Origin of the sequence: Pseudomonas sp. UBT (assembly GCF_050915955.1) — a bacterium.
In the GTDB taxonomy this organism is placed as follows: Bacteria; Pseudomonadota; Gammaproteobacteria; order Pseudomonadales; family Pseudomonadaceae; genus Aquipseudomonas; species Aquipseudomonas antarctica_A.
In genome coordinates, this window is record NZ_CP168079.1 from 1,880,016 (window position 1) to 1,994,704 (window position 114,689).

General features: G+C 59.8%; 101 protein-coding genes and 2 pseudogenes (1 of these 103 only partly in view). 61 read left to right on the forward strand and 42 right to left on the reverse strand.

The features are described 5' to 3' along the window. Window positions 1–379 precede the first annotated feature (379 nt). Genes gyrB through dnaA form a run of 4 tightly spaced genes read right to left on the reverse strand, consistent with a single transcriptional unit; the run spans window position 380 to window position 6,588 of the window. Entirely contained in the window at window positions 380–2,797 is a 2,418-nt protein-coding gene (gene gyrB, locus ACDZ94_RS08550; RefSeq protein WP_432751335.1) for a DNA topoisomerase (ATP-hydrolyzing) subunit B, read from the reverse strand. A gap of 4 nt (window positions 2,798–2,801) precedes the next feature. Next, window positions 2,802–3,905, reverse strand: a complete 1,104-nt coding sequence (recF, locus tag ACDZ94_RS08555) for a DNA replication/repair protein RecF (RefSeq protein WP_064449986.1) — start codon at window positions 3,903–3,905, stop codon at window positions 2,802–2,804. A gap of 20 nt (window positions 3,906–3,925) precedes the next feature. Next, window positions 3,926–5,029 (reverse strand): DNA polymerase III subunit beta, encoded by a 1,104-nt coding sequence (gene dnaN, locus ACDZ94_RS08560; RefSeq protein ID WP_053258802.1) that lies wholly within the window; start codon window positions 5,027–5,029, stop codon window positions 3,926–3,928. 38 nt (window positions 5,030–5,067) lie between these two features. After that, entirely contained in the window at window positions 5,068–6,588 is a 1,521-nt protein-coding gene (gene dnaA, locus ACDZ94_RS08565) for a chromosomal replication initiator protein DnaA (protein ID WP_432751336.1), read from the reverse strand. A 585-nt stretch (window positions 6,589–7,173) separates the two neighbouring features. On the opposite strand from dnaA, the gene rpmH reads away from it, so the two are divergent. From rpmH to ACDZ94_RS08685, 24 genes are all read left to right on the forward strand, one after another. Then, on the forward strand, window positions 7,174–7,308 hold the full coding sequence (rpmH, locus tag ACDZ94_RS08570; protein ID WP_003213577.1) for a 50S ribosomal protein L34: 135 nt from the start codon (window positions 7,174–7,176) through the stop codon (window positions 7,306–7,308). A 16-nt stretch (window positions 7,309–7,324) separates the two neighbouring features. Further along, window positions 7,325–7,729 (forward strand): ribonuclease P protein component, encoded by a 405-nt coding sequence (gene rnpA, locus ACDZ94_RS08575; protein ID WP_026013533.1) that lies wholly within the window; start codon window positions 7,325–7,327, stop codon window positions 7,727–7,729. Then, on the forward strand, window positions 7,722–7,967 hold the full coding sequence (gene yidD, locus ACDZ94_RS08580; RefSeq protein WP_073636650.1) for a membrane protein insertion efficiency factor YidD: 246 nt from the start codon (window positions 7,722–7,724) through the stop codon (window positions 7,965–7,967). The genes rnpA and yidD overlap by 8 nt, the downstream gene beginning before the upstream one ends. A 2-nt stretch (window positions 7,968–7,969) precedes the next feature. After that, window positions 7,970–9,649: a membrane protein insertase YidC gene (gene yidC / locus ACDZ94_RS08585; RefSeq protein ID WP_064454828.1), complete on the forward strand. Its 1,680-nt coding sequence runs from the start codon at window positions 7,970–7,972 to the stop codon at window positions 9,647–9,649. A 79-nt stretch (window positions 9,650–9,728) separates the two neighbouring features. Continuing rightward, window positions 9,729–11,099 (forward strand): tRNA uridine-5-carboxymethylaminomethyl(34) synthesis GTPase MnmE, encoded by a 1,371-nt coding sequence (gene mnmE, locus ACDZ94_RS08590; protein ID WP_432751337.1) that lies wholly within the window; start codon window positions 9,729–9,731, stop codon window positions 11,097–11,099. A 552-nt stretch (window positions 11,100–11,651) separates the two neighbouring features. Beyond that, on the forward strand, window positions 11,652–13,544 hold the full coding sequence (mnmG, locus tag ACDZ94_RS08595; protein ID WP_432751338.1) for a tRNA uridine-5-carboxymethylaminomethyl(34) synthesis enzyme MnmG: 1,893 nt from the start codon (window positions 11,652–11,654) through the stop codon (window positions 13,542–13,544). Continuing rightward, window positions 13,541–14,185, forward strand: coding sequence for a 16S rRNA (guanine(527)-N(7))-methyltransferase RsmG (rsmG, locus tag ACDZ94_RS08600; RefSeq protein ID WP_064454826.1), 645 nt, complete (start codon window positions 13,541–13,543; stop codon window positions 14,183–14,185). Before mnmG ends, rsmG begins: the two co-directional genes overlap by 4 nt. A gap of 18 nt (window positions 14,186–14,203) precedes the next feature. After that, window positions 14,204–15,001 (forward strand): ParA family protein, encoded by a 798-nt coding sequence (locus tag ACDZ94_RS08605; RefSeq protein ID WP_017477894.1) that lies wholly within the window; start codon window positions 14,204–14,206, stop codon window positions 14,999–15,001. 9 nt (window positions 15,002–15,010) lie between these two features. After that, window positions 15,011–15,883 (forward strand): ParB/RepB/Spo0J family partition protein, encoded by an 873-nt coding sequence (locus ACDZ94_RS08610; RefSeq protein WP_064454825.1) that lies wholly within the window; start codon window positions 15,011–15,013, stop codon window positions 15,881–15,883. A gap of 148 nt (window positions 15,884–16,031) precedes the next feature. After that, a complete protein-coding gene (locus tag ACDZ94_RS08615) occupies window positions 16,032–16,439 on the forward strand; it encodes a F0F1 ATP synthase subunit I (RefSeq protein WP_053258796.1) in 408 nt (135 codons plus the stop codon). Window positions 16,440–16,455: 16 nt separating this feature from the next. Then, a complete protein-coding gene (atpB, locus tag ACDZ94_RS08620; protein WP_053258795.1) occupies window positions 16,456–17,325 on the forward strand; it encodes a F0F1 ATP synthase subunit A in 870 nt (289 codons plus the stop codon). A gap of 133 nt (window positions 17,326–17,458) precedes the next feature. Beyond that, on the forward strand, window positions 17,459–17,716 hold the full coding sequence (gene atpE / locus ACDZ94_RS08625; protein ID WP_002555987.1) for a F0F1 ATP synthase subunit C: 258 nt from the start codon (window positions 17,459–17,461) through the stop codon (window positions 17,714–17,716). 58 nt (window positions 17,717–17,774) lie between these two features. Further along, window positions 17,775–18,245, forward strand: coding sequence for a F0F1 ATP synthase subunit B (locus tag ACDZ94_RS08630; RefSeq protein WP_016970692.1), 471 nt, complete (start codon window positions 17,775–17,777; stop codon window positions 18,243–18,245). Between the two features lie 12 nt (window positions 18,246–18,257). Continuing rightward, window positions 18,258–18,794 carry a F0F1 ATP synthase subunit delta gene (locus ACDZ94_RS08635; RefSeq protein ID WP_064454824.1) on the forward strand — a complete coding sequence of 179 codons (537 nt, stop codon included), beginning with the start codon at window positions 18,258–18,260 and terminating at the stop codon, window positions 18,792–18,794. A 21-nt stretch (window positions 18,795–18,815) separates the two neighbouring features. After that, entirely contained in the window at window positions 18,816–20,360 is a 1,545-nt protein-coding gene (gene atpA, locus ACDZ94_RS08640; protein WP_053258793.1) for a F0F1 ATP synthase subunit alpha, read from the forward strand. A gap of 50 nt (window positions 20,361–20,410) precedes the next feature. Further along, on the forward strand, window positions 20,411–21,271 hold the full coding sequence (gene atpG, locus ACDZ94_RS08645) for a F0F1 ATP synthase subunit gamma (RefSeq protein WP_010207685.1): 861 nt from the start codon (window positions 20,411–20,413) through the stop codon (window positions 21,269–21,271). Between the two features lie 27 nt (window positions 21,272–21,298). Continuing rightward, window positions 21,299–22,678 carry a F0F1 ATP synthase subunit beta gene (gene atpD / locus ACDZ94_RS08650; protein ID WP_064454823.1) on the forward strand — a complete coding sequence of 460 codons (1,380 nt, stop codon included), beginning with the start codon at window positions 21,299–21,301 and terminating at the stop codon, window positions 22,676–22,678. A gap of 44 nt (window positions 22,679–22,722) precedes the next feature. Then, on the forward strand, window positions 22,723–23,139 hold the full coding sequence (locus tag ACDZ94_RS08655) for a F0F1 ATP synthase subunit epsilon (RefSeq protein WP_003177061.1): 417 nt from the start codon (window positions 22,723–22,725) through the stop codon (window positions 23,137–23,139). Between the two features lie 123 nt (window positions 23,140–23,262). Next, window positions 23,263–24,630, forward strand: coding sequence for a bifunctional UDP-N-acetylglucosamine diphosphorylase/glucosamine-1-phosphate N-acetyltransferase GlmU (gene glmU, locus ACDZ94_RS08660; protein ID WP_432751339.1), 1,368 nt, complete (start codon window positions 23,263–23,265; stop codon window positions 24,628–24,630). 226 nt (window positions 24,631–24,856) lie between these two features. Beyond that, window positions 24,857–25,627: a DeoR/GlpR family DNA-binding transcription regulator gene (locus tag ACDZ94_RS08665; protein WP_208604482.1), complete on the forward strand. Its 771-nt coding sequence runs from the start codon at window positions 24,857–24,859 to the stop codon at window positions 25,625–25,627. A gap of 10 nt (window positions 25,628–25,637) precedes the next feature. Further along, entirely contained in the window at window positions 25,638–27,470 is a 1,833-nt protein-coding gene (glmS, locus tag ACDZ94_RS08670; RefSeq protein WP_432751340.1) for a glutamine--fructose-6-phosphate transaminase (isomerizing), read from the forward strand. Between the two features lie 59 nt (window positions 27,471–27,529). Beyond that, window positions 27,530–27,892, forward strand: coding sequence for a hypothetical protein (locus ACDZ94_RS08675; protein WP_407017521.1), 363 nt, complete (start codon window positions 27,530–27,532; stop codon window positions 27,890–27,892). Between the two features lie 121 nt (window positions 27,893–28,013). Beyond that, entirely contained in the window at window positions 28,014–28,595 is a 582-nt protein-coding gene (locus ACDZ94_RS08680; RefSeq protein WP_064454818.1) for a LemA family protein, read from the forward strand. Next, on the forward strand, window positions 28,592–29,758 hold the full coding sequence (locus ACDZ94_RS08685; RefSeq protein WP_432751341.1) for a hypothetical protein: 1,167 nt from the start codon (window positions 28,592–28,594) through the stop codon (window positions 29,756–29,758). Before ACDZ94_RS08680 ends, ACDZ94_RS08685 begins: the two co-directional genes overlap by 4 nt. Here ACDZ94_RS08685 and pbpC read toward each other — a convergent pair whose 3' ends face one another. The 3 genes from pbpC to ACDZ94_RS08700 all read right to left on the reverse strand — a co-directional run bounded on the left by pbpC (window position 29,759) and on the right by ACDZ94_RS08700 (window position 38,552). Then, entirely contained in the window at window positions 29,759–32,056 is a 2,298-nt protein-coding gene (gene pbpC / locus ACDZ94_RS08690; RefSeq protein WP_432751342.1) for a penicillin-binding protein 1C, read from the reverse strand. It lies immediately after the preceding gene. Then, the gene (locus ACDZ94_RS08695; RefSeq protein WP_432751343.1) at window positions 32,037–37,844 is read right to left on the reverse strand and encodes an alpha-2-macroglobulin; all 5,808 of its coding nucleotides are present in this window, start codon (window positions 37,842–37,844) and stop codon (window positions 32,037–32,039) included. Before ACDZ94_RS08695 ends, pbpC begins: the two co-directional genes overlap by 20 nt. A 78-nt stretch (window positions 37,845–37,922) precedes the next feature. Then, entirely contained in the window at window positions 37,923–38,552 is a 630-nt protein-coding gene (locus tag ACDZ94_RS08700; protein ID WP_221295938.1) for a LysE family translocator, read from the reverse strand. Window positions 38,553–38,689: 137 nt separating this feature from the next. Here ACDZ94_RS08700 and ACDZ94_RS08705 point away from each other — a divergent pair, with 137 nt between their 5' ends. Next, window positions 38,690–39,163 (forward strand): Lrp/AsnC family transcriptional regulator, encoded by a 474-nt coding sequence (locus tag ACDZ94_RS08705; protein ID WP_221296162.1) that lies wholly within the window; start codon window positions 38,690–38,692, stop codon window positions 39,161–39,163. An 85-nt stretch (window positions 39,164–39,248) separates the two neighbouring features. Here ACDZ94_RS08705 and ACDZ94_RS08710 read toward each other — a convergent pair whose 3' ends face one another. From ACDZ94_RS08710 to ACDZ94_RS08735, 6 genes and pseudogenes are all read right to left on the reverse strand, one after another. Further along, window positions 39,249–40,181: a phosphatidate cytidylyltransferase gene (locus ACDZ94_RS08710; protein ID WP_064454814.1), complete on the reverse strand. Its 933-nt coding sequence runs from the start codon at window positions 40,179–40,181 to the stop codon at window positions 39,249–39,251. A 1-nt stretch (window position 40,182) separates the two neighbouring features. Further along, window positions 40,183–40,803: a lysophospholipid acyltransferase family protein gene (locus ACDZ94_RS08715; protein ID WP_407017525.1), complete on the reverse strand. Its 621-nt coding sequence runs from the start codon at window positions 40,801–40,803 to the stop codon at window positions 40,183–40,185. Window positions 40,804–40,812: 9 nt separating this feature from the next. After that, window positions 40,813–41,256 carry a hypothetical protein gene (locus ACDZ94_RS08720; protein ID WP_069552833.1) on the reverse strand — a complete coding sequence of 148 codons (444 nt, stop codon included), beginning with the start codon at window positions 41,254–41,256 and terminating at the stop codon, window positions 40,813–40,815. Beyond that, window positions 41,246–42,544: pseudogene (locus tag ACDZ94_RS08725) on the reverse strand (phosphatase PAP2/dual specificity phosphatase family protein). Before ACDZ94_RS08725 ends, ACDZ94_RS08720 begins: the two are co-directional and overlap by 11 nt. 2 nt (window positions 42,545–42,546) lie before the next feature. Then, window positions 42,547–44,301, reverse strand: a complete 1,755-nt coding sequence (locus ACDZ94_RS08730; protein WP_432751344.1) for a bifunctional alpha/beta hydrolase/class I SAM-dependent methyltransferase — start codon at window positions 44,299–44,301, stop codon at window positions 42,547–42,549. A gap of 10 nt (window positions 44,302–44,311) precedes the next feature. Beyond that, entirely contained in the window at window positions 44,312–44,929 is a 618-nt protein-coding gene (locus ACDZ94_RS08735) for a CDP-alcohol phosphatidyltransferase family protein (protein ID WP_064454809.1), read from the reverse strand. A 319-nt stretch (window positions 44,930–45,248) separates the two neighbouring features. Between ACDZ94_RS08735 and hflK (ACDZ94_RS08740) the strand changes: the two genes are divergently transcribed. From hflK (ACDZ94_RS08740) to cfaB, 8 genes are all read left to right on the forward strand, one after another. Next, a complete protein-coding gene (hflK, locus tag ACDZ94_RS08740; RefSeq protein ID WP_432751345.1) occupies window positions 45,249–47,174 on the forward strand; it encodes a protease modulator HflK in 1,926 nt (641 codons plus the stop codon). 12 nt (window positions 47,175–47,186) lie between these two features. Beyond that, window positions 47,187–48,176 (forward strand): protease modulator HflC, encoded by a 990-nt coding sequence (gene hflC, locus ACDZ94_RS08745; protein WP_064454807.1) that lies wholly within the window; start codon window positions 47,187–47,189, stop codon window positions 48,174–48,176. Then, the gene (gene hflK, locus ACDZ94_RS08750) at window positions 48,173–49,207 is read left to right on the forward strand and encodes a protease modulator HflK (protein ID WP_064454806.1); all 1,035 of its coding nucleotides are present in this window, start codon (window positions 48,173–48,175) and stop codon (window positions 49,205–49,207) included. The genes hflC and hflK (ACDZ94_RS08750) overlap by 4 nt, the downstream gene beginning before the upstream one ends. Then, the gene (locus ACDZ94_RS08755) at window positions 49,204–51,090 is read left to right on the forward strand and encodes a cation-translocating P-type ATPase (protein WP_432751346.1); all 1,887 of its coding nucleotides are present in this window, start codon (window positions 49,204–49,206) and stop codon (window positions 51,088–51,090) included. Before hflK (ACDZ94_RS08750) ends, ACDZ94_RS08755 begins: the two co-directional genes overlap by 4 nt. 117 nt (window positions 51,091–51,207) lie before the next feature. Continuing rightward, on the forward strand, window positions 51,208–51,459 hold the full coding sequence (gene bufA2 / locus ACDZ94_RS08760; protein WP_064454804.1) for a BufA2 family periplasmic bufferin-type metallophore: 252 nt from the start codon (window positions 51,208–51,210) through the stop codon (window positions 51,457–51,459). Window positions 51,460–51,526: 67 nt separating this feature from the next. Next, window positions 51,527–52,372, forward strand: coding sequence for an MNIO family bufferin maturase (gene bufB, locus ACDZ94_RS08765; RefSeq protein ID WP_432751347.1), 846 nt, complete (start codon window positions 51,527–51,529; stop codon window positions 52,370–52,372). Further along, window positions 52,363–53,151 carry an HvfC/BufC N-terminal domain-containing protein gene (locus ACDZ94_RS08770; RefSeq protein ID WP_064454802.1) on the forward strand — a complete coding sequence of 263 codons (789 nt, stop codon included), beginning with the start codon at window positions 52,363–52,365 and terminating at the stop codon, window positions 53,149–53,151. The genes bufB and ACDZ94_RS08770 overlap by 10 nt, the downstream gene beginning before the upstream one ends. 87 nt (window positions 53,152–53,238) lie before the next feature. Continuing rightward, the gene (cfaB, locus tag ACDZ94_RS08775; protein WP_432751348.1) at window positions 53,239–54,423 is read left to right on the forward strand and encodes a C17 cyclopropane fatty acid synthase CfaB; all 1,185 of its coding nucleotides are present in this window, start codon (window positions 53,239–53,241) and stop codon (window positions 54,421–54,423) included. A 138-nt stretch (window positions 54,424–54,561) separates the two neighbouring features. On the opposite strand, the gene cls is transcribed toward cfaB, so the two are convergent. After that, complete coding sequence (gene cls, locus ACDZ94_RS08780; RefSeq protein ID WP_064454800.1) at window positions 54,562–56,001, reverse strand: cardiolipin synthase; 1,440 nt, start codon at window positions 55,999–56,001, stop codon at window positions 54,562–54,564. 130 nt (window positions 56,002–56,131) lie between these two features. Here cls and ACDZ94_RS08785 point away from each other — a divergent pair, with 130 nt between their 5' ends. Next, window positions 56,132–56,653, forward strand: a complete 522-nt coding sequence (locus ACDZ94_RS08785; RefSeq protein ID WP_053258748.1) for a DUF3617 domain-containing protein — start codon at window positions 56,132–56,134, stop codon at window positions 56,651–56,653. On the opposite strand, the gene ACDZ94_RS08790 is transcribed toward ACDZ94_RS08785, so the two are convergent. The 7 genes from ACDZ94_RS08790 to folE2 are packed head-to-tail and all read right to left on the reverse strand — an operon-like array spanning window position 56,650 to window position 62,275. After that, on the reverse strand, window positions 56,650–57,987 hold the full coding sequence (locus tag ACDZ94_RS08790; RefSeq protein WP_407017531.1) for a dihydroorotase: 1,338 nt from the start codon (window positions 57,985–57,987) through the stop codon (window positions 56,650–56,652). The two genes, ACDZ94_RS08785 and ACDZ94_RS08790, sit on opposite strands and share 4 nt — an antisense overlap. Before the next feature lie 3 nt (window positions 57,988–57,990). Continuing rightward, a complete protein-coding gene (locus tag ACDZ94_RS08795; RefSeq protein ID WP_048721911.1) occupies window positions 57,991–58,551 on the reverse strand; it encodes a DapH/DapD/GlmU-related protein in 561 nt (186 codons plus the stop codon). Beyond that, window positions 58,548–58,961 (reverse strand): phosphoribosyl-AMP cyclohydrolase, encoded by a 414-nt coding sequence (gene hisI, locus ACDZ94_RS08800; protein WP_064454798.1) that lies wholly within the window; start codon window positions 58,959–58,961, stop codon window positions 58,548–58,550. The genes ACDZ94_RS08795 and hisI overlap by 4 nt, the downstream gene beginning before the upstream one ends. Beyond that, window positions 58,958–59,836, reverse strand: a complete 879-nt coding sequence (locus ACDZ94_RS08805) for a metal ABC transporter substrate-binding protein (RefSeq protein ID WP_064454797.1) — start codon at window positions 59,834–59,836, stop codon at window positions 58,958–58,960. The genes hisI and ACDZ94_RS08805 overlap by 4 nt, the downstream gene beginning before the upstream one ends. Window positions 59,837–59,847: 11 nt before the next feature. Next, on the reverse strand, window positions 59,848–60,714 hold the full coding sequence (locus tag ACDZ94_RS08810) for a metal ABC transporter permease (RefSeq protein WP_053258743.1): 867 nt from the start codon (window positions 60,712–60,714) through the stop codon (window positions 59,848–59,850). Beyond that, a complete protein-coding gene (locus ACDZ94_RS08815) occupies window positions 60,714–61,382 on the reverse strand; it encodes a metal ABC transporter ATP-binding protein (protein ID WP_432751349.1) in 669 nt (222 codons plus the stop codon). Before ACDZ94_RS08815 ends, ACDZ94_RS08810 begins: the two co-directional genes overlap by 1 nt. Then, window positions 61,379–62,275 (reverse strand): GTP cyclohydrolase FolE2, encoded by an 897-nt coding sequence (folE2, locus tag ACDZ94_RS08820; protein ID WP_262666604.1) that lies wholly within the window; start codon window positions 62,273–62,275, stop codon window positions 61,379–61,381. The genes ACDZ94_RS08815 and folE2 overlap by 4 nt, the downstream gene beginning before the upstream one ends. A 128-nt stretch (window positions 62,276–62,403) precedes the next feature. Here folE2 and ACDZ94_RS08825 point away from each other — a divergent pair, with 128 nt between their 5' ends. Continuing rightward, entirely contained in the window at window positions 62,404–63,615 is a 1,212-nt protein-coding gene (locus ACDZ94_RS08825) for an N-acetylmuramoyl-L-alanine amidase (protein ID WP_064454794.1), read from the forward strand. Here the strand turns inward: ACDZ94_RS08825 and ACDZ94_RS08830 are convergent. After that, window positions 63,612–63,980 carry a glutamine synthetase gene (locus ACDZ94_RS08830; RefSeq protein ID WP_432751350.1) on the reverse strand — a complete coding sequence of 123 codons (369 nt, stop codon included), beginning with the start codon at window positions 63,978–63,980 and terminating at the stop codon, window positions 63,612–63,614. The two genes, ACDZ94_RS08825 and ACDZ94_RS08830, sit on opposite strands and share 4 nt — an antisense overlap. 128 nt (window positions 63,981–64,108) lie before the next feature. On the opposite strand from ACDZ94_RS08830, the gene dksA reads away from it, so the two are divergent. The 4 genes and pseudogenes from dksA (at window position 64,109) to ACDZ94_RS08850 (ending at window position 67,397) form a co-directional block, all read left to right on the forward strand. Then, window positions 64,109–64,513 (forward strand): RNA polymerase-binding protein DksA, encoded by a 405-nt coding sequence (gene dksA, locus ACDZ94_RS08835; RefSeq protein ID WP_064454792.1) that lies wholly within the window; start codon window positions 64,109–64,111, stop codon window positions 64,511–64,513. Between the two features lie 27 nt (window positions 64,514–64,540). Further along, window positions 64,541–65,746 (forward strand): zinc metallochaperone GTPase ZigA, encoded by a 1,206-nt coding sequence (gene zigA, locus ACDZ94_RS08840; RefSeq protein ID WP_064454791.1) that lies wholly within the window; start codon window positions 64,541–64,543, stop codon window positions 65,744–65,746. Beyond that, window positions 65,746–66,390: pseudogene (locus ACDZ94_RS08845) on the forward strand (DUF1826 domain-containing protein). Before zigA ends, ACDZ94_RS08845 begins: the two are co-directional and overlap by 1 nt. 44 nt (window positions 66,391–66,434) lie before the next feature. Next, window positions 66,435–67,397, forward strand: a complete 963-nt coding sequence (locus tag ACDZ94_RS08850) for a CobW family GTP-binding protein (protein ID WP_064454789.1) — start codon at window positions 66,435–66,437, stop codon at window positions 67,395–67,397. Here ACDZ94_RS08850 and ACDZ94_RS08855 read toward each other — a convergent pair. Further along, window positions 67,391–67,786, reverse strand: a complete 396-nt coding sequence (locus ACDZ94_RS08855) for a DUF3301 domain-containing protein (RefSeq protein WP_064454788.1) — start codon at window positions 67,784–67,786, stop codon at window positions 67,391–67,393. The genes ACDZ94_RS08850 and ACDZ94_RS08855 overlap by 7 nt on opposite strands. Before the next feature lie 117 nt (window positions 67,787–67,903). Between ACDZ94_RS08855 and pdxY the strand changes: the two genes are divergently transcribed. Then, a complete protein-coding gene (gene pdxY / locus ACDZ94_RS08860) occupies window positions 67,904–68,776 on the forward strand; it encodes a pyridoxal kinase PdxY (protein ID WP_064454787.1) in 873 nt (290 codons plus the stop codon). 128 nt (window positions 68,777–68,904) lie between these two features. Here the strand turns inward: pdxY and ACDZ94_RS08865 are convergent, their stop codons facing one another. Further along, window positions 68,905–69,390: an acyl-CoA thioesterase gene (locus tag ACDZ94_RS08865; protein ID WP_053258732.1), complete on the reverse strand. Its 486-nt coding sequence runs from the start codon at window positions 69,388–69,390 to the stop codon at window positions 68,905–68,907. A 294-nt stretch (window positions 69,391–69,684) separates the two neighbouring features. Between ACDZ94_RS08865 and ACDZ94_RS08870 the strand changes: the two genes are divergently transcribed. Continuing rightward, window positions 69,685–71,448, forward strand: coding sequence for a cation:proton antiporter (locus ACDZ94_RS08870; protein ID WP_221295927.1), 1,764 nt, complete (start codon window positions 69,685–69,687; stop codon window positions 71,446–71,448). A gap of 17 nt (window positions 71,449–71,465) precedes the next feature. On the opposite strand, the gene ACDZ94_RS08875 is transcribed toward ACDZ94_RS08870, so the two are convergent. The 3 genes from ACDZ94_RS08875 to uvrD form a co-directional block, all read right to left on the reverse strand. Next, complete coding sequence (locus tag ACDZ94_RS08875) at window positions 71,466–71,873, reverse strand: SMI1/KNR4 family protein (RefSeq protein WP_017739032.1); 408 nt, start codon at window positions 71,871–71,873, stop codon at window positions 71,466–71,468. A gap of 136 nt (window positions 71,874–72,009) precedes the next feature. Beyond that, window positions 72,010–72,870 (reverse strand): Tim44 domain-containing protein, encoded by an 861-nt coding sequence (locus ACDZ94_RS08880; RefSeq protein WP_432751351.1) that lies wholly within the window; start codon window positions 72,868–72,870, stop codon window positions 72,010–72,012. A 190-nt stretch (window positions 72,871–73,060) separates the two neighbouring features. After that, window positions 73,061–75,244, reverse strand: coding sequence for a DNA helicase II (gene uvrD, locus ACDZ94_RS08885; protein WP_432751352.1), 2,184 nt, complete (start codon window positions 75,242–75,244; stop codon window positions 73,061–73,063). Between the two features lie 279 nt (window positions 75,245–75,523). Here uvrD and ACDZ94_RS08890 point away from each other — a divergent pair, with 279 nt between their 5' ends. The 3 genes from ACDZ94_RS08890 (at window position 75,524) to ACDZ94_RS08900 (ending at window position 79,840) form a co-directional block, all read left to right on the forward strand. Continuing rightward, window positions 75,524–78,397, forward strand: a complete 2,874-nt coding sequence (locus tag ACDZ94_RS08890) for an EAL domain-containing protein (protein WP_064454783.1) — start codon at window positions 75,524–75,526, stop codon at window positions 78,395–78,397. Between the two features lie 162 nt (window positions 78,398–78,559). Further along, complete coding sequence (gene hexR, locus ACDZ94_RS08895) at window positions 78,560–79,426, forward strand: transcriptional regulator HexR (protein ID WP_010168370.1); 867 nt, start codon at window positions 78,560–78,562, stop codon at window positions 79,424–79,426. Window positions 79,427–79,645: 219 nt separating this feature from the next. Continuing rightward, window positions 79,646–79,840, forward strand: a complete 195-nt coding sequence (locus tag ACDZ94_RS08900) for a PA3496 family putative envelope integrity protein (protein ID WP_082895969.1) — start codon at window positions 79,646–79,648, stop codon at window positions 79,838–79,840. Here ACDZ94_RS08900 and ACDZ94_RS08905 read toward each other — a convergent pair. Next, on the reverse strand, window positions 79,770–80,744 hold the full coding sequence (locus tag ACDZ94_RS08905; RefSeq protein ID WP_432751353.1) for a LysR family transcriptional regulator: 975 nt from the start codon (window positions 80,742–80,744) through the stop codon (window positions 79,770–79,772). The genes ACDZ94_RS08900 and ACDZ94_RS08905 overlap by 71 nt on opposite strands. Before the next feature lie 196 nt (window positions 80,745–80,940). On the opposite strand from ACDZ94_RS08905, the gene ACDZ94_RS08910 reads away from it, so the two are divergent. Then, window positions 80,941–82,356, forward strand: a complete 1,416-nt coding sequence (locus ACDZ94_RS08910) for an acetyl-CoA carboxylase biotin carboxylase subunit (RefSeq protein ID WP_003213442.1) — start codon at window positions 80,941–80,943, stop codon at window positions 82,354–82,356. A gap of 101 nt (window positions 82,357–82,457) precedes the next feature. Continuing rightward, complete coding sequence (gene oadA / locus ACDZ94_RS08915; protein WP_432751354.1) at window positions 82,458–84,266, forward strand: sodium-extruding oxaloacetate decarboxylase subunit alpha; 1,809 nt, start codon at window positions 82,458–82,460, stop codon at window positions 84,264–84,266. Between the two features lie 82 nt (window positions 84,267–84,348). On the opposite strand, the gene ACDZ94_RS08920 is transcribed toward oadA, so the two are convergent. From ACDZ94_RS08920 to ACDZ94_RS08935, 4 genes are all read right to left on the reverse strand, one after another. Then, complete coding sequence (locus tag ACDZ94_RS08920; protein ID WP_432751355.1) at window positions 84,349–85,641, reverse strand: autotransporter outer membrane beta-barrel domain-containing protein; 1,293 nt, start codon at window positions 85,639–85,641, stop codon at window positions 84,349–84,351. Between the two features lie 266 nt (window positions 85,642–85,907). Next, the gene (locus tag ACDZ94_RS08925) at window positions 85,908–86,579 is read right to left on the reverse strand and encodes a GNAT family N-acetyltransferase (RefSeq protein WP_064454779.1); all 672 of its coding nucleotides are present in this window, start codon (window positions 86,577–86,579) and stop codon (window positions 85,908–85,910) included. A gap of 10 nt (window positions 86,580–86,589) precedes the next feature. After that, a complete protein-coding gene (locus ACDZ94_RS08930; RefSeq protein ID WP_064454778.1) occupies window positions 86,590–87,036 on the reverse strand; it encodes a GNAT family N-acetyltransferase in 447 nt (148 codons plus the stop codon). Next, window positions 87,033–87,671, reverse strand: a complete 639-nt coding sequence (locus ACDZ94_RS08935) for an FMN-binding negative transcriptional regulator (protein ID WP_432751356.1) — start codon at window positions 87,669–87,671, stop codon at window positions 87,033–87,035. The genes ACDZ94_RS08930 and ACDZ94_RS08935 overlap by 4 nt, the downstream gene beginning before the upstream one ends. Before the next feature lie 86 nt (window positions 87,672–87,757). Between ACDZ94_RS08935 and ACDZ94_RS08940 the strand changes: the two genes are divergently transcribed. Continuing rightward, entirely contained in the window at window positions 87,758–89,305 is a 1,548-nt protein-coding gene (locus ACDZ94_RS08940; RefSeq protein ID WP_432751357.1) for a PLP-dependent aminotransferase family protein, read from the forward strand. 14 nt (window positions 89,306–89,319) lie between these two features. Here ACDZ94_RS08940 and ACDZ94_RS08945 read toward each other — a convergent pair whose 3' ends face one another. The 7 genes from ACDZ94_RS08945 to aspA all read right to left on the reverse strand — a co-directional run bounded on the left by ACDZ94_RS08945 (window position 89,320) and on the right by aspA (window position 97,678). After that, on the reverse strand, window positions 89,320–90,411 hold the full coding sequence (locus ACDZ94_RS08945; RefSeq protein ID WP_064454775.1) for a polyamine ABC transporter substrate-binding protein: 1,092 nt from the start codon (window positions 90,409–90,411) through the stop codon (window positions 89,320–89,322). Continuing rightward, window positions 90,408–91,442 carry a histone deacetylase family protein gene (locus ACDZ94_RS08950; protein WP_432751358.1) on the reverse strand — a complete coding sequence of 345 codons (1,035 nt, stop codon included), beginning with the start codon at window positions 91,440–91,442 and terminating at the stop codon, window positions 90,408–90,410. The genes ACDZ94_RS08945 and ACDZ94_RS08950 overlap by 4 nt, the downstream gene beginning before the upstream one ends. A gap of 153 nt (window positions 91,443–91,595) precedes the next feature. Then, window positions 91,596–92,588 carry an AraC family transcriptional regulator gene (locus ACDZ94_RS08955; protein WP_064454773.1) on the reverse strand — a complete coding sequence of 331 codons (993 nt, stop codon included), beginning with the start codon at window positions 92,586–92,588 and terminating at the stop codon, window positions 91,596–91,598. A gap of 50 nt (window positions 92,589–92,638) precedes the next feature. Next, the gene (locus ACDZ94_RS08960; RefSeq protein ID WP_432751359.1) at window positions 92,639–93,616 is read right to left on the reverse strand and encodes an asparaginase; all 978 of its coding nucleotides are present in this window, start codon (window positions 93,614–93,616) and stop codon (window positions 92,639–92,641) included. Between the two features lie 86 nt (window positions 93,617–93,702). Continuing rightward, window positions 93,703–95,154, reverse strand: a complete 1,452-nt coding sequence (locus ACDZ94_RS08965; protein ID WP_221295920.1) for an alanine/glycine:cation symporter family protein — start codon at window positions 95,152–95,154, stop codon at window positions 93,703–93,705. A gap of 307 nt (window positions 95,155–95,461) precedes the next feature. Next, entirely contained in the window at window positions 95,462–95,911 is a 450-nt protein-coding gene (locus tag ACDZ94_RS08970) for a GNAT family N-acetyltransferase (RefSeq protein ID WP_221295919.1), read from the reverse strand. A gap of 342 nt (window positions 95,912–96,253) precedes the next feature. Next, window positions 96,254–97,678, reverse strand: a complete 1,425-nt coding sequence (gene aspA, locus ACDZ94_RS08975) for an aspartate ammonia-lyase (RefSeq protein WP_053258714.1) — start codon at window positions 97,676–97,678, stop codon at window positions 96,254–96,256. 182 nt (window positions 97,679–97,860) lie between these two features. Here aspA and ACDZ94_RS08980 point away from each other — a divergent pair, with 182 nt between their 5' ends. From ACDZ94_RS08980 to ACDZ94_RS09000, 5 genes are all read left to right on the forward strand, one after another. Then, window positions 97,861–98,769: a LysR substrate-binding domain-containing protein gene (locus ACDZ94_RS08980; protein ID WP_064454769.1), complete on the forward strand. Its 909-nt coding sequence runs from the start codon at window positions 97,861–97,863 to the stop codon at window positions 98,767–98,769. A gap of 348 nt (window positions 98,770–99,117) precedes the next feature. Next, window positions 99,118–99,609: a 5-(carboxyamino)imidazole ribonucleotide mutase gene (purE, locus tag ACDZ94_RS08985; RefSeq protein ID WP_003195648.1), complete on the forward strand. Its 492-nt coding sequence runs from the start codon at window positions 99,118–99,120 to the stop codon at window positions 99,607–99,609. A gap of 11 nt (window positions 99,610–99,620) precedes the next feature. Further along, a complete protein-coding gene (locus tag ACDZ94_RS08990; protein ID WP_053258711.1) occupies window positions 99,621–100,706 on the forward strand; it encodes a 5-(carboxyamino)imidazole ribonucleotide synthase in 1,086 nt (361 codons plus the stop codon). Window positions 100,707–100,813: 107 nt separating this feature from the next. After that, entirely contained in the window at window positions 100,814–101,059 is a 246-nt protein-coding gene (locus ACDZ94_RS08995) for a GlsB/YeaQ/YmgE family stress response membrane protein (RefSeq protein WP_010168336.1), read from the forward strand. 77 nt (window positions 101,060–101,136) lie between these two features. Continuing rightward, window positions 101,137–101,673: a DUF3299 domain-containing protein gene (locus ACDZ94_RS09000; protein ID WP_050784921.1), complete on the forward strand. Its 537-nt coding sequence runs from the start codon at window positions 101,137–101,139 to the stop codon at window positions 101,671–101,673. A gap of 119 nt (window positions 101,674–101,792) precedes the next feature. Here the strand turns inward: ACDZ94_RS09000 and ACDZ94_RS09005 are convergent, their stop codons facing one another. Together ACDZ94_RS09005 and ACDZ94_RS09010 are read right to left on the reverse strand one after the other, a co-directional pair. Beyond that, window positions 101,793–102,692, reverse strand: a complete 900-nt coding sequence (locus tag ACDZ94_RS09005) for a D-hexose-6-phosphate mutarotase (RefSeq protein ID WP_432751360.1) — start codon at window positions 102,690–102,692, stop codon at window positions 101,793–101,795. A gap of 57 nt (window positions 102,693–102,749) precedes the next feature. Then, the gene (locus tag ACDZ94_RS09010) at window positions 102,750–103,154 is read right to left on the reverse strand and encodes an acyl-CoA thioesterase (RefSeq protein WP_003176975.1); all 405 of its coding nucleotides are present in this window, start codon (window positions 103,152–103,154) and stop codon (window positions 102,750–102,752) included. A 455-nt stretch (window positions 103,155–103,609) separates the two neighbouring features. On the opposite strand from ACDZ94_RS09010, the gene ACDZ94_RS09015 reads away from it, so the two are divergent. The 9 genes from ACDZ94_RS09015 to ACDZ94_RS09055 all read left to right on the forward strand — a co-directional run bounded on the left by ACDZ94_RS09015 (window position 103,610) and on the right by ACDZ94_RS09055 (window position 114,027). Further along, window positions 103,610–104,899: an MFS transporter gene (locus ACDZ94_RS09015; RefSeq protein ID WP_064454766.1), complete on the forward strand. Its 1,290-nt coding sequence runs from the start codon at window positions 103,610–103,612 to the stop codon at window positions 104,897–104,899. A 250-nt stretch (window positions 104,900–105,149) separates the two neighbouring features. Next, window positions 105,150–106,136 carry a phosphate ABC transporter substrate-binding protein PstS gene (locus ACDZ94_RS09020; protein WP_053258707.1) on the forward strand — a complete coding sequence of 329 codons (987 nt, stop codon included), beginning with the start codon at window positions 105,150–105,152 and terminating at the stop codon, window positions 106,134–106,136. 484 nt (window positions 106,137–106,620) lie between these two features. After that, complete coding sequence (locus ACDZ94_RS09025) at window positions 106,621–108,654, forward strand: ABC transporter permease subunit (RefSeq protein WP_432751492.1); 2,034 nt, start codon at window positions 106,621–106,623, stop codon at window positions 108,652–108,654. Window positions 108,655–108,669: 15 nt separating this feature from the next. Further along, window positions 108,670–110,340 carry a phosphate ABC transporter permease PstA gene (gene pstA, locus ACDZ94_RS09030; protein WP_064454764.1) on the forward strand — a complete coding sequence of 557 codons (1,671 nt, stop codon included), beginning with the start codon at window positions 108,670–108,672 and terminating at the stop codon, window positions 110,338–110,340. Between the two features lie 93 nt (window positions 110,341–110,433). Further along, entirely contained in the window at window positions 110,434–111,267 is an 834-nt protein-coding gene (gene pstB, locus ACDZ94_RS09035; protein WP_221295917.1) for a phosphate ABC transporter ATP-binding protein PstB, read from the forward strand. 115 nt (window positions 111,268–111,382) lie between these two features. Next, entirely contained in the window at window positions 111,383–112,144 is a 762-nt protein-coding gene (gene phoU, locus ACDZ94_RS09040) for a phosphate signaling complex protein PhoU (protein WP_053258703.1), read from the forward strand. Between the two features lie 168 nt (window positions 112,145–112,312). Further along, complete coding sequence (locus ACDZ94_RS09045) at window positions 112,313–113,212, forward strand: response regulator (RefSeq protein WP_432751361.1); 900 nt, start codon at window positions 112,313–112,315, stop codon at window positions 113,210–113,212. A 187-nt stretch (window positions 113,213–113,399) separates the two neighbouring features. Next, complete coding sequence (locus ACDZ94_RS09050) at window positions 113,400–113,723, forward strand: type II toxin-antitoxin system RelE/ParE family toxin (protein WP_064454761.1); 324 nt, start codon at window positions 113,400–113,402, stop codon at window positions 113,721–113,723. 4 nt (window positions 113,724–113,727) lie between these two features. Then, on the forward strand, window positions 113,728–114,027 hold the full coding sequence (locus ACDZ94_RS09055; RefSeq protein ID WP_064454760.1) for a helix-turn-helix domain-containing protein: 300 nt from the start codon (window positions 113,728–113,730) through the stop codon (window positions 114,025–114,027). A 43-nt stretch (window positions 114,028–114,070) separates the two neighbouring features. On the opposite strand, the gene ACDZ94_RS09060 is transcribed toward ACDZ94_RS09055, so the two are convergent. Further along, window positions 114,071–114,689, reverse strand: the 3' end of a protein-coding gene (locus tag ACDZ94_RS09060; RefSeq protein ID WP_053258701.1) for a hemolysin family protein. Its footprint extends 722 nt past the window's final position; the window shows 619 of its 1,341 coding nt (coding positions 723–1,341); the start codon falls outside the window, past its right edge; its stop codon occupies window positions 114,071–114,073.

The window sequence follows — 114,689 nt, forward strand, 5'->3', positions numbered from 1 at the left end:
ACACGAATTGCTTGATTCAGTTGTTAAAGAGCGGTTGGTTAAGATCTTTCGTCTCAACCGAGGTGCGCATTCTACAGCACCTCACCAGCTAACACACTTAAAATTTTATGATCTTTCAATAAAATCAAATACTTAAGTAGCAACTTTGTTCAAGTTGCTCGTCAGCGGGAGGCGAATAATACAGTGTTAGAATACGTGGTCAACCCCCCATCTAAAAATTATTTTCCCCATACTAAAAAGCCTGCTGTCGTTAGAAACGTCCCAAGACCTTGGCAGCAAATAATGCGGGCAAAAAAAGCCCGCTGTCCGCGGGCCTTCTTCGCATGGTCGGCAATCAGTGGTGATTAGCCGAACCACTATTCTGTGCACCTACACCTGATCAGAAGTCCAGGTTGGACACCGCCAAGGCATTGCTCTCGATGAAGTCACGGCGAGGTTCGACCGCATCCCCCATCAGGGTGTTGAAGATCTGGTCTGCGCCAATGGCGTCTTCGATGGTCACGCGCAGCATGCGACGCTGAGCTGGATCCATGGTGGTTTCCCACAACTGATCAGGGTTCATCTCGCCCAGACCTTTGTATCGCTGAATGGTGTGACGCTTGGTGCTTTCCGCCATCAGCCAGTCCAAGGCTTCCTTGAACTCCTTGACCGCTTTCTTACGCTCGCCACGTTGAATATAAGCACCATCATCCAGCAGGGTGCTCAACTGCGCGCCGAGGGTCACGACCGTCTTGTAGTCATTACTGCCGAAGAAGTCGCGGTTGAAGGTGACGTAATTCGACAGGCCGTGGGAGATCAATTCAACCTCTGGCAGCCACACATTACGTTCACGGTCTTCACGCAGACTGGCTTTGTACACCAGGCCGGACTTCTCAACAGTGCGCAGGCGTACTTCGTACTGAGCCAGCCAATCTTGCATCGCTGCATGATCACCCAACTGCTCCAGACTTACGGCCGGCAGATAGATGAAGTGCTCGGTCAGTTCCTGAGGGTACAGGCGCGACAGACGCTTAAGGGTCTTCATCACCATGCGGAAGTCGTTAACCAGACGCTCCAACGCCTCACCCGAGATACCCGGCGCTTCGTCGTTCAAGTGCAGGCTGGCATCTTCCAGGGCCGACTGCGTCATGTACTCTTCCATGGCGTCGTCGTCTTTGATGTACTGCTCTTGCTTGCCTTTTTTCACTTTGTACAAAGGCGGCTGCGCAATGTAGATGTAGCCACGCTCGATCAACTCAGGCAACTGACGGAAGAAGAACGTCAGCAGCAAGGTACGGATGTGCGAACCGTCGACGTCAGCATCGGTCATGATGATGATGTTGTGGTAGCGCAGCTTGTCGATGTTGTACTCGTCACGGCCAATACCGCAGCCCAACGCCGTGATCAAGGTGCCAACTTCCTGGGAGGAAATCATCTTGTCGAAGCGGGCCTTCTCGACGTTGAGAATCTTACCTTTCAACGGCAGGATCGCCTGGGTGCGACGGTTACGACCCTGCTTGGCGGAACCGCCAGCAGAGTCACCTTCCACCAGGTATAGCTCGGAGAGGGCGGGGTCCTTCTCCTGGCAGTCAGCCAGCTTGCCTGGCAAGCCAGCAATGTCCAGCGCGCCTTTACGACGGGTCATCTCACGGGCTTTACGCGCCGCTTCGCGAGCACGTGCAGCGTCGATCATCTTGCCGACAACCAACTTGGCTTCGTTCGGGTTCTCCAGCAGGAAGTCGGAGAAGTACTTACCCATCTCCTGTTCCACGGCGGTCTTCACTTCGGAAGAGACCAGCTTGTCTTTGGTCTGGGAGCTGAACTTAGGATCCGGCACTTTTACCGAGATAATCGCGGTCAGGCCTTCACGCGCATCGTCACCGGTGGTGGCGACTTTGTGCTTCTTGGCCAAGCCTTCGGCTTCGATGTAGGTGTTCAGGTTACGCGTCAGTGCGGAACGGAAACCCACCAAGTGAGTACCGCCGTCGCGCTGTGGAATGTTGTTGGTGAAGCACAACAGGTTCTCGTTGAAGCTGTCGTTCCACTGCAGGGCGATTTCCACGCCGATGCCGTCTTCACGCTGGATGTTGAAGTGGAACACCTGGTTGACCGCAGTCTTGTTGGTGTTCAGGTATTCAACGAACGCACGCAGGCCGCCTTCGTACTTGAACAGTTCTTCCTTGCCGCTGCGCTCGTCCTTGAGGACGATACCCACACCGGAGTTGAGGAAGGACAATTCACGAATACGCTTGGCCAGGATGTCCCAGCTGAAGTGGATATTCTTGAAGGTTTCGTCAGAAGGTTTGAAGTGGATCTGCGTACCGGTAGTTTCACTGTCGCCGACGATTCTCATCGGCTCCTGTGGCACACCATGCACGTAGGTCTGTTCCCAAATCTTGCCACTACGGCGAACGGTCAGGATCAGCTCTTCAGACAGAGCGTTCACTACCGACACGCCTACACCGTGCAAACCGCCGGAGACTTTATAAGAGTTGTCGTCGAACTTACCGCCGGCGTGCAGCACGGTCATGATGACCTCAGCCGCCGAGACGCCTTCTTCTTTGTGCACATCGACCGGAATGCCGCGACCGTTGTCGCGCACCGTGATGGACTCATCCGGGTGGATGATAATGCTGATGTCGTCGCAGTGACCGGCCAAAGCTTCGTCGATGGAGTTGTCGACCACCTCGAACACCATGTGGTGCAGACCGCTACCATCATCGGTGTCGCCGATGTACATACCGGGACGTTTGCGTACGGCATCCAAACCTTTCAGCACTTTAATGCTGGTCGAGTCGTACGTGTTTTCTTCGCTCATGCCTTCACTCCCGATGGTCGTGGGTCTGGGTGATACGGCCCTGTTCCACGTGGAACAAAGCGACTGGCGTTTCCGTCTGCCAGCCTTCCCTCAATAATTCGTGGTCTACACAGGTGATAAACACCTGGCAGCGTAAGTCTTCCAACAAACGGCATAACGCGCGGCGGTGTTGTTCGTCTAGTTCAGACGGCAAATCATCCACCAGATAAATACACTGGCCGCGCCGGGCTTGGCTAACCAAATGCCCTTGGGCAATCCGCAGCGCACACACCACCAACTTCTGCTGACCACGGGACAAGATATCCGCAGCATTATGTGCGCCTAGTCTAAGGCGCAAATCAGCCCGTTGGGGCCCCGCCTGGGTATGGCCAATCTGCTGATCCCGTTGCAAGGACGTGGCGAGCACTGCGCTCAGTTCACGTTCTTTATCCCAACCACGGTAGTAGCTCAGCGTCAGCCCTTCGAGATCCAACAACTCACTCAAGGTCTGCTCAAAGACTGGTTTCAAGGCTTTGATATAGGCGCGGCGGTATTCATCTATTTCGTCGCTGGCCAGGCACAGTTCCCGGTCCCAGGCCGCTTGCGAAGCGGCGTCAAGTGTACCATGCCGCAGCCACGAGTTCCGCTGCCGCAGGGCCTTCTGCAGGCGCTGCCAAGTGGCCATGAACCGCGGTTCCACATGGAATACTCCCCAATCGAGGAACTGCCTGCGGATTTTCGGCGCACCTTCCAGAAGGCGAAAACTGTCAGGGTTGATCAGCTGCAGTGGCAGAATTTCGGCGAGTTGCGCGGCACTACGGGCATTTTGCCCGTCGATGCGAATTTGAAACTCCCCCTGGCGATCACGAGATATACCCAAGCTGCTGTGCCCTCCTTCGGCCAATTCGACTTGGCCAAACACCGTGCACGCCAATTGCTCGTACTGAATCACCGGCAACAAGCGAGCGCTGCGAAAGGAGCGTGCCAGGCCCAACAAGTGAATGGCCTCCAGCACACTGGTTTTGCCACTGCCGTTGGCGCCGTGGAGGATATTGATGCGGGGTGATGGGGAGAAGGTCACCGGGTGCAGATTGCGCACCGCGGTGACCGAGACGCGACTGAGGGACATCTAGCTTCTGCTGAGCATGGTTACAGGCGCATCGGCATAACAACGTAAGCCGAGTCGTCGTTGTCGGATTCCTGCACCAGGGCGCTGCTGTTAGAGTCCGACAGAATCAGGCGAACCTGTTCGGTGGTCATCACACCCAGTACGTCCAGCAGGTAGCTCACGTTAAAGCCGATTTCCAGCGAGCCGCCGTTGTAGTCGACACCCACTTCTTCTTCAGCCTCTTCCTGCTCCGGGTTATTGGCCTGAATTTTCAGCTGGCCGTTGGCCAGTTGCAGGCGAATACCACGGTACTTTTCGTTCGACAGAATCGCAGTACGGCTGAACGCTTCACGCAGGGCCTGACGATCACCAATCACCAGCTTGTCGCCACCTTTAGGCAGCACGCGCTCGTAATCCGGGAATTTGCCGTCAACCAGCTTAGAGGTGAAGGTGAATTCGCCGGTGGTGGCGCGGATGTGGTGCTGACCCAGGACGATGCTGACATTGCCATCCGGCTCGGTGAGCAAACGCGCGAGCTCAAGAATACCTTTACGCGGCACGATCACCTGGTGACGGTCCGGCTGACCGATATCGGCCTTCATCGAGCACATGGCCAGACGGTGACCGTCGGTGGCAACGGCGCGGATAATGCCTTCCGATACTTCCAGCAACATACCGTTGAGGTAGTAACGCACGTCCTGTTGGGCCATGGCGAAGCTGGTGCGCTCGATCAAACGGCGCAGCTTGCTTTGCTCCAGGCTGCAGGTCAGCGAGCCCGGGCCCTCTTCCACCGTTGGGAAGTCGTTGGCAGGCAACGTCGACAGGGTGAAACGGCTGCGACCGGCCTTGACCACCAGCTTCTGCTCATCAACCTTGATGTCGATCAGCGCGTCGTTGGGCAGGCTCTTGCAGATGTCCATCAGCTTGCGCGCCGGCACAGTGATTTCGCCCGGTTCAGCAGGCTCTTCCAATTGAACACGGCCAACCAGTTCGACTTCCAGGTCGGTACCGGTCAAGGACAATTGCTGGCCTTCGACCACCAGCAATACGTTGGAGAGCACCGGCAAGGTCTGTCGGCGCTCGACGACGCCTGCGACCAGTTGCAGGGGTTTCAACAGGGCTTCGCGTTGAATGGTGAAATGCATGGTCTAGTCCCTTGCCTTAATAAGCTGCGCTGGTGTCATCAAGTAGTCAGTGTACGCAGCAGGTTCTTGTAGTCCTCGCGAATATCCGCGTCGGATTCCTTAAGTTCGTTGATCTTGCGGCACGCGTGCAAGACCGTGGTGTGGTCGCGACCGCCAAACACATCACCGATTTCCGGCAGGCTGTGGTTGGTCAGCTCTTTAGAGAGCGCCATGGCCACCTGACGAGGACGTGCCACCGAGCGCGAGCGGCGCTTGGAGAGCAGGTCGGAAATCTTGATCTTGTAGTACTCAGCCACGGTGCGCTGGATGTTATCCACACTCACCAGCTTGTCTTGCAGTGCCAGCAGGTCTTTCAGGGATTCACGAATCAACTCGATAGTGATGTCGCGACCCATGAAGTGCGAGTGAGCAATGACCCGCTTGAGCGCGCCTTCCAACTCACGCACGTTGGAGCGAATGCGTTGAGCGATGAAGAAAGCGGCATCGTGGGGCAGATCGACTTTCGCCTGGTCGGCCTTTTTCATCAGGATCGCGACACGGGTTTCCAGCTCCGGCGGCTCTACCGCAACGGTCAGGCCCCAGCCAAAGCGCGACTTCAAACGCTCTTCCAGGCCTTCGATTTCCTTCGGATAACGGTCGCTGGTCAAGATGACCTGTTGGCCACCTTCGAGCAAAGCGTTAAAGGTGTGGAAAAACTCTTCCTGGGACCGTTCCTTACGCGCGAAGAATTGAATGTCATCGATCAGCAAGGCATCAACCGAGCGATAGAAACGCTTGAACTCGTTGATTGCATTGAGCTGCAAAGCCTTGACCATGTCAGCCACGAAGCGCTCCGAGTGCAGGTACACGACCTTGGCATTCGGGTTCTTCTTTAACAGGTGGTTACCCACAGCATGCATCAAGTGCGTCTTACCCAAGCCAACGCCACCATAAAGGAAGAGCGGGTTGTAACCATGCTTGGGGTTATCGGCCACCTGCCAGGCTGCCGCCCGGGCCAACTGGTTGGATTTACCTTCGACGAAGTTTTCGAAGGTGAAAGTACGGTTCAAGTAACTGGTGTGCTTGAGCGCACCTTCTACCTGGACGGTACGCTGTTCCGCGCGGACCGGAGCTTGCTGAGAGCTGGCACCGGCCATGGGATCAAAGCTGTCGCGGGACGGCTCTTCATTTATAGGTGCGTTTTTCTGTGACGCCGATTTTGAAGGCGTCTGGGCGACCGGTGCTGATGAGTTATTAACAGGTGCCACTGCTGCCTGAGCCTGAGAGGCACCCGCGGCCAACGGCGCATTCGGCGCAGCACGCGGTGCAGAGCTACGTTTGCTGCCTATTAATAAGGAAAGCACAGGCGCGCGGCCATTACCGTGCTCATCGAGCAATTCGAGAACGCGGCTCAGGTACTTCTCGTTGACCCAGTCGAGAACAAAACGATTCGGCGCGTAGACACGCAACTCGTCGCCTTCGGCTTCGACCTGTAGCGGACGGATCCAGGTGTTGAATTGCTGGGCAGGCAGCTCTTCGCGCAAAAGCTCCACGCACTGCTGCCAAAGTTCCACTGACACGGATATCCCCTAAGTTGAAAGCCGGTGAGGCAAAAACAGCCGCCATTGTAGCGGCCAGTCGCCTACTTATCCACACGTAGGTTGCTCACAGGGCACCCAAAATCAATGCGTTAAGCGTAAAAAAGCCGACCAATGGTCTGTGCATAAGCTCTGTGGATAAGCGCACCTAAGCTCGTTGTACAAGTGGGGTCGAAAGTCTGTGGGTAACTGGCCTGTGGATAAAACCCCATTCCACACACAGCTTATCCGACAGCGCAGCACAGGCAGAGCACCGTTTCTCCCCCGTGTTGTCATTCTCTGTACATCAGGTGGAATGTGGCCTTAAGGCAGTTATCCACAGAAGATCGCTCCCCTAGCTTTTATAAGCTTTACAGAAAAGCTTTAAATAACTTCCTTCTTTATTTTTATATCTATGGCACTGCTCATGAAAGCCGAGCGAACAGAAACGTGCTGAGGGGCCAGAAGAATCTAATTAAAGGAAAAGCTGGTTGGAAATTGACCTAGAGGCTTGCTTTCTCTAGAATCGCCGGTCTCTTAAAACGGGGGCCATTCCGGCCCGTTGTGGACGAACCAGGTAACAACGCCATGAAACGTACTTTCCAACCAAGCACCATCAAACGCGCCCGTACTCACGGCTTCCGTGCTCGCATGGCTACCAAGAACGGCCGTGCTGTCCTGTCGCGTCGCCGCGCCAAAGGTCGTGCGCGTCTGGCAGTTTGATAATCCGGTACTGGTGGTGAGTCAGGACTTCAGTCGGGAAAAGCGTCTGCTTACACCCCGGCACTTCAAGGCAGTCTTTGACTCCCCCACCGGCAAGGTTCCGGGGAAAAATCTCCTGCTCCTTGCGCGTAACAACGATCTGGATCACCCCCGTCTCGGGTTGGTGATTGGCAAGAAGAGCGTAAAGCTCTCCGTTGAGCGCAATCGCCTCAAGCGTCTGATGCGCGAATCGTTTCGCCTCCACCAGGACACTCTGGTTGGTTGGGATATTGTTATCGTCGCGCGCAAAGGCTTGGGGGATGTAGAAAACCCCGAATTGATTCAGCATTTCGGCAAGCTCTGGAAACGTTTGGCGCGTACTAACAAGCCAGCACCAGCAGTCAGCACCGAAACTGTAGGGGTAGACAGCACCAATGCGTAAACTGGCCCTCGTTCCGATCCAGTTTTACCGTTATGCCATTAGTCCTCTGATGGCCGACCACTGTCGTTTCTACCCCAGTTGTTCCTGCTACGCGTTAGAGGCCATAGAAAATCATGGTCTTCTGCGCGGTGGCTGGCTGGCCTTTCGTCGTTTAGGCCGCTGTCATCCGTGGAATCCCGGTGGTTTCGACCCGGTTCCACCTATCCCTACCTCCCGTTCTTCTTCGATGGCCGAGTAATCATGGATATTAAACGCACGATCCTGATCGTCGCCCTGGCAATCGTGTCCTACGTCATGGTTCTTAAGTGGAACCAGGACTACGGCCAAGCTGCCCTGCCGACTCAGAATGTTGCTACCAATCAGGCTGCGCCGGCTATTCCGGACACCCCGTTGGGTAACAATGCGTCCGCGAGTGCCGATGTTCCCAGCGCGAATGGCGAGACAAGCGCCCCTCTAGAAACGCCAGTGGTCACCAACAAAGACCTCATCCACGTGAAAACGGATGTGCTCGACCTGGCTATCGACCCACAAGGTGGTGATATCGCGCAGTTGAAACTGCCGCTGTATCCACGTCGCCAAGACCATCCAGATGTTCCGTTCCAACTGTTCGATAACGGTGGTGAACGTACTTATCTGGCACAAAGTGGCCTGACCGGCACTGACGGTCCGGATGCTCGTGCTACCGGTCGTCCGGTTTATTCGACCGAACAGAAGACTTATCAACTGGCTGATGGCCAGAACCAGCTGAATGTCGACCTGAAATTCAGTCAGGACGGCGTCAACTACATCAAGCGTTTCAGTTTCACCCGTGGTTTGTACGATTTGAAGGTCACTTACCTGATCGACAACGAAAGCGCCAAACCGTGGACGGGCAACCTGTTTGCCCAGCTCAAGCGTGACAACAGTGCCGATCCTTCTTCCAGCACCGCCACCGGCACCGCGACTTACCTGGGCGCCGCCCTGTGGACAAGTAGCGAGCCGTACAAAAAAGTGTCGATGAAAGACATCGACAAGGGCGCGCTGAAAGAAACAGTCCAAGGTGGATGGGTCGCCTGGTTGCAGCACTACTTCGTGACCGCATGGATTCCGAACAAGGGTGAAGCCAACCTGGTTCAAACCCGCAAAGACAGCCAAGGCAACTACATCATTGGTTTTACTGGCCCGGCGTTGACCGTCGCTCCAGGTGCCAAGGCCGAAACCAGCGCCACTCTGTATGCCGGCCCGAAAAGTCAGGCCGTGCTGAAAGAGTTGTCCCCAGGTCTGGAATTGACTGTGGACTACGGCATTCTGTGGTTCATTGCCCAGCCAATCTTCTGGTTGCTGCAACATATCCACAGCATCGTCGGTAACTGGGGCTTCTCGATCATCTTGCTGACCATGCTGATCAAAGGGATCTTCTTCCCTCTGTCTGCAGCCAGCTACAAGTCGATGGCGCGTATGCGTGCCGTGGCTCCGAAACTGGCCGCTCTGAAAGAGCAACATGGCGATGATCGGCAGAAAATGTCGCAGGCCATGATGGAGCTGTACAAGAAAGAGAAGATCAACCCGCTGGGTGGATGCTTGCCGATTCTGGTGCAGATGCCGGTGTTCCTGTCGCTGTACTGGGTACTCCTGGAAAGCGTGGAAATGCGCCAGGCTCCGTTCATGCTGTGGATAACTGACCTGTCGATCAAAGACCCGTTCTTTATCCTGCCGATCATCATGGGCGCAACCATGTTTATCCAGCAGCGCTTGAACCCGACTCCGCCGGACCCGATGCAAGCCAAGGTAATGAAAATGATGCCAATCATCTTCACCTTCTTCTTCCTGTGGTTCCCAGCAGGTCTGGTGCTGTACTGGGTGGTCAACAACTGCCTGTCGATCTCTCAACAGTGGTACATCACACGTAAAATTGAAGCGGCTACCAAAGCTGCGGCATAATTTACTGTGTGGATAACCACTCAAGACGCCCCCTAGTGGGGCGTTTTGCTTTCCGTCACTTTTGTTCTGGAACCTGCTGATGAGCGCTCCTCGTGAAACCATCGCCGCTGTCGCTACCGCTCAAGGTCGTGGCGGTGTGGGTATCGTTCGAATTTCCGGGCCCCTCGCCAGCGTGGCAGCCCAGGCCATCAGCGGCCGCGAGTTGAAACCCCGATACGCTCACTACGGCCCATTTCTGGATGCCGATCACACGGTGCTGGATGAAGGCCTGGCCCTGTATTTTCCTGGGCCAAATTCCTTCACGGGTGAGGATGTACTGGAGTTACAAGGCCACGGCGGCCCGGTTGTATTGGATATGTTGCTACAGCGCTGCCTGCAGTTAGGTTGCCGCCTGGCTCGTCCGGGAGAGTTCAGCGAGCGGGCATTTCTCAACGATAAGCTTGACCTGGCCCAGGCCGAAGCGATTGCTGACCTTATCGAGGCCAGTTCTGCACAAGCGGCGCGCAATGCGCTGCGCTCGCTGCAGGGGGCTTTTTCCATGCGTGTGCACAACCTGACCGAGCAACTGATCAGCTTGCGCATCTACGTTGAAGCAGCCATTGATTTCCCGGAGGAGGAAATCGACTTCCTCGCCGATGGCCATGTCCTGGCAATGCTCGATAAAGTTCGTGATGAGTTATCCACAGTGCTGCGTGAAGCCGGACAGGGCGCATTACTGCGTGACGGCATGACGGTAGTGATTGCCGGTCGTCCGAATGCGGGCAAGTCCAGCCTGCTGAATGCCCTGGCAGGTCGTGAAGCCGCCATCGTTACCGAAATTGCCGGCACCACCCGGGATATATTGCGTGAACATATCCACATCGATGGCATGCCGCTGCACGTGGTTGATACCGCCGGCTTACGCGATACCGATGACCAGGTGGAAAAGATCGGCGTGGAACGCGCACTCAAGGCCATCGGCGAAGCGGATCGGGTGCTGCTGGTGGTGGATGCCACGGCGCCGGAGGCCTTGGATCCTTTTGCCTTGTGGCCGGAATTCCTTGAGCAGCGACCTGACCCGGCCAAAGTGACCTTGATCCGCAACAAGGCGGATCTGACTGGCGAAGCCATCGCCATGGAAACCAGCGAAGATGGCCACGTCACCATCAGCCTGAGTGCCAAGTCGGCCGGCGACGGCCTGGAGTTGTTGCGCGATCATCTCAAGGCCTGCATGGGCTATGAGCAGACCTCGGAAAGCAGCTTCAGTGCACGCCGCAGGCACCTGGAGGCGCTGCGTCATGCCAGCGTGGCGTTGGAGCACGGTCGGGCTCAGCTGACGTTGGCGGGCGCAGGGGAGCTGCTGGCTGAGGATTTACGTCAGGCGCAGCAGATGCTGGGCGAAATTACCGGTGCATTCAGCTCCGATGATCTTCTGGGAAGGATCTTTTCCAGCTTCTGCATCGGTAAATAACCCTTCGTTGTCCACAGACAGGCCATTCGCGCCTGTCTGTTTCGCCCGCTCCAGGGCATTTCATTCCATCTTTTGATTCACCACTGTGCCTATGGCGGCTTTTGTGTGGGCGCTATTTGGGCATGTGGGCAAATTTCTGTGGATTAAGCCCTGTGAATAACCGCCCTTGTGCCCGGTTGATAACAGGGCTTGAAACCTGAGTAAAAACCCCCTTGTGGATAACCACCTGTTTAATCCACAAGCTTAAAGCACTTATCCAAGGGCCTCATTGGCACATGACCACAGACTTTTGAATCTCTGTACACATTGTAAATAAAGGCCTGTAGAGATCTATCCACAGAAAGTAGGCTCAGTAGAAATAAACATAAAAACAAAGATCTTATAAATTTCTTCTTTTTTAATTTCTATTGTCAGTGATTCATCCACAGCTGGTTAAATTTTGTGCAAAGGGTTCTTTAGGAAGGGCTAAGTCCCTATACTTGCCGCCAAAGCTCTAAAACTCTTTCAACAATCAATTCCTGATTACCTACATAAGCAGGCACGAGGTGCGTGGTGGATTTCCCTTCCCGTTTTGAAGTGATCGTCATCGGCGGCGGTCATGCCGGTACCGAGGCAGCACTGGCCTCAGCACGCATGGGCGTCAAAACCCTGTTGCTGACGCACAACGTGGAAACCCTCGGAGCCATGAGTTGCAACCCCGCCATTGGTGGGATCGGCAAAAGTCATCTGGTCAAAGAAATCGACGCCCTTGGCGGTGTCATGGCCATGGCTACCGACAAAGGTGGTATTCAATTTCGCGTGCTCAACAGCCGCAAAGGCCCGGCCGTACGTGCTACTCGGGCGCAAGCTGACCGCATCCTGTACAAGGCCGCGGTACGTGAAACCCTGGAAAACCAGCCGAACCTGTGGATATTTCAGCAAGCAGCGGATGACCTGATCGTCGAACAGGACCAGGTACGCGGTGTTGTCACCCAAATGGGCCTGCGTTTCCTCGCAGAATCCGTGGTGTTGACCACCGGTACGTTCCTTGGCGGACTTATCCACATCGGCATGCAGAATTATTCCGGTGGCCGCGCCGGTGATCCGCCTTCGATTGCCTTGGCAAAACGCCTGCGTGAATTGCCGCTGCGTGTTGGCCGCTTGAAAACCGGGACCCCGCCGCGTATCGACGGGCGCTCTGTGGATTTCTCGGTAATGACCGAACAAGCCGGCGATACGCCGATCCCGGTGATGTCGTTCATGGGTTCCAAAGAACAGCACCCGAAACAGGTCAGCTGCTGGATTACCCACACCAACGCCCGGACCCACGAAATCATTGCCGCGAACCTTGATCGTTCGCCGATGTATTCCGGGGTGATTGAAGGTATTGGCCCGCGTTATTGCCCATCGATCGAAGACAAGATCCACCGCTTTGCCGACAAGGAAAGCCACCAGGTCTTCATCGAACCCGAAGGCTTGACCACCCACGAGCTTTATCCGAACGGGATTTCCACTTCCTTGCCGTTCGACGTGCAAATCCAGATCGTGCAGTCGATTCGTGGCATGGAAAACGCGCACATCGTGCGCCCGGGCTACGCCATCGAGTACGACTACTTCGACCCGCGTGACCTGAAGTACAGCCTCGAAACCAAAGTCATCGGCGGCTTGTTCTTCGCCGGGCAAATCAACGGCACAACCGGTTACGAAGAAGCCGGCGCCCAAGGTTTGCTGGCCGGGACCAACGCAGCGCTGCGTGCGCAGGGCAAAGACAGCTGGTGCCCGCGTCGCGATGAGGCGTACATCGGCGTATTGGTCGACGACCTGATTACCCTGGGTACCCAGGAACCATACCGGATGTTTACGTCCCGGGCGGAATACCGCCTGATCCTGCGCGAAGACAACGCTGACCTGCGCTTGACCGAAAAAGGTCGCGAGTTGGGCTTGGTCGATGACGCACGCTGGGCCGCTTTCTGCAAAAAACGCGAAAGCATCACGCTGGAAGAGCAGCGCCTGAAAAGTACCTGGGTTCGCCCGGGCACCGAGCAGGGCGACGCGATTGCCGAAAAATTCGGCACGCCGCTGACCCATGAATACAACTTGCTGAACCTGCTGTCCCGTCCGGAAATCGACTACGCTGGTCTGGTCGAAGTGACAGGCCACGGTGCCGAGGACCCACAAGTCGCCGAGCAAATTGAAATCAAGACCAAGTACGCCGGGTACATTGACCGCCAGCAGGATGAGATCGCTCGCCTGCGCGCCAGTGAAAACACCAAGCTGCCTGTGGATATCGATTACACCGGGATTTCCGGGTTGTCGAAAGAAATTCAAAGCAAGCTGGGGATAACTCGGCCGGAAACATTGGGTCAGGCTTCACGTATTCCCGGCGTCACCCCGGCAGCGATTTCGTTGTTGATGATTCATTTGAAAAAACGCGGCGCGGGCCGTCAGTTGGAGCAAAGCGCTTGAGTTCGTTGGTCACCTCGCAACACGCCGAAGAATTATCCACAGGTGCACGCCAGTTGGGTGTTGACCTGACTGCAGCCCAGCACGAGTTGCTGCTGGGTTATCTGGCCCTATTGATCAAATGGAACAAGGCTTACAACCTGACTGCGGTACGCAATCCTGACGAAATGGTTTCCCGACATTTGCTCGACAGCCTGAGCGTGATGCCGTTTATCGAAAACGGTCGCTGGCTCGATGTTGGCAGTGGCGGAGGCATGCCAGGCATTCCGCTGGCCATCCTGTTTCCGGACTCGCAAGTGACGTGCCTGGACAGCAACGGCAAGAAAACCCGCTTCCTGACCCAGGTCAAACTCGAGCTCAAGTTGGATAACCTGCAAGTTATCCACAGCCGGGTCGAAGAATTCACGCCTGAATTGCCTTTCAATGGAATTGTTTCCCGGGCGTTCAGCAGCATGGAGAACTTCAGTAACTGGACGCGCCATTTGGGCGACCGCGACACCCGCTGGCTGGCAATGAAGGGCGTTCATCCAAGCGACGAGCTGCTAGCATTGCCGGCAGACTTCCACCTCGATAGCGAACACGCCTTGGCCGTACCCGGTTGCCAAGGCCAACGCCATCTGCTGATACTGCGCCGCACGGCATGATTGGGAACACAAGCAAGAATGGCTAAGGTATTCGCGATAGCGAACCAGAAAGGTGGCGTGGGCAAAACCACCACCTGCATCAACCTCGCAGCATCCCTGGTTGCTACCAAGCGCCGGGTGTTGTTGATCGATCTCGATCCACAGGGCAACGCCACCATGGGTAGCGGTGTGGATAAACACGGCCTGGAAAACTCGGTCTACGACTTGCTGATCGGCGAGTGCGACCTGGCCCAGGCCATGCACTACTCCGAACACGGCGGTTATCAACTGCTGCCGGCCAACCGTGATTTGACGGCGGCGGAAGTGGTGCTGCTGGAAATGCAGATGAAAGAAAGCCGTCTGCGCAGCGCCTTGGCGCCGATCCGCGAGAACTACGATTACATTTTGATCGACTGCCCACCGTCGCTGTCGATGCTGACGTTGAACGCATTGGTTGCAGCCGACGGGGTGATTATCCCCATGCAGTGCGAGTACTTCGCGCTCGAAGGGTTGAGTGACCTTGTGGATAACATCAAGCGTATCGCTGAACTGCTCAACCCGAACCTGCAAATCGAAGGCCTGCTGCGCACGATGTATGACCCGCGTCTGAGCCTGATGAACGATGTGTCGGCGCAGCTCAAGGAACACTTTGGCGATCAGCTTTACGACACCGTGATCCCACGTAACATCCGTTTGGCCGAAGCGCCAAGCTATGGCATGCCTGCGCTGGCGTACGACAAATCATCGCGTGGTGCCATTGCCTACCTGGCACTGGCCGGCGAGATGGTTCGCCGTCAACGCCGCAATTCACGCACCGCTGCTGCCCAGCCAACTTAAGGAATCCCCATGGCCGTCAAGAAACGAGGTCTCGGACGTGGACTGGATGCACTGCTGAGTGGTCCGACTGTCACTTCGCTTGAAGAACAAGCGGTGCAGGCCGAAGAGCGCGAGCTGCAACACCTGCCGCTGGACCTGATCCAGCGCGGTAAATACCAGCCACGCCGCGACATGGACCCCCAGGCGCTGGAAGAACTGGCCAATTCGATCAAGGCCCAGGGCGTGATGCAGCCGATCGTGGTACGCCCGATCGGTGGTGGCCGCTTCGAAATCATTGCCGGTGAACGCCGCTGGCGTGCCAGCCAGCAGGCCGGTAAGGAAACCATCCCGGCGATGGTGCGCGATGTGCCGGACGAAACCGCCATCGCCATGGCATTGATCGAGAACATCCAGCGTGAAGACCTCAACCCGATCGAAGAAGCGATCGCGTTGCAGCGCTTGCAGCAGGAATTTCAGCTGACCCAGCAACAAGTGGCCGATGCGGTGGGTAAATCCCGCGTGACTGTGTCCAACTTGTTGCGTTTGATCGCACTGCCGGAAGTTATCAAGACCATGTTGTCCCACGGCGACCTGGAAATGGGTCATGCACGTGCTTTGCTCGGTTTGCCGGAAAATCAACAGGTTGAAGGGGCGCGACACGTTGTCGCACGGGGGCTCACCGTTCGTCAGACCGAGGCCCTGGTTCGCCAGTGGCTGAGCGGCAAACCTGCACCGGTCGAAACGGCCAAACCTGATCCGGATATCGCGCGTCTCGAGCAGCGCCTGGCCGAGCGCCTAGGCTCTGCGGTGCAAATTCGTCATGGCAAGAAAGGCAAAGGGCAATTGGTGATCGGATATAACTCACTCGATGAGCTTCAGGGCGTCCTTGCCCACATCCGCTGAAACATTTGCTTATGTAGCGCGCGATCGGAAAACACTACCCGACAGTTGAATAGGGGCAGAACCGCCCCTATACTCTGCGCGCATTTTGTCGGCACAAATTATGCCAAGTTATTGATTTCCGGCAGCCGACCATTGAGGAGCAAGAGTGATGGAAACCCGCACGCCAAACACGTTGCCGTTCCATCGCTTGGCCGTTTTCCCGGTTTTATTGGCTCAATTTGTCGTATTGCTGATCGCCGCATTGGCGCTTTGGTATTGGCATGGAGTCGTAGCCGGGTATTCAGGACTCTGCGGAGGCCTGATAGCCTTGCTGCCCAATATGTATTTTGCTCACAGGGCCTTTCGGTTTTCCGGCGCCCGAGCAGCCCAGTCCATCGTCCGGTCTTTTTATGCTGGCGAGGCAGGGAAATTGATTTTGACGGCAGTGCTGTTTGCACTGACCTTTGCAGGTGTGAAGCCATTGGCGCCGCTGGCTGTATTCGGCGTCTTCGTGTTGACCCAACTGGTCAGCTGGTTCGCTCCCCTGCTAATGAAAACAAGACTTTCGAAACCTTAGGGCGTTTGAGGCAACCATGGCAGAAACAACCGCTTCGGGCTATATCCAGCACCACTTGCAGAACCTGACCTTCGGTCAGCTTCCCAACGGCGGCTGGGGCTTCGCCCACACCGCAGCAGAAGCCAAAGAAATGGGCTTCTGGGCATTCCACCTGGATACTCTGGGTTGGTCTGTCGCATTGGGTCTGATCTTCGTCCTGATTTTCCGCATGGCGGCAAAGAAGGCGACTTCCGGTCAGCCAGGTGCTTTACAGAACTTCGTTGAAGTATTGGTCGAATTCGTCGATGGCAGCGTGAAAGACAGCTTCCATGGCCGTAGCCCGGTGATTGCACCGCTGGCACTGACCATCTTCGTCTGGGTGTTCCTGATGAACGCCGTCGACCTGATTCCGGTCGACTGGATTCCTCAGTTGGCCATCCTGATCACCGGCGATCACCACATTCCATTCCGTGCGGTTTCCACCACGGACCCTAACGCCACCCTGGGCATGGCCCTGTCGGTGTTTGCGTTGATCATTTTCTACAGCATCAAGGTCAAGGGCATCGGCGGCTTCATCGGCGAACTGACCCTGCACCCGTTCGGCAGCAAGAACATCTTCGTTCAAGCCCTGCTGATCCCGGTGAACTTCCTGCTGGAGTTCGTGACCCTGGTCGCCAAGCCGATTTCCCTGGCCCTGCGACTGTTCGGCAACATGTACGCCGGCGAGCTGGTATTCATTCTGATCGCTGTGATGTTCGGCAGTGGTCTGCTCTGGCTTAGCGGCCTGGGCATCGTTCTGCAGTGGGCGTGGGCTGTGTTCCACATCCTGATCATCACCCTGCAGGCCTTCATCTTCATGATGCTGACCATCGTCTACCTGTCGATGGCGCACGAAGAGAACCATTAAGACCAGTCTCGACTAGTCTGATGTCCTTCCCGGTAACACGGGAAGGTGGCCCACCAGGGCTATGAAACGATTTGTTTTACCGCTTTAAAATCTAAAAAACCTAAACCATACGACGTAAAAGTCGGGAGGAAAGATGGAAACTGTAGTTGGTCTAACCGCTATCGCTGTTGCACTGTTGATCGGCCTGGGCGCCCTGGGTACTGCCATTGGTTTCGGCCTGCTGGGCGGCAAATTCCTGGAAGGCGCAGCGCGTCAGCCAGAAATGGTCCCAATGCTGCAAGTTAAAATGTTCATCGTCGCCGGCCTGCTCGACGCCGTGACCATGATCGGTGTTGGTATCGCTCTGTTCTTCACCTTCGCGAACCCTTTCGTTGGTCAACTCGCTGGCTAATCACTCGAATTTTTCGAGTTGATTGGGGTGATGGACAACGAATGAGCGAGGTGTTGGCGTGAACATTAATGCAACCCTGATTGGCCAATCCGTTGCGTTCTTCATTTTTGTAGTGTTTTGCATGAAGTTCGTGTGGCCTCCGGTCATCGCGGCTTTGCACGAACGTCAGAAGAAGATCGCGGATGGTTTGGACGCTGCCACCCGTGCAGCTCGCGACCTGGAGTTGGCCCAAGAGAAAGCGGGTCATCAACTGCGCGAAGCTAAAGCACAGGCAGCTGAAATCATTGAGCAAGCCAAGAAACGCGGTAACCAGATCGTCGAAGAGGCTGTTGATAAAGCCCGCGTCGAAGCTGACCGTGTGAAGGCTTCGGCTCATGCCGAGATCGAACAGGAACTGAACGGCGTCAAAGACGCGCTGCGTGCCCAACTGGGTGCTCTGGCGGTCGGCGGTGCTGAGAAGATCCTCGGTGCCACAATCGATCAAAACGCGCACGCGGAGCTGGTTAACAAACTGGCTGCTGAAATTTAAGCGAGGGCGATCATGGCAGAACTGACCACGTTGGCCCGACCTTATGCTAAGGCAGCCTTCGAGCACGCCCAGGCCCACCAGCAGCTGGCCTCTTGGTCAGCCATGCTCGGCCTGGCTGCAGCAGTGTCGCAAGACGACACCATGCAGCGCGTGCTCAAGGCCCCGCGCCTGACGAGCGCAGACAAGGCCGCCACTTTTATTGAAGTGTGCGGCGACAAGTTTGATGTGAAAGTGCAGAACTTCATCCACGTCGTTGCCGAAAACGACCGTCTCCCGCTTTTGCCGGAGATTGCCGCTCTGTTCGACCTGTACAAGGCCGAAGAAGAGAAATCGGTAGACGTTGAAGTGACCAGTGCTTTCGCATTGAACCAAGAACAGCAAGACAAACTCGCCAAGGTTCTCAGTGCACGACTCAATCGGGAAGTGCGCCTGCAAGCTACGGAGGACGCATCCCTGATTGGTGGTGTCGTTATCCGCGCCGGCGACCTGGTTATCGATGGCTCGATTCGCGGCAAAATCGCGAAACTTGCCGAAGCATTGAAATCTTGAGTTTGAAGGGGCAGCAGAGCAATGCAGCAACTCAATCCTTCCGAAATAAGTGAAATTATCAAGGGCCGCATCGACAAGCTCGATGTGACCTCCCAAGCCCGTAACGAAGGCACTGTCGTCAGCGTATCTGACGGCATCGTGCGGATTCACGGTCTGGCCGACGTAATGTACGGCGAGATGATCGAGTTTCCGGGCGGCGTCTACGGTATGGCCCTCAACCTGGAGCAAGACTCCGTAGGTGCCGTTGTATTGGGCGCTTACACCAGTCTGGCTGAAGGCATGAGCGCCAAGTGCACCGGCCGCATCCTGGAGGTTCCGGTTGGTAAGGAACTGCTGGGTCGCGTAGTCGACGCACTGGGTAACCCTGTTGACGGTAAAGGTCCACTGGGCAACACCGAGACCGATGCGGTCGAGAAAGTTGCTCCAGGCGTGATCTGGCGTAAGTCGGTAGACCAGCCTGTACAGACTGGCTACAAGGCTGTCGATGCCATGATCCCAGTCGGCCGTGGCCAGCGTGAGCTGATCATCGGTGACCGTCAGATCGGTAAAACCGCTCTGGCAATCGACGCGATCATCAACCAGAAGAACAGCGGCATTTTCTGCGTCTACGTAGCTATTGGTCAGAAGCAATCGACCATCGCCAACGTGGTTCGCAAGCTGGAAGAAAACGGCGCCCTGGCCAACACGATCATCGTGGCTGCCAGTGCTTCGGAATCTCCTGCGCTGCAATTCCTGGCACCGTACTCCGGTTGCACCATGGGTGAATTCTTCCGCGACCGCGGTGAAGACGCGCTGATCGTTTATGACGATCTGTCCAAGCAAGCAGTGGCTTACCGCCAGATTTCCCTGCTGCTGCGCCGTCCACCAGGCCGTGAAGCTTACCCAGGCGACGTGTTCTATCTCCACTCCCGTCTGCTGGAGCGCGCATCCCGCGTTTCGGAAGAATACGTAGAGAAGTTCACCAACGGCGCAGTGACCGGCAAAACCGGTTCCCTGACCGCACTGCCGATCATCGAAACCCAGGCTGGCGACGTTTCCGCGTTCGTTCCGACCAACGTGATTTCCATCACCGACGGTCAGATCTTCCTGGAATCGGCCATGTTCAACTCCGGGATCCGTCCTGCTGTGAACGCCGGTGTTTCGGTATCCCGTGTGGGTGGTGCCGCTCAGACCAAGATCATCAAGAAGCTCTCCGGTGGTATCCGTACCGCTCTGGCTCAGTACCGTGAACTGGCGGCATTCGCCCAGTTCGCTTCTGACCTGGACGAAGCGACCCGTAAGCAACTTGAGCATGGTCAGCGCGTTACCGAGCTGATGAAGCAGAAGCAATACGCCCCAATGTCGATCGCTGACATGGCGTTGTCGCTGTATGCCGCTGAGCGTGGGTTCCTGACCGACGTTGAAATCACCAAGATCGGCAGCTTCGAACAAGCGCTGATTGCTTACTTCAACCGCGATCACGCCGAATTGATGGCGAAGATCAACGTGAAGGGTGACTTCAATGACGATATCGACGCTGGCATGAAAGCCGGTATCGAGAAGTTCAAGGCCACCCAAACCTGGTAAGCCGCAGCGGGAGCCGCAAGGCTCCCGCTTGCTAACCTGATAGGTGTTACATGGCAGGCGCAAAAGAGATTCGCAGTAAGATTGCGAGCATCAAAAGCACGCAAAAAATTACCAGCGCCATGGAAAAAGTGGCGGTCAGCAAAATGCGCAAGGCACAAATGCGCATGGCTGCTAGCCGTCCTTATGCGGAGCGTATCCGCCAGGTAATTGGGCATCTGGCCAACGCCAACCCGGAATACCGCCACCCGTTCATGATCGACCGCGAAGTTAAGCGTGTGGGTTATGTGGTAGTGAGCAGTGACCGTGGTTTGTGCGGTGGTTTGAATACCAACCTGTTCAAGGCCCTGGTCAAGGACATGGCGGTAAACCGCGAAAAGGGCGTCGAGATCGATCTGTGTGTTGTTGGTAGCAAGGGTGCGGCCTTTTTCCGCAACTTCGGCGGTAACGTCGTTGCAGCTATCAGCCACCTGGGTGAAGAGCCGTCGATCAATGATTTGATCGGCAGTGTGAAGGTGATGCTGGATGCGTACCTGGAAGGCCGGATTGACCGCCTGTCCGTGGTATCCAACAAGTTCATCAACACCATGACCCAGCAGCCAACCGTGGAGCAATTGATTCCACTGGTGGCGACTCCGGATCAGGAACTCAAGCACCACTGGGACTACCTCTACGAACCAGACGCCAAAGAGCTGCTTGACGGCTTGATGGTGCGCTACGTGGAGTCGCAGGTGTACCAGGCGGTGGTCGAGAACAACGCAGCTGAACAAGCGGCGCGGATGATCGCGATGAAAAACGCTACCGATAACGCCGGTGATCTGATCAGCGATTTGCAGCTGATCTACAACAAGGCGCGTCAGGCTGCGATCACCCAAGAGATCTCGGAAATCGTCGGCGGCGCTGCCGCGGTTTAACGGTTCAAATATTCAGAGGATCCAGCTATGAGTAGCGGACGTATCGTTCAAATCATCGGCGCCGTTATCGACGTGGAATTTCCACGCGACAGCGTACCGAGCATCTACAACGCTTTGAAAGTACAAAGCGATGCAGGCACCACTCTGGAAGTTCAGCAGCAGCTGGGCGACGGCGTGGTTCGTACCATTGCAATGGGTTCCACCGAAGGCTTGAAGCGCGGTCTGGATGTTCTGGACACTGGCGCTGCCATCTCCGTACCGGTCGGTAAAGCGACCCTGGGCCGGATCATGGACGTACTGGGCAACCCGATTGACGAAGCTGGCCCGATCGACACCGAAGAGCGCTGGGGCATTCACCGTCCGGCACCTTCGTTCGCCGAGCAAGCTGGCGGCAACGATCTGCTGGAAACCGGCATCAAGGTTATCGACCTGGTTTGCCCGTTCGCCAAAGGCGGTAAAGTCGGTCTGTTCGGTGGTGCCGGTGTAGGCAAAACCGTAAACATGATGGAACTGATCCGTAACATCGCCATCGAGCACAGCGGTTATTCCGTGTTCGCCGGTGTGGGTGAGCGTACTCGTGAGGGTAACGACTTCTACCACGAGATGAAGGACTCCAACGTTCTGGACAAAGTGGCACTGGTTTACGGTCAGATGAACGAGCCGCCGGGTAACCGTCTGCGCGTAGCACTGACTGGCCTGACCATGGCCGAGAAGTTCCGTGACGAAGGTAACGACGTTCTGCTGTTCGTCGACAACATCTACCGTTACACCCTGGCCGGTACTGAAGTATCCGCACTGCTGGGCCGTATGCCTTCGGCAGTAGGTTACCAGCCGACCCTGGCTGAAGAGATGGGCGTTCTGCAAGAACGTATCACTTCGACCAAAGAAGGTTCGATCACCTCGATCCAAGCGGTATACGTACCTGCGGATGACTTGACCGACCCGTCGCCAGCGACCACCTTCGCCCACTTGGACGCCACCGTCGTTCTGTCCCGTGACATCGCTTCCCTGGGTATCTACCCAGCGGTCGATCCACTCGACTCGACTTCGCGCCAGCTGGATCCGAACGTGATCGGCCAGGAGCACTACGACACCGCTCGCGGCGTTCAGTACGTGCTGCAGCGTTACAAAGAACTGAAGGACATCATCGCGATCCTGGGTATGGACGAGCTGTCGGAAGCCGACAAGCAGTTGGTAAACCGTGCTCGTAAGATCCAGCGTTTCTTGTCGCAGCCGTTCTTCGTGGCTGAAGTCTTCACCGGTGCATCGGGTAAATACGTTTCCCTGAAAGACACCATTGCTGGCTTCAAAGGCATCCTCAACGGTGACTACGACCACCTGCCAGAACAAGCGTTCTACATGGTCGGCGGCATCGAAGAAGCGATCGAGAAAGCCAAGAAACTGTAATCCCGGCGCCCGGCAACGGGCGCTCATCAGGTTGAGGCAATCAGATGGCTATGACAGTCCATTGCGATATCGTCAGCGCGGAAGGGGAAATCTTCTCCGGTCTGGTAGAAATGGTGATTGCACACGGCGAACTCGGTGACCTGGGTATTGCCATGGGCCACGCGCCATTGATCACCAGCTTGAAGCCAGGTCCGATCACTCTGACCAAGCAAGGCGGGGAAAAGGAGGTGTTTTACATCTCCGGTGGTTTCCTCGAGGTTCAGCCGAACATGGTCAAGGTACTTGCCGACACCGTGCAACGTGCTGGCGACCTGGATGAAGCCTCCGCTCAGGAAGCCGTCAAGGCTGCCGAGAAGGCCCTGAACGAAAAGGGCGCGGACTTCGACTACAGCGCTGCTGCTGTACGTCTGGCCGAAGCTGCAGCTCAGCTGCGCACGCTCCAGCAGATCCGCAAGAAGTAAGCGGCCCAGCCGCCATGCTTCAAGCGCGATTGATTAAAAAGGGTAGCCTCGGCTACCCTTTTTCTTTTTTAGCAAAACACTTCTCTGGTCTGAAGCCGGACCGCCCAGGATTGGTAGCCATTCATGTCTCTTGAAATTGTCATCCTCGCCGCAGGCCAGGGCACCCGCATGCGTTCGGCCCTGCCCAAGGTGCTGCACCCCGTAGCGGGCAACTCCATGCTTGGCCATGTTATCCACAGCGCCCGGCAACTGGACCCGCAGCGGATTCACGTGGTGATTGGCCACGGTGCCGATGTGGTGCGTGAACGCCTGGCTGCGGATGACCTGAATTTCGTATTGCAGGACAAACAATTCGGTACCGGCCACGCCACCGCGCAAGCCGTGCCGTTCATCAGTGCCGATACTGTGCTGATTCTTTATGGCGACGTGCCGCTGATCGAAGTGGAAACCCTGCAACGCCTGCTCAAGCACGTAGTCCCTGGCCAGATGGGCCTGCTCACCGTCGAGCTGGAGGACCCTACCGGCTATGGCCGCATCGTGCGCGATGCCGACGGCAAGGTTGCGGCCATCGTTGAACACAAAGATGCCACTGAAGCCCAGCGTGCTATTACCGAAGGCAATACCGGCATTCTCGCCGTCCCTGCCAACAAGCTTGCTGACTGGATGAGCCGTCTGTCCAACAACAACGTCCAGGGCGAGTATTACCTCACCGACGTCATCGAAATGGCCGTGAGCGATGGCCTGCTGGTTGCCACCGAGCAGCCCCACGACCCTATGGAAGTGCAGGGCGCCAACGACCGCAAGCAGCTTGCAGAACTGGAGCGCCACTACCAATTGCGCGAAGGCCGCCGCTTGATGGCGCAAGGTGTGACTTTGCGGGACCCGGCGCGTTTTGATGTTCGCGGTGAGGTTACTGTCGGCCGCGACGTGCTGATTGATATCAACGTGATCCTCGAAGGCCGCGTGATCATTGAAGACGACGTGGTGATTGGCCCGAACTGCGTGATCAAGGACAGCACCCTGCGCAAGGGCGTGGTGGTCAAAGCCAACAGCCATATTGAAGGTGCGGTGATGGGCGAGGGCAGCGATGCCGGTCCATTTGCGCGGTTGCGTCCGGGCAGCGTGCTCGGCGCCAGGGCACATGTGGGTAATTTCGTCGAACTGAAAAATGCGCGTATGGGCGACGATGCCAAGGCCGGCCACCTGGCCTATCTGGGTGATGCGGTCATCGGTGCTCGCAGCAACATCGGCGCAGGTGTAATCACCTGCAACTACGATGGCGCCAACAAGTATCAGACGACGATTGGTGAGGATGTATTCATTGGCTCGAATAACTCGCTGATTGCACCCGTCACCATCGGCGATGGGTCCAACACTGCTGCGGGCTCCACCATCAATCAGGATGTGGATAAGTCTCAACTGGCAGTAGCCCGAGCCCGCCAGCGCAACATCGACGGTTGGAAACGCCCGGTCAAAATCAAAAAGACCTGAGTTATCCACAGAGTCGAAATCAGCACAGTTCAAATGTGGGAGCGGGCTTGCTCGCGAAAGCGTCGGGTCAGGCACTGAAAAGTTGACTGACACACCGCATTCGCGAGCAAGCCCGCTCCCACATTTTGCTCAGTGTTGTGTCAAAAAGACTTTTCGATCTGCTTGACGATTTCCTGCCAATAGGTTTTGATTGCCTTCGTTATCTTTCGAAACGAAACTTAAGATCATCATGTCGAAACGAAATACACCCCAACGACGCCACAACATTCTGACGATGCTCAATGAACAGGGCGAAGTCAGCGTGGACGAATTGGCCAAACGTTTCGAAACCTCAGAAGTGACCATCCGCAAGGACCTGGCCGCTCTGGAGAGCAACGGCCTGTTGCTGCGCCGTTACGGTGGCGCGATCACCATGCCCCAGGAACTGGTGGGCGATGCCGCCCAGCCCATTTCGGCCTACAAGCGCGCCATCGCGCGTGCAGCCGTCATGCGTCTACGTGAACACGCGCGCATCATCATCGACAGCGGCAGCACCACCGCCGCCATGATCCCTGAGCTGGGCCACCAGCCGGGTCTGGTCGTAATGACCAACTCCCTGCACGTGGCCAGCGCCTTGAGCGAACTGGAACACGAGCCGGTGCTGTTGATGACGGGCGGCACCTGGGACCCGCATTCGGATTCGTTCCAGGGCCAGGTCGCCGAGCAAGTGCTGCGTTCCTACGACTTTGATCAATTGTTCATCGGCGCTGACGGCATCGATTTGGAGCGCGGTACCACCACCTTCAACGAATTGTTGGGCCTGAGCCGTGTGATGGCCGAGGTCGCGCGTGAAGTGGTGGTGATGGTCGAATCCGACAAGATTGGCCGCAAGATTCCCAACCTGGAACTGCCCTGGAGCAGCGTCCATACCCTTATCACCGATGATCGCCTGCCGCTTGAGGCCCGCGACCAGATTCAAGCCCGCGGCATTACGCTGATATGCGCGGCAATCATCTAGGAGACATACCATGTGTGGAATTGTAGGCGCAGTCGCTGAACGCAACGTCACCGCCATCTTGCTCGAAGGCCTCAAGCGCCTGGAATATCGCGGCTACGACAGCGCCGGTGTGGCCGTTTTCACCAACGCCGGCAAGCTTGAGCGCATGCGTCGCCCGGGCAAGGTCGCTGAGCTGGAGCAAGCGCTGCTCGGCGAGCCGCTGGTCGGCCGTCTGGGCATTGCTCACACTCGCTGGGCCACCCACGGCGCGCCGTGCGAGCGTAATGCCCACCCGCACTTCTCCGGCGACCTGGCGGTGGTGCACAACGGCATCATCGAAAACCACGAAGTGCTGCGTGAACAGCTCAAGAGCCTGGGCTATGTGTTCACCTCGGACACTGACACCGAAGTCATCGCTCACCTGCTGAACCACAAGCTCAAGGACCTCGGCGACCTGACCGTTGCCCTCAAGGCCACCGTCAAGGAACTGCACGGCGCCTACGGCCTGGCCGTGGTCAGCGCCAGCCAACCCGACCGCGTGGTTGCCGCGCGCAGTGGCAGCCCGTTGGTGATCGGCCTGGGCCTGGGGGAAAACTTCCTCGCCTCCGACCAACTGGCCCTGCGCCAGGTCACCGACCGCTTCGTGTACCTGGAAGAAGGCGATATCGCCGACATCCGCCGTGAAAGCGTGGCGATCTGGGACGTCAACGGCAACTCCGTCGAGCGCGAAGCCGTGCAATACCGCGACGGCGCCGAAGCCGCCGACAAAGGTGCGTTCCGCCACTTCATGCTCAAGGAAATCCACGAGCAACCTTCCGTGGTGCAACGCACCCTGGAAGGTCGCCTGAGCCAGAACCAAGTGCTGGTCAATGCATTCGGCCCGCAAGCGGCCGAGTTGTTCGCCAAAGTGCGCAACGTGCAGATCGTCGCCTGCGGCACCAGCTACCACGCGGGTATGGTTGCGCGTTACTGGCTGGAAGAACTGGCCGGCATCCCTTGCCAGGTCGAAGTCGCCAGCGAATTCCGCTACCGCAAGGTCGTGGTGCAGCCAGACACCCTGTTTGTGACCATCTCCCAGTCCGGCGAAACCGCCGACACCCTGGCCGCACTGCGCAACGCCAAAGAGCTGGGCTTCCTCGCCAGCCTGGCGATCTGCAACGTCAGCATCAGCTCCCTGGTGCGCGAGTCCGACCTGACCCTGTTGACCCAGGCCGGTCGCGAAATCGGCGTGGCGTCCACCAAAGCCTTCACCACCCAACTGGTAGGCCTGTTGCTGCTGACCCTGTCCCTGGGCCAGGTTCGCGGCACCCTCGCCGAAGGCGTCGAAGCCACCCTGGTGGAAGAACTGCGCCGCCTGCCGACCCGCCTGGGTGAAGCCCTGGCCATGGACAGCACCGTGGAAAAAGTCGCCGAACTGTTCGCCGACAAAAACCACACCCTGTTCCTCGGCCGTGGCGCGCAGTACCCGGTGGCCATGGAAGGCTCGCTGAAACTCAAGGAAATCTCCTACATCCACGCCGAAGCCTACCCGGCCGGTGAGCTGAAACATGGCCCGCTGGCCCTGGTGGATGACGACATGCCGGTGGTAACCGTCGCGCCGAACAACGAACTGCTGGAAAAACTCAAATCCAACCTGCAGGAAGTGCGTGCCCGTGGCGGCCAACTGATCGTGTTCGCCGACGAGAAAGCCGGTATGACCAATGGTGAAGGCACCCACGTCATCAACATGCCGCACATCCACGACACCCTGTCGCCGATCCTCTACACCATCCCGCTGCAGTTGCTGTCGTACTACGTAGCGGTGCTCAAGGGCACCGACGTGGACCAGCCGCGTAACCTGGCGAAGTCGGTGACGGTGGAGTAACACGCCACGCGCCTGGAGGCCCGCAAGGCCTTCAGGCTCCAACGAAAGGATGCGATTCGATGCAAACCTCCTCCCGCGTCCACGAGCGCTTGAACAATCGCCGATTTACGGTCGCGAACAACACTCAAGGGCTTTCCGGCTCAGGGACGGTATTTCATTACCAGGTGGAAGGAGATGCCATTTCGGGCACTTACCAAGGCGGCCGGATACGCATGGGTCAGCAGGTCGGGCGCGTAACAGGCCCCAACACCCTCGAACTTCTTTACCAATGCTTGACCACCGAAGGTGAACTCCTCGCCGGTTGGTCTCGCGGCACGGTAGGCGTTGATCATGCCGGGCGCACCACGTTGACGTTTGTATGGGGATGGTTGTCGGGTGCGACAGGCGGTGGGGAGTCCAGCTACATCGAGTTTACTGAGTAACGGCGAGCGGCTCGTTGAATCAACGACCTCTTGTCGAATCTGTGGGCTACTACCGGGCGCGCAGTCAGGCTAACCCCTAGAATGCTTCCCTGTGGATAACTCAGCCAGGGACGCCGTCACCATGAACATAGAACTGCTAATCGCCGGCATTGTCGTGCTGATCATTGTCGTGGGCCTGGTCGGCTGGATGGTCGGGGTCTATAACGGCCTGGTGATGCGGCGTAACGATGTGGATAAGGCGTTCGCCAACATCGACGTACTGCTCAAGCAACGGGCCGACCAGATTCCCGACTTGATGCGCGTGGTGCAGACCGCCATGAACCATGAGAACGCGCTGTTCACCCGCCTCAGCGACGCGCGGACTCAATACCTCAACGCCAGCAGCCTTAACGACAAGGTCGACGCGTCCAACCAGCTCAATGCGGCACTCAAGTCGGTGATTGCGGTGGCGGAGAGTTACCCCGCGCTGATCTCAGGACCGAACATGGTTGAGTTGCAGCAGGCCATCTCGGCCGTGGAGGAGCGAATTGCCGACCGACGTGAGTTCTTCAACGAGTCGGTCAACCTCTACAACATCGCCATCGCGGTGTTCCCCGATCTGTTCTTTGCGCGAATGCTCAGCTATCAGCGCATTCCCTTGTTGGCCATCAGTGCTGAAGAAACCCGCTACGAGGGTGTGAAGCTTGAGGTGCCCGGGGCATGAAAACCACTCAGGTCGGTGAGGTTGTGAAAAAACCGCTGTGGAAAACCCTGCTGGCACTGGCGTTGGTCGCGGGTTTTATCAGTTTGATTGTGTATGCCCCGAACCTCTTCATCGCGCTGTTTTTTCCAGTCGGCATTCTGGTCGGCTTGCTGGCGAGCTTTGGTCCCAACTTTTACAAAACCGAACAGCGGCTGGCCACCAGCCAGATTCGGTCGCTGGCGATGGGACTGGTGGAGGTACGCGGCACAGTGATTGCCGACAAGACCCTACTGTCGCCGGTCAATGGCACGCCATGCGTGGGGTATGTCTGGATTGTCGAAGACGGCAAGAAAGACGACGACGGCCGCTGGAGTTGGAGCCGGGTGTCCGGAGAGGCGCGCTGCAATGACTTTCGGCTACAGGACGCCACAGGTGAGATCCGCGTGATGGCCGAGGGTATTGACCTGTTCGGCAACAAATCGCCTGACGACTATGAACTCGTCGGCAGCTCACGACGCCAAGGTGAAATCCTGCTGGTCCAGGACCTGGATGTGATGCTGATCGGCGACGCCTGCGAGCGCGAGGGCAAGCCGGTGATCGCCCAGGGCAAACAGCGCAACACGGTGTTCGGCCTTTCGCAAACTCAGGATGTGGAAAATACCCGGGTGCTGGCGCCATTGTGGCGCGCCGGCGGTTTCTATGCCGCAATCATAGGGATGATCGGGGTTGGCATCATGGCCATGACGCCTGCGCATTTTGCCCAATTGCATTTGCCGGGCCCCGATACCTATCAACAAATGGAGCCATTGGGCCCGGTGTATCGACTGCTGGCCTGGTTGTACCGCGAGGGCGGTTTCCCGATTCCCTTCATGGCCGCGTTTGGCTTCTTCCTGACGCTCATCGTGGTGATGATGGCAACCCGCCTGGTCCTGCCCCAAGGTATGCGCCTGGCCGTCGGCCGTGTCCTGGGGGCGTGGATGGGGCTGGGCATGATCATCGGCGGCGTAGTGACCTTACTGCTGTTCGTTGCTCAGGTGGATACCTTGAAGCTGTTTCTGGTGTGGATGCTGATCCTGCTGGGTACCTTGGTGTTTTCAATCTTCGAGCAACGGAAGCTGGGTGCGGCGTACAACCATTTTGCAAAGCGCGTCGGTAAAGCCGGTTTCGGCGACGAAGACGCCTGATCACGGCACAAATTCCACCTTCAACCCCCGGCTCGCACTGCGCCCCTGATCATCACTGACCCGCAACCGGTATTCCCCCGACTTGCCCGGCCGCCAGTTCAGTGTGGTTTGTGGCGGGCCCTGGCCGATCAGGGTCTGGTTGGCAAACCAATACAGCGTCGCCGCATCGCTGGCCGCGTTGGCAGTGAGCGGGATACTTTCCTGGGGCTGGGACAGGCGCAACTGATAACTCACTTGCGTCAGCGGCGAGCGTATCTGCGGCGCTTCGCTTTGATCGCTGATGCGGTTGGGTTGGCAGTTCTTCATTACGTTGGGCGGCGTACGTCGAGGCAGGCCAGCCGCACGGTACAGGCGCTGCACGTCACTGGGCCAGAACTCGAAGACTTCTTCGCGGGTGTATTGCGCATCGAACGGCGGGCACGCGGCCTTGCCCGTACGCGTGTCGATCAGTACCGGGCGGTGCAGGTTAGACACGCGAATCGGTGACACGCCGGGAATGTACCAAGTCTTGCGAGTTTGCGGGCACCAGTGGTTGGGTAACTCGCCGGAGGCGGCGCACACATCGATGCGCACCAGCCCGGCGGGCGGTTTGTCGGCTTTAATCACGACATTGGGCAGCGCCAGAGGCAAGGCGTCGGCGATCCGAAAGAACAACGGCGCAGCGGTCTTGGCACCGATAAAAGCCGGGTTCGGTCGGCCATCAAAGTTACCCACCCACACCACCAGCACGTACGGGCCGACCAAGCCTGCGCTCCAGGCATCGTGAAAGCCCCAGGACGTGCCGGTTTTCCAGGCGGTGCGCCAGTGGCGGCCGGGCAAACCGTCCGGGCGTGGGTTGCGCCGAAGCATGTCGCGCACCATAAACGCGGCTTGGGGCGTGAGCAGCTGCGCGCCCGTGGATTGCGGTTGCTCCTGCAAATACCGCAACGGCCGCAAATGCCCGTCGCCGGCCAGCATCACATACAGACGCGCCAGCTCTTCCGGCGTCATCTCGCCGCCGCCCAAGGCCAGCGCCAGGCCGTAATGGCTTTCGTTGCGCAACCCTTTGATGCCGGCACGTTGCAGCAACCCATACAGCGAAGGCGACTGCACTTGGCTGGCGAGCCATACCGCCGGGATGTTGCGACTACGGATCAAAGCATCCCGCGCTGTCAGCGGCCCGACAAAGCTACCGTCGAAATTTTCCGGCTGGAAGTAGCCGAAGTTACTCGGCAAGTCCTTGAGGATACTCATGGGGTGGATCACCCCCTGATCCAGCGCCAGCCCATACAGAAATGGCTTGAGCGTCGACCCAGGTGAGCGGCGGGACAACACTCCGTTGACCTGGCCGTGGATGCTTGTGGATAAGTAATCCGCCGAACCCACCAAGGCCTTGACGCTCTGGTCGCGACTGTCGATCAGAATTGCTGTGGCGTTTTCCACACCTGTGCTGCGCCGTTCGGCAATAAAGCCTGTGATCAGGCGTTCGAGCAATTGCTGTAAGGGCATGTTAAGGGTGGTGTTGAGTTCGTTGCCGGCCTGGGACGCCAACAGTTGTTCACTCACATGTGGCGCCAGAAAAGGAATCTGCTGGCGGTTGCGCGCCTCCAGGGGCAAGTCGAGCAAACTGTCGTTGCGCGGGTCCTGTGGATAAGTTCCGCGCCATTCGGTCATCAACCGCAGCCGTGCGTTTTGCAGCGATGGCCCGAAGCGCGCGCGCCGACCCGGCTGTTGCGGAATCACCGCCAGCGCCAAGGCTTCGGACAACGACAACTGCGCCGCCGACTTGCCGAAATAAATGCGACTGGCCGCTTCGGCACCTTCGATATTGCCGCCCATGGGCGCCAGGTTCAGGTACGCCTCAAGGATGTCGTGCTTGCTGTAGCGCGCTTCCAGCCACAGCGCCAACGCCATCTGCTGCAACTTGCCCGGTACTTGGCGAGTGTTGAGGTCCCACAGGCGCCGCGCCAGTTGCATGCTCAGTGTCGAGCCGCCCTGGCGCTGGCCGCCGCTGTAGGTGGTCGCGGCCGCGCGCAGCAACGCGGGGGGATTGATACCCGGGTGCCAGTAGAAATTGCGGTCTTCCTTGAGCAGCAACGCCTCGACCAGTGACGGCGACATACGCTCGAGGGGCAGCCACAGGCGGTACTGTCCGTCGTCCGCCAACGTCATGCGCAGCAGCGAGCCGTCGTCGGCCAGCACTACCCGTGACGACGTCACGGCATGTTCCAGCGGGGCATGGGGCCACAGCCGCAGCCCCGCCAGTACCAACGCCGCTGCCAACAGCGGCGTCAGGCGCTTAAGGCTTGGTAATTTCAAGCTGGCCTACTTTGCCGCGCCCTTGCAGGGTGGTTTCGTACATACCTTCGGCATAGGCCGGTGGCGTATTGAACGTACCTGCGTTGGTGGCGCGTACGCGGTAGACGAACGTGCCTACATCGCGCAGCGCGGTGCCGTACAACACTACGCGATCGTCACGCACATCCACATAGTCCGGTTGCCAATTGCTCAACTCGGTCTCGCCGATGGGCGCCTGCCAGGCGTCCGCTTCTTCGCCGTCTGCGGTTTCGGCGTATTCGGAGTCTTCACCCTCGCTTTCATCGGTACTGGCGGCCTCCGGCTCCGGCGGCAAGTTATACACAGGCTCGACGCCACCCGGCAGCAGGTCGACCACGGCCACTTGCTGCACTTGATCACGGTCGGTGGCGCGCAGACGCAGACGCACCAGGAACTCATCGCCTACCGCGACTTTGCTCACCGGCTCGCCTTTAAGGTCGAGGTACTCGTGGATGATTTCCAGGCCGTTGTTGATTGGCTTGAGCTGGGTACCTTTGTCGAAGCCGGCTTCGCTGAGCATGTAGAACGCGGCCGGGCCGTCGGTTTTTTCCATCACCAGTTTCTGCGTGCTGCCCGGCACGGCGGCGCGCGGTGGCTGGCCGGCCATTTCCAGCAGTTGCTGTTGCTTGTCACCCAACCACGCGGTGGCCTTGAGGGTCATGTCGCTTTGCGCACGCTGGCCATAGTTATCCAGCGCGCGCAGCAACAGGGCGGCCGACAGCGAGTTGTAACGCTGTTCGTTGAGGCGCTTGCCGAGTTTGTCCAGCAACGCCGTCGGCACATCGCCCAGCAACTCGGGGAAATGACGCGCCAGCAGGTGCAAGTGTTCAGCATCGTGCACCAGCGGGTCGTAGTACAGGCCATCGCTGTCCCACTTATCCACAAGGGAACGCCACGGGATTTTGCGGAACAATGCATCCGCCTGGCGATCTTGCTTAAGCAGCTTGTAGCTGGCAGCCAGGTAGGCGGCGCCCAGGTCGTTCTGCCAAGTGTCCTTGAAGTAGTTCTCGTAGCGCTCGCGGATATCGCTCAGGGCGCCGCTCACCAGAATCCCCTGACGGCTCAGCAAGTAGCTGGCGTAGGCACGGTTGCGCAATTCCGACAGGCCTTCGCTCGGACCATTGGCCAGGTCTGTCAGATACGTGTTGGCGCGTACCAGCAGGTCTTCCGGCACCGGTAGCCCGCGCTCCCTGGCTTCGATCAGGAAGTCAGTGGCGTACAGACTGGCGTACGGCGCCACGTCCGGGTTGGCCGCCCACAAGCCAAAGCCGCCGGCCGAGTTCTGGCGTTGGCGCAGCATGCGTACCGCGCCGCTGAACGCTTGCTCGGCTTCTGGCGCAGTGCCACCCCAGATCAACGCCGGCATGGCCTTGGACACCAGTTGCTCGGTGCAGGCATACCCGTAGTCATCCAGGTAATGCTTGAGGCCGTTGGCCCACACCAGCGGCGAGGCCGCCACACCCAGTTGCACATCACGCAATTGGCTGAACAGTTCACGCGTTGGCTTGAGTTCTTTGCTGGCGCTGTCGAAGCGGCCCAGGCTCAGGGCCACGCGATGCTCGCTCAGTGGGCGGATCGACGTGGTTTCCGCGACCTGGATGCGTTTGCCGTCCGGCAATACCGCGATAAAACGCAGGTCCGCCGAGCCGAGGGTTTCGCCGACCTTGATCTTGAACTCTGCCGTGCCTTCCTTGCGCGGTTGCAGGGACAAGGTGCTGCCCTTGTCGCCCTGCACGTTGAGGCCGTCGCTGGTCTGCACTTCAAACTTCACATCCGCCGCTGCATCCAGGTTGCTGAACACCCCGGCGCTTACATTGAACACATCTCCCGGCGCCACAAAAGCCGGTACGTTCGGCGTAATCACAATCGGCCCGCGCACCTCGGTATTGGCCTCGCTGACACCGACGCTGTCGGCATCCACCGCCACCGCAAACAGGTGCAGCTTGCCGTTGAAGCTGTCCGGCACCTGGTAATGCAGCACGGTTTCACCGGCGGGCAAGTCCACCAGTCCGGACCACCAGGCCACCGGCGGCTGATGTTTACGCTTGAACGGGTTCAGATGATTGGCCAGGCCGCCTTCTGTATCGCCGCCGGGCGCCGCCCCACTGAGCAGGCGGCTGAATTCCGGCAAGATCAGGTCAAGAATCTGACTGGTGCCGACTTCAAGCGCACGCTTCTGGAAGAAGAAGCCCAATGGGTCTGGCGTCTGATAGCGCGCCACTTGCAGGATACCTTCGTCCACCGCGTAGACCACCGCGCGGCCTGGGCGGTCGGCAGTGACCTTGATATCCAGGGTCTGCCCCGGCTCAATCTTCGCCGGGCCTTCGACTTTCAGCGCCATGCGCCGTGCATCCAGGTTGATGCTGAACGGCACCACGCCATAGGACAACGGGCTCATGTAGACCTCGGACGAGCCGATGTCCCGCACGAACTGCACGTTGACGTAGGCATTGCCCTCGAGCCCTGCAGGCACGCGGATATGTTGCACGCTGTTGGTGCTGTCGGCCTTGAACCACTGCTGTGTGTAAACCTTGTCACGCTCGATGGTGATCAAGCCGGCGCCGGTGTACGGCGCGCGAATGCTGATCGCGATCTCGTCACCCGTGGCGTAGCTGCGTTTATCCAGGCGCAATTGCAACTCGGCGTTACGCTCCAGGGAGCGCGAGGTGTTGCCGCGCCCGGCCACGCTGTAGTCGATCTGGTTGAGCAGGTTGCCGTTGGCGTCCTTGAGTTGCAGGGTGAAATCGCCCGGCGTGCCGGTGTTCAGGGTCTGCTTGGCGCCTTCCTTGGTCATCACCAGCGGCGAGGCCGGTTGGCTGATGTTCTTGATGCGCGACTCGTACTTGTAGGTGCCGTTGGACTGTTTCACCAGCACCGACACATAGCGGTGCTCGATGACTTCGCTGGTCAGGCCGTCCACCGCCACGGGTGTAAGGTCCGGCGCGACGGCCAGCCATTGCACTTGGCGTGGGGCGTCTTTGGCGACGTACGACAGCGAATCCTGACTTTTCACACCGACCAGATAAGGTGCGGATGACACCAGCAGCGCATTTTGCGCTGCAACGTTACGGCCACCTTCAGCTTCGAACACTTGGGTCATCACTTGCAGGCGATAGGTGCTGTTGGCGAAGCGTTGCAAGTTGAGGTCGAGCACCGCCTGGCCATTGTCGTCGACAGTGGTTTCCGCCAGGTCTTCGGTGCTGGCTTCTTCCAGCGAATCGTTGAGGCGGAAGCGGTAATCGGGGTAACGGTCGAAGGCCGCCAGCGTGGGGCTCAGGGACATTTTGGCGGTGACGCGACGGCCGGACGCCGGGGCGCCGAACAGGTGCATCGCGGTGACTTTGGCCACCACCTGGTCCGGTGGAATCCAGCCCAACACCGGAGTCTCGTGCAGGCTCAGGCTGACCTTCATGCGGTCCGGCTCGAAATCGCGCACCTTGAAGCTGACACTGCCCAAGTCGGTGCGCGTGTTTTTCTGGCCAATCAACTGCAAGGTCGCGGTGTAATCCCCGGCGGGGGCGACTTCGCTGCTGGGGAAATCAAAGGTTTCAAAACCGCTGGTGGACAGTTTCAGCGGCTGGCGAATGACTTCCAGGCCACGTGGGTCGGTGATTTGCAGCTCCACCGGCAGGCCTTGTAATGCGCCTTTCCAATTGCCGCTGCGCACGATCATGCCCAGGTGCGCCGTTTCGCCGGGCCGATACAGGCCGCGGTCGGTGAACAGGTAGGCGCTGAGGCGATCAATCGCGCCGTCTTCTTCCAAACCGCCTACATCAAAGCGCGACAAATCCAGCTGTTGCGACTGACGGGCAATCGGCAGGAACGACTGGTCATTGCCGCGAGTGACGACATACATCAGCGGCGTTTTCTCACGGCGCAGTTCATCCAGCTTGGCGAAATGCGCATGGCCTTCGGCATCGGTGCGGCCGCTGCTGACCGGCAAACCGTTACGACCAATGATGTCGACTTGTGCGTCGGCCACCGGCGAACCGTTGCCAATGGACTGCACGTACACATCATGGCTGCCGTCGCTGGAGCGTTTGGCGATGATGCCAAGGTCGGTGACCACGATGAAACGCAAGTCGCTGGTGCTGCTGCGTGAGTAATCGAACGTGCGCTCGGCGGGGTCATCCTGAGGGCTGAGCTTGAGCACAAAGATGCCGCGACGACCGCCGTTGGCGGTGAGGTAGTGGCTCAGGTCGACGTTGTCGTAGACGGTTTTCGCCGGGTCATTGGACGACAGCGGAATATCCAGCGACTGACGCTCCACCATACGGTCGAAGTAATCATTGCCAAAATTCGGACGGGCGAAGCTGCCGCTGCTCTGGTCCACCAGGTGCTGCAACTGATTGGGCAGCAGGCGGGCGATTTCCACATGGGCGCCGGGCACGCCGCGGGCCATGAAGCCCAGGCGTTTTTCGCCGTTGAGGCTGAGCAAGGCGCCGTCAGACAGGAACTGCAAAGTGCGTGGGTACGCCGGCATGCTGATCAGCGACGCCGTGGGGTCTTTCGCCAGGTAGCCGCCGATGGCTTCCAGGTTCGCGGGAACGCGCACATACAGCGCGCGGCCTGCGGGAGCCTTGAACTTGAAGGCGTGAAGCGTATTCAGTGGTTCGACGCTGGGCACGTGGGTCAGGGTGACCTTTGAACTACGGGCCAGCAGAGCATCGTCGATCTCGTTGCTGTAATAGGGGCGGGTATCGTCCTGGGCTTTTTCTGGCAGCAGCCAGGCCTGGACCTTACCTGCGATGGTGTCATCGGCCACGGCGCTGGAACTGCTGAACATCAGCACGGGTTCCGGTTCAGCGCGCGCGTTGTCGACAAAGCTCACTTCGGCGCCGGTAAAGGTCAGGCGATAGCGGCCGGGCACGGTGACTTCAGAAACCAGCGGAGCGGTGCTGGCGTTGCCGCCGTCGCGGGCCTTGATCCCTTCATCGAGCTTGGCGCTGACGGGCGTGCTTTCCAGTGGCGTGGCCAGGGCGGCGGAGCGTACGTAGGCATTGAGCCTGGTGTCGTCGAAGGTGATTTCCGGGCGGTTGGGTAACTGGGCATCGCGGTAGGCCAGGCCTTTGCCGAGGGTTACCGATACACGCTTGCGCAGGCTGTCTTCATCGACCGGGTGGGAAAAATGAAAAGTCGCCACCAGCTGTTTCAACGTCGGGTTGGACGGGTCTTGATACAGCTCGTTTTGCGCCAGGGTGGCGCGGAAGGGTTGAGTGGAAAACTGACTGCTGTACTGGTTGAGCAGTACACCGTCGGCCAGCAGCTTTTTCTTGGCCAGGTCGAGGGTGTAATGGGCGTCGACGGGCCAGTCTTTTTCCGGCACGAACAACAAGGTGTGGTCGTCGGACCAACGCCAGGCGCCGGCCACTTCAGGTTTTAGGGTGATGCCTTCGGTGACTGGCTTGCCAATGGCTGCCAGTGGAGCCACAGATTCGGCGAAACGCACCTGCAAGTTATCCACAACCGGTGGTTGCTGGGTGTAATCAGTCAGGTTCGGTTTGTGCAGCGAATAACCGACGGTGTGCGGTTGCGGCAGATGCGAGTACCACTGCCAGCCATAGAAGCCGGCGGCGGCCAGTAACACCAGACCCAACACCCCGGCACCGGCCTGACGCGGGTAGGCGCGTGCTTTATGGCCCACATTTGCCAGGCCATGCCCGAGGGTGCGCAGCCAGGGCGGCGGTTGCCATTGGCCGAAGAGAGCACTCACCACAGTCAGTAAAGCGCCGAGAATTCGGCGGCTGGTCGCTTTCAACGAATCGAGCATGGTGAGCATCCCTGGCTAAGTGCGGCCTATATTACACGCGTCTTTGATACAAAAGATGACGTGAAATTGCCGACGTGCTCAGGCCTGCTGCACAAACGTAAGACGCACCGCAAAACCAATCAAAAGACTGCCAAATAACCACTGCTGAACACGCTGCGCCGAGCGATTGCGCGCCAGCCAGTGGCCGATGCGCGCGCCGGCCAGGGCATAGCAGCAGTCGAATACGAAACCGACGCTCACCAGGATTACACCGAGCAACGCAAACTGCGCCGCCACCGGGCCTGCTTGTGGGTTGATGAATTGCGGCAGCAGCACTGAGCAGAACAGCAGGGCCTTGGGGTTGAGCAGATTGGTGAGCAGGCCGCGCTGAAAGGCCGTGCGCCAGGCGTGGACCGACGGTGCGCCCTGGCTCTCGTTGAACGATGTCAGCCCATTGGCACGCAGGCATTGCACGCCCAGCCATAACAGGTAGGCGGCGCCACCGAGGCGCACCACGTCAAACGTCCACGGCGCCACTTTGAACAACGTCGCCAAACCCATACCGGCCAACGCCACATGGCATGCCCGGGCCAGCCCCAAGCCGATTGTCGTGGTCAGCGCCAAGGCTTTGCCCTGGCGCGCTCCGGTTTGCAGCAGCAGGATCATGTCCGGCCCCGGCAACAGGAAAGCCACCGATAAGGCCAACAGAAATAACCAGAGCTGCGCCATGTTTCACCTCCCACCATTTGTCGGCCAATTCTAGGGTTGAAAGGCGGGGCAGGTGCTTGCGAAGTCAGCCAGATAAGCGTCTAGTCTTGGCACTATCTGCCACCAATACAGCCAACGGCCATCCACTTATGCCAAATATCAAACTTGATGCGTTCGACCGAAAGATTCTTGAAGCCCTGCAACGGGATGGCCGCCTGAGCAATGTGCAACTGGCTGATGCGATCGGTCTGTCCGCCTCCCCCTGTTTGCGCCGCGTGCGTCTGTTGGAAGACGCCGGGGTGATTCGCGGTTATCAGGCCACGCTGGACCGTGACGAAGTGGGGCTGGGCATGATGGTGTTCGTCGGCGTGAAGGTGGAGCGGCACAACGACACCGAAGCGAATGCCTTTCGCGAGGCGGTGACGGCATTGCCCGAAGTGATCTCGGCGTTTCTGGTGTCGGGGGAGTCGGACTTTTTGTTGCAGGTGGTGGTGCCGGACTTACGTGGGTATGAGCGGTTCGTCACCGGCAGCCTGTTGAAGCTGCCGGGGGTGAGGGATATTCGCAGTAACTTCGCGATCCAGACCGTGAAAACCCCAGGCGCCTTGCCCCTGGGACATTTGCCGGGCTGAGGACTGGAAAACACTGCAAAACCAGTGTGGGAGCAGGCAAGCCAGCTCCCACATTTGATCCGCATTGGGCTTGAGCCTGTATGGCTCAGGTCCACCAGTAGCGAACGAGGTGAAAGAAAATCGGCGCGGCAAAACACACCGAATCCAGACGATCCAGCATCCCGCCATGTCCTTCGATCATATGCCCCCAATCCTTAACGCCCCGGTCGCGCTTGATCGCCGACATCACAATGCCGCCGGCAAAACCCAACAGGTTGATCAACAAGGCGATCAAAAACGACTGCCACGGATTAAACGGCGTAGTCCACCACAGCGCCGCACCGATCAGGGACGACAGCAGAATCCCGCCAATAAAGCCTTCGACGGTTTTGGAGGGCGACAGGTTGGGCGCGATCTTGTGCTTGCCGAACAGCTTGCCGCACACGTACTGCAGTACGTCCGACAGTTGCACCACAATCACCAGGTAGGCGATCAGCAAGAGGTTACGGCCTTCATAACCGGGGATGTCGAGGGTCAACAGGGCCGGCACGAATGACACGCAGAAGACCGCGATCATCAGGCCCCATTGCACTTTCGAGGCCCGCTCCAGGAAGTGCGTGCTGTCGCCACCGAGGGACGCGAGGATCGGCAGCAGCAGGAACACATACACCGGGATAAAGATCGAGAACAGCCCGTACCAGTCCGAGTAGATCAGCACGTATTGCAAGGGCAGGGCCACGTAAAACGCGGCCACCAGCGCCGGGTAGTCGCTGCGGCGCGTGGGGGTGAGGGTGAGGAATTCGCGCAGGGCATAGAACGACACCGCGTAGAACAGCAGGATCACCGCGCCGGTACCGAGCCAGAAAGCAATGCCGATCACCACCACCATCACCCACCAGGCGTTGATGCGGGCGTTGAGGTTGTCGATCACCGCATTCGGTGTACCACGGGTGCGCAGTTTGAGGATCAGTCCGATCAGTGAGGCGAGCACCAGGATCGCGCCGATCCCGCCGAACAACATCAAGGTTTGGCTATCCATGTCAGACATGCTCCGGGGCGAGGGCAAGCAGGGCGTCGCGGGTACGGGCAAGGAACGCGGCTTTGTCTTCGCCTTCTTCCAATTGCAACGGCGTGCCGAAGCTGGTGGTACACAACAACGGCAGCGGCAGCACGCGGCCCTTGGGCATGACCCGGTTGAGGTTGGCTATCCACACGGGGACCAATTCAGCCTGTGGGTAACTTTTTGCCAGGTGATACAGGCCGCTTTTGAACGGTAGCAGGCCGTCTTCCAGGTTGCGCGTGCCTTCGGGGAAGATGATCAGCGAGTCGCCGCCTTCAAGCGCGGCCAGCATGGGCTGCAAGGGGTTATCCACAGGGTCTTTACGCTCGCGGTCGATCAGCACGCCATTGAATACGCGGTTGATGATGTAGCGGCGCAAGGCACTTTTGTTCCAATAATCGCTACCGGCCACCGGGCGCGTGAATTTGCGCAGGTTCTGCGGCAGTGATGCCCACAGCAGCACAAAGTCGCCGTGGCTGCTGTGGTTGGCGAAGTAAATGCGTTGCACCGGAACCGGCGCGCAACCCAGCCACAGGCTACGGGCGCCGGTGACGGTGCGGGCCATCGAGGTAATCAGTGTGGCGACCACAGGTTCGAACATGGGAATTCCTTATCCGGCAAAAGGTAGCCAAGGGCTGGCGAGTATCACCAGCAAGGTCAGCAGCACTTGCGCGCCCAGCAGCCAAGCCTGCTTGCGCAACAATTTAAGGGCGCCGCGACGGCGTTCGGTCCAGGGCCGGCCGGCGCGTTTGGGCGATTGCAGGCCGAGAGTTTGCAAGGCCTGGTCGAGATCGGGTGTGCGCTGGGGGTCGCGGGCCAGCAGAGCGAACAGGTCGGCATCGAAAGCCACGCGTAGCGCCCAGTACTTTTGCAGCAGGCCGAGAATAATCATCCACAGGCTGAGCAGCAGGCAGATTGTCGAAATACTCGCCATCAGCAATTGGGCCAGGCCGAACAGCACACCGACCACGGTCAGGCCTGTGGATAACTGATCGAGTGATCGGCCACGGCGCAGAAGGCTGGCGACCACTTGGAGTTCCATATCAGCAGGCATGGGGCAAACCCTCCAGAGCTTCACGGTGAGTGGGATGCAGGACCACGCTGGGCCTGGCTGTACGAATAATAGCCAGCGCTTCCTCGACACTGGCCGCGCGGCCACTGTGCAGCAACCATGCGGCGACCGCCGTGGCGCTACGCGAATACCCCAGGGCGCAGCACACCAGCACGGGCCCGCCCAGGCGCAGGCGTTCGATGGCTTGCGCGGCTTGCAGACATTCGGCGGGGGTCGGGGCGATCAAGTCGAGCACAGGGATGCATTAATAAGCGCAGCTCTGTGGATTAATCGGCAATTCGGCGCAGAGATCGACGATGGCCTTGAATGACCCCTGTTCACTAGCGGTAGGAATTCGACCAAGCCAGACGTTATCCACAACCTGGTCGGGTTGTGGATGTTTACGCGTCCACAACCGCGAGTTAATCCACGCCGCCGCCAGGTAGGGCGCGTACAACCAGCGTGCGGCGGGCGTCAGACGACCATCGGTGCGTTTCTGAAAGCCCGCAGCACCCAGCGCCAGGTAGTTTGCCTTTATCAGGCCAAGGGAAACCGCCGGCCAGATCAGCCAGAGCCACCCGCCCCCCAAGCTCAGCGCCACAATCAATAGCACCACCGACCCCGCGCCGTAACGCAAGCCGAGCCGCCACTGCTGCGAATCCCGCGTAAGCCTTGCATTCAACAGCGGGCTCGGGTGCTCCACGGGCCACAACCACACGCATAACCAGCCTGCGAGGGCGCCTGTGGGTAAGTCAATAAAGTGATGTTGATAAGTGGACAGCACCGAAATACCGATCAACGCGAACCAGCCATGCACCACCCAACGCCAGAACCCTTGCGTGTGGCGCTGGTACATGACCCACAGGATCACCAGCAGCGCGATGTGCAGTGAGGGCGCCTGGTTGAAGGGTTTGTCGAAGCCGGCCAGCACCGCAAACAGCCAGCCAAACACACCGTCCAGTTCCGGCCGTTCAAAGGTGAAACGCAGTGGCCAGATGAGGAAGCAGCTCACGGCAATGACTTGCGCACTGAGCAGGCGCAATGCGTGTTGTTTCAACTCATGGCGAGTGTTGGGCAGCAGCAACGAGAACCCGTAGAGCAGGTCAATGGACCAATAGGGCACGATGGTCCAGGCCCAGAACGGCATATGGGTTTCCCAGCCGAACACCAGCGTGCCGACGTCGCTGCGCTGGCTGGTGACCCAGGTGGCAAAGCCGTAGGTACTGAAAAACAACGGCGCCAGCAACAGCAGCCACAGGACTGCCGGTTTCAATAAGCCGGGTTCGCGCATGCTCAGATCTTCTGTGCCAGGGACACGGTGAAAATGCCCCATTCGTCGACACGCTGGGTGATCTTGCGAAAGCCTGCGGCCTCGACCAACTGATCCATCTCTGCCTGGCTGCGCCGGCGCATCACCCAGGCCTGGCCCTGGCGATGGCTGGTGAGCGCGCGGGCGATCAGTTCCAGCTGCGGATGCCACGGTTGGCCGGTGTAAACCAGATAACCGCCAGGCTCCACCGCTTCGGCCAGCCCTGCCAATGAACCGCCGACCATGCGGTTATCGGCAAACAATTCATACAGCCCGGACACCACCGCCAAAGTCGGCTTGGGGTCCAGTGCCGCCAGATCAGCCCGGTCAAACGCATCACCTTTGACGAACTGGGCGATATCCCCAAGGCCTTTTTCGCGGATCAGCGCGCCACCGTCGCGCACGTTGATGTCACTGTAGTCGCGCAGCAGGATTGATTCCGGCAGCGGCGAAACGCCCTGCAAGGCTTCGAGAATATAGCGGCCGTGGCCGGCGGCGATATCGACAATTCGTACCTCACGATCATCTGCACGCAACTTGGCCATGGCCAGGCGCAGCAGTTCCTCGACATTCAGCTTGCGCTGGCGAATGCCGCGCCAGCCGATGGAGTTGAGGTAGTTGGTGTCGATCATCCGCCCCAGCCCGCCCTTACCGGTGGGCGTGTTGCGGTACACGTAGTCCAGTGTGCTACCGGAGTCGAAGCCGGTGTCGAAGCCCAATTTCACGCCGTCCGACAAGTTCTTGCCCAAGCCCATGCTGGCGCGGGTCATGCGCCAGTACAGGTCGCGCAATGAATGACGTGGCAGCGGCGCGGCAAGGGATTCTGACTCGGCGCAGGTGGCGCCCAATTTGTCGGCATCGAGCAAAGAGGCGTGGTCCAGCGGGTGGGTGAAGTTCTGCAGGATAAAGCGCTTGGCGCTGCTCACGGCTATCGCTCGGTCGCGTTCGCCGAGGGTGTCATGGAAAAAACCGGGAAGAATATGCAGCTCTTTTTTCAGGCTGCCGAGGCGGTCGAAAAATTGCTGCTGGGGTTTACGGTGCACCACAAAGTCGGAGCCGGAGATCAGCAGTTGTGTGGGCACTTGAATCGCCTGGGCATCGGCTACAACGCGATCGGCAGCTTCGTACAGCCCGAGCAGCACATTCACTGAAATGGCTTTGGTGATCAATGGGTCGCTGTCGTAGGACGCGACCCGCTCCGGGTCGTGGCTGAGGAACTTGGCCTTGACGTAACTGTTGACGAAAAAGTTGCCGCGCAACGTGCGCATCAGCGCCAGGCCCGGTCGCGCAAAAGGTACGTAGAGCTTGACCTTGAACGCCGGGGAGGCCAGCACCAGGGCGCGGATTTTGGGTGCGTAATCGTGCACCCAGGTGGCGGCGATCACGGCGCCCACGCTTTGGGCGATGACGGCGAAGTTCTCTTCTTCGATGCCGTAAGTGGCGCCGATATGGTCGCAGAAGGTCTGCACGTCGCGCGCGCTGGTGGCGAAGCTGGGGCTGTCACCGCGTGCGCCGGGGGATTGGCCGTGGCCGCGTGCGTCCCAGGCGAAGAAATCGAATTGCGGCAGGTCGAGTTCGTCGACCAGGTGAGCAATGCGCCCCGAATGCTCGTGGCCGCGATGAAACAGCAGGATCGCCTTGCGCGGCTCATCGCCCGCAGGCGCCGTGGCCGGCCAGTGCCGATAGAAAAGCTCGACGCCATCATGGGTACTGAAGGTGTGCTCTTGCTGTTCGCGCATCGCAAATTCCTTATGCAGAAGGGGAAATCGTTTCTTTGAGGCCTTGGCGCACGCGATTGACCAAGGTATAGGCGAGCAGGGCGGCGACCAGCCACATCACCGTATCGACCCAGCCTGCGTTGAGCCAACCCAGTGCCACGCCGGTGGCGAGCACCCCGAGTACAAACGCGCGATCACTCTTGCCCATTGGGCCGTCGTAGCGGCGCGAAGCGCCCACCATCGGCCCGAGCACACCGGCGTATTCGCTGAACACGGCGAGCAGCGCCACCAGCAGCACCGGCACCAGGCTGGCATCGGGGATCAGGGCAAAGGGCAGGATCAGAGCGCTGTCGGCGATGACGTCGCACAGTTCATTGAGGTAGGCACCGAGGCGCGATTGCTGGCCAAAGTCCCGGGCGAGCATGCCGTCGATGGCATTGAGTGCCATGCGCAGGATCATCCACAGCGGGATCAGCGCAAACAGCCAGAGGTGTTGGGCGAAGCTGGCGATCAACAGGCCGACCAGCAGGGAAACCACGCCAGCCAACACGGTGATCTGGTTGGCGGTGGTGCCGTTGTCATAGAGACGCTGCACGAGGGGGCGCAGCACGTTTTGAAAACGCGGCTTGAGCTGATAGATCGAAATCATGGGGAGTGGCGCTTCCTTGTCCGTGAACCCGCGAAAACTGTTTTGGAGTGTGCCGATTAATCCGTGCCTGCACCAGTGATGGCGCGTGTTTATGGGGGTTTAGTCACGGTCTCGCAGGTGCCGGAGGGTATTTGTGGCAGGGGGCTTGCGCCTGATAGCTATGGGCCAGCCAGTACAGGCATTCACTGACCCATCGCCATCGCGAGTAAGCCCCGTCCACAGGGGCGCAGCGCAGGGCTCAAAAACGGTGTTTAGCGAACAAAAATTTCACGCCGCGTGTTATATCGTAACGAACTGTGTGTAAGCGGGCGTTGAGTGGATGCAAGTGGATTTAGAAGCTGACGGCGCTTCGGTTGAAGGCCTCGCGCGTTTTCAACAAGGGTTGTTCCATGCCCGTCGATTGAGGCAGGCCGGCATCAGCCTGACCGCCCTGGCTGTCGCCGGTTGGGTGCTGGCGTTGTTCGTCGCCTTGTTTGCGCCGCTGTCGATCTGGCCGGTGGTGCTGATCAATTGCGCGAGCGCTCTGCTGGTGCTGGTGGCCGGGTTGCAATCGGCGTGGTGGGTCGCCGATTGGCGCGCCCAGGCGCTGGAAGAGCCCGCGGCTGAACTGATCGAACGGCCCCTCGAAGAGCGCGGTGGGTACGCGCGTCTGCTGGAGCGTTTCGGCAGCGGCTTGCTGGCCCAGATCGGCGCGCCCGTGTTGTGGCTCTGTGGTTGGTCGTTGTTGGCGTTGGTCAGTATCATCGAATTCTGGAACCTGGCCCTGCCCGCATCGCCCGTGGGGCAATCCGCGAGCATCGGCGCTGCGTTGGCGCTGGCGCTGGCCTTTGGCTTGTTGGTGTTCGAGCGCCGTCTGGCTCAGGAAACCGCTGCGCAATGGCCTGAAGCTTCGCAGCTGGCGCAATTGATCCGGGTGGCGATTCTTGTCCTGGTGGTCAGTGCGATCTGTTTGTTGTTTGCCGGCGCGCAATCCGTCTGGCCGCTGCGCTTGGCGACGATTGTTGGCCTGTTGCCAGCGCTGGTGGCGCTGGAGTTCCTGTTAAGGGGCACGCTGTCGCTGTTCAGCCCGCGCCAGCCACGGCTCGAACCACGCTTGATGGCGCAAAGCTTTATCGCCGGTCTGCTGCGCTGGCCGCCACAACCCTTGCTCGCTTTGCAGCACGAACTGCACAACCGCTTCGGCATCGACCTGCGCCAGATCTGGGCGTTTACCTACATGCGCCGGGCGTTCTTGCCGGTGCTGCTGGTGGTGCTGGCGGTAGGCTGGTCACTGACCGGCGTGCACGAAGTGCCCCTGCAAGGCCGTGGGATTTATGAGCGGTTCGGCAAACCGGTGGAAGTCTTCGGCCCGGGCCTGCATGCCGGGTTGCCGTGGCCACTGGGTCGCGTCCTGAGTGTGGAAAACGGCGTTGTGCATGAGCTGGCCACCAGCGCCAGCGACGCCGCAGCACCGCCGTTGGCCCCTGCCGAAGGCCCGGCGCCGCTGATCGCTAACCGGTTGTGGGATGCCAGCCATGTGAATGACAAGTCCCAGGTGATCGCCAGCAGCAGCGGCGACAAGCAGAGCTTCCAGATCGTCAATATGGACGTACGTTTCGTCTACCGCATCGGCCTCACCGATCAGGCCGCACTGGCCGCCACCTATAACAGCGCCGATGTGCCGACGCTGATTCGCAGTACCGCCAGCCGCATCCTCGTGCATGACTTTGCCTCGCGCACCCTCGACGAACTTCTTGGCGAACAACGCACCAGCCTCGCCGACGAGGTCGGGCGCGCCGTACAGGCGGACCTGCAAAAACTCGACAGCGGCGTGGAAATTCTGGCCACGGTGGTGGAAGCCATTCACCCACCGGCCGGCGCCGCCAACGCCTACCACGGCGTGCAGGCGGCACAAATTGGTGCCCAGGCGCTGATTTCCCGTGAGCGCGGCGCCGCCAGCGAACAAACCAACCAGGCTTTGCTGCTGGCCAGCACCGCGCGCGACCAGGCGATGGCCACCGCCCGTGAAGTGAACGCGGGCGCCCAAGCGGCAGACCTGCGCTTTAGCGCCGAACAAAAGGCTTACGCCACCGCAGGCCGTGCCTTCGTGCTGGAGCAGTATCTCGCTCAACTGAGCCAAGGGCTGGCGCACGCCAAGCTGCTTATTCTGGATCACCGCCTGGGCGCCGATGGCGCGCCAACGATCGATCTGCGTTCTTTTACTTTGCCGGCCGATCCTTCGGTGCCGCGTAAAGCCGTTCAATAAGGAGTCTGTCTGTTGAGCGCTCATTCTCACGATCACGGTCATCACCACCACGGCCATCATCATCACCATCACGGCGATGAGCAGGCGGCCGGGCCTTTCCCTTGGCGGCGCATGGCCTGGGCGGTGTTGCTGGTGCTGTTTGCGGTGGCGGCCGCCAGCCTGGTGCAAGTGCGTTCCGGCGAGGCCACGGTGATTACGCGGTTCGGCAACCCGTCGCGGGTGCTGCTGGAACCGGGCCTGGGCTGGCGCTGGCCGGCACCTTTCGAAGCCGCGATCCCGGTGGACCTGCGCTTGCGCACTACCTCCAGCGGTTTGCAGGATGTGGGTACCCGCGACGGCCTGCGGATCATCGTGCAGGCCTATGTGGCGTGGCAGGTGCAGGGCGATGCCGACAATGTGCAGCGCTTTATGCGCGCGGTGCAGAACCAGCCGGACGAAGCGGCGCGGCAGATTCGCACGTTCGTCGGCTCGGCGCTGGAAACCACGGCGGCCAGCTTCGACCTGTCCAGCTTGATTAACACCGACGCCAGCCAGGTGCGCATTGCCGATTTCGAGGCGCAATTGCGCCAGCAGATTGATCAACAATTGCTCACCACCTATGGCGTGCGCGTGGCGCAAGTCGGTATCGAGCGCCTGACCCTGCCGTCGGTCACCCTCACGGCCACCGTCGACCGCATGCGTGCCGAGCGTGAAACCATTGCCACTGAACGCACCGCTGTCGGTAAGCGTGAAGCGGCGCAGATCCGCTCTGCCGCCGAGCGTGATGCGCGAATTGTGCAGGCCGATGCCACGGTGAAAGCCGCCGATATCGAAGCCCAGTCGCGGGTTGAAGCCGCGCAAATTTATGGTCGGGCCTACGCGGGCAATCCGCAGCTGTACAACCTGCTGCGTTCGCTCGACACCTTGGGCACGGTGGTCACGCCGAGCACCCGGATCATCCTGCGCACCGACGCCGCGCCGTTCCGTGCACTGGTGGACGGGCCGAAGGACGTTCAACCATGACCGAGCGTGACGGCCCGGACAGCCCGTGGATCCAGGCCGGGCGCCTGACGTTCCTGGCGTTGTACGCGGTGACGGTGCTGGCGGCGTTGGCTTGGGCGTTTTCCAATGTGCGGCAGATCGACCCGCAAAACCGCGCTGTGGTATTGCACTTCGGCGCGCTGGACCGGATTCAGAACGCCGGGCTCCTGCTGGCGTGGCCACAGCCGTTCGAGCAAGTTGTGCTGTTACCCGCAGCGGACCGCGTGATCGAACGTCGGGTGGAGAACCTGCTGCGCTCCGATGCGGCAACCCAGGCCGACCGCGTCGCCAGTTTCGCCACGCCATTGAGTGATGCGCTGGCGGGTTCCGGTTATCTGCTGACCGGCGATGCCGGTGTGGTGCAGCTGGATGTGCGGGTGTTTTACAAGGTCACCGAACCCTACGCGTTTGTGCTGCAGGGCGAGCATGTGCTGCCGGCGTTGGATCGACTGGTGACGCGCAGCGCCGTGGCGCTGACGGCTGCGCGCGATCTGGACACGATTCTGGTGGCGCGCCCGGAGCTGATCGGCACTGACAACGGCGCGGCCGAGCGCCGTGAGCGGCTGCGCGCAGATCTGGTGCAAGCTATTAATAAGCGCCTGGCGGAGCTGGCCGCGACGGGTTTGGGGCTGGGCATTGAAGTCACCCGTGTCGACGTGCAATCGAGCCTGCCGGGCCCGGCGGTGAATGCGTTCAACGCGGTGCTGACGGCCAGCCAGCAAGCCGATAAAGCCGTGGCCAACGCGCGCACCGAAGCGGAAAAACTCACCCAGAGCGCCAACCAGGAGGCTGACCGCCTGGTGCAAGTTGCCCACGCCCAGGCCAGTGAACGCTTGGCCAATGCCCAGGCGCAAACCGCCACTGTTGCCAGCTTGGCGCAGGTCAAAGACCCCGGCTTGCTGCTGCGCCTTTACCGCGAGCGCGTGCCGAAAATTCTTGGCCAGGCCGGTTCAGTGACGACGGTCGATCCTAAAGACGACTCCCGCTTGATCATCCAGGGAGCCGAGCAATGAGCGCGCCTATGTTGACGTCCGCCGAGCAGCGCAGTGCTGCCCGGCAATTGACCCTGGCCATGCTGGCCTTGGGGTTGCTGATATTGGGCCTGGTGTGGCGCTGGCTGGCGCCGGATCAGAACGGTGTCAGCCAATTACTGCTCGGCGTCGCCTCCTTGCTGGTGGCCGTGCCGGTGATGCGTTCGGCCTGGTACAGCCTGCGCTACCCGAGCCTGCATGGCATCACCGACCAATTGATCGCGCTGGCGATGATGGGGGCGTGGGCCACGGGCGACCTGCTGACCGCCGCCTTGCTGCCGATCATCATGATCTTCGGCCATGTGCTGGAAGAGCGCAGCGTGATCGGCTCCCAGGAAGCGATTCACGCACTGGGCAAACTCACCCGCAGCCACGCGCGGTTGGTGCAGGCCGACGGTAGCATCGTTGAAGTGGATAACGGCACGCTGAACACCGGCGATATCGTCGAAGTGCGCGCCGGCGACCGGGTACCCGCCGATGGCGTGGTGCTGTCCGGCCAGGCCAGCCTGGACACGGCGCCTATCACCGGGGAGTCGGTGCCGTTGGAAGCCGGCGTCGGCGTGCAGGTGTTTGGTGGGGCGATCAACCTTGATGGCTTGTTGCGCTTGCAAGTGACGCGCACCGGTGATGAGTCGACCTTGGGCAAAGTCATTGCGCTGATGCAGAACGCCGAGCGCTCCAAACCGCCGATCACGCGGCTGCTGGAGCGCTATGCCGGCAGCTATATGGTGCTGGTGTTGCTGCTGGCGGCGGTGACCTGGTTTGTTACCAATGACGCCCAGGCGATGCTCGCCGTGCTGGTGGCGGCGTGCCCGTGTGCCTTGGTGCTGTCGGCACCGGCCACGGCGATTGCCGGGATTGCGGTGGCGGCGCGCCATGGGATTTTGATTCGCAGCTCGGCGTTTCTGGAGGAGCTGGCGGACCTCACCTCGTTGGTGGTCGACAAGACCGGCACGCTGACCTTTGGCACCTTGCGCTTGCAGTCCATCGAAACCACGGCGCCGGATCGGCAGGTGGTGTTGAACCTGGCGGCCAGCCTCGGTTCGGCCAGCAGCCACCCGGTCAGCCGTGCATTGGCAGGTTTGGCGACTCAGGAACAAATGCTGGCGCTTACGGACATTCGCGAACGCCAGGGCCTTGGCGTAGTGGCGCAGACCGAGCAGGGCGAGGCGGCCCTTGGGCGACCGGAGTTGTTTGAGCAATTGGGCATCGTCAGCACCCCTGTCCCCAATCACGACGGCCCGATTGCCGGGTTGGCGCTGAACGGGCAGTTCCTCGCGTGGCTGTTGCTGGCCGACAGCGTCAAGCCGGAGGCACGTCAGGCACTGCAAGAGTTGCGGGATTTAGGCCTTGGCCGCCAATTGCTGCTGACCGGCGACCGTCAAAGCGTGGCCGACAGCCTCGCGCTGGACGTAGGCATCAGCGACGTCGAAGCGCAGGCCTTGCCGGAAGACAAGCTCAACCGCGTGTTGGGAGAAATCAGCAGTGGTTTCCGGCCGATGGTGGTGGGCGACGGCATCAACGACTCTTTGGCGCTGAAGGCGGGTGTGGTTGGCGTGGCGATGGGTGCGGGTGGGGCGGACATCGCCCTCGCGTCGGCGGACGTGGTGTTGATCGGCAGCGACCTGCGCCGCCTGGGCACCTGTGTGCGCTTGAGCCGTCAGTGCCGACATACGTTGCAGGTCAATGTGGTTATCGGCCTGGGCTGGACCTTGGCCATCGTGGTGTTCGCGGCGTTTGGCTGGCTGGGCGCAGCAGGCGCAATGATTGCGGCAGTGTTGCATAACCTCAGCACCTTGCTGGTACTGGGCAACGCCGGGCGTTTGCTGCGCTTTCAGGAGCCGCTTTTGAAGCTCGACGAATAATTTTCAGAAATATTTGCACACGGCTGTAACGCCAATGCGGGACCTCACTCTAGTGGTATGTCGAGACTGAACAATCCGTTCAGACCGACTCCACTACTGCTCATGAGGAATACGAGAATGAACATTAAATCCGCTGCTGCCGGTGCCGCCCTCGCAATGGCCGCCGCTACTATGTTTGCTGGTGTAGTCACTCAGGCTCAAGCCGCTGATACCGCTGTGCATTGCTATGGCGTCAACGCCTGCAAAGGCCAGAACGACTGCAAAACCAAAGACCACGCCTGCAAAGGTCAAGGTTCCTGCAAAGGCCAGGGCTTCCTCTCTATGAGCAAGGCAATGTGCGACGAAAAAGGCGGCAAAGTCGGCGAATAACCGGCAAACCAGTGCAACCGCAGCGGACGCCCCCCGCCGCTGCGGACACTTTGCCCAGGAGTGTCTGATGTCCACTTCCCCTAACAGTCTGGGTTACGGCCTGGGTTTACGCAGTGAGTATTACCAGCAGATCCTTGAACTATCGCCAGCCGTGGATTGGTTCGAAGTGATCTCCGAGAATTATCTGGTCCAGGGCGGTAAAGCCTTGTACTACCTGGACGCGATAGCCGAGCGCTATCCCCTGGTGATGCACGGTGTGTCCCTGTCCATTGGTGGGCCCCATGCCCTCGATACCGATTACCTTAAACAAATCAAACAGCTCGCCGAGCGTATTCAACCTGCGTGGGTTTCCGATCACCTGTGCTGGAGCCGCGGCAGCGCGCATCAGTTGCACGATTTGCTGCCATTGCCGTACACCGAAGAAAGCCTCTACCACGTGGCCGGCCGTGTGCGCCAAGTGCAGGACGTGTTGCAGCGTCCGTTGGTGCTGGAAAATGTCTCCAGCTACGTACGCTCCAGGGCGGACGAATTCACTGAGTGGGAATTCCTCAATGCCTTGGCTCACCTCACGGGGTGCCAGTTGCTGCTGGACGTCAACAATGTGTATGTCAGCTCGCGCAACCACGGGTTTGATGCGTGGACGTTTATCCGCAGCCTGCCGCCCGAGAGTATCCGCCAACTGCATTTGGCCGGGCATATGGACTACGGTGATTATGTCGTCGATACCCATGACCATCCGGTATGCGACCCGGTGTGGGCGCTCTATCAACAGACACTTGAGCATTTGGGGCCGGTGTCGACGCTGTTGGAGCGCGATGACCATTTCCCGCCGTTCGAAGAGCTGCTGACCGAGTTGAGCAAGGCCCGTGAACTGGGAGCTACCGCGTTGGCCCGGAGGTCGTTATGCGCCTGACCGATTGGCAGTTGGCCTTTGAACAGCATCTATTATCCGAAACGGCGGTGGCCAACAGTGGTTTCGCCGCCACCTTGCTCGGCGGTCCGACCCTGGACGTAGACACGGGCTTGGCGATTTATCACAACGCCTACGTGTCGCGGTTGCAGGAAGTGTTGCGCCATGATTTCGGCGCCATCTGGTATTGGCTGGGGGATGATGAGTTCGCGTTATTGACGCAGGCCTATGTGCGGCGTTATCCGTCTGCCCATTACAGCCTGCGTTGGCTGGGTGAGCGGTTCCCGGCATTTATCGTTGAGCACCTGGTGGCTGAGCAGAGCGCGCCGCTGGCCGAACTGGCACGGTTGGAGTGGGCCTTTACCCTGGCATTTGATGCGCCGCAGGGTGAGCCGCTGACCCTGAATGATATGGCGCAACTGCCACCCGAAGCCTGGCCGGGTTTGCAGGTAGCCCTGGCGCCTTCTGTGCAGCAGATGCTCTGCCATTTCAATACCGTGGCGATTTGGCGGGCCAGCAAGGATGAGTCTGACTTCCCCGACAGCCACTCGCTGGAATTAGCGCAGGTTTGCCTGGTGTGGCGCCACCAGAACGTGTGCCACTACCGCAGCCTGGAACCCTCTGAAGCCTGTGCACTGGCAGGAATGGTCGCCACCGGCTGGAGCTTTTCAGAACTGTGCGCAGAGTTAGCAGTCACTTATAAGGAGGGGGCACCGCTGCAAGCGGTGACGTGGCTGAAACAGTGGATCCAAGACGGTTTGCTCGAGTTTCGGGCCTCGTAGAAAAGCGCTATCAATTCGATAGCCACCTACTTTGTCTTCGGATGGTCTACCCTCATTCCAGACGTCTGAAACAAGGGGGGACTACTCATGCTCGCGCCACTTCCACCGGCCTTACAGAATCTCAAGCTACCGCTTCGTCTTCGACTCTGGGACGGCCATGAATTCAACTTGGGCCCTGAGCCCAGTGTGACCATCGTGGTGAAGGACCCCACGGCGGTCTCCATGCTGACCCATCCAACGCTCGACTCATTGGGCGAAGCGTTCGTCGAGGGCAAATTGGAGCTGGAAGGTTCCATCGCCGAGGTCATTCGGGTATGTGACGAGTTGAGTCACGCCCTGATCGAAGATGACGAGGAAAGTCATCCGGTGCGCTCGATCCACGACAAGGCCACTGATGCCGCCGCCATTTCTTATCATTACGATCTGTCCAACGAGTTCTACCAGCTTTGGCTGGACCAGGACATGGCGTACTCCTGCGGCTACTTTGAAACCGGTAGCGAATCCATCGACCAGGCTCAACAAGACAAATTTCGCCACCTGTGCCGCAAACTGCGTTTGCAACCGGGTGAATATTTGCTTGATGTGGGCTGTGGCTGGGGCGGATTGGCGCGTTTTGCGGCGCGGGAATTCGGGGTCAAAGTGTTTGGTATCACCCTGAGCAAGGAGCAGTTGGCACTGGCCCGGGAGCGCGTAAAAGCGGATGGCCTGGAAGACCAGGTGGACCTGCAACTGCTCGACTATCGCGACCTGCCCCAAGACGGTCGCTTCGACAAAGTGGTCAGCGTGGGCATGTTCGAACACGTTGGGCATGCCAACCTGGCGCAATACTGCCAAACCCTGTTTGGCGCGGTGCGTGAAGGCGGCCTGGTGATGAACCACGGCATTACCGCCAAGCACACGGATGGTCGTCCTGTCGGCCGTGGCGCCGGGGATTTTATCGAGCGTTACGTGTTCCCCAACGGTGAGTTGCCCCATCTGGCGATGATGACTGCCGAGATCAGTGAAGTCGGGCTGGAAGTGGTGGACGTCGAAAGCCTGCGCCTGCATTACGCGCGCACGCTGGACCATTGGAGCGAGCGGCTTGAGGACAACCTTGAAGCGGCGGCGAAGATGGTGCCGGAGCAAGCGTTGCGTATTTGGCGGCTGTACCTGGCCGGTTGTGCCTATGCGTTCGCACGGGGCTGGATCAACCTGCATCAGATCCTGGCCGTGAAAACTCATGCCGATGGCAGCCATGAACTGCCGTGGACGCGGGAAGATATCTACCGCTGAAGCAGTGTTACGAAGACGCTGAAGATGTAAATGTGGGAGCGGGCTTGCTCGCGAAAGCGGTAGATCAGCCAGCTTATTTGGCATTGGCATACCGCCTTCGCGAGCAAGCCCGCTCCCACATTCATTCTGTGTTGGCTGTTAAAGAATCGGTGATATCAAACGCGCGACTCGCATGCCCAGTTGTTGCAGGCGGCGGGTTTCGCGGCTTTCTTCCTGGCTGACTTCATGGGCGAGGGCGAAGTCGTCCAGCAGCATCTGTTCCACTTCGCTGGCAAACGCCTCGTCCACGGTCAGCAGCATCACTTCGAAATTAAGCCGGAACGAACGGTTGTCCATGTTTGCACTGCCGATGGCGCTGATTTCGCTGTCCACCAACACCACTTTTTGATGCAGGAAGCCTGGCTTATAGCGGAACACCCGCACGCCGGCGCGCACCGCTTCGATGGCGTAGAGGCTGGAGGCGGCATACACAATGCGGTGGTCGGGCCGCGACGGCAGCAGCAGGCGCACATCCACCCCGCGTAAAACTGCCAGGCGCAGGGCGGCGAACACGGCTTCGTCGGGCACGAAATAGGGGCTGGTGATCCACACTCGCTCAGTCGCGGCATGGATCGCTTCGACGAAAAACAGCGAGCAGGTTTCATACGGGTCAGCCGGGCCGCTGGCGAGCAGTTGGCAGAGCACGCCGTCTTCGGGGTAAGTGTCCGGCAGGATCAGCGGCGGCAGCTCGCGTGCGGCCCAGAACCAGTCTTCGGCAAACGACTCCTGCAGGCATGCCACGACCGGGCCAGTGACCTGCACATGGGTATCGCGCCATGGCGCCAATGGCGGCTTTTTGCCCAGGTACTCATCGCCGACGTTATGCCCGCCGACAAACCCGGTGATGCCGTCCACTACGACGATCTTGCGATGGTTGCGGAAGTTGACCTGAAAGCGGTTGAGCCAGCCGCTGCGGGTGGCAAATGCTTTAACCTTTACGCCAGCGTCGCGCAGGGATTGCACGTAACGATAGGGCAGGGCGTGGCTGCCGATGCGGTCATAGAGCACGTGGATGTCTACGCCTTCGGCGGCCTTTTCCTTGAGCAAGGTGTGCAGTTGGCGGCCGAGTTCGTCGTCATGAATGATAAAAAACTGGAACAGCACCGCCGTTTTGGCCGTGCGGATAGCGTCGAAGATTGCGCTGAAAGTAGCGTCGCCATTGATCAGCAAGCGTACTTCGTTGTTGGCCAGGCACGGCATTCGGCCCAATTTGGGCATGGCGCGCAGGGACGCGTAGGCATTGGAGTTGCGTGCGGCCAGCGCCTCATCGACCCATGGGCGCCAGTTCAGCGCGGTGATGGCGGTGTGCATTTCCTGGTTGGCCTGGCGACGCGCCTGGATATAGGCGTCGAAAGTGCTGCGACCAAAGATCAGGTACGGAATCAGCGTCAGGTAAGGCATGAACATCAGCGACAAGGCCCAGGCGATTGAGCCTTGGGCGGTCCTGACGGTCAGCACCGCGTGAATCGCGGCCAGAGTCCCGAGAAAGTGCAGCGTGGCAATGAAGTAGGCGAGCAAGTGCGGGCCAAAAAAATCCATGAACGACGTAACTCCAGGCAACCAAGTGCCTAACAGACCATGTTCGACGGTGAATGTCGCTATTTTATTTGCCGTGCAACACTGGCAGCTTTGCGGCGTCTAACGCCCACAATTATCCAGGAGTTACCCGATGAATGCTCGTCTGCTTGGTTTGGCCATGGTTGTTGGATTGTCGCTGCCCGTGGCGGCTCAGGCGCAGATGCTGGCGCCGGGCTTGTGGGAATTGACCACCAGTAATATGAAAGTTGATAACCAGGACTTGCCGGACCTGTCGCTGATCCTCGGTCAGCTCAAACAACAGATGACCCCTGAACAGCGCGCGATGCTGGAAAAACAGGGCATCACCATGGCCGGCAAAGGCGTGCAGGTGTGCCTCACCCCGGCCCAGGTCGCCTCTGATTCAATCCCGCTGACTGACCCGCAATCGGGCTGTAAACAGCAAGTGACCGACAAGACCGGCAACCAGTGGAAGTTTCGTTTCAGCTGCCCGAAAGCCCAGGGCACCGGTGTAGCGACGTTCCAGAGCCAGCAGGAATTCACCACGACGGTTAATGGCACTTTCAATGCGACCGGCGTTCAGCAGAAGGGCAGCCTGGACACTCACGCACAGTGGCTGGGCAACGATTGCGGTACGGTCAAACCCCGCGCTTAACGCAGAAAGTGCAGGGGCAAGCCCTGGCAACTGTCGACCACCTGGCCGTTGTGCCACGCCAGGTGGCCCGACACCAGCGTGGTGCTGACGCTGTGGCGAAAGCTGCGCTCGGCGAAGGGCGTCCAGCCGCAGCGAGCGAGAATCGGCTGGCTGCTGACGGGTTTGCCTTGGGGCTCGGGTTTGATCAGCACCAGGTCGGCCCAATAGCCTTCGCGCAAGTAGCCACGATCGGGAATGGCGAACAGGTCGGCCACCCGGTGACTGGTTTTGGCCACCAGGGTCGGCAGGGGCAAGAGCCCGTCCGCAACCAACTCCAACAACGCCGGCAACGCGTGCTGCACCAACGGCAGCCCGGACGGCGCTTCGCGATAGCCCAATTGTTTTTGCGCCCAGGTATGCGGCGCATGGTCACTGCCAATCACATCCAGACGGTCAGTCAGCAAGGCCTGGCGCAGGGCGTCGCGGTCGGCGCGCGTCTTGATCGCCGGGTTGCATTTGATCTGGTGGCCGAGGCGGTGATAGTCGTGGTCATCGAACAGCAGATGGTGCAGGCAGACTTCGGCGGTGATGCGCTTTTCGGCCAGGGGTTTATCTTCGAACAGCGCCAACTCGATGGCGCTGGTCAGGTGCAGCACATGCAGGCGCGTGCCATGACGCTTGGCCAGTTCCACTGCAAACGATGATGAGCGATAGCAGGCTTCGGCATCCCGAATCAGCGGGTGGGCGACGGCGGGAATATGCTCGCCGAAGCGCTCGCGCAGGCGTTGCTCGTTGGCCAGGATGCTCGGCGTGTGTTCGCAGTGAGCGAGCAGGATGGTGGGTACTTCGGCAAACAGTCGCTCCAGAATCCGTGGGTCGTCCACCAGCATGTTGCCGGTGGAGGCGCCCATGAACACTTTCACCCCGGCCACTTCGCGCGGGTCCAGGGCGGCAACCGTGTCGAGGTTGTCGTTGCTGACTCCAAAGTGAAAGCCGTAGTTGGCCACCGAGTGCAACGCGCCCCGGCGCTTCTTATCGGCCAGGGCCCCTAGGTTAAGCGTGGCGGGGTTAGTGTTGGGCATGTCCATGAAGCTGGTGATGCCACCCGCCACTGCAGCGCGGGATTCACTGTAGAAGCTGCCTTTTTCGGGCGCGCCGGGTTCGCGAAAGTGCACCTGGTCATCGATCATTCCCGGCAGCAGCCATTGGCCTTGGGCGTCGATTTCTACGGGTTCGTTATAGCCTTCAATGCTGGTGGCGATCTTCTCGATACGGCCATTGGCGACCAGTACATCAGCGTCGAATAACTGGCCTTCATTCACCAGGCGGGCATTGCGAATCAGCAGGCGGCTCATGGTTCAGAACTCGTTTTGCAGGGCTTTGTAACCGCGCACCAGGTCGACGTTGGTGCGCGCCACGTCTTCGGAAAACTCCGAGGCGCTGACACTCACCGGCGGGAATTGCGACAGGTCGGTGTTCGGGCCGATGCGGGTGGTGGAGGGCACGTAGAAGGCGGCGGGCAAGTCACGGCCGTCGACCACCGAGTTATGACGCACCACGCAGCCATCACCGACGGCACAGTTGAACAGCACGCTGTTGAATCCAATGAAGACGCGGTCGCCGACGGAACAGGGGCCGTGGACAATGGAGCGGTGGGCGATGGAGGTGAACTCGCCGATGGTCACCGCCGCCCCGGATTTGGAGTGGATGACCACGCCATCCTGAATATTGGAGTTCGCACCGATGGTGATGGGGTCCATGGCACCGCTGGCGTCGACTTCGTCGGCGCGGATGACGGCGTAGGGACCGACGAACACGTTCTCGCCGATGATGACCTTGCCGCAAATGATGGCGGTTTTGTCGACGTAGGCTGATTCGGCAATCACCGGCAGATCGCCGGAGGGGTTCTTGCGGATCATGCAGCGGGCTCCGTAATGATGTGAACGTAGGCGCCGTCGATGGCGTTGTAGAAGCAGGTGGGTCGGCCGGTGTGGCAGGCCGGGCCGTGCTGGTCGACAATCATGAGCACTGCGTCGCCGTCGCAATCCAGACGCGCTTCGACCAACTGCTGCCAGTGGCCGGAGCTTTCGCCTTTGCGCCATAGTTGCTGGCGCGAGCGCGACCAGTAGCAGGCCCGCCTTGTGGCCAGGGTTTCATCGAGGGCCTTGCGGTTCATCCAGGCCAGCATCAACACCTGGCCGCTGCCGTGTTGCTGGACGATGGCGGCAATCAAGCCATCGCTGTTCCACGGCAGGGCGTTCAGTACCTGTTCGAGTGGAAAGCGGCTGCCAATGGCAGCCCCTTCCAGGTCGAGCATGCTCAAGGTCATGGCTTGCTCAGGGCGGCGCACAGGGTGTTGAGGTTGTACTCGAACAGACCGGTAAAGGTGCTGGCCGGGCCTTCAGCGGCGAGGGCGTCGGAGTACAGCGTGCCGCCGATCTGCGCGCCGCTTTCATCCGCGATTTGCTTGAGCAGGCGCGAGTCCTTGATGTTTTCCATGAACACGGCTTTGACCTTGTCCTTGCGGATCTGGGTGATCAGCGCAGCGACTTCGGCGGCCGATGGTTCACGCTCAGTCGACAGCCCTTGAGGTGCCAGGAACTGAATGCCGTAGGCCTGGCCCAGGTAACCGAACGCGTCATGGGAGGTGACGATGCGGCGGTTGCCAGGTGGCAATGCACCGAACTTGGTTTTGGCTTCGGCCAGCAGGCGGTAGATCTCTTTCAGGTACGCCTGGCTGTTGCGCAGGTAGTCGGCCTTGTTCGCCGGGTCAGCGGCCACCAGCGCCTTGGTGATGTTGTTCACATAGATTTCGGCGTTGGCCAGGTTATGCCAGGCGTGCGGATCGGGAATGGTTTCGCCGTCTTCTTCCATGGTGTGGGAGATCACGCCTTTGCTGGCGGTGACCACGGTGGCTTTGGTTTCGGTGCTGGTGACCAGGCGGTCCAACCAGGGTTCGAAGCCGAGGCCGTTCTTGATGATGACCTTGGCCTTGAGCAGCGCCTTGGCGTCATCCGGTGTCGGTTCGTAGGTGTGGGCGTCGGCGTCCGGGCCCACCATGTTGCTGATCTGGATGTGATCGCCACCGATCTGGTGGGTGATGTCATCGAGAATACTGAAGCTGGTAACCACTTGAAGTTTGTCGGCGGCCTGAGCCATCGACAATGGCAGCAGAATGCTGAACAGCACGAGTAGAGCGCGCATCGGGAAACACCTCATTGGGATGTAAGCAAGGGCGGGCGGCGCAGCAAGCCGTGCACCGGACCGAAGACCACGGACAGCAAATACCCACCGCCAGCCACCAGCACGATGGCCGGGCCGCTGGGTAGCGAGTAGTAGAACGACAGCAACAAACCCAACCACACCGACAGGCATCCCAGCACCGCCGATACCGCGATCAACACCGGCAGGCGCCGGCTCCAGAAGCGTGAAGCAATGGCCGGCAACATCATCAAACCCACCACCATTAACGCGCCGATGGCCTGGAAACCAATCACCAGGTTCAGCACCACCAAGGTCAGGAATAACCCGTGGGCGAGTGGGCCGAGGCGGCTGACGGTTTGCAGGAACAGTGGGTCAAGGGTGTCCAGCAGCAGTGGTTTGTAGATCAGCGCCATGGCGATCAGGCTGAAGCCGGACACCCAGAGCATGCCGGTCAGGGTGGTTTCATCGACAGCCAGTGCTGAGCCGAACAGCAGGTGCAAAAGGTCCAGGCGTTTGCCGGCAATGCCGAGAATCAATACACCTGCGGCGAGAGAGATGGGGTAGATGGCGGCGAGGCTGGCGTCTTCGCGCAGGCCGGTGCGGCGGGTTATCCAGGCTGACACGCCGGCCATGCTCAGGCCTGCGCCGAGGCCACCAATGGTCAGGGCGGGCAGGCTGAGGCCGGCAAACCAGAAGCCCAGCGCGGCGCCGGGCAGGATGCCATGGGCAACGGCGTCACCGATGAGGCTCATGCGGCGCAGGATCAGAAACACGCCCAGCGGCGCGGTGCTGCAAGCGAGGACCAGCCCGCCGATGAGCGCGCGGCGCATAAAGACAAAGTCGAGGAATGGCATCCACAGATGGGCGGCGAAGTGCATCAGGCCACCTGCATGTGCGGTTGCGGGCGGATCAGCTCTTTACTGGGGCCGAATAGGCAGCCGGTGCTTTTGATCTCCACCACTTGCTGGGTGTGGTGACGCACCGACGCCAAGTCATGACAGACGACGATCAGTGTGCGGCCTTCATCGTGCCAGGCGTGAATGTGTTTCCAGCAGAGCGCCTGGCCTTCTTCGTCGAGGGCGGCGTGAGGTTCGTCGAGAAGCAGGACTGGCGCTTCGGCCAGGCTCATGCGAGCGAGCAGGGCGCGTTGCAGTTCGCCGCCGGACAGCGCCATCAACGGACGGTGTTCCAGACCACTGAGGCACCAGTCTTCCAGCACCGCTTGCAGCCGTTGGCTACGGTGTTGCGGGGTGAGCTGGGTGCCCCAGAAACCGGCGGCGACCAACTCTTGCAGGCTGATCGGGAACTGGCGATCCAAATGTTGTTGCTGGGGCAGGAATGACAGGCCGCCGCGGCGTGGAACATCCACGCTGACGTTGCCCGTCAGCGGCTTTTGCAGGCCGGCAATGACCTTGAGCAGGCTGCTCTTGCCTGTGCCATTCGCGCCGATGATGCCGGTGAGGCTGCCCTTTTCCAGCTTCAAATCCAGCGCCGGTGTGAGCGGTTGCCCGGGGGCGCCCCAGCGCAAAGCGTTACAGGTGATCATGCAGAGTCTCTCGTCCAGCGGCTTTCAGCCACGGCATCGTGCGCGTGCAGGCTTTCGGCGTGGATCACTTTCAAGTGGAAGGCTTTGACGGCATCCGAGCGTTTCAAGGCGAGGTTCAGGCGGCGGGCGGCGTCTTCGCAGAACATCAGGTTCTGCCCGTTGGCCAGGGCGAAGGCTTGTTCGTCCGCACGTTTCACAGCGGTTTGCACGGCAGTGCCGAGGGCGGTTTCAACGTCGTTGATCAGGTCGGTTAGGGGCAAGGTGGACTGGTTGGCGTCCAGCTGGATGGACAGTTCTGCGCTGCTTCGTTGGCTGTGGGGCGTGGCGACGATGCCGTTGGCGCTGCCAAGCCACGTCAGAACATCCTCGTGCTGCAGTGGTGTGTTGGCGAAATCTTCGAGAAATTGCTGCTGAATCAACTGCCTGGCGAGCGCGGCCGAGCAAGGGCAGGTTGAAGAGTAAGTAACGTCAATTTTTAGTTCCACGTGGAACATCTGGTTTTCCAGGCGCGCTTCGATGCTCACCGGGTAGCCTTTCCAGCCGGTTAAAGGGCTGACCAGCGCGGGCCGTTTGAGCAGCAAATCCGCGTGGATACGCAGGTAGGCGTTCTTAGATAAACCTTCATGACTCTCAAGAAAGCGCTCAAGTAGAGTACGCAGAAGCGCAGGCGTAAGAGGCTGTTGGTCGAGCATTTCCAGGGCCAGGTACAGGCGTGACATATGAATGCCACGGGCCTCGCCATCGTCCAGGCTGACGCCCGCATCGGCAGTGGCGGTCAAGCGTTGGCCGTCGATGAGGATCGGCAGGGCAATGCCGCACATGCCTACCCAGTCGAGCGGCACAGCTTGGCGTGAAGCCTGCGCGGCAATATCCGGCAGAGTCAGCGCATTCATGGGCAGGTCCATCGTTGGAAATAAAAAGACATGTTATATTATAACTATTGAATCGACGATGATTTTTCTGCTCCAGCCTTTCTTCAGTCATGTCGAGCAGGGACGCTCCTCTATTTGCGGTATATGTCATGCACAGACGTCAGCTCCTCAACCTGCTGCTGGTCAGTCCCCTGTTCACCTTGCCTTTGGGGGCCTACGCCACGCAGATCCGCAATGCGCGCCTGTGGCGCTCGGACGATAAACTGCGGCTGGTGTTCGACCTTAGCGGCCCGGTGCAATACAAGACCTTTTCCCTGACCTCACCGGAACGTTTGATCATCGACCTGAGCGGCGCCGGGCTGTCGGGGGATTTTTCTCAGCTGGCATTAAAGAACAGCGGGATTACTTCGATCCGCTCCGGGCATTTCGGCAAAGGCGACACACGCATCGTGCTGGACCTGGCCGCGCCGATGCAGCTCAACAGCTTTTTATTGCCGCCCCAGGATGGCCAAGGTCATCGCCTGGTGCTCGACCTGACCAACGCCACTCATGCCCCGCGCCAAATAGCCGCTGAACCGCCTCCTCTGGTCGCGCCGGTAGACAAAGCGCATCCCAAGCGCGACATCATCGTGGTGGTTGACCCCGGCCACGGCGGTAAAGACCCTGGCGCCATCGGCTCCAGGGGCCAGCGCGAAAAAGACGTGGTGCTGTCGATCGCCCAATTGCTGGCCAAACGCTTGAAGCGTGAGAAGGGCTTTGACGTGAAACTGGTGCGCAACGATGACTTCTTCGTGCCGCTGCGCAAGCGTGTGGACATTGCGCGCCAGCACAAGGCCGATATGTTTATCTCGGTGCATGCCGACGCCGCGCCACGTCTCACGGCATCCGGTGCCTCGGTGTATGCGTTGTCTGAAGGGGGCGCAACTTCCGCTACGGCGCGCTTTATGGCGCAGCGCGAAAACGGCGCGGACCTGTTGGGAGCCACGACCTTGCTCAATCTCAAGGACAAGGACCCGATGTTGGCCGGGGTGATTCTCGATATGTCGATGAACGCCACCATCGCCTCCAGCCTGCAACTGGGCAGCTCGGTGTTGGGCAGCCTGCAGAGCATCACCACGCTGCACCAGAAGCGCGTGGAGCAGGCTGGTTTTGCGGTACTTAAATCACCGGACGTCCCCTCTATTCTGGTCGAGACCGGGTTTATCTCTAATACCCAGGACGCCCAGCGGTTGGTGACTGCGCGTCATCAACAGGCGGTGGCGGATGGCCTGTTTGAGGGATTGAAAAAATACTTCGAGAAGAACCCACCGATGAACAGCTACATGGCCTGGGTTCAAGAGCAGAAGAACGGCCAGGTCTAACAGCCGGTCATACGGCTGCACGTGAACTTGGCACTGGTGCCACCTGAGCTGGAAAACCGGTTGAGGGTGGTCCAGCCCACGCGTCGCGTGTAGCCGACCCACGCCTCTCCGTCGGACGTTAACCCAGTAAAGAACGTCAGCTGCCCATAGCGGCTGTTGGTTTGTGCCCAGTAGCGTTTGCCGATCACCTCGAAACCGCGCAAGTACGTGGTGCTGCCGACAGTCGCCACGCTGTAGGCATTCCCCAACGGATCCACGCAGGCCAGCAGGTTGGCGCTGCGCGTGCAGTTCGCCAACAGGCTTGGCATTTGGGCGCAGGCAGGTCCTGCCGCTGCCAATAACAGGGCGTACAACAGGCGTTTCATAGCGTTTCTCGGGGCAAGGGAAGTGCTCAAGCATTGCGCCCTTCGTCGTGGTGAGCAAGTCGGGATTAGCTTATTTGTATTGTTATACTATAACATAAAACCACAGCCTGACCCGTGACCCGCTTCCTATGACTGAACAAGACCTGCTGGCCCAACCGCCCGCCAACTACATGAATGAAGCCCAGCAAAGGTTCTTCCGTGAATTGCTGCTTGCCCAGCGTACTGAGCTGCAAGCGCGCATTGAGGGCCAGTTCCTGGTGCTGCGTGAGCAGGAAACCAATAGCGACCCCGCCGATATGGGCAGCGCCGAAGAACAGCGCCAATGGCAACTACGCCTGCTTGAGCGGGAAAAGAAGCTGTTGGACAAGATCGACGACGCCCTCGAACTGCTGGCCCGCGGCGAATACGGCTGGTGCCGTGACACTGGCGAATCCATTGGCCTGCAACGCTTGCTACTGCGCCCCACCGCCACCTTGAGTATCGAAGCCAAAGAACGTGAAGAGCTGCGCGAACGCCATAAACGGGCGATTTGACCGGCCAACCCTGATGAGGAATACCTGATGCCAGATCGTCTCCCCGTTACCGTGTTGTCCGGTTTTCTAGGCGCCGGTAAAAGCACGCTGCTCAACTACGTCCTGCGCAACCGCGAAAACCTGCGGGTGGCGGTGATCGTCAACGACATGAGCGAAATCAACATTGACGGCAGCGAGGTTCAGCGTGATGTCACCCTGAATCGCTCCGAAGAAAAACTGGTAGAAATGAGCAACGGCTGCATCTGCTGCACTTTGCGTGAAGACTTGCTGGAAGAAGTCGGAAAACTCGCCAAGGAAGGTCGGTTCGATTACCTGTTGATCGAATCCACTGGTATTTCCGAGCCGTTGCCCGTGGCAGAAACGTTCACCTTTCGTGATGAAAACGAGCAAAGCCTGGCCGATATTGCGCGCCTGGACACCATGGTCACCGTGGTGGATGGCATGAACTTCCTGCTCGACTACCAGGCCGCTGAAAGCCTGGCCTCACGCGGCGAAACCCTCGGCGAAGAAGATGAACGCTCGATCACCGACCTGCTGATCGAGCAAATCGAGTTCGCCGACGTGATCCTGATCAGCAAGATCGACCTGATCAGCAGCCGCGAACGCGAAGAACTGATGGCCATCCTCGAGCGCCTCAACGCCCAAGCAGAAATCATTCCGATGGTCATGGGTGAGGTGCCGCTTAACAAGATCCTGAACACCGGCCGCTTTGACTTCGAACGCGCTGCCCAGGCCCCTGGCTGGTTGCAGGAATTGCGCGGTGAACATGTGCCGGAAACGCAAGAATACGGCATCGCTTCCACGGCTTATCGTGCGCGCCGGCCATTTCATCCGCAGCGCTTTTTCAACTTCATCGACCGTCCGTGGGTAAACGGCAAACTGCTGCGCTCCAAAGGCTTTTTCTGGCTGGCCAGCAAGCATCAGGATGCGGGCAGTTGGTCCCAGGCCGGAGGATTGATGCGCCATGGCTTTGCTGGGCGCTGGTGGCGTTTTGTGCCGAAAAGCCAATGGCCTCAGGACGAAGAAAGCGTGGCGGCGATCATGGGCAACTGGCAGCTGAGCACCGGCGATTGCCGCCAGGAGCTGGTGTTTATCGGGCAAAACATCGACTTCAGCCAGATGCGCGCCGAGCTGGACGCCTGTTTGCTCACGGATGACGAAATGGCTCTGGGTGTCGAAAGTTGGCGCTTGCTGGCCGACCCCTTTGGCCCTTGGTATGAAGAGGTCGCGTGATGTTGGCACCGGTTATCCCCCTGCGTCCCGTGATACGTCAGACCCGCGGGGAAACCCCGCTGGCACTGTCCGATATCCTGGAAGAAGGCGTAAACCTGGCGATATGGCGGCGCCAATTGCCCCATCATATTGCCGAATTCGGCGCCTTGCTGGTGGCGCTGAATGAGCCTTTGGCCGAATCCCTGGTGATCGAACTCAACAACGAAGACGCCGAGCCGAATTTGCAGGGTTTGGCGTCAAGTTGCCGTGATCTTGAAGGCTACGAAGGGTTTATCGCCGATGTGTCGTGGCTGGTCAGCGCGTTCGCCTGCCTGCTCGGTGCCAAGCGTATTGGCGTGCGTTTGCGCCTGTAGGACAAGGCCATGTGCCCACGTTTTCACGTTGACCATGTGCCTGTTCGGTTGATTACCACCTACGCCGGAATCGGTAGCCAGTGGTTGCGCGAAGGGGTGATGGACCGCCGAAAACTGAGCCAACCGGATGCCGAACCCACCGATCGCATTGAGCAAATCGACTGTGGCGAGGTGGCCTTGCTCAAGGGCACCAAGTGGCACGGCAACGAAGCCCATGGCCTGATTCACCGCTCGCCGGCGCTCAAGGCCGATGAGCGACGGTTGATCCTGACGCTGGATTGGCTGGCATAACCGGGTAGGATCAAGCTCTCTACACGGTCTGAATGATGCCTATCATGCTGCAGAACATTCCTACTCACGTGATTGCCGGGCCTTTGGGCGCCGGCAAGACCAGCCTGATCAAGCACCTGCTGGCCCAACGCCCGGCCAACGAGCGCTGGGCGGTACTGATCAATGAGTTCGGGCAGATTGGCCTGGATGCGGCGTTACTCACCCAGGACGACGATGGCATTGCCCTGGGCGAAGTCGCAGGTGGCTGTTTGTGCTGTGTGAATGGTGCACCGTTCCAGGTAGGCCTGGGCCGCTTATTGCGCAAGGCTAAACCGGATCGGTTGTTTATCGAGCCCTCGGGTTTGGGCCATCCCGCACAATTGCTCAAGCAATTGCGCGAAGCACCCTGGCAAAACGTGCTGGCGGTCCAGCCCTGTGTGCTGGTGCTGGATGCCCAGGCATTGGCGGCGGGCAAACCCTTGCCGCAAGCGCAGCGCGAGACCTTGGCCAGCGCCGGGCTGCTGGTATTGAACAAGGACGAAACGCTGGATACCGCGCAGCGCCAAGCCGTCGAAAGACAATTACCCGACTGCCCGCTTTACTGGACCCGCCAGGCGCACTTGCCGCTCGCGCAGTTGCCGGGCCTCCAGACCAAAGCTGGCGCCCCTGTGGATAACTTCGATGTGCCCAAAGGCTTGGCGCAGATGCCAGCCATCTGGAGCGATCCCACACTACCCATCTGCCTGAGCCAGGCTCAAGAGGGTGGCTGGAGCATCGGTTGGCGTTGGCACCCGAGCCAGCAATTCGAAACCGGGCGCCTGTCCCATTGGCTGACAAGTCTTGCATGGCGCCGCGCCAAACTGGTTATCCACAGCCGCCATGGGTGGGTCAGCGCCAACGCTGTGGATAAAAGCCCACTCGTCTGGCAACCCAGCGAGTGGCGCCGCGATTCGCGCATTGAATTGATTTTCAGCGAGCCACAGGACGTAGTCGCATTGCAGAGCGCGCTGGCCGCCTGTCGTCAGTGACGGGTCTTGGTGGCGTGGTCCTGGCGCCACTGGCTTAGCTCGATCACTTCCGCGCTGGGCAGCGGCGTCTTGATCTCGAATGGGTAGGGCGCTAGTTCAATCTGCGCGCTGTGGGCGCCGAACTGGGTGATAGTCCCGGGATGGCGGGTTTCGCCGGTCACGGTGAACTCAAAGTTATAGATACGTGCCAGGCGCCGCCGACCCTTGGCATCCTTCACAAAACCGATGCGTTTTAACGCCACCGCGCCGTCGAGCAGTTCGATGTCGAGCTTGGCGCAGTGTTGCTTGACCCGCTCCAGCGCCCGCTCGCGCAGGCCGTGGTTGTGCCACACCCAAGCCGCGCCAGTCGCCAGCAGCATCAACACAAAGATGTTTCCCAGGGTCAGCATGCGATGAACTCCAACAAAGTGAGAGCAGCTTAACTGTGTCTCTGGTCTGTCGTATAGGCTGTGTTTAGTCGCATACTGCGCGGCCAGAATTTCAACGGCTTTACGGAAATCCCCCGCATGAAACGCACACCTCATCTGCTTGCGATCCAGTCTCATGTGGTCTTTGGCCACGCCGGAAACAGCGCCGCCGTGTTCCCCATGCAGCGGGTCGGGGTGAACGTCTGGCCGCTGAACACCGTGCAATTCTCCAATCACACTCAGTATGGCCAGTGGGCGGGCGAAGTGTTGGCGCCGCAGCAAATTCCGGCACTGGTGGAAGGCATTGCCGCGATTGGCGAGCTCGGCAACTGCGATGCGGTGCTGTCCGGCTACCTCGGCAGTGCGGACCAGGGCCGTGCGATTCTGACGGGTGTGGCGCGGATCAAAGCCATCAACCCCAAGGCCCTGTACCTGTGCGACCCGGTGATGGGTCACCCGGAAAAGGGTTGTATCGTGCCCCAGGAAGTCAGCGATTTCCTGCTGGACGAGGCGGCCGCCCTGGCGGATTTCCTGTGCCCCAACCAGCTGGAGCTCGACAGCTTTGCCGGGCGCAAGCCGCAATCGCTGTTCGACTGCCTGGGCATGGCCAAGGCATTGCTGGCACGCGGGCCGAAGGCGGTCCTGGTCAAGCACCTGGATTACCCGGGCAAATTGCCGGAGGGTTTCGAGATGCTGCTGGTGACTGCCGACGGCAGCTGGCACTTGCGTCGGCCGTTGCTGGCGTTCCCGCGCCAGCCGGTGGGCGTGGGCGACCTGACGTCAGGGCTGTTCCTGGCGCGGGTGCTGTTGGGTGACAGCTTGCTGGCGGCCTTCGAGTTTACGGCGGCGGCGGTGCATGAAGTGCTGCTGGAAACCCAGGCCTGCGCCAGTTACGAGTTGGAACTGGTACGCGCCCAGGACCGTATCGCCCACCCCCGGGTACGCTTCGAGGCCACGCCGATCAGTCTGTAGTCACACAAAACCCAGTGTGGGAGCTGGCTTGCCTGCGATGGCATCGCCGCGGTGCAACTTGAAAAACGAGGTGAACCCATCGCGGGCAAGCCCGGCTCCCACACTTGATTGGATTTACAGCCTGAGGCTTACGGCGCGTCGGCTTTGATTTCCTGATAGCGCTTTTCCAGCTCCTGGCGAATCTGCCGACGCTGCTGGGCCTGCACAAACCGGCGCTTGTCTTCGCTGTTCTGCGGCTGCAGCGGCGGTACGGCGGCGGGTTTGCGCTGGTCGTCCACGGCCACCATGGTGAAAAAGCAGCTGTTGGTATGGCGCACCGAGCGCTCACGGATGTTCTCGGTCACCACCTTAATGCCCACTTCCATTGAGGTGTTGCCGGTGTAGTTGACCGAGGCAAGGAAGGTCACCAACTCGCCGACATGGATCGGCTCGCGAAAGATCACCTGGTCGACCGACAACGTGACGACATAGCGGCCCGCGTAACGGCTCGCGCAGGCGTAGGCCACTTCGTCGAGGTACTTGAGCAGGGTGCCGCCGTGGACATTGCCTGAGAAGTTGGCCATGTCAGGGGTCATCAATACCGTCATCGACAGCTGGGCGTTTCCGGGTTCCATAGCACACTCACGGGTTGTAGGCATTGGTTGGGGGGCGGCACCTCTACGGGTGCTGAACTCTTTGCAGCGCTCTCCCTAACGGGACGCCGGTGGGCGGCTTGCCGTCACGCGTGCACCGATCTGTTTCCATATATTGCACCGGCTTTCTGCCGGAAGTCGCGGTGTTAACCTTCAAACGCCCATCTCAGGGAATTTCTTACGATCAAGGCAGACTTTTCCTTCCGCTCTTTGCGACTTTTCAAAGGCGTGAGTGGAAGTGGGAAAAGCGCCAGTACCCTCAAGGAGCCCCTCGCCATGCACGCCATCAGCTTTATCCAGGACTTGGCCGTGATCATGCTGGTGGCAGGGGTTGTCACTGTCCTGTTTCACCGGCTCAAGCAGCCGGTGGTGCTGGGGTATATCGTCGCCGGGTTCATCATCGGCCCTCACACCCCGCCATTCGGCCTGATCCATGACGAAGACACCATCAAGACCCTCGCCGAGCTGGGGGTGATCTTCCTGATGTTCTGTCTGGGCCTTGAGTTCAGCCTGCGCAAGTTATTCAAGGTCGGCGCCACCGCGTTTATAGCGGCGTTCCTCGAAATCATCCTGATGATCTGGATCGGCTACGAGATCGGCCGATGGTTCGACTGGAACACCATGGACTCGCTGTTCCTCGGCGCGATCCTGGCGATCTCCTCGACCACCATCATCGTCAAGGCACTGAATGACCTGAAGATGAAAAACCAGCGTTTCGCCCAGCTGATTTTTGGCGTGTTGATCGTTGAGGACATCCTCGGCATCGGCATTATCGCCTTGCTGTCGAGTATCGCCGTCAGTGGTACGGTCAGCTCCGGCGAGGTGTTCTCAACGGTCGGCAAGCTCTCGCTGTTCATGATCGTCGCGCTGGTCATCGGCATTTTGCTGGTGCCACGCCTGCTGGCCTACGTGGCCAAGTTCGAAAGCAACGAGATGCTGCTGATCACCGTATTGGGTCTGTGTTTCGGCTTCTGCCTGCTGGTGGTCAAGCTGGAATACAGCATGGTGCTGGGCGCGTTCCTGATCGGCGCGATCATGGCCGAGTCCCGCCAGTTGATTAAGATCGAGCGCTTGATCGAGCCAGTGCGAGACATGTTCAGCGCGATCTTCTTTGTCGCCATCGGTTTGATGATCGACCCGCAAATCCTGCTGCAGTACGCGTGGCCGATCGCGGTGATTACCGTTGCGGTGGTGCTGGGCAAGATGTTGTCCTGCGGCCTGGGGGCTTTTATTGCCGGCAACGACGGCCGCACCTCACTGCGGGTTGGCATGGGGCTGTCACAGATTGGCGAGTTTTCATTCATCATCGCCGCGCTGGGCATGACCTTGCAGGTTACCAGTGACTTCCTCTATCCGGTGGCGGTGGCGGTTTCGGCAATTACCACCTTGCTGACGCCTTACCTGATCCGCGGTGCCGACCCGTTGTCGTTAAAGATTGCCTCAGTGATGCCTAAGCGCATGAGCCGGGTATTTGGGATGTATGGCGAATGGCTACGCAGCATCCAGCCTCAGGGTGAAGGGGCAATGCTGGCGTCGATGATCCGCAAAATTATCCTGCAAGTGGGGGTCAACCTGGCGCTGGTGGTGGCGATATTCTTCACCGGCAGCTTTTTCGCAGCGCGCATCGGTGGGTATCTGGAAGGCTGGATCAGTGATCCGAGTTGGCAGAAGGCATTGATCTGGGGCGCGGCGTTGCTGTTGTCGCTGCCGTTCCTGATTGCGGCGTATCGCAAACTCAAGGCGCTGTCGATGTTGCTGGCGGAGATGAGCGTGAAGCCGGAAATGGCCGGGCGGCATACCCAGCGTGTGCGGCGGGTGATCGCCGAACTGATCCCCATCCTCTCGCTGCTGGTGATCTTCCTGCTACTGGCAGCCTTGTCGGCCAGTATTCTGCCGACCAACAAGTTGCTGGTGCTGATTGCCATAGTCACGGCAGCAGTCGCGGCTGTGCTCTGGCGGTGGTTCATCCGCGTACATACGCGGATGCAGGTCGCCTTGCTGGAGACGCTGGATAACCACAAGGATACGCCGGAGCACTAGAGCCCCGGTGGTGCGACTCAGCTTTCCAGCCAGACGTCCCGCGCCCAGTGCCATACCGATTCCCAGGTTTCTTCGGTGACGAGTTCTTCTTCGCCGGACCACAGCACCACGGTGCCGTCTTCTTCGACGCAGTAGTAGTCGTCGCCGTCCTGGCAGATCGGGATCATGCTGCGGTCAACACCGGCATCCCAGGCGTTGGCGGCAACGTCCGGCAGGTAGGTGTGGGATTGCGGGTCGGTGACGGTCACCGGCTCCAGGCTGCCATACACCACGTCGCTGACGGTCAGCAGGAATTCGCGGAAGACAAAGGGGATGTCGATGAACAGTTGTTCTTCGATTTCCACCAGTTGGTCTTCGTCAGGCAGCTCCAGAGGAACCGGGACCGGTTCGTTGGCTTCACGCAATTGTTCGATGATTTCTTCCACGGCCGGGATCCTCTTGCTAGATGGCGCGGTTTATAGGGGCGTTTTATACAGTAGCTCGCTATAAGTGCAACCGTGAAATAGAAAACCCCGGAACATGTCCGGGGTTTTTATGACCAAGTGCTCAAACGCGCAGCTATCAGCCGTTCTGACGGATACCGGCGACCAGCCAAGGCTGGTTGTCGCCTTGGGCGCGTTCCATGTTCCAGCTTTCGCTGAACACTTCGCCCTGGTCGAAACGCGAGGTCTTCGACACGCCGCTGAAGGTCAGGGTGGCGATGGTCTTGTCGGCGCGATCATCCACACCTTCCAACTGGACGCGCAGGTCGTCGATGTAGGTCGACTGGAAGCCGTCGCCCAGGTCGGCGCGTTCGCGCTTGAGGAACTCCAGCAGTTGCGGGGTCACGAACTCGGAGATCTTGTCCATCTCGTTGGCGTCCCAGTGCTGCTGCAGGGACTGGAAGTGGCTGCGGGCCGCTTCGACGAAACGCTCTTCGTTGAACCAGGCCGGTGCATTGATTACCGGACGGGCGGGAGCAGGAGCAGCCGAACCACCGAAGATCGAGCCCACGGCTGGTTTTTGTTCGAACACTTCACGCTGCATCGGCGCGCCGGCTGGAGCCATGTGCTCCTGCTGCTTGCGGCGACGGGCGGCGATAAAGCGGAAGATCAGGAAGGCGATGACGGCCATGATCAGGATGTCGAAGATCTGCATGCCCTGGAAGCCGCCGCCCATGAACATGGACGCGAGCAGGCCACCGGCTGCGATACCGGCCAGAGGGCCCAACCAGCGCGAAGCACCGCCGGCCTTGGCAGCCGCGCCAGCCGCACCGGCTGCGCCAGCGGTAGCCGCTGCACCGCCGGATGGAGCCATTTGGCTGGTCTGGTGAGTCGGCGCCGAGCCCATGCTTTTGCCGCCACCGAAGCGCTTGGCGTTGGCGTCGAGGCTCATCGTCAAGCCGATGCACAACGCCATGGCGATGCTAAGAAAACGTTTCATAAAGGGAATTCCCATTTGTGGATTGCACGCGCGCCATGTTGCACAGGTGTTGTGGCAGTGGCTAGCGACATAATGTTTCGGGCTTTTGCGTAGGCCCGAATCAGAATGGCCTGTAGGACTTATTACTGATATTGGCCCGCGCTTGTTAAAAACAAGGGCGGGCCAACAACCTTCATGTAGAGAAGATGTATCAGATTGCTTCGAGCTTCGCGTAGCCCATCATCAGCCACTTGCTGCCTTCGGCGAAATTCACCTGCACCCGTGCCTGGGCGCCAGCGCCTTCGAAGTTGAGAATCACGCCTTCGCCAAAGATCGCATGCTTGACCTGCTGGCCAAGGCTGAACGGTGTTTCCGGAATCTCGGAACCAGCAAACAGGTTGCTGGAGTTCTGCTGCTGGCCGCCGCCGAACGGGCGGCTGACGCTGTTGGACAGGCGCACTTCCTGAATCAGCCCCTTCGGCACTTCACGTACGAAGCGCGACACCTTGTTGTAGGTTTCGCTGCCGTACAGGCGTCGGGTCTCGGCATAGGTCATCACCAGGTTCTGCATGGCACGCGTGATGCCCACGTAGGCCAGGCGGCGTTCTTCCTCAAGGCGGCCGGGCTCTTCCAGGCTCATCTTGTGCGGGAACAGGCCTTCTTCCATGCCCACCAGGAACACATACGGAAATTCCAGGCCCTTGGCGCTGTGCAAGGTCATCAGCTGGATGCTGTCTTCATGCTCATCGGCCTGGGTATCGCCGGCTTCCAGCGAGGCATGACCCAGAAACGCGGCGAGCGGGGTCAGCTCTTCATCTTCTTCAGTGTTTTCGAACGCGCGGGCGGCGCTGACCAGTTCCTCAAGGTTTTCTACCCGGGCCTGGCCTTTCTCGCCTTTTTCCGCTTCGTGATAGACGATCAGCCCGGACTGCTCGATCACGGTCTGGGTCATCAAGTGCAGCGGCATTTCTGCGCACTTGGCCGCCAGGTTCTCGATCAGTTCGACAAACACACCCAAAGCACCGGCGGCGCGGCCGGTCAGGCCTTTATTGGCGATTAGCAAGCGCATGGCTTCCCACATCGACACATCGGCGTGGCGCGCGTGGTCGCGAATAGCTTCGACGGTTTTTTCGCCGATGCCACGCGCCGGGATATTGATCACCCGCTCCAGCGCCGCATCGTTGCCACGACCTTCCAGCAAACGCAGGTAGGCCATGGCGTTCTTGATTTCCGCCCGCTCGAAGAAGCGCTGGCCGCCATAGATGCGGTACGGGATGCGTTCGCGCAGCAAGGCTTCCTCCAACACCCGCGATTGGGCGTTGGAGCGATACAGGATGGCGATATCGCTGCGCGCCAAACCGGTTTTCAGCGCGCTTTCGATGGTTTCCACCACATAGCGCGCTTCATCGTGTTCGTTGAACGCGGCGTACAGGTTGATCGCTTCGCCTTCGCCGCCGTCGGTCCACAGCTCTTTGCCCATGCGCCCGGTGTTATTGGCGATCAGCGCGTTGGCAGCCTTGAGGATGCCGGCGGTGGAGCGGTAGTTCTGCTCCAGGCGGATGGTGATTGCGTCCGGGAAGTCGTCGGAATACTGGTAGATGTTCTCGATTTTCGCGCCGCGCCAGCCGTAGATCGACTGGTCGTCGTCGCCCACCACCATCAGGCTGTCACCGCCCTTGGCCAGCAAGCGCAACCAGGCGTACTGCACGGCGTTGGTGTCCTGGAACTCGTCCACCAGAATGTGCCGGAAGCGCTTCTGGTAATGCGCCAGCAAGCCGGGGTTGTCGCGCCACAGGTCGAGGGCGCGCAGCAGCAGCTCGGAGAAGTCGATCACGCCGGCGCGTACGCAGGCCGCCTCGTACGCTTCATAGATGCTGCGCATGGTGGCGAGGAACAAATCGCCGCTGGCCTGGATATGTTGCGGGCGCAAGCCTTCGTCTTTCTGGCCGTTGATAAACCACTGCGCCTGACGCGCAGGCCAGCGTTGTTCGTCGAGGCCCAGTTCGCGGATCACGCGCTTGACCAAGCGTTGCTGGTCGTCGCTGTCGAGGATCTGGAACGTCTGGCTCAAGCCCGCTTCCTGCCAGTGCGCTCGCAACAGGCGGTGTGCCAGGCCGTGGAACGTGCCCACCCACATGCCAGCGGGGCTGATGCCCATCAACTGCTCGATGCGGTGACGCATTTCGGCAGCGGCCTTGTTGGTGAAGGTTACCGACAGGATCGAATGCGGGGACGCGTTTTCGACCTGGATCAACCAGGCGATACGGTGCACCAGCACTCGGGTTTTACCGGAGCCAGCACCGGCCAGGACCAACTGACGGCCAACGGGGGCTGCTACGGCCTGGCGTTGGGCATCGTTGAGGGAGTTCAGCAAAAGAGAGAGATCATCGCGCATCGGCGCATTCTATGGGCCTAACGGGAGTGGGGCAAATCCCAATGCCGGGTGGTCGATGGAAAACATCCAGCGTGACAGTGGCCGGGCAAACATTCTGCCGGGGGTGATGACTGGTTGGTCATGGGCCACAGCCCGCACGGGCTCTCGCTCAAGCAGTCTGGCTCGAAGGTTTGCGGCCGATTCCAGTGCGGTTTTTATGACGTGGAGCAGTTTGGCCCAAGCGCTTGCTTGTGTATGCTCCGTCGACGTTTCGGGCTCACCATTATAAGAATACTGCCTATGACCCTCAGTCCCGATCTGTTCGGCCCCTCGGCGGCGCCCGCGCAGGTCATCCGTAAACATTACGCAACCGAGATGGCGGTCGAACGCACGCGCCTCTTGTATCAGGGTTCATTGCTGCCGACGTTATTGATGTTGGTCAACGGCCTGGTGTGTGCCTGGTTGCTGTGGAACCCCAAGCAATATGTGTTGGACAGCATCTGGCTGGTCTGGCTGCTTGCGCTGGTGGCCCTGCGTGTGATCCAGGTGGCGGCTTTTGATTCGGCGATGCCCAGTCGCCAGGCCCGGCCGATCTGGCGGGGCATGTTCATGCTGGGCTCGGCGGTCAGCGGCCTGACACTGGCGACTGCCGCCATCGCCCTGGTGCCTGTCGACAGTTTTATGCAGCAAGCCTGGGTGTTCGGCCTGATCGGCGCAGCGACGCTGTCGGCCAGCGTGGCCTATGCCGTGAGCCTGCCCGCCTTCCTGTCATTTGCCGTGCCGTGCCTGGTGCCGGCGATTGTCTATCTGTTCTGGAATGGGGCCCCGCAGCAGCAAGGTTGGGGGGTACTCGGCCTGATTCTGCTGGCCTCTTTGAGCCTGGTGGCGTGGCAGGTCAACCGCCTGATCCAGCGCGGGTTGTTGCGGCGCTTCCAGAACCAGGCGTTGATCGAGCATCTCCAGCAGGCGCAGCAGCGCAGCGAGCAATTGAATCAGGAACTGGTGCGTGAAGTTGGCCAGCGTCGGCAGGTCGAACAGGAGTTGCGCGAGGCGCAAACCGGTCTGCAAGACCGTGTGGCGCAACGCAGCCAGGAACTGGACGCCGCCAGCCTCGCCCTGAATAAAAGCGAAGCGCGCCTGGCCATGGCCCTGCAAGCCAGCGAACTGGGCTTGTGGGACTGGAACCTGCAAACCGATGAAGTGCACCATACCCAACTCAAGGAACTGTTCGGCCTGGAGCCTGAGTACGTTACTGCAATGCTCAGCCATCTCAAGCCACGCCTGCACCCCGACGACCTGCCGCTGCTCAAGCGCGCCCTGGTGGAGCACCTCAAGGGCCGCAGCGAGGATTATCAGGTCGAATACCGTGTGCGCCATGGCGCTGGCCATTGGGTATGGATCGAAGACCGTGGTCGCGCCGTGGAGCGCACGCCCAGCGGACGCGTCACGCGCATGCTCGGCACCCGCCGCGACATCAGCGCCGGCAAGGTCCTGGAAGAGCAGCAGCGCCTCGCGTCGACCGTCTTCGAAGCCGCCAGCGAAGGCATTGTGATCCTCAACCCGGAGTACGTGCTGATTGCGGTCAACCAGGCCTTCAGCCGTGTCACCGGTTTTGAAATGGACGACATGATTGGCCGCAATGTCGTGGAACTGCCCAGCAGTCGTGACGCCCGCCGGCATTTTCCGGTGATCCGCCAGGCACTGCTCAGCCATGGCACCTGGCAGGGCGAGCTGGTGGAAACGCGCAAAAACGGCGAGCTGTACCCGCAATGGCTGCAACTGAATGTAGTGCGCGATGCTCGCGGAAAAGTCAGTCATATTGTCGGCTTCTTCGCCGATCTTTCCGCGCGGCGTGAATCCGAAGAGCGCATGCGCTACCTCACTCACTATGACGAGTTGACGGGCCTGGCCAACCGCTCGCTGTTTCGCGAACGGCTGCGCGAAGCTCACCAACGCGTGCGTCAGGGCGGGCGCAGCCTGGCACTGCTGCATATCAACCTGGACCGCTTCAAGCTGCTTAATGACAGCCTCGGCCATGAAGTCGCGGATCAGCTGTTGCAGAAAATGGCGCGGCGATTGATCAATGCCTTGCCCGAAGCCGACACCATTGCGCGGCTGTCCGGTGATGAATTCGCCGTACTGTTCGACGGCTACGGCAACTTGTCGAGCCTGGCGCGTGTGGCCACGCGGCTCCTGGCCAAACTGCGCGTGCCGGTGACGGTAGAAGGGCATGAGCTGGTGGTCAGCGCCTCAATGGGCGTAAGCCTGCTGCCGGATAATGCGCGGGAGATTTCCGCGCTGGTCAGCCAATCGAACATGGCCATGCAGCACGCCAAGCACTTGGGCGGCAATAATTTCCAGTTCTACACCGATAGCCTGCAAGCCAGCACCCTGGAGCGTTTGCAGCTGGAGAACCACTTGCGCAAGGCCATCGACGAGCGCCAGCTCACGGTGTTCTACCAGCCGAAACTGTGCCTGGCCACGGGCAAATTGAACGCTGCCGAAGCACTGGTGCGTTGGGAGCATCCGCAATGGGGCATGGTGCCGCCGGGGGACTTTATCGGCCTGGCCGAAGAGACCGGCTTGATCGTACCGCTGGGCGAGTTCGTGCTGCGCCAGGCGTGTTGGCAGGCGTGCGAGTGGCAGCGCCAGGGGCTTGCACCGATCCGGGTGTCGGTGAACCTGTCAGTGCATCAGTTGCGCCAGGGCAAGTTGGTCAGCCTGGTGCGCCAGGTACTTGAAGAAACCGGCCTGGCCCCGCACTACCTGGAGCTGGAGCTGACCGAAAGCCAGCTGCTCGACAATGTTGAACACATTATCGCCACCTTCCAGCAACTGCGCGATTTGGGCGTGAAGCTGGCCATTGATGACTTCGGCACGGGCTATTCGTCCCTCAGTTACCTCAAGCGTATCCCCGTGGACTACGTGAAGATCGACCAGACGTTTATTCGCGGGCTTGGCCAAGGCCGTGAAGACGCGGCCATCACCCGGGCGATCATCGCGATGGCCCATGGCCTGGCACTCAAGGTGGTGGCCGAAGGAGTGGAAGATCAGCAGCAGCTGGATTTCCTGCGAGGGGAGCGATGCGATGAGGTGCAGGGCTACCTGATCAGCCGGCCGATGCAGGCCGAGGGGTTGGCAGATTTGTTACGGAAAAATGCAGATTTTTCTTAATGACGCCAAGGCCGCCCGTGTGGCTACAAAGCCTCTGCCCTTTGAATCAGAGGGCAGCAGGGCGATTTAGTGATGCATCGGACGGGCAAAACGGCAATTCTTGTAGTATAACTACAAGCTTGCTACATCCCTGGCACCCGCCAATAACAAGAGTCCTGTCCTTTGAACCTGTTGCAACATATCGCCCAGTCGCGCCACCTGTTACGCAAATCGGAACTCAAGGTTGCCGATCACGTGCTGCTTGATCCTGCGGCTGTGATGCACAGTTCCATGGCCGACCTGGCCCACAGCGTGGGCATCAGTGAGCCGACCATCGTGCGCTTCTGCCGCGCCATCGGTTGCTCCGGGTTCCAGGACTTGAAACTCAAACTGGCCCAGAGCCTGGCTGCCGGTGCGAGCTTCGGGCAGTTTGCGATTCACGAAGACGATTCCGTCGCCGACTACAGCCTGAAAATCTTCGACACCACCTTGCACACCCTCATGGAAGTGCGCGAGAAGCTCGACCCTGTGGAGCTGCAGAAGGCCGTGACGGCGATGTCCCAGGCGCAGCGCGTGGAGTTTTATGGCTTCGGTGCGTCGGGTGCCGTTGCTGCGGATGCCCAGCACAAATTCTTCCGCCTGCTGCTCACCGCAGCGGCCTATAGCGACCCGCACATGCAGGCGATGTCGGCGGTCACGCTGAAACCGACTGACGTGGCCATCTGCATTTCCCAGTCCGGTCGCTCCAAAGACTTGCTGATTACCGCCAACCTGGTGCGTGAAAGCGGCGCGACGCTGATCACCCTGTGCCCGAGCCAGACGCCGTTGGCGGAGCTGTCCACGGTCAACCTGGCGATCGATGTGCACGAAGACACCGAAATTTACACGCCGTTGACCTCGCGCATCGCCCACTTGGTGGTGATCGACGTGCTGGCGATGGGCGTGGCCATGGCGCGCGGGCCGAGCCTGGTCAACCACCTCAAGAGCGTGAAGCGCAGCTTGCGCAGCCTTCGTCTCTCGCCTAAATCCGTCAAAGCCCTCGACGACTGATCAGCGGCTGAACGCGGTCAAACATGTGGGAGCTGGCTTGCCTGCGATTACGGTCTGCCAGTTGCCATATTGGGTGGCTGATGCACCGCTATCGCAAGCCAGCCCACATTGGCTTTGCGCCAGTTTCCGAAGATTCATCGTCCTGTAACCCCCGCGCCGCCAAACCGTCATCCCGCGCGCTCATCCTGACCTCCCCGTACTCGCATTGGGAGACTCAAAATGGCCCGGCAATACGAAGACAGCAGCACCGTCAAAACCCGTCGTCAGCAGGAAGACCAGCGCCGCATGGCGTTCCGTCGCGCAATCGAAGACCGTTGCGAGGAGCGTCAATTGCTCCAGAGCATCAGTGACTACCCGGAACTCCACTGGCAGGCACCCGCGGCTGCCCAGCGAAGCGTTCAGCCAACGCGCTGATCTGCACCCGTTCGCTGCGGATAAAGCCCAGGAACGCATGGGCCACCGGTGACAGGCGCTTGGCTTTGGCTTGCACCAGGCACCAACTGCGGTACAGCGGCAGTTCCTCCACCGGCAGCTCATTGAGCCCGCCGGTGGCCAGTTCCAGGTTGACCGCGTGGCGCGTCAGCAGCGCCACGCCCAACCCTGCGCTCACACACTCACGCTGCGCCTCGGCCGAAGCCACCTCCACCGTTTGGGTGAAGTGCACGCGTTTTTCCTTGAAGTACTCCTCGCAGGCCAGTCGCGTGCCGGAACCCGGTTCACGTATCAGCAGCGTGTAAGGCTCCAGGTCCTGAAGGCGAAGCGGTCCTTGCAGGCTCAACGGATGATCAGGCGGCGCCACGGCAACAATCGGATTGTTGAGAAACGGCAGGAATTCCAGGCCCATGTCCTGGGGCACCATGGACATGATCACCAGGTCATCCCGGTTATCTGAAAGCCGGCGAATCACCTGGGCCCGGTTGACCACCGTCAGGTGCAACTGCACCTCCGGATGCTGGCGCTTGAAGGCGGCAAACAGGTGCGGCACAAAGTACTTGGCGCTGGATTCCACGGCCAGTTTCAACTGCCCCTGCAGCGAGCCCTGCATGTCCGACAGCTGCATATCGAGGTTTTCCAGGCGCCCGAAAATATCGCGGCTGGCCCGTTGCAAGGCTTCGGCAGCCTCGGTCATGTAGAGCTTTTTGCCGACATAATCGAACAGCGGCTGGCCGATCAGTTCTTCCAGCTGGCGAATTTGTAGGCTAACGGCCGGTTGTGTGAGGGACATTTCTTCGGCTGCGCGGCTGTAGGAACGCAAATCACAGACTTCATTAAAAATCTGCAATTGGCGTAATGTCATACGCATCAATGACTTACGCATTATCTAAGTGCTCTCGCCTGGGGCCGTTCGGCCAACTATAAGTCTTTACTTATGCACGACCCAATAATTATTGATTTTTGTTAATCCTCCGGTGCGCATAGTGTGTGTCTCGCGACTGTCATGAAACATTTGGTCACGCGCCGACCCGGATCCAAAGGGTTGAAGAACGCAGCAATCGGCTCAAGGGAATTTCCAAGTGATAAAAAAGATCCTGATCGCCAACCGTGGTGAAATTGCCGTACGAATCGTGCGTGCTTGCGCCGAGATGGGCATTCGCTCGGTCGCGGTCTATTCCGACGCCGACCGCCATGCGTTGCACGTCAAACGTGCCGACGAAGCCCACAGCATTGGTGCCGAGCCCCTGGCCGGTTACCTCAACCCGCGCAAGCTGGTGAACCTGGCGGTGGAAACCGGTTGTGATGCGTTGCACCCCGGCTATGGTTTCCTGTCGGAAAACGCCGAGCTGGCGGACATCTGCGCCGAACGCGGCATCAAATTCATTGGCCCGTCGGCAGAAGTCATTCGCCGCATGGGCGACAAGACCGAAGCGCGCCGCAGCATGATCAAGGCCGGTGTGCCGGTCACGCCGGGCACCGAAGGCAACGTTGCGGACATCGCCGAAGCCCTGACCGAAGGCGACCGCATTGGTTACCCGGTAATGCTCAAGGCCACCTCCGGTGGTGGCGGTCGCGGTATCCGTCGTTGCAACAGCCGCGAAGAACTTGAACAAGCGTTCCCCCGCGTTATATCCGAAGCCACCAAGGCGTTCGGCTCGGCGGAAGTGTTCCTGGAAAAATGCATCGTCAATCCCAAGCATATTGAGGCGCAGATCCTCGGTGACAGCTTTGGCAACGTGGTGCACCTGTTCGAGCGTGATTGCTCGATCCAGCGCCGTAACCAGAAGCTCATCGAAATCGCCCCCAGCCCGCAGCTGACCCCTGAACAGCGCGCCTACATCGGCGACCTGTCGGTGCGCGCCGCGAAGGCCGTGGGCTACGAGAACGCCGGCACCGTGGAGTTCCTGCTCGCCGAGGGCGAGGTGTACTTCATGGAGATGAACACCCGGGTGCAGGTGGAACACACCATCACCGAAGAAATCACCGGCATCGACATCGTGCGTGAGCAGATCCGCATCGCGTCGGGCCTGCCGTTGTCGGTGAAGCAGGAAGACATTCAGCACCGTGGCTTCGCGTTGCAGTTCCGCATCAACGCCGAAGACCCGAAGAACAACTTCCTCCCAAGCTTCGGCAAGATCACCCGTTACTACGCGCCCGGCGGCCCCGGCGTGCGCACCGACACGGCGATTTATACCGGCTACACCATTCCGCCGTTCTACGACTCCATGTGCCTGAAACTGGTGGTATGGGCGTTGACCTGGGAAGAAGCCATGGACCGCGGCCTGCGTGCCCTGGACGACATGCGCCTGCAAGGCGTGAAGACCACGGCCGCCTACTACCAGGAAATCCTGCGCAACCCGGAATTCCGCAGCGGCCAGTTCAACACCAGCTTTGTGGAAAGCCATCCTGAGCTGACCAACTACTCGATCAAGCGCAAACCCGAAGAGCTGGCCCTGGCCATCGCCGCCGCCATCGCCGCCCACGCAGGCCTATGAATGAAACAGCTGCGAGCCTTTAGCTACAAGCGGCAAGTAAAAGCAGATTGGCTTTTTCTTGCAGCTTGTAGCTTGAGACTTGCCGCTATGAGGAGATACCAATGACTAAAAAGATCTTCGTAACCGACACCATCCTGCGCGACGCCCACCAATCGTTGCTGGCCACCCGCATGCGCACCGACGACATGCTGCCGATCTGCGACAAGCTCGACAAAGTAGGCTACTGGTCGCTGGAAGTCTGGGGCGGCGCGACCTTCGACGCCTGCGTACGCTTTTTGAAAGAAGACCCGTGGGAGCGCCTGCGCAAACTGCGCGCCGCATTGCCTAACACGCGTCTGCAAATGCTGCTGCGCGGCCAGAACCTGCTGGGCTACCGCCACTACAGCGACGACGTGGTCAGAGCCTTCGTCGCCAAGGCCGCCGTGAATGGCATCGACGTGTTCCGCATCTTCGACGCGATGAACGACGTGCGTAACCTGCGCGTGGCCATCGAAGCGGTCAAAGCCGCCGGCAAACATGCCCAGGGCACCATCGCCTACACCACCAGCCCGGTGCACACCATCGGCGCGTTTGTGGCCCAGGCCAAGCAAATGGAAGCCATGGGTTGCGACTCGGTGGCGATCAAGGACATGGCCGGGCTGTTGACCCCGTACGCCACCGGCGAGCTGGTCAAAGCGTTGAAGGCCGAGCAAAGCCTGCCGATCTTTATTCACTCGCATGACACGGCGGGTCTGGCTGCGATGTGCCAACTCAAGGCCATCGAAAACGGCGCCGACCACATCGACACCGCCATTTCCAGCTTCGCCTGGGGCACCAGCCACCCTGGCACCGAGTCGATGGTCGCCGCCCTCAAAGGCAGCGAGTTCGACACCGGTCTCGACCTGGAACTGCTGCAGGAAATCGGCCTGTACTTCTACGCGGTGCGTAAGAAGTACCACCAGTTTGAAAGCGAGTTCACCGCTGTCGACACCCGTGTGCAAGTCAACCAGGTGCCGGGCGGGATGATTTCCAACCTGGCCAACCAGTTGAAAGAGCAGGGCGCACTCAACCGCATGAGCGAAGTGCTGGCCGAAATCCCACGGGTGCGTGAAGACCTCGGCTTCCCGCCATTGGTGACGCCGACTTCGCAGATCGTCGGTACCCAGGCGTTCTTCAACGTACTGGCCGGCGAGCGCTACAAGACCATCACCAACGAAGTGAAGCTCTACCTGCAAGGCGGCTACGGCAAAGCGCCGGGCACCGTGAACGAAAAACTGCGTCGCCAGGCCATCGGCAGCGAAGAAGTGATCGACCATCGCCCGGCTGATTTGCTCAAGCCGGAAATGACCAAGCTGCGTGGCGAAATCGGTGCGTTGGCCAAGTCCGAAGAAGACGTGCTGACCTACGCCATGTTCCCCGACATCGGTCGCAAGTTCCTCGAAGAACGCGACGCCGGCACCCTGGCGCCAGAAGTGCTGTTGCCGATCCCTGAGGCCGGCGGTGTGGCCCGTGCCGGTGGCGAAGGCGTACCGACCGAATTCGTTATCGACGTGCACGGCGAAAGCTACCGCGTCGACATTACGGGTGTTGGCGTGAAGGCCGAAGGCAAGCGTCACTTCTACCTGTCCATCGACGGCATACCGGAAGAAGTGGTGTTCGAACCGCTCAACGAGTTTGTCAGCAGCGGCGGCAGCAAGCGCAAGCACGCCACTGAGCCTGGCCATGTCAGCACCGCGATGCCGGGCAACATCGTCGACGTTCTGGTCAAGGAAGGCGACGTGGTCAAGGCCGGCCAGGCCGTGCTGATTACCGAAGCCATGAAGATGGAAACCGAAGTGCAGGCCGCGATTGCCGGCAAGGTGACCGCCGTTCATGTGGCCAAGGGCGACCGGGTCAATCCTGGCGAAATCCTGATTGAAATCGAAGGCTGATTCAGCCTTCGACACTATCGCTTAATCCTCGGGGGGGCAGGTGCTCCCCTTTTTTTTGCCTCGAATTTATCGCTGGGCGCCGTTAAAAATTCATCTTCCATTGCCCCATCAGGCCCTGGCTTTGGCTTTGGCTGCCGGCTTGTGCGTTATAGGTCAGGCCGACGGTGTGTTGGCTGGATAAGGCGAGGTCCAGGCCCGCCTGCATATCCAGGCTATTACGGTCCAGCGAGGTGCCGTTGAGGGTGAAACCATCAATGAGTCCGGGCGTGTAGCGATACGATTGGCGCATCTGGCTATCGACTTCGCCGTAGAGGTGTTTCCAGCTCGTACTCACGTGGGGTGTGAGGCTCATCCGGTTGTCGAACCGATACACCGTGGCCAGACGAAGGCCAAAGGTACTGCTCAGGTTCTGTTGGGTTTGTGAGCCTGCGTTCAGCGCGGTCAGGCCACCGCTTTCCTTGAAACTGCCGCGGTGATAGCGCTGATAGCCGAGGCCTGCGAAGGGCTCCACGCGTAAGTCTGCACTGCCCAGTTGATAGCCCAGTTCGGAAAATACGCTTTGGCTTTGGGCGTTGTAACGGCCTTTGAGCTGCTCTTTGTAATCAAGCAGGTTGACGCTGCGTTTGTTCTCCCCGGTATGGGCACTGTAGATCGCCCCCAGGCGCAGGGCCAAAGGGCCGTCCTCGCGCACGGCGTAACCGCCCAGGTGCAAGCTGTCGAGTTCGGCCCGAAAGCGTTGAGCTTGAAGCTCACTGGAGGATTTTGCGCCCATCACACCGACTCTCCAGGCGTCAGCCACCGCCCAATCGGCGCCCAGCATCAGGCCTTTGGTGTCATGTTTGAGCCCGTCGCTGCCGTTCTGTTTGTCGAGCTTGCCGTCGTCGCCCAGGCCTTGCACCCAAAAGTGGCCATCGCCATTGGTGGGCAGCGTGCGCAGGGTTGAGAGCAATTGGTTGCTGATTTTTCCGGTGATGGCCTGGGTTGCGCCAGCCAGATTGGCATTTTGGCTGCCCGCCAATTGTTCGAGAACTGCACCGATTCCTCCGGGTTGGGCAGCAAGATCGTCACCGAACCGTTCCAGTGCGTTGATCTGTCTTCTGGTCAACTCACCGGATTCCAGCAGGCGACTCAGCGCGGGCTCCAGGACCTTGGCGACCTGCAGGCCGTTATGCGTGGTGGCCTGGCGAGTGAGGTAACCGTCGATGGAGGGCGCTTGCACTGGAAGGGTGTAAAACCACGCATTGTTAAGTGCCGGGAGGGGATCAAATACGTAGGGTGTGAAGGCGATATCACCTTGCGCCTGTGCGGATTGAAGGCTGGCGGCACTGATCGCGAGGGCCATGAGAAGGGCAAGTCTGTGATGTGTAAAGGGCATGTAATCCCGACCTCTGATGAATGAGGCCGGGAATTTAGCGAGATAGCGGGGTGATAACTGTCAGGTAATCGACCCTTGGTTTGCGGGAGCTTTCTCTAGTCCGGCGCGATTAAAAACTCATCTGCCATTGCCCCGTCAGCGCATCTGTTGTTGCGGATGGGTGTGATGCCTTGAAGGCGTTGGACTGCAAGGTGGGCAAAGGCGGCTGAACCCATCGTTTGAAATCGCTGACGATCTAAAGTGTGGTTCTGTGTTGTCAGTGAGCGTCAGGCTCGGCACTCGGCCAGTGTTTTCAGTTGGCCGTCCCCACTCTGATTCGCCTCGGACAACCACGCTTCAAAGCCAGCCGCGACCTTTGGCCATTCCGAATCCAGGATCGAATACCACGCCGTATCGCGGTTCTGCCCCTTCACTACCATGTGCTGGCGGAATACGCCTTCAAAACTGAACCCCAAGCGCTCGGCCGCGTATTTGGAGCGAGCATTGCCGTTGTTGCACTTCCATTCCAGGCGACGGTAGCCCTGTTCGAAAGCGTACTTGGCCAGCAAGTACACGGCCTCGGTGCTTTTCGGTGAGCGCTGCATCGGCGCGCCGAAGGTGACGTGGCCGATTTCGATACGGCCCTGGGCCGGGACGATGGACATCAGGCTGAGGATGCCTTGGACGTCGCCGCTGGCGCGGTCGATTACGCTGAAGAAATACGGTTCGTTGTGCTGGGCATGGTTGTTGAGCCAGGTATCAAACGCGGCGCGTTCGGCAAACGGGCCGTAGGGCAAATAGTCCCACAGCTTAGGGTCGGCGCCGGGGCCATGAAGGGCTTGAAACAGTTCGTCGCCATGGCGGGCCGGGTCGAGTTTTTCCAGGCGGATGTAGCGCCCTTCCAGCAATTGAACCGTGGGCGCGGGGACGCCTTTCCAGTCGGCGGGTGAGATAGGCATGCTGCGCTCCTTAAAGACCTTTGCGAAATTGAATGAAACCGGGGCGTTCGGCAATGCGTTCATACAGTTGAATCGCCGTGGCATTGGTCTCGTGAGTCAGCCAATGCACCTTGCAGCAGCCATCGTCCTTGGCGGTGGCGTAGACGAATTCGATGAGCTTACGCCCCACGCCGGTGCCGCGTTGCGCCGGGTCCACCAGCAAGTCCTGCAAGTAGCAGGCGTTTTCGATGCTCCAGTTGGAGCGGTGGTAGATGAAGTTGACCATGCCCACTGCCTTGCCGTCCTGCCAGGCGAGGGCCGAGTGAGTCGGCTCGTTGGCGTCGATCAGGCGTTGCCAGGTGCTTTGGCTGACAGCGTCCGGCAGTTCGGTGTTGTAAAACGTCAAATACGCTTGCCACAGGGGTAACCAGGCGCCGTGGTCGGCGGCAGTTACCTGGCGAATATCGATCTGGCTCATTCTGAAACTCCTTGGGGAATAAAGCGGGCGAGGGTCTGGTCGCGCACATCCACGCTGGCGGCCAGGCCCTCGCGTACGCCGGCGATGTCGGCCGGGCTGCGGTTCTGGCTGAGTTTGCGCTTGCCGAGCAGGCGCTCGATCGGCAGGGCGAAGCCGACGATGGCCTTGAGCATGCCGTCGATGTAGTCGGCCGGCGCGTCGCTGACTTTCCAGGGTTGGGCGCGGCGGCCTTCGTGACGGTCGGTGAGGGCGCTGACCACGGTCAGCAGGCGCTCGGCGTCGGTAAACACCTCGGCTTTGCCATAGGCATGTACAGCGAGGTAATTCCAGGTAGGCACCACTTTGCCGTGCTCGGTCTTGGACGGGTAAAACGCCGGGCTGACATAGCCTTCGGCACCGGCAAAGATCACCAGGGCTTCACTGTCATTTTGCAGCTCGCGCCACTGCGGATTAGCCTTGGCGAGGTGCCCATAGAGCGTGCCATACGGGCCTTCGTCGGGGTTGAGCAGCAGCGGCAAGTGGCTGGCTTGCAAGCCTTGTTCACCAAAGGTCACCAACTGCGCCAGGCGGGTGTGCTGGATCAGTTGCTGCAGTTCAGGCAAATCTTCGAGGGCAAAGGCGCGTGGTGTGTACATGAAATTTTCCTTGGCGAATGCCTGCATCCTAGGCAGGCTAATGGTTCGTTGTAAGAGCCATCTAGCGCCAATTTCATGGGTCCAATATGCCGCCTATTTCGCTGCCGCTGTTATTCAACCCCGCAGGCATTGAGCTGGATCGCCGTCAGGGCCTGACTCGCCAACTCTACGGCGCGTTGCGCCAGCGGGTGCTGGACGGACGGCTGGTCAGTGGCATGCGGTTGCCCGCCACCCGCGACTTGGCGGCAGCACTGTCGATCTCCCGCAACAGTGTGGTGCGGGCCTACGATCAGTTGTATGCGGAGGGGTTTATTGAGAGCCGGGTGGGTGATGGCACGTATGTCGCCCAATTGCCCACGCCAAAAAAACTATCCACAAAAGTATCCACAGGGTTTTCCACAGGCTTACCCACAGCCTTATCCACAAAATGGGCGGATTTTCCGGAAGATCTCGACAATGAAGTTATCCACAGTGCGGGCGTGGCGCGGGTCAAAAATAACCATCTTTCCCTGCCTCCCTCGGGGCCGCCTCGGGCATTTCGCGTGGGTGTGCCGGCCTTTGATCTGTTTCCGTTTGAGGTCTGGGCCAAGCTGAATGGGGCGTTCTGGCGCAAGCCTGACCTGGAACAGCTTTGCTATGGCGACCCGGCAGGTGACGGCCGTCTGCGCGGTTTGATCGCCGCTTACCTGCGCAGCTCGCGGGGCATGCAGTGTTCGGCTGAGCAAATTGTAATCACCTGTGGTGCGCAACAGGCAATCAGCCTTTGTGCACAGTTGCTGGTGGAGCCGGGAGACCGGGTGGCGGTGGAAAACCCGGGCTATCGCGCGGCTGGGCATGCATTTGCCCTGGCGGGTGGGCGACTGCAAGGCGTACCGGTGGACGGCGAGGGGATTGATTGCCAAGTGCTCAACACACTGGATGACTGTCGTGTGGCGTATGTCACGCCTTCTCATCAGTACCCGCTGGGTGTGGTGATGAGCCTGGCGCGGCGCCTGGAGCTGCTGGCCTGGGCTGAACGTACGAGCGGCTGGGTCATCGAGGACGACTATGACGGTGAGTACCGCTACAGCGGCGCGCCCCTCTCGCCGTTGGCGGCGCTGGATCGTAGTGGGCGAGTGTTGTATGTCGGCACCTTCGGCAAGGTGGCGTTCCCGGCGCTGCGCCTCGGTTATCTGGTATTGCCACCCGGCCTGGTGGACGCTTTTACCCGGCGCCGCGCCGTGGACATGCGCCATTCCGAAGTGAGTACCCAGGCGGTGATGGCGGAGTTTATGGCCGCCGGGCATTTCCAGCGGCATATCCGCCGCATGCGGCGTGCGGCGTTGAGTCGGCGAAACGCCTTGCTCGCCGGTTGGCCCAATGGGTTGCCAGGTGTCAGCGAACTGCTCGGCGTTGCGGCGGGGTTGCACCTGACGGTGCGCGTGGACAGCCTGGCGCGCGAGCAGCAATTGCTGGCCCAGGCCCACGCGGCAGGCGTCGAGGTCAACGGCTTGAGCAGCTATTGGCTGCCCCAGTCCACCACGCCGGTCGATCAGCGTGCCGGGCTGGTGCTGGGCTTCGCCGCCGTGCCCGAAGCGGATATCGCCGTGGCGCTGTCGCGCTTAAGGCAGGCATGGGGCGCCCGCCCTGGCTGAGTTTGCCTGTCGGTTCAGGTCCCCGACTTGATCTTGGTCCAGGCCCGCGTTCTGGCCCGTTCCGCATCACGCCCCAATGGTTTCAAGGTATACAGCGTGGCCATGGCCGCCTCGGTTGGGTACAGGTTGGGATTATTGCGAATTGCCGGGTCGACTAACTCGGTGGCGTCCTTGTTCGGGTTGGGGTAGCCGACAAAATCACTGATCGGCGCGATCACCTGGGGTTGCAGCAGGTAGTTGATAAAGGTGTAGGCGTCCTGCGGGTTTTGCGCGCCCTTGGGAATGGCGAGCATGTCGAACCAGATCGGCGCGCCTTCTTTGGGCAGGCGCATGTCCACGGTTACGCCATTTTTGGCCTCTTTGGCGCGGTTGGCAGCCTGGGAAAAGCTACCGGAATAACCCACGGCCACACAGATGTCGCCGTTGGCGATATCAGCCATGTATTTGGACGAGTGAAAGTAGGTGATGTAGGGGCGGATTTTCATCAACAGCGCCTCAGCCTTGACGTAATCCTTGGGGTTGCTGCTGTTGGGGTCCAGGCCAAGGTGTTGCAAGGCCAGGGGCAGGATTTCCGAGGGCGAATCCAGCAGGGCGACCCCGCATTGTTTGAGTTTGCTGATGTTCTCTTCCTTGAAGATCAGGTCCCAACTGTCCACCGGCGCGTTATCGCCCAACACCGCTTTGACCTTGGCCGGGTTGAAGCCGATCAGGATGGTGCCGTACATATAGGGCACGGCGAATTTATTGCCGGGGTCGTTGGCTTCGATCAGCTTCATCAGCTTGGGGTCGAGGTGGTTCCAGTTGGGCAACTGGCTCCGGTCCAGCGGCTGGAACACGCCGGCTTCGATCTGCTTGGCCAGGAACACGTTGGACGGCACCACCACGTCATAGCCCGAGTTGCCGGTGAGCAACTTGGCCTCAAGGGCTTCGTTGGTGTCGAAGATGTCGTACACCAGCTTGACCTGCGGGTGCTGTGCCTTGAAGTCTTCAAGCGCCTTGGGGGTGATGTAGTCGAACCAGTTGTAGACCTTGAGGGTTTTCTCTTCGGCGTGGGCCGCGCCGCCGAGAACGGCTGCACAGAGGACGAGTGACTTGAGCATGTTCATTGGGCGGACTCCTCAAAACCTTCGAGCACGTTGACGGCGTTGATGCCGATTTCTTCCACGGCGTAGCCGCCTTCCATCACAAACAGCGTGGGTCTGCCCAAGCGGGCGATGCGCGCACCCATCGCCAGGTAGTCAGGGCTGTCGAGTTTGAATTGCGAGATGGGGTCGTCTTTGAATGTATCCACACCCAGGGAAACGACGATGATGTCGGCGCCGTAGCGCTCAATCTCAGTGCAGGCTTCTTCAAGTGCCGCGCTCCAGCGATCCCAGCCGGAACCTGCCGGCAACGGGTAGTTGAAGTTGAAGCCTTCGCCGGCGTCTTCTCCCAGTTCGTCGGCATACCCCAGGAAAAACGGAAACTCCGCTTCTGGGTGCCCATGGATCGAGGTGAAGAGCACGTCGCTGCGGGCATAAAAAATCGACTGCGTGCCATTACCGTGGTGGTAATCCACGTCGAGAATCGCGACCTTTTTATAGCCTTGGTCGAGAAATGCCTGAGCGGCAATGGCCGCGTTGTTGAGGTAGCAATAACCGCCCATCAAGTCGCTGGCGGCGTGGTGCCCCGGCGGGCGACACAGGGCAAAGGCGGCGTTTGCACCTTGTGCGATTGCCTGTTGCGCCGTCAGGGCGACTTGCGCGGCGCTGTAGGCCGCTTGCCAAGTGCCGGCAGTAATCGGTGCGCCGCCGTCAAAACTGTAATAACCCAGTTGGCCGTGCAGGCTGGCAGGCAGTACCCGGCGCAGGGTGCGGGCAGGCCAGGTGTAGGGCAGCAAGTCGCCGTCCTGGCCGAACTCGGTCCAGCGCGCCCAGGCACCTTTGAAGAAGTCGAGGTAGTCGCGGCTGTGAATGCGTTGCAGCGGTGCCAGGCCAAAGTCCTGCGGTGCCTGAACCGGGCCCAGCTCGCGGTCCTTGACCCGTTGCAACACATGATCGGCGCGTGATGGCATTTCGAAGCAGGGCATCAGTTGCCCGTCCATCAATTCGCAACGGCCGTGATGCAGGTGGTGATCGTCCGAGTAGATCGTCAGCATTTATTGTTCTCCGCAGGCTGTATCGGTGGATGCAGTCTTGCGGCGGGCGGGTTTTATGAGAATGGCAGGAGCGGCCAAAAGGGGATAAATCTGGCCAAATTATCTGTCCTCAATTCGCCCCGAAATGGCGCGGCCATGCTCTCTCAACAGGCATCAGGGCCGGAACTGGCTGGGCGCCACGCCGCTCCAGCGCACGAACGCGTGCCGAAAACTGGCGGTTTCACTGAAGCCGAGTTGCTCGGCGATCCGGTAGATGGGCAGTTCATCTTCGGCCAGCCATTGCTTGGCTCGCTCGAAGCGCAGCTCGTCGAGCAGTTCCTGGTAGCTGCAGCCCAAGTCATGCAGGTGTCGACGCAAGGTACGGGCCGAGCAGTTCATCTGTTCGGCCAGGCCTTCGATCCCCGGTGCCGCGCCGAGTTGGCTGGCGAGCAGTTGGCGGATTCTGCCGAGCCAGGCCTGGCGGCCGGTGAATTCCAGGTTCTGCTTGCGGCAACGCTCGGCCATGGCCTGGTGAGTGACCGCGTCGGCCAGAGGCAGGGGGTGGTCCAACCAGCGTTTGTCGAAGGCGAACGCGTTGGTGGTGGTTTCAAAATGCAGCGAGCAGGCAAAGCACTCGCTGTAGCGCGCGTGATAATCCGGTGCGCTGTGTTCAAAGCGCGCGGCGAGCAGCGGCAGCGGTTGGCCGAGCAAGTCGTCGCAGATGACCTTCAGCGACGCCAGGCACAGTTCGACGTTGAACATCGCAAGGCTCGGGTTTTCCCGATAGTCGCTGGCGGTGAACCAGATGCGCTCAGCGTCTTCTTCAAGGCTGAGCTCGAAAAGTGTTCCCAGCAGCGCCGGATAACGCAACGCCAGGCGCAAAGCGTCACCGAAGGTGGCACTGGTGAGCAGGGCGTAACCGAGCATGCCGTAGGCCGAGACATGCATCTGCCGGCCCAACTCCAGGCCCACATCCCGGCGCAGGGCCACGGCGTTGGCGCATACGCGCATTTCCTGATTGGTGGTGATGCGCGTGTCCGCGCGGCTCAAGTCCGCCGCACAGATGCCACTGCCGGCCAGCAGCGCTTCAAAGGGCAAGCCTTCGGCCTTGAACGTGCTGAGCACCAGGGAAACGGCATTGAGGGTGGTGAGGTGGGAGTGCAGCATGGGAACTTCCAGCCAGGGGATGGCTGGAAGTGGAGCAAGTTACATGCCGGTCAGCTCAGTTCGCCGCACAGGTCCAGTTCTACCAGGCGGCGTACCTCGCTGGTCGCCAGCCCGGCACCCAGCAGCACCTGCAGCTTGCCGAACACCGCTTCGCGCGTCATGCCGCCACCGGACACCACGCCCACGCCGCGCAGACGGCTGCCGGCTTCGTAGACGTCGAGTTCCACGCCGCCTTCATGGCATTGGGTGATCGCCACCACGACCACGCCCAGGTCCTGCGCGCGTTTGAGGCTGGCGAGGAACGCCGGGTTATCGCTCGGCCCAGTGCCGCTGCCGAAGCATTCCAGCACCAACGCCTGAATGCCGCTGTCGATCAGTGCATCTAACTGCGTAGCGGCGATACCCGGCACCAGCGGCAGCACGCCGACGTTGGCCAGCGCTTTGGGTTGGCGATAATCCAGGGCTGGCGGCAGTGCATCGGCCTTGGCTACGCCGCCATTACGCTGCAAGGCAGCAAATGGATGGCGACCAAAGCTGCGAATCTTCGCGCATCGGGTCGGCGCCATCAGCGCGCCGTGGAAGTACAGCTGCACGCCCGGTGCCAGGCCTTCGCCCAATGCCAGCAGGGCGCCGCTGACGTTTTCCCAGGCATCGCTGTCAGGCACGCCAGCGGGGAGCATCGAGCCGGTGAACACCACCGGCGCGGGCAGGCCCAGCAGTTGGAAACTCATCGCCGCCGCGCTGTAGGCCAGCGTATCGGTGCCGTGCAGGATCAGCACGGCGTCGCAGCCGTCGTCCACGGCTTCAATCACAGCGGTGCGCAGGCGCTGCCAGTAGGCGGGGGTCATGTTGGCGCTGTCGATCAGCGGCGCCATTTCTCGGAAGCGCCAGGCAGGCACTGGCAGGTCGGCAAGCTGTTCGCGCATGCGCGCCTCGAAGCCGGAAGCCGGGGCCAGGCCGTTGGCGCTGGCTTGCATGCCGATGGTGCCGCCGGTGTAGAGCACCATGATGTTGTTAGCTGTGGACATCGAGAATTCTCCTGAACGAAAAACGCCGCCGGGCCCAGAGCATGCCCAAGGCCGGGCGGCGTGTCATCTATCTAGGCTTTCTACGCTCAGCGTTGCGCTTGAGCGTTCAGTTCAGCCGATGCTTGAGCGCCAGGCTCAGGCGTCGCCGGGTTTGCCGGCCAGGCCTTGCGGTCCAGGTCCAGGTCAGGGAACTTGCTGGAATCGAACACTGGCGTCTTGATGCCCGCAGCCCGCTGGCCGTCGTAGTCATTCAGGATGCGCATGGCGATCTTGAACAGGAACGCCAGGGCGAACAGGTTGACGAACGCCAGCATGGTCATGGTGATGTCGGCGAAGGCGAACACGGTACCCAGGTTCTCGATGGAACCCCAGAAAATCAGCACCAGCACCAACGCGCGGTAGCCCATCAGCACCTTGCGGTTGTTGCCCACCAGGAAGCGCAGGTTGCTCTCGCCGAGGTAGTAGTTGTACATGATCGAGGTGAACACGAACAACGCCAGGGCCACCGAGATGAACATGCGGCCCCAGTCGCCGACCACGGCTGCCAGGGAGTTCTGGGTCAGGGCAATGCCGTCGCCTTCAAAACCTGGGGTGTAGAAACCGGAGAGCAGGATCAGCAACGCGGTGCAGGTGCAGATCACGAAGGTGTCGAGGAACACGCTGAATGCCTGGACCACGCCTTGGGCGATCGGGTGTTCTACCGAGGCCACGGCTGCCACGTTAGGCGCACTGCCCAAACCGGCTTCGTTGGCGAACACGCCGCGCTTCACACCCATGATGATTGCGCTGCCCACCAGGCCACCAAAGGCTTGGTCGAGGCCGAAAGCGCTCTTGACGATGGTCGCGAGCATGGCCGGCACGTGGTCGAATTGCAGCACGATCACGTAGAGGGTCACGGCGATGTAGACCAGGGTCTTGACCGGTACCAGCAGGTCGGCGATCGAGGCGATACGCTTGATCCCGCCGATGAACACCAGGCCCAGCAATACGGCCAGCGCGAGGCCGGTGTAGGTGGTGTCGAGGCCAAAAGCATTGTTCAGCGAGTGGGTCACGGCGTGGGCTTGCAGGCCGTTGAAGGCGAAACCGAAGGTCACCAGCAACAGGAACGCCATGACCATACCCAGCCAGCGCTTATGCAGGCCGTGCTGGATGTAGTAGGCCGGGCCACCGCGGTAGGTGCCTTCAGCGTCGGTGCGCTTATACAGCTGGCCGAGCGAGCATTCGATAAAGCTCGAAGACATGCCCACCAACGCGGTGACCCACATCCAGAACACGGCACCCGGGCCACCCAGGGTGACGGCAATGCCGACACCGGCGATGTTACCGGCACCGACGCGGCCGGCCAGGCTGAGCATCAGCGCCTGGAACGAGCTGAGTTGGCCGGCGCTGCTCTTCAGGCTGTCTTTAAACACCGAGAACATGTGGAAAAAGTGACGCAACTGAACGAAACGCGAGCGGATCGTGAAATAACCGCCGAGCCCGACAATGAGCACGATCAGTACTTTCCCTGAGAGGAAGTCGTTGATGACTTCGAGCATGGAGTGTTCCTCGCTGATTTTTCTAATGGCAAACGCAGGACGGTCCGACGCGTCGCTCGGCACCAGGCAGTGCACGACGCTTCGCCCCAATCCTTTTGCGGGTGTTGTTATTCATGCGCTTTCGCGTTGTATCCGGGCCTCGTTACCGACGGCCGCAGACGCGAAGAGGGGCCGCACTATACCTAGCCGAACGGCATACGTCTGCATGAGGCGATTAAAGGAAGATGCAGCGGTCAGTGACCACCGGCTTATGGACCGATGAACGCTCACGCCTGGGGTGGTTCCCCAGGCGGGGTTTAACGAGGTTTCAGCGCTGGTAGATATCGGAGCGGAAGACTTGCCAGATGTAGTTCGGTTGGTTAACCGGCACAAAGCCCATCTTTTCATACAGCCACGGCGCTGTCGTAGTGGCCAGTATGATGCGGCGCAGCTGCTCGGCCTCGGGGCCCGCCAGTATGCCTTCGGACACCCAGCGGCCGAGGCCTTTACCTTGATATTGTTCGTCGACAAACACATCGCACAAATAGCCGAACGTCGCAAAATCCGTCACCAGCCGGGCAAAACCGACTTGCCGCTCATGGTGATAGACGCCCATGCATAAACTGTTATCAATGCTTAATTGCACACGGTCACGGGTAATGCCTTTGGCCCACGTCGACTGGACGAGAAACCCATGGATAAAGTCCAGGTCCAGCAGGCGCTTGTCTGCGTTCAGGCTGTAGCCCTCAGCAGTAAAAAAATCATCATTCTTTTTCATTATAAAGTTCCATTTTACTAAAGAATTTGACCCTGGCAGTGAGTGCGACAAGCCCTGCGCCCACCATAGCTAACAGCACATTCAAAAACCATAGATTGCGCTGGAAGGCTCCATCCTCCGTACTGAGTGCTCCTGCTATCAGGTTTCCAGCCCTGGCAAGGAGAAAGCATCTGTGTCTGCAACGTCCGCGCAGGACTTCACACACGAAAAAGAGGGCGCTTGCTTTTGTATCTGTCGAGGCTTTACGACAGGCAAAAAAAAGGGCCTGGAGAATGGTTCTCCAAGCCCTCAAAAGGTGAGAGGTGTCTAGTCCCTCAACCTGGTGAGCGGTGCAACAAACGCTTAGGCCTTCAGCGGGACCAAACGTGGGGCAATCATGTTTTCGGGGCGCAGGATGTCGTCGAGCATGGCGTCGTCGAGCAAGCCTTCTTCGCGCACCAACTCCAGCACACCACGACCGCTTTCAAGGGCGATGCGCGCAATGCGGGTGGCGTTTTCATAACCGATGTACGGGTTCAGCGCGGTCACCAGGCCGATGGAGTGCTCCACCAGTTCGCGGCAGCGTGCTTCGTTGGCGGTGATACCGACGATGCAGTGCTCGCGCAGCATGTCCATGGCGCGTTGCAGCAGGCGGATCGAGTCGAAGATCTTGAACGCGATCAGCGGTTCCATCACGTTCAGCTGCAGCTGGCCGCCTTCGGCTGCCATGGTCAGGGCCAGGTCGTTGCCGATGACTTGGAACGCCACTTGGTTAACAGCCTCCGGGATCACCGGGTTGACCTTGCCGGGCATGATCGAGCTGCCTGGCTGGCGTGCCGGCAGGTTGATCTCGTTGATGCCGGTGCGTGGGCCGCTGGACAGCAGGCGCAGGTCGTTGCAGATCTTCGACAGTTTCACCGCGGTACGCTTGAGCATGCCGGAGAACAGCACGAAGGCGCCCATGTCGGAGGTGGCTTCGATCAAGTCGGCAGCCGGTACCAGCGGCTGGCCGCTGATCAGTGCCAAGCGCTGTACGGCCAGGGCCTGGTAGCGCGGATCGGCGTTGATGCCGGTGCCGATGGCGGTGCCGCCCAGGTTCACTTCGGTCAACAGCTCAGGCGCCAGGGTTTTCAGGCGGGCCAGGTCTTCACCGAGGGTGGTGGCGAAGGCGCGGAATTCCTGGCCGAGGGTCATCGGCACGGCGTCTTGCAATTGGGTGCGGCCCATTTTCAGCACGTGGCTGAACTCGACGCCCTTGGCGGCGAACGCCTGGATCAGGCTGTCGAGGCTGGCCAGCAGCGCGTCATGGCCCAGCAGCAGACCCAAGCGGATCGCGGTCGGGTAGGCGTCGTTGGTCGACTGCGCCATGTTCACGTCGTTGTTGGGGTGCAGGTACTGATATTCGCCCTTGTTGTGGCCCATGGCCTCCAACGCGATGTTGGCGATGACTTCGTTGGCATTCATGTTGGTTGAAGTGCCAGCGCCGCCTTGAATCATGTCCACCACGAATTCTTCGTGGAAATCGCCACGGATCAGGCGGGCACAGGCTTCGCTGATGGCAGCGTGCTTGGCTTCGCTGAGCTGGCCCAACTCGCGGTTGGCGTCAGCGGCTGCTTGCTTGACCATTGCCAGGCCGACCACCAATTTCGGGTAATGCGAAATCGGAACGCCCGAGAGGCGGAAGTTATTCACCGCTCGCAGGGTCTGGATGCCGTAATACGCTTGAGCAGGTACTTCGAGTACGCCAAGCAGGTCTTTTTCTGTGCGGAATGATGCAGCGGAGGACATGACGGAAATCATCTCGATATGGACCCGGAACTGGCCGGAACGCTGCGAATGCTAGGCTTGTGGGAGTTTTTGGGCCAATGCTGTTAAACACTGGCCTATGCACAAACGGCATAATGCAGGTGTGACCCAGCTATCATGGCGGGCGTGTGTGCCAAAATGGTGCGTACCCGTGGGAGGAAGTGATGAACCTTGAGAGCAAATGGCTGGAAGACTTCAGCGCCTTGGCGGCGACTCGCAGCTTTTCCCAGGCGGCGGAGCGGCGCTTTGTTACCCAGCCAGCGTTCAGCCGTCGTATTCGCAGCCTGGAAGCTGCGCTCGGCTTGACCCTGGTCAACCGCTCGCGCACGCCAGTCGAATTGACGGCGGCGGGGCAGTTGTTCCTGGTGACTGCGCGCACGGTGGTCGAGCAACTCGGTGAAGTGCTGCGCCATTTGCATCACTTGGAAGGCGGGCAGGGCGAAGTCATGCAAGTGGCGGCCGCTCACTCCCTGGCTTTAGGCTTCTTCCCGCGCTGGATCGCGCAACTGCGTAACGAAGGGCTGAATATTGCTACACGGCTGGTCGCCACCAACGTCGGTGACGCGGTGCACGCCCTGCGTGAAGGCGGCTGCGATTTGATGCTGGCGTTCTACGACCCGGATGCGGCGATGCAGATGGACCCGGAGATCTTCCCGTCGCTGCACCTGGGCAATACCGAAATGCTCCCGGTGTGTGCTGCCGATGCCGACGGCAAGCCGTTGTTCGACCTGGAAGGCGAGGGCAGTGTGCCGCTGCTGGCCTACAGCGCCGGGGCATTTCTCGGTCGCTCGGTGAACCTGTTGCTGCGCCAACGCGCACTGCGTTTTACCACGGTGTACGAAACCGCCATGGCCGACAGCCTCAAGAGCATGGCGCTGGAAGGCCTCGGCATTGCCTGGGTGCCCCAACTGAGCGTGCGGGCCGAACTGGCGCGCGGTGAACTGGTGGTCTGCGGCGGGCCGCAATGGCATGTACCGCTGGAAATTCGCCTGTATCGCTGCGCGTTGGTGCGCAAGGCGAACGTGCGGTTGTTGTGGCGTAAGTTGGAAGGTGGTGCTGCACAAGGCACCTGAAAGGGATGAAGATCAAATGTGGGAGCTGGCTTGCCTGCGATGCGGGCACCTCGATACATCAGGCATATTGAGGTGATGCTATCGCAGGCAAGCCAGCTCCCACATTGTTCCAAGTCCCATGGTTGATCGGCGGTGTTTTCGCTGACCTGAAAGTCAATAAAACCGCCGGTTTGCGCCGCTGGACAGATGGTCATTCCAGGGGCTGTTTATCTGGATTATTACGGTATACTGCGCGGCCTTCGGCCGGTCCAACCGGCCAAATTTCGTACAACAAGCCACGCCGGATTTCCCGCGTGGCTTGTTGTTTTTTGACGCGCCTGCGGGCGCCCAGAGAGAAGAGGCACGACGATGAGTGCATTGGTTGGCGTGATCATGGGCTCCAAGTCCGATTGGTCCACCCTTAGCCACACCGCCGATATGCTGGAAAAACTCGGCATTCCGTATGAAGTGAAAGTGGTCTCTGCCCACCGCACCCCGGATTTGCTGTTCCAGTATGCCGATGAAGCAGAATCCCGTGGCATCGAGGTGATCATCGCCGGTGCTGGCGGTGCGGCGCACCTGCCAGGCATGTGTGCGGCCAAGACCCACCTGCCGGTGCTCGGCGTGCCGGTGCAGTCGTCGATGCTCTCGGGCGTGGATTCGCTGTTGTCCATCGTGCAGATGCCGGCCGGTATCCCGGTGGCGACCCTGGCGATCGGCAAGGCCGGCGCGATCAACGCCGCGTTGTTGTCCGCCAGCATCCTGGGCGCCAAGCACCCGCAGTTCCATGCGGTGCTGAAAAAATTCCGTGCTGAGCAGACAGACAGCGTGCTGGACAATCCAGACCCACGCATCGCCTGAGGTTGTTGACGATGAAGATCGGTGTAATCGGTGGCGGCCAATTGGGCCGTATGCTGGCCTTGGCGGGAACCCCGCTGGGGATGAACTTTGCTTTCCTGGACCCGGCGCCCGACGCTTGCGCGGCGGCACTCGGCGAGCACCTGCGGGCTGACTACAGCGACCCGGATCACCTGCGCCAACTGGCCGACGAAGTCGACCTGGTGACCTTCGAGTTCGAAAGCGTCCCGGCCGAAACCGTGGCCTTCCTCTCGCAGTTCGTACCGGTGTACCCGAGCGCCGAAGCCTTGCGCATCGCGCGTGACCGCTGGTTCGAGAAGAGCATGTTCAAGGATTTGGGCATCCCGACGCCGGCGTTCGCCGACATCCAGTCCCAAGCCGACCTGGACGCCGCCGTTGCCTCCATCGGCCTGCCGGCCGTGCTGAAAACCCGCACCCTGGGTTACGACGGCAAGGGCCAGAAAGTCCTGCGCACGGCTGCCGATGTGGTCGGCACCTTCGCCGAGCTGGGCAGCGTTGCCTGCCTGCTGGAAGGTTTCGTGCCGTTCACCGGTGAAGTCTCCCTGATCGCCGTGCGTGCCCGTGATGGCGAAACCCGCTTCTACCCGTTGGTGCACAACACCCACGACAGCGGCATCCTCAAGCTGTCCGTGGCCAGCACTGACCATCCGTTGCAGGCCCTGGCCGAAGACTATTCCAGCCGTGTGCTCAAGCAGCTGGATTACGTCGGCGTGATGGCGTTCGAGTTCTTTGAAGTCGACGGTGGCCTCAAGGCCAACGAAATCGCCCCGCGCGTGCACAACTCCGGGCACTGGACCACCGAAGGCGCCGAGTGCAGCCAGTTCGAAAACCACCTGCGGGCGGTGGCGGGCTTGCCGTTGGGCTCCACGGCCAAGGTCGGTGAGAGCGCCATGCTCAACTTCATTGGTGTTGTACCGCCGGTGGAAAAAGTTATCGCCATCGACGACTGCCACCTGCATCACTACGGCAAGGCCTTCAAGGCCGGGCGCAAGGTCGGCCACGCCAACCTGCGCTGCAAGGACCGCGCGACCCTGCAAGGGCAGATCCTCAAGGTCGAAGCGCTGATCGCCGAGCAATAACCCGGGGGGCGGCGGGAACCATTGGTTGCCGCCGTCTCTCTGATTGCAGGATGCCAAAGCCTGACTAGGCTTTGGCATGACTCACATTCAATTCAGAGGGAAATGCCATGGGTATCATCGGAACCATTTTTATCGGCCTGATCGTCGGTCTGCTCGCGCGTTTCCTCAAGCCTGGCGACGACAGCATGGGTTGGATCATGACTATCCTGTTGGGTATCGCAGGTTCCCTGGTCGCCACTTATGGCGGTCAGGCCCTGGGCATCTACCAGGCGGGTCAAGGCGCAGGCTTTATCGGTGCGCTGATCGGCGCCATCGTGTTGCTGGTGATTTACGGTCTGCTGCGTAAAAAATAATTAAGCGACAAAGCCCTCTGCGCTGCGCAGGCGCAGAGGGCTAGAATGCTCGTCACTTGTAATTGCCGAGCCTCTCCATGCGCCGCCTTCTTTTGACTCTCCTTTTGTTGGGCTCCGGCCTGGCCCACGCTGGCGAACTGCCAGAAACCGATTGGCTCGACCTGATGCCGCTGTCGGATCAGAAAGCCCTCGAAGCCATGCCCGAGATCGACCACAACTCCCCCGAAGCCCAAGGCACGTTCACCGACAAAGGTGGCTTGAAGCAAAGCAAAGGCTTGCCGGCGGTGATGTATTCGACCAAGACCGTGGCCGCCATGAACGGCAAGAACATCCGTATCGGCGGTTACCCGGTGCCGTTGGAAACCGATGCCAAAGGCCGCAGCACGCTGTTCTTCCTGGTGCCTTATCCGGGCGCCTGCATCCATGTGCCGCCACCGCCGCCTAACCAGTTGGTGCTGGTGCGTTATCCCAAGGGGTTGAAGCTGGATGACATCTACACGCCGCTGTGGGTCACGGGCACGTTGAAGGTGGAGAAGGTGAATAACGATTTGGCGGATGCGGCGTATGCGCTGGATGCGGGGAAAGTGCGGGTGGTGAAGGAATCGGATCTTTAAGCTGACGCAGAACCCAATGTGGGAGCGGGCTTGCTCGCGAATGCAGGGTGTCAGTCACTGCATGTGTGGCTGACACACCGTATTCGCGAGCAAGCCCGCTCCCACATTTTTGATTGGGTTTACAGGGCGAGACTGATGATGCTTACGCCCAAGGTATGGCTTTCACCCGGCGCCAAGCTCACCACATCATCCAGCACATTCGCTGTCTCGATGCACAGCATGCCCTGCCAGCCATCATCGGCCATGTCGTCGAACGCCTTGGCGCGTTCGGTCCAGGGGTTCCAGATCACCGTCGAGTTCGAGCCCTGGCTGGTGAGCTGGATGCGGCGCTGCCAGTCTTTATCGACAATGTTCAACTGCGCCGGGGTATTGAGGTAGATACGGTCGGTCTCGGCCGTGAAGTGCAGCAACCCGGATTGCTGTTTGTTGCTCCAGCCGTCGGCGGTGTCGATATACGCCAGCCCGTCCAGGCCTTCGACCTGTACGTTGCGCACGTCGCTCACGGCGAAATAGGTGTGCAGCGCCTGGCTGAGGGTTACCGTATCGGTGCCCCGGTTGTGGCTGGTCAGCTGGATATGCAGTTGATCGTCCAGCAACAGGCTCAGCTTCAGGTCGACCTGATGGGGCCAGCCGGGGAAACCGCCTGCAGGCACTGGCAATACCAGGTCGACGCGCACTGCATCGCCTTCAATCGTGGTCCCGGCCAATTCCCAGCGTGCAGTCCGTACAAAACCGTGGGCGCCGGCAGGTTGATCGCTCTGGCGCATCGTTTGTACGCTTTGCGGGTTGCGGTCGAACACGCCGAACCACGGCCAGCACACCGGCACGCCGGTACGAATGCCTTTGCCCTGCTTGAACACCGCCTCGGGGTTCGGCCAGATCAACGGCTGCTCGCCCTGACGCTGGTAACTGAAGATATGTGCGCCCTGTTGGGCCACCAGCAGTTCGGCGCCGTTGTGACGGATGCGCCAGCAGTCCAGCTCGTCGATTTTCACGGTTTCAACGTGGGGCGTAGGCATACAGAGCACTCTTTATGGCAGGCAATGGGGCAGTTGACCGTCAAAACCCGGCGAGGTTTAACGTGCGCGTGACGGCACTGAACGCGTGCGGCCGCTGCCATCAATCGCGACGAACACAAACACCGCCTCGGTGACTTTGCGCCATTCGCTGGACAGCGGGTCGTCGCTCCAGACTTCGACCATCATCTGGATCGAACTGCGGCCGATTTCCAGAGCCTGGGTATAGAAGGACAATTGCGCGCCCACCGCCACCGGTACCAGGAACGCCATGCGATCGATGGCCACGGTGGCCACACGCCCGCCCGCTACCTTGCTGGCCATGGCCGTACCGGCCAGGTCCATCTGCGCGACCAGCCAGCCGCCGAAAATATCGCCAAAACCGTTGGTTTCACGCGGGAGGGCGGTGATTTGCAGGGCGAGATCGCCTTGCGGGATAGGATCTTCTTGTTCGAGTTCGATCATGCCGAGGGTGCCTCTGACCCGTGACGCTTCATGGGTATTTCAAGTGGATAGCCGTCTTCCGGAAAAACGTTTCAGCACCAACATACACCGCTCGATACGTTTCTCATAAGGCGTACTAAAGGGAAACTCTGCCAAATCGGCTGGATGGCACCCAACGACGTTTTGGCACAGCAGCCCGTCAAGACAGCGGGTTTGGCGCTTGCACGGGCCGAGTATATCGAGACCCTGGCGCCGAGACGACCTCCCGGCACTCATTTGGTCGGCAAATCGCGGCTGTAATGCGGCTTTTTCCCGCAACTGTGCTTCTGATGGCTAATAAAGCGCAGGAACGGGGAATAACGCGCGCCTTTAAACTGTTATTCGGAGGGCGCTGTGCTTTTTCAAGCGATTTGCTATCTTGCCAGACCCGCCGCAAGTCCCGGGCTTGCCGTCACTACTATAAGAGAAGCCTTGCCATGTCCTCCGTGCCCGCAAGCAGTGCGCAACCGTCGCGCCCGCTCACCCGCAACGACTACAAAACCCTGTCACTGTCTGCCTTGGGCGGGGCGCTGGAATTTTACGACTTCATCATCTTTGTGTTTTTCGCCACCGTGGTCGGAAAACTGTTTTTCCCCGTCGACATGCCGGAATGGCTGCGCATGATGCAGACCTTCGGCATCTTCGCCGCCGGCTACCTGGCGCGGCCGTTGGGCGGCATCATCATGGCGCACTTCGGCGACTTGCTGGGTCGCAAGAAAATGTTCACCTTGAGCATCTTCATGATGGCCGTGCCGACCCTGATCATGGGCCTGCTGCCGACCTATGCGCAGATCGGCCTGTGGGCGCCGCTCCTGCTTCTGTTGATGCGCGTTATCCAGGGCGCGGCGATTGGCGGCGAAGTACCGGGCGCCTGGGTGTTCGTCTCCGAACACGTACCGCCGCGCCATATCGGCTACGCCTGCGGCACCCTGACCAGCGGCCTCACTGCCGGCATCCTGCTCGGCTCGCTGGTGGCCACCGCCATCAACACCCTTTATAGCCCGGAGCAAGTGTCGGATTACGCCTGGCGAATCCCGTTCCTGCTGGGTGGCGTGTTCGGCCTGCTTTCGGTTTACCTGCGCCGCTGGCTGCATGAAACGCCGATCTTCGCCGAAATGCAGCAACGCAAAACCCTGGCTGCCGAACTGCCCTTGCGCGCCGTATTGCGCGACCACCGTGGCGCCATCGTGCTGTCGATGTTGTTGACCTGGTTGCTGTCGGCCGGTGTTGTCGTGGTCATCCTGATGACCCCGACCGTGCTGCAAACCGTCTATCACTTCAGCCCGACCATCGCGCTGCAAGCCAACAGCCTGGCCATCGTTACCCTCAGCCTCGGCTGTGTCGCCTCCGGCGCACTGGCCGACCGCTTTGGCGCCGGCCGCGTACTGGTCATCGGTTGCCTGTTGCTGTTGGCGACGTCGTGGACGCTTTACCACAGCCTGATCGATCACCCGAACTGGCTCTTCCCGCTGTACACCCTGACGGGCCTGTTTGTCGGCGTGATCGGCGTGGTGCCTTACGTGATGGTGAAAGCCTTCCCACCGGTAGTGCGTTTCAGCGGGTTGTCGTTTTCCTACAACGTCGCCTACGCCGTGTTTGGGGGGTTGACGCCGCTGGCGGTGTCGCTGCTGATGAAGGAAAGCCCCATGGGCCCTGCTTACTATGTCGCCGTGTTGTGCGTGATGGGGACGTTGGTCGGTGGGTACCTGTGGAAGCGCGGGCGGTAAGCCGATAGTTGAAGATCGTTCCTACGCAGCTGTGTAGGAACGGTCATAGATTACAGAGTATTTCTGAAACACCGCTTCAAGCGCGTCAACCTCCTCGCAAGCCCCGTATTTATTGATCTTTCCCCTTCCTGTCAGGTTTTTCATAAATGCTGGCCTTTCATCTAATTGTCACATTGCGGACATAGAGTGTTCACACGGCCTACCGATACTTGGCCCCGATCCAACTATCCCTATCTGCTAGGAGCAAGGCATGAAACTGAAGCGTTTGATGGCGGCAATGACTTTTGTCGCTGCTGGCGTTGCGACCGCCCACGCGGTGGCCGCTGGTGTTGACCCGGCAATTCCGGCTTACGCCAAGACCACCGGCGTCTCGGGCAACTTGTCCAGCGTTGGTTCCGACACTCTGGCTAACCTGATGACCCTGTGGGCTGAGTCCTACAAAAAGGAATACCCGAACGTCAACATCCAGATTCAGGCTGCCGGCTCCGCCACTGCACCTCCTGCGCTGACTGAAGGCACCTCCAACCTGGGCCCGATGAGCCGCAAAATGAAGGACACCGAACTGGCGGCCTTCGAGCAGAAGTACGGCTACAAGCCAACCGCTATTCCGGTGGCTGTGGATGCCCTGGCCGTATTCGTGCACAAGGACAACCCGATCCAGCACCTGACCATGGAACAAGTCGACGCGATCTTCTCGTCTACTCGTCTGTGCGGCGCTAAAGCCGACGTGAAAACCTGGGGCGACCTGGGTGTGACCGGCGACCTGGCCAACAAGCCGGTGCAATTGTTCGGTCGTAACTCGGTATCCGGCACCTACGGCTACTTCAAAGAAGAAGCCCTGTGCAAAGGCGACTACAAGCCTAACGTGAACGAACAACCAGGCTCGGCGTCGGTCGTGCAGTCGATCAGCTCCTCGCTGAACGGCATCGGTTACTCGGGCATCGGCTACAAGACTGCAAGCGTGAAGACCGTGGCCCTGGCCAAGAAAGGCAGCACTGACTTCATCGAAGACAGCGAAGAAAACGCCCTGAACGGCAAATACCCGCTGTCGCGTTTCCTCTACGTGTACGTCAACAAAGCCCCGAACAAGCCTCTGGCCCCGCTGGAAGCTGAGTTCGTGAAACTGGTTCTGTCCAAACAGGGCCAGGAAGTGGTCGTCAAAGACGGCTACATCCCACTGCCAGCCAAAGTTGCCGCCAAGGCCCTGGCTGACCTGGGTTTGAAAGAAGGCAACTAAGCCTGCAAGACCTGGTGTAGACGCATGTTTTTCTGTGGGAGCGGGCTTGCCCGTGATGCTGGCGACGCGGTTTAGAGTTGAAACCGTATGACGCCATCGCGGGCAAAACCGCTCCCCCACTCACCGTCTACACCCCTAATTTTTTAGTCCGCTGCCAGCTCTGCTCCGCGGCGGATTTCTTGCGTCACTGCATTGTCATCTTTCTGTCATACAGGATCGCTAGGGTGTGCGCATGAATGATCTGGCCAATTCCACCATGACGACGACTTCTCCCCCCAAGCGCATTGATTTCAATACGCCTGAGCTGCAACGCAAGCGCCGTATTCGCGCGCTGAAAGATCGCCTGACCCGTTGGTACGTGTTAATCGGCGGCCTCGCCGTCCTCGGCGCCATTACCCTGATTTTCTTCTTCCTCGCTTATGTCGTTGCGCCGTTGTTCCAAGGTGCCTCGCTGACCAAGGAAGACGCGCTGACGCCAGCCTGGATCCAGGACGCCGGCAAGCCGTTGATGATCTCCCTCGAAGAACAGAACCAGGTCGCCATGCGGGTTTCCGATAAGGGCCAGGCGCTGTTCTTTAATGTGGACACGGGTGCCGAGCTCAAGCGTGTCGACTTGCCGCTTCCGGCAGGCCCCACTGTTGCCTCTATTGGTGAAGACCAGCCGGGCAGCCCGCTGGTGATCCTCGGTTTGTCGAATGGCCAGTCCCTGGTGTTCCGCCACACCTATAAGGTGTCCTACCCGGACGGCAAGAAAACCATTACGCCTGCGGTTGAATACCCTTACGGCGAAACGCCGATCGTGCTGGATGAAGCCGGTCGCCCGCTGGAACACGTCGCCCTCAATGCCACTGACTCGTCGCTGGTGGTCGCCGGTTCGGCCGGTTCGCACTTGAACGTGCTGGCCCTGAGCCGCGAAGAAAACATGATGACGGGTGAAGTCACCAGCGAGCAGAAGCGCATCGAGCTGCCGCAAATGACCGAGCCGGTGAAGGCGATCTTCATCGACCCACGCCAGCAGTGGCTGTATGTGATCAACGGTCGCGCCCTGGCCGATGTGTTCAGCCTGCGCGACAAGAGCCTCAACGGTCGCTACAAACTGCTCGAGGACGGCAACGCCGAAATCACCGCCAGCACCCAGCTGGTGGGCGGTATCTCGCTGATCGTCGGCAACTCAAAGGGTGGCCTGGCCCAGTGGTTCATGGCGCGCGACCCGGATGGCGAACAGCGCCTGAAGCAGATCCGTACCTTCCAGATGGGCACCGCGCCGATTGTGGAAATCACCGCTGAACAACGTCGCAAAGGCTTCACGGCGCTCGATGCGTCCGGCAAGTTCGGCGTGTTCCACAGCACGGCGCATCGCACCTTGCTGGTGGACCCGGTGGTCGATGGCCAGGGTGTGTTCGGCATGTCGCCACGCGCCAACCGTGTGATCGTCGAAGCCGGTGGCAAGCTGCAACCGCTGCTACTGGACAACCCACACCCGGAAGTGTCCTGGAGCGCGTTGTGGAGCAAGGTCTGGTACGAGAACTACGACGAGCCTAAATACGTCTGGCAATCGACCGCCGCCAACACCGACTTCGAACCCAAGATGAGCCTGGCGCCGCTGACCTTCGGTACGCTCAAAGCCGCGTTCTACGCCATGCTGCTGGCCGCGCCACTGGCCGTCGCCGCGGCGATCTACACCGCTTACTTCATGGCCCCGAGCCTGCGCCGCAAGGTCAAGCCGGTGATCGAATTGATGGAAGCGATGCCGACGGTGATCCTCGGCTTCTTCGCCGGCCTGTTCCTTGCGCCATATGTGGAAGGGCATTTGCCGGGGATTTTCAGCCTGCTGATGCTGCTGCCGATTGGCATTCTGGTCGCTGGTTTTATCTTCAGCCGCCTGCCTGAATCGATCCGCCTGCGTGTGCCCGATGGTTGGGAAAGCGCCATCCTGATTCCGGTGATCCTGTTTGTGGGCTGGCTCTCGCTGTACATGAGCCCGTACCTGGAAACCTGGTTCTTCGGCGGCGACATGCGCATGTGGATTTCCCATGACCTGGGCATCACCTACGACCAGCGCAACGCCCTGGTAGTCGGTTTGGCCATGGGCTTTGCGGTGATCCCGAACATCTACTCCATCGCCGAAGACGCCGTGTTCAGCGTGCCGCGCGGCCTGACCCTGGGTTCCCTGGCCCTGGGCGCCACGCCATGGCAGACCATGACGCGCGTCGTCATCCTGACCGCCAGCCCGGGGATTTTCTCGGCGCTGATGATCGGCATGGGCCGCGCCGTCGGCGAGACCATGATCGTGCTGATGGCCACCGGTAACACTCCGGTGATGGAGATGAACCTGTTCGAAGGCCTGCGCACCCTGGCGGCCAACGTCGCGGTGGAAATGCCTGAGTCGGAAGTCGGTGGTAGTCACTACCGCGTGCTGTTCCTCTCGGCGCTGGTGCTGCTGCTGTTCACTTTCATCATGAACACCCTCGCCGAGCTGATTCGTCAGCGTCTGCGCAAGAAATACTCGTCGCTTTAAGAAAGGTAGAAGTCTGTGAAACAGAACTCCCTGAATGGATGGTTCAAGAGCGGCGCCCCCGGCGTCTGGATCAGCGGTGGCGCGGTGTCCATCGCGGTCATCATGACCATTGGTTTGCTGGCTGTGATTGCGGTGCGCGGTTTGGGCCACTTCTGGCCGGCTGACCTGATCCAGGCCAACTACAACGTGCCGGGCCAGGAAAACCATATCGTCATCGGCGAAGTGGTGCAGAAGGAAGAAGTACCGCGCGAGCGCCTGAAAAGCGCTGGCTTGCCGGTACCGGACCAGGGCCCGGAATTCATGACCCGCGAGCTGATCAAGGTCGGCAACCGTGACTTGAACGGCAACGATTTCACCTGGATCGTCGGCGAGTGGCTCAAGGACCAGACCAAGCCTGCCAACCTGATGACCATCGAGCGGCGTGAGTGGGGCAACTTCTACGGCACGCTGGTCAACGTCAAGCAGGATGGCAAGGTCATCGCCGAAGGCGAAGCCGCGTGGCCGGAGCTGCAAGCCCGCGTCGACCGCGTGAACAAGTTGGCTGCCCAGCTCAAGAGCCTGGAAAAAACCGATATCGGCGCGATCAACGCCGGGTTGGAGCGCATCCGCCTGCACGGTCGCAAGCTTGAGCTGGAAGGTAAGCTCGATGCTACCGCCCAAGCGGACATGGATTCAGGCCGTGCCGAACTGAACAACCGCTACAAGGATGTCGAAGCGCGCCTGGCCGACTTGCACGCCCAGTTCAACCGCGACAGCCTGACCGCTCGCGACGCCAACGGCAAAGAAGTGGAAATCGGCATCGGCAAAGTGGTGCATGCCTACCAGCCGAACGCCATGGGCACGCTGACCAAGGTCGGCTTCTACTTCAGCAAGGTCTGGGAATTCCTCAGCGATGACCCACGGGAAGCCAACACCGAAGGCGGGATCTTCCCGGCGATTTTCGGCACCGTGATGATGACCCTGATCATGGCGATGATCGTGACCCCGTTCGGCGTGCTGGCAGCGGTGTACCTGCGTGAATACGCCAAGCAGAACACCCTGACCCGGATTATCCGTATCGCCGTGAACAACTTGGCCGGCGTACCGGCCATCGTCTACGGCGTGTTCGGCCTGGGCTTCTTCGTGTATGTGCTCGGCGGCTCGGTCGACCGTTTGTTCTTCGCCGAAGCCCTGCCGGCACCGACCTTCGGCACGCCTGGCCTGTTGTGGGCCTCGCTGACCCTGGCGTTGCTCGCGGTGCCAGTGGTGATCGTCGCGACCGAAGAAGGCCTGGCGCGGATTCCTCGCACGGTGCGTGAAGGTTCGTTGGCGCTTGGCGCGACCAAGGCGGAAACGCTGTGGAAGATCGTGCTGCCAATGGCCAGCCCGGCGATGATGACCGGCATGATCCTCGCCGTGGCCCGCGCCGCCGGTGAAGTGGCACCGCTGATGCTGGTAGGTGTGGTGAAACTGGCGCCATCGCTGCCGCTGGATGGCAACTACCCGTACCTGCACCTAGACCAGAAAATCATGCACCTGGGCTTCCATATTTATGACGTCGGCTTCCAGAGCCCCAACGTCGAAGCCGCACGACCGCTGGTGTACGCCACCGCCTTGCTGCTGGTGCTGGTGATCGCCACGCTCAACCTGTCGGCGGTGTGGATTCGTAACCACCTGCGCGAAAAATACAAAGCGCTGGACAGCTAAAGCTATTAGCCACAAGCGGCAAGCTACAAGCCGCTTTTGCTCAAATCTTGCAGCTTGCAGCTAGAAGCTGGCAGCTACGAACGGAGTGAGACCATGCAACATGAAACCCACACCCACGGCATCAACATGTCGGCCCTGGGTCGCGACAAGCAGAGCCTGAGCCTGGCCCAGGAAACCGTGGCCATCGAAGTGCCAGGCCTGAGCCTGTACTACGGTGAAAAGCAGGCCCTGTTCGATGTCAGCATGAACATTCCCAAGCAGCGCGTGACCGCCTTTATCGGCCCGTCCGGCTGCGGCAAGTCCACGCTGCTGCGCACCTTCAACCGCATGAACGACCTGGTGGACGGTTGCCGCGTAGATGGTGCAATCAACCTCTACGGCAGCAACATCTACCGCAAGGGCGAGGACGTGGCCGAGCTGCGTCGCCGTGTGGGCATGGTGTTCCAGAAGCCGAACCCGTTCCCCAAGACCATCTACGAAAACGTGGTCTACGGCCTGCGCATCCAGGGCATCAACAAAAAACGCATCCTCGACGAAGCGGTGGAGTGGGCCCTGAAAGGCGCGGCACTGTGGGAAGAGGTCAAAGACCGCCTGCACGATTCGGCACTCGGCCTGTCCGGCGGCCAGCAGCAGCGTCTGGTGATCGCCCGTACCATCGCCGTGGAACCGGAAGTCTTGCTGCTCGACGAACCGTGCTCGGCACTTGACCCGATCTCGACGCTGAAAGTCGAAGAACTGATCTACGAGCTCAAGTCCAAGTTCACCATCGTCATCGTGACCCACAACATGCAACAGGCGGCGCGGGTTTCCGACTACACCGCGTTCATGTACATGGGCAAACTGGTGGAATTCGGCGACACCGATACCCTGTTCACCAATCCGGCGAAGAAGCAGACCGAAGACTACATCACCGGTCGTTATGGCTAGTTGGAGCAGCTGCGAGCCGCACGCTTCAAGCGGCAAGTAAAAGCAGTTCAATGCAACGACACATATCAACTTGCAGCTTGTAGCTTGCGGCATACAGCTTTTGTGGAGCAAAACCATGATTTCGAAGGAAGGCTTAACCCATCACATCTCCGCGCAGTTCAACGCCGAACTTGAGGAAGTGCGCAGCCACCTCCTGGCGATGGGCGGGCTGGTGGAGAAGCAAGTCAACGATGCCGTCACTGCGCTGATCGAGGCCGACTCTGGTCTGGCCCAGCAAGTGCGCGAGATCGATGACCAGATCAATCAGATGGAACGCAATATCGACGAAGAATGCCTGCGCATTCTGGCGCGTCGCCAACCGGCGGCGTCTGACCTGCGTTTGATCATCAGCATCTCCAAGTCGGTAATCGACCTGGAGCGCATTGGCGACGAAGCGACCAAAATCGCCCGCCGTGCCATTCAGCTGTGCGAAGAAGGCGAAGCACCGCGCGGTTATGTGGAAGTGCGCCATATCGGTGACCAGGTACGCAACATGGTGCGCGACGCCCTCGACGCGTTTGCCCGTTTCGACGCCGAGTTGGCGTTGTCGGTGGCGCAGTACGACAAGACCATCGACCGCGAATACAAGACCGCACTGCGTGAGCTGGCCACCTACATGATGGAAGACCCGCGCTCTATCTCGCGGGTCTTGAACATTATTTGGGTGCTGCGCTCCCTGGAGCGTATCGGCGACCACGCGCGCAATATCTCGGAACTGGTGATTTACCTGGTGCGCGGTACCGACGTACGGCACATGGGGCTCAAGCGTATGAAGGCCGAAGTTGAAGGCACCGCTGATCAAATCCCTAATGTTCCGGGCGAATCTGACGATAAGTAAGGTTGCCCGAGAAATTAACGCCCGGCCTTTGGTCGGGCGTTTTCGTTTGAGGTATCTGAATATTTTGCGCAGCAGGAGCAATATAGTCCTTCTGCGACCAGCGAGTTTTGGCAAAATGCCATCAGTCAGGCGTTTTGCGTGCCGAAGTTTTTATAGGATGAAGGGTCGATGAGTAAAGTCAGTGTGTTGGTGGTGGATGACGCCTCGTTTATCCGCGACCTGGTGAAGAAGTGCCTGCGCAACTACTTCCCTGGGATCAAGATTGAAGACGCGGTGAACGGCAAAAAGGCGCAAACCATCCTGATGCGCGAGACCTTCGACCTGGTGCTGTGCGACTGGGAAATGCCCGAGATGTCCGGTCTTGAATTGCTGACCTGGTGCCGTGAGCAAGCCCATCTGAAGGCCATGCCCTTCGTGATGGTGACCAGCCGTGGCGACAAGGAAAACGTAGTCCAGGCGATCCAGGCCGGGGTTTCCGGCTATGTCAGCAAGCCGTTCACCAACGAACAGTTGCTGAGCAAGGTCAAACAGGCCCTGCACAAAGTCGGCCGCCTTGACGCGCTGGTCGCCAGCGCGCCGACCAAGATGAACTCGGCCTTCGGCAACGATTCCCTGAGCGCCTTGACTGGCGGCAGGCCTGAAGCCGTCAAAGCTGCCCCTGTGGCAGCGCCGAGCAACGGCCTGCTTAACAGCCAGCCTGTGCAGGCGGCTCCGGCTGCTTCGCCGGCTGGTGGGCGCGGTCAGGGCCAACTGCGCCTGTCCAGCGGCACCCAGCAATGCGTGATCAAGGCGCTGAGCATCAAGGAAGCACTGCTGGTGGTGCGTCGTGGCGAAGTCCTGCCTCAGGTGCTGGAAAGCGCGGTGCTGGACCTTGAGCAAGGCGACAACGCGGAAGTCGCACGCCTCAACGGCTACCTGCACGCGATCGTCGCCTATGAGCCGAGGCCCGACAGCGAGTGGCTGCAACTGACCTTCCGGTTTATCGACCAGGATGCGCAGAAGCTCGACTACATCTCCCGCCTGATCGCGCGCGGCACGGCGCAGAAGCACTTTGTGCCGGGTGCGTGATCGCCTGAATAACGGGAATCGACCGACTGTCTGATTCCCGTCAGGTGACTTGATTTATATCTGTTTCGATATAGTCTTTCGATAGCGCATCAGTGCGATCGCGCTTTTGCTATGCCTTGAAACAAAGCTGCACCGCCTTCGCCTGAGTCGTCTATTACGCTTTTTCTTTCCAGGAAAGGAGAAGCCAATGCCAAGGCACAAGGACGTGGTGTTTCTAGGTAGCTCGCTCAAGGATCTCAAGGAGTTTCCTCTCGACGCCCGAAGGGCAGCCGGTTTTCAGTTGGATCTTTTGCAACAGGGTGAACAGCCTTTTGATTGCAAGCCGATGAAAACTATCGGGAGGGGCGTCAGCGAGATTCGGATCACGGAGGAATCGGGAGCGTTTCGAGTGTTCTATGTGGTCAATCGGCCGGAAGCTGTCTATGTGCTGCACGCGCTGCGCAAGACCACACAGAAAACCGAAGGGCGGGATATCGAACTGGCTCGTGCCAGATTGCAGGAGTTAGGTTAAGCCTATGACAGACTCAAAAATTCAAACCGAACGTTTCAGTAGCGTCTGGGATGCGTTGGAGGATACTCCGCAGCAAGCCGCCAACATGCGGCTGCGCTCAAAGTTGCTGCTGGAACTGTGCAACACCATTCGCAGTTGGGAGTTGTCGCAGAAAGCGGCCGCCGAGCGGCTCAATATCAGTCAGCCTCGGCTCAATAACATCCTGAATGGCAAGATCGATAAGTTCTCACTGGACGCGCTGGTCAATTTGTCTGCCGCAGCGCATTTGGAGGTCGACATCTGCTTCTCCCCGTTGCCGGCATAATCAACGGCGCAGGAGCGAGTTGCTCGCTCCTGCGTTGAACTGATCAATCGAGCAACAGCACCTTGGCCAACACGATCTTCGGCCCTTTCATCTTCTTGATGATGATGCGCAAGCCTTCAACCTCCAGCACTTCTTCCTCTTCCGGCACCCGCTTGAGGGTGTCGTAGATCAAACCGGCCAGGGTTTCGGCTTCGATGTGGTCCAGGTCGACGCCCAGCAGGCGCTCCACCTTGAACAGCGGCGTGTCGCCACGCACCAGCAGTTTGCCCGGCTGGTAGGCGAGGATGCCGCGCTCGGCCTTGCGGTGTTCGTCCTGGATATCGCCGACCAGCACTTCCAGCACGTCTTCCATGGTCAGGTAGCCGATGATCTTGCCGTCGGCTTCTTCCACCAGGGCGAAGTGCGCGCCGCCTTTGCGGAACTGCTCCAGCAGCTGCGACAACGGCATGTGCCGCGACACGCGCTCCAGCGGGCGGGTCAGCTCGGCCAGGTTGAACGATTCGGGGATGTGGTCCAGGGCCGCCAGTTCCAGCAGCAGGTCCTTGATGTGCAGCAGGCCGACGAACTCATTGCGCACCGCGTCGTACACCGGGTAGCGGCTGAATTTGTGGCGGCGGAACAGCGCCAGGATTTCCTTGAGCGGGGCGTTGAAGTCCAGGGTC

Excerpts from the sequence above, each read along its gene's own strand:
- pstB (WP_221295917.1), top strand. The coding sequence starts at position 110,434 with ATGCAACATGAAACCCACACCCACGGCATCAACATGTCGGCCCTGGGT.
- ACDZ94_RS08930 (WP_064454778.1), bottom strand. The coding sequence starts at position 87,036 with ATGAGCCAGATCGATATTCGCCAGGTAACTGCCGCCGACCACGGCGCC.
- oadA (WP_432751354.1), top strand. The coding sequence starts at position 82,458 with ATGACTAAAAAGATCTTCGTAACCGACACCATCCTGCGCGACGCCCAC.
- rpmH (WP_003213577.1), top strand. The coding sequence starts at position 7,174 with ATGAAACGTACTTTCCAACCAAGCACCATCAAACGCGCCCGTACTCAC.
- ACDZ94_RS08635 (WP_064454824.1), top strand. The coding sequence starts at position 18,258 with ATGGCAGAACTGACCACGTTGGCCCGACCTTATGCTAAGGCAGCCTTC.
- bufA2 (WP_064454804.1), top strand. The coding sequence starts at position 51,208 with ATGAACATTAAATCCGCTGCTGCCGGTGCCGCCCTCGCAATGGCCGCC.
- ACDZ94_RS08675 (WP_407017521.1), top strand. The coding sequence starts at position 27,530 with ATGCAAACCTCCTCCCGCGTCCACGAGCGCTTGAACAATCGCCGATTT.
- ACDZ94_RS08920 (WP_432751355.1), bottom strand. The coding sequence starts at position 85,641 with ATGCCCTTTACACATCACAGACTTGCCCTTCTCATGGCCCTCGCGATC.
- hflK (WP_432751345.1), top strand. The coding sequence starts at position 45,249 with ATGCAAGTGGATTTAGAAGCTGACGGCGCTTCGGTTGAAGGCCTCGCG.
- recF (WP_064449986.1), bottom strand. The coding sequence starts at position 3,905 with ATGTCCCTCAGTCGCGTCTCGGTCACCGCGGTGCGCAATCTGCACCCG.
- ACDZ94_RS09055 (WP_064454760.1), top strand. The coding sequence starts at position 113,728 with ATGACAGACTCAAAAATTCAAACCGAACGTTTCAGTAGCGTCTGGGAT.
- ACDZ94_RS08990 (WP_053258711.1), top strand. The coding sequence starts at position 99,621 with ATGAAGATCGGTGTAATCGGTGGCGGCCAATTGGGCCGTATGCTGGCC.
- yidC (WP_064454828.1), top strand. The coding sequence starts at position 7,970 with ATGGATATTAAACGCACGATCCTGATCGTCGCCCTGGCAATCGTGTCC.
- ACDZ94_RS08805 (WP_064454797.1), bottom strand. The coding sequence starts at position 59,836 with ATGCGCGCTCTACTCGTGCTGTTCAGCATTCTGCTGCCATTGTCGATG.
- cls (WP_064454800.1), bottom strand. The coding sequence starts at position 56,001 with ATGGATTTTTTTGGCCCGCACTTGCTCGCCTACTTCATTGCCACGCTG.
- ACDZ94_RS08980 (WP_064454769.1), top strand. The coding sequence starts at position 97,861 with ATGAACCTTGAGAGCAAATGGCTGGAAGACTTCAGCGCCTTGGCGGCG.
- ACDZ94_RS08850 (WP_064454789.1), top strand. The coding sequence starts at position 66,435 with ATGCTGCAGAACATTCCTACTCACGTGATTGCCGGGCCTTTGGGCGCC.
- pdxY (WP_064454787.1), top strand. The coding sequence starts at position 67,904 with ATGAAACGCACACCTCATCTGCTTGCGATCCAGTCTCATGTGGTCTTT.
- ACDZ94_RS08955 (WP_064454773.1), bottom strand. The coding sequence starts at position 92,588 with ATGCTGCACTCCCACCTCACCACCCTCAATGCCGTTTCCCTGGTGCTC.
- ACDZ94_RS08815 (WP_432751349.1), bottom strand. The coding sequence starts at position 61,382 with ATGATCACCTGTAACGCTTTGCGCTGGGGCGCCCCCGGGCAACCGCTC.
- hisI (WP_064454798.1), bottom strand. The coding sequence starts at position 58,961 with ATGACCTTGAGCATGCTCGACCTGGAAGGGGCTGCCATTGGCAGCCGC.
- ACDZ94_RS08710 (WP_064454814.1), bottom strand. The coding sequence starts at position 40,181 with ATGGATAGCCAAACCTTGATGTTGTTCGGCGGGATCGGCGCGATCCTG.
- ACDZ94_RS09045 (WP_432751361.1), top strand. The coding sequence starts at position 112,313 with ATGAGTAAAGTCAGTGTGTTGGTGGTGGATGACGCCTCGTTTATCCGC.
- ACDZ94_RS08810 (WP_053258743.1), bottom strand. The coding sequence starts at position 60,714 with ATGCACTTCGCCGCCCATCTGTGGATGCCATTCCTCGACTTTGTCTTT.
- ACDZ94_RS08730 (WP_432751344.1), bottom strand. The coding sequence starts at position 44,301 with ATGCGCGAACAGCAAGAGCACACCTTCAGTACCCATGATGGCGTCGAG.
- ACDZ94_RS08605 (WP_017477894.1), top strand. The coding sequence starts at position 14,204 with ATGGCTAAGGTATTCGCGATAGCGAACCAGAAAGGTGGCGTGGGCAAA.
- ACDZ94_RS08700 (WP_221295938.1), bottom strand. The coding sequence starts at position 38,552 with ATGGCGCAGCTCTGGTTATTTCTGTTGGCCTTATCGGTGGCTTTCCTG.
- ACDZ94_RS08685 (WP_432751341.1), top strand. The coding sequence starts at position 28,592 with ATGAAAACCACTCAGGTCGGTGAGGTTGTGAAAAAACCGCTGTGGAAA.
- ACDZ94_RS08720 (WP_069552833.1), bottom strand. The coding sequence starts at position 41,256 with ATGCCTGCTGATATGGAACTCCAAGTGGTCGCCAGCCTTCTGCGCCGT.
- ACDZ94_RS08865 (WP_053258732.1), bottom strand. The coding sequence starts at position 69,390 with ATGGAACCCGGAAACGCCCAGCTGTCGATGACGGTATTGATGACCCCT.
- hflK (WP_064454806.1), top strand. The coding sequence starts at position 48,173 with ATGACCGAGCGTGACGGCCCGGACAGCCCGTGGATCCAGGCCGGGCGC.
- zigA (WP_064454791.1), top strand. The coding sequence starts at position 64,541 with ATGCCAGATCGTCTCCCCGTTACCGTGTTGTCCGGTTTTCTAGGCGCC.
- ACDZ94_RS08830 (WP_432751350.1), bottom strand. The coding sequence starts at position 63,980 with ATGAAACGCCTGTTGTACGCCCTGTTATTGGCAGCGGCAGGACCTGCC.
- ACDZ94_RS09050 (WP_064454761.1), top strand. The coding sequence starts at position 113,400 with ATGCCAAGGCACAAGGACGTGGTGTTTCTAGGTAGCTCGCTCAAGGAT.
- atpD (WP_064454823.1), top strand. The coding sequence starts at position 21,299 with ATGAGTAGCGGACGTATCGTTCAAATCATCGGCGCCGTTATCGACGTG.
- folE2 (WP_262666604.1), bottom strand. The coding sequence starts at position 62,275 with ATGAATGCGCTGACTCTGCCGGATATTGCCGCGCAGGCTTCACGCCAA.
- uvrD (WP_432751352.1), bottom strand. The coding sequence starts at position 75,244 with ATGCGCGATGATCTCTCTCTTTTGCTGAACTCCCTCAACGATGCCCAA.
- ACDZ94_RS08960 (WP_432751359.1), bottom strand. The coding sequence starts at position 93,616 with ATGTCCACAGCTAACAACATCATGGTGCTCTACACCGGCGGCACCATC.
- mnmE (WP_432751337.1), top strand. The coding sequence starts at position 9,729 with ATGAGCGCTCCTCGTGAAACCATCGCCGCTGTCGCTACCGCTCAAGGT.
- glmU (WP_432751339.1), top strand. The coding sequence starts at position 23,263 with ATGTCTCTTGAAATTGTCATCCTCGCCGCAGGCCAGGGCACCCGCATG.
- ACDZ94_RS08695 (WP_432751343.1), bottom strand. The coding sequence starts at position 37,844 with ATGCTCGATTCGTTGAAAGCGACCAGCCGCCGAATTCTCGGCGCTTTA.
- ACDZ94_RS08655 (WP_003177061.1), top strand. The coding sequence starts at position 22,723 with ATGGCTATGACAGTCCATTGCGATATCGTCAGCGCGGAAGGGGAAATC.
- ACDZ94_RS08945 (WP_064454775.1), bottom strand. The coding sequence starts at position 90,411 with ATGAACATGCTCAAGTCACTCGTCCTCTGTGCAGCCGTTCTCGGCGGC.
- ACDZ94_RS09015 (WP_064454766.1), top strand. The coding sequence starts at position 103,610 with ATGTCCTCCGTGCCCGCAAGCAGTGCGCAACCGTCGCGCCCGCTCACC.
- ACDZ94_RS08790 (WP_407017531.1), bottom strand. The coding sequence starts at position 57,987 with ATGAGCCGCCTGCTGATTCGCAATGCCCGCCTGGTGAATGAAGGCCAG.
- aspA (WP_053258714.1), bottom strand. The coding sequence starts at position 97,678 with ATGTCCTCCGCTGCATCATTCCGCACAGAAAAAGACCTGCTTGGCGTA.
- ACDZ94_RS08950 (WP_432751358.1), bottom strand. The coding sequence starts at position 91,442 with ATGCTGACGATCTACTCGGACGATCACCACCTGCATCACGGCCGTTGC.
- ACDZ94_RS08715 (WP_407017525.1), bottom strand. The coding sequence starts at position 40,803 with ATGTTCGAACCTGTGGTCGCCACACTGATTACCTCGATGGCCCGCACC.
- phoU (WP_053258703.1), top strand. The coding sequence starts at position 111,383 with ATGATTTCGAAGGAAGGCTTAACCCATCACATCTCCGCGCAGTTCAAC.
- ACDZ94_RS08995 (WP_010168336.1), top strand. The coding sequence starts at position 100,814 with ATGGGTATCATCGGAACCATTTTTATCGGCCTGATCGTCGGTCTGCTC.
- ACDZ94_RS08615 (WP_053258796.1), top strand. The coding sequence starts at position 16,032 with ATGGAAACCCGCACGCCAAACACGTTGCCGTTCCATCGCTTGGCCGTT.
- ACDZ94_RS08905 (WP_432751353.1), bottom strand. The coding sequence starts at position 80,744 with ATGCGTAAGTCATTGATGCGTATGACATTACGCCAATTGCAGATTTTT.
- ACDZ94_RS08880 (WP_432751351.1), bottom strand. The coding sequence starts at position 72,870 with ATGAAACGTTTTCTTAGCATCGCCATGGCGTTGTGCATCGGCTTGACG.
- ACDZ94_RS09005 (WP_432751360.1), bottom strand. The coding sequence starts at position 102,692 with ATGCCTACGCCCCACGTTGAAACCGTGAAAATCGACGAGCTGGACTGC.
- dnaN (WP_053258802.1), bottom strand. The coding sequence starts at position 5,029 with ATGCATTTCACCATTCAACGCGAAGCCCTGTTGAAACCCCTGCAACTG.
- dksA (WP_064454792.1), top strand. The coding sequence starts at position 64,109 with ATGACTGAACAAGACCTGCTGGCCCAACCGCCCGCCAACTACATGAAT.
- ACDZ94_RS09010 (WP_003176975.1), bottom strand. The coding sequence starts at position 103,154 with ATGATCGAACTCGAACAAGAAGATCCTATCCCGCAAGGCGATCTCGCC.
- ACDZ94_RS08755 (WP_432751346.1), top strand. The coding sequence starts at position 49,204 with ATGAGCGCGCCTATGTTGACGTCCGCCGAGCAGCGCAGTGCTGCCCGG.
- ACDZ94_RS08735 (WP_064454809.1), bottom strand. The coding sequence starts at position 44,929 with ATGATTTCGATCTATCAGCTCAAGCCGCGTTTTCAAAACGTGCTGCGC.
- ACDZ94_RS08890 (WP_064454783.1), top strand. The coding sequence starts at position 75,524 with ATGACCCTCAGTCCCGATCTGTTCGGCCCCTCGGCGGCGCCCGCGCAG.
- ACDZ94_RS08680 (WP_064454818.1), top strand. The coding sequence starts at position 28,014 with ATGAACATAGAACTGCTAATCGCCGGCATTGTCGTGCTGATCATTGTC.
- ACDZ94_RS08870 (WP_221295927.1), top strand. The coding sequence starts at position 69,685 with ATGCACGCCATCAGCTTTATCCAGGACTTGGCCGTGATCATGCTGGTG.
- ACDZ94_RS08970 (WP_221295919.1), bottom strand. The coding sequence starts at position 95,911 with ATGAAAAAGAATGATGATTTTTTTACTGCTGAGGGCTACAGCCTGAAC.
- purE (WP_003195648.1), top strand. The coding sequence starts at position 99,118 with ATGAGTGCATTGGTTGGCGTGATCATGGGCTCCAAGTCCGATTGGTCC.
- atpG (WP_010207685.1), top strand. The coding sequence starts at position 20,411 with ATGGCAGGCGCAAAAGAGATTCGCAGTAAGATTGCGAGCATCAAAAGC.
- ACDZ94_RS08925 (WP_064454779.1), bottom strand. The coding sequence starts at position 86,579 with ATGCCTATCTCACCCGCCGACTGGAAAGGCGTCCCCGCGCCCACGGTT.
- atpE (WP_002555987.1), top strand. The coding sequence starts at position 17,459 with ATGGAAACTGTAGTTGGTCTAACCGCTATCGCTGTTGCACTGTTGATC.
- ACDZ94_RS08855 (WP_064454788.1), bottom strand. The coding sequence starts at position 67,786 with ATGCTGACCCTGGGAAACATCTTTGTGTTGATGCTGCTGGCGACTGGC.
- ACDZ94_RS08770 (WP_064454802.1), top strand. The coding sequence starts at position 52,363 with ATGCGCCTGACCGATTGGCAGTTGGCCTTTGAACAGCATCTATTATCC.
- ACDZ94_RS08785 (WP_053258748.1), top strand. The coding sequence starts at position 56,132 with ATGAATGCTCGTCTGCTTGGTTTGGCCATGGTTGTTGGATTGTCGCTG.
- ACDZ94_RS08935 (WP_432751356.1), bottom strand. The coding sequence starts at position 87,671 with ATGTACACACCACGCGCCTTTGCCCTCGAAGATTTGCCTGAACTGCAG.
- ACDZ94_RS09020 (WP_053258707.1), top strand. The coding sequence starts at position 105,150 with ATGAAACTGAAGCGTTTGATGGCGGCAATGACTTTTGTCGCTGCTGGC.
- ACDZ94_RS08795 (WP_048721911.1), bottom strand. The coding sequence starts at position 58,551 with ATGATCCGCAAGAACCCCTCCGGCGATCTGCCGGTGATTGCCGAATCA.
- cfaB (WP_432751348.1), top strand. The coding sequence starts at position 53,239 with ATGCTCGCGCCACTTCCACCGGCCTTACAGAATCTCAAGCTACCGCTT.
- gyrB (WP_432751335.1), bottom strand. The coding sequence starts at position 2,797 with ATGAGCGAAGAAAACACGTACGACTCGACCAGCATTAAAGTGCTGAAA.
- ACDZ94_RS08940 (WP_432751357.1), top strand. The coding sequence starts at position 87,758 with ATGCCGCCTATTTCGCTGCCGCTGTTATTCAACCCCGCAGGCATTGAG.
- yidD (WP_073636650.1), top strand. The coding sequence starts at position 7,722 with ATGCGTAAACTGGCCCTCGTTCCGATCCAGTTTTACCGTTATGCCATT.
- ACDZ94_RS08965 (WP_221295920.1), bottom strand. The coding sequence starts at position 95,154 with ATGCTCGAAGTCATCAACGACTTCCTCTCAGGGAAAGTACTGATCGTG.
- bufB (WP_432751347.1), top strand. The coding sequence starts at position 51,527 with ATGTCCACTTCCCCTAACAGTCTGGGTTACGGCCTGGGTTTACGCAGT.
- atpB (WP_053258795.1), top strand. The coding sequence starts at position 16,456 with ATGGCAGAAACAACCGCTTCGGGCTATATCCAGCACCACTTGCAGAAC.
- ACDZ94_RS08825 (WP_064454794.1), top strand. The coding sequence starts at position 62,404 with ATGCACAGACGTCAGCTCCTCAACCTGCTGCTGGTCAGTCCCCTGTTC.
- glmS (WP_432751340.1), top strand. The coding sequence starts at position 25,638 with ATGTGTGGAATTGTAGGCGCAGTCGCTGAACGCAACGTCACCGCCATC.
- ACDZ94_RS09000 (WP_050784921.1), top strand. The coding sequence starts at position 101,137 with ATGCGCCGCCTTCTTTTGACTCTCCTTTTGTTGGGCTCCGGCCTGGCC.
- ACDZ94_RS08610 (WP_064454825.1), top strand. The coding sequence starts at position 15,011 with ATGGCCGTCAAGAAACGAGGTCTCGGACGTGGACTGGATGCACTGCTG.
- ACDZ94_RS08900 (WP_082895969.1), top strand. The coding sequence starts at position 79,646 with ATGGCCCGGCAATACGAAGACAGCAGCACCGTCAAAACCCGTCGTCAG.
- atpA (WP_053258793.1), top strand. The coding sequence starts at position 18,816 with ATGCAGCAACTCAATCCTTCCGAAATAAGTGAAATTATCAAGGGCCGC.